This is a genomic window from Psychrobacter sp. M13 (genome assembly GCF_030718935.1).
Classification (GTDB): Bacteria; Pseudomonadota; Gammaproteobacteria; order Pseudomonadales; family Moraxellaceae; genus Psychrobacter; species Psychrobacter immobilis_G.
The window spans coordinates 634,386-748,803 of the sequence record NZ_CP132194.1 but is presented as its reverse complement, the minus strand read 5'-3'; the positions used below and the strand labels follow the sequence as shown (position 1 = coordinate 748,803).

The 114,418-nt window shown below is 42.6% G+C and carries 119 protein-coding genes, 4 tRNA genes, 3 rRNA genes and 2 pseudogenes (2 of these 128 only partly in view); 32 read left to right on the top strand and 96 right to left on the bottom strand.

The window, feature by feature from the left end:
• Positions 1–196: the final stretch of a phosphoenolpyruvate carboxylase gene (gene ppc / locus Q9G97_RS03310; RefSeq protein ID WP_305899698.1), read on the top strand. Its footprint begins 2,585 nt before the window's first position; the window shows 196 of its 2,781 coding nt (coding positions 2,586–2,781); the start codon falls outside the window, past its left edge; the stop codon is at positions 194–196.
• A gap of 41 nt (positions 197–237) precedes the next feature.
• Here the strand turns inward: ppc and Q9G97_RS03305 are convergent, their stop codons facing one another.
• Genes Q9G97_RS03305 through Q9G97_RS03295 form a run of 3 tightly spaced genes read right to left on the bottom strand, consistent with a single transcriptional unit; the run spans position 238 to position 1,828 of the window.
• Positions 238–876, bottom strand: coding sequence for a DUF938 domain-containing protein (locus Q9G97_RS03305; protein WP_305899697.1), 639 nt, complete (start codon positions 874–876; stop codon positions 238–240).
• 57 nt (positions 877–933) lie between these two features.
• Positions 934–1,398, bottom strand: coding sequence for a flavodoxin family protein (locus tag Q9G97_RS03300; protein WP_305899696.1), 465 nt, complete (start codon positions 1,396–1,398; stop codon positions 934–936).
• 16 nt (positions 1,399–1,414) lie between these two features.
• Positions 1,415–1,828, bottom strand: coding sequence for an OsmC family protein (locus Q9G97_RS03295; RefSeq protein ID WP_305899695.1), 414 nt, complete (start codon positions 1,826–1,828; stop codon positions 1,415–1,417).
• 332 nt (positions 1,829–2,160) lie between these two features.
• Between Q9G97_RS03295 and Q9G97_RS03290 the strand changes: the two genes are divergently transcribed.
• A complete protein-coding gene (locus Q9G97_RS03290) occupies positions 2,161–3,186 on the top strand; it encodes a purine nucleoside permease (RefSeq protein WP_305899694.1) in 1,026 nt (341 codons plus the stop codon).
• Between the two features lie 117 nt (positions 3,187–3,303).
• On the opposite strand, the gene Q9G97_RS03285 is transcribed toward Q9G97_RS03290, so the two are convergent.
• From Q9G97_RS03285 to Q9G97_RS03250, 8 genes are all read right to left on the bottom strand, one after another.
• A complete protein-coding gene (locus Q9G97_RS03285) occupies positions 3,304–5,028 on the bottom strand; it encodes a hypothetical protein (protein ID WP_305899693.1) in 1,725 nt (574 codons plus the stop codon).
• A 325-nt stretch (positions 5,029–5,353) separates the two neighbouring features.
• Positions 5,354–5,468, bottom strand: a 5S ribosomal RNA gene (gene rrf / locus Q9G97_RS03280).
• Between the two features lie 121 nt (positions 5,469–5,589).
• Positions 5,590–8,452: ribosomal RNA gene (locus Q9G97_RS03275) — 23S ribosomal RNA — on the bottom strand.
• A gap of 325 nt (positions 8,453–8,777) precedes the next feature.
• Positions 8,778–8,853, bottom strand: a tRNA-Ala gene (locus Q9G97_RS03270).
• Positions 8,854–8,862: 9 nt separating this feature from the next.
• Positions 8,863–8,939: transfer RNA gene (locus Q9G97_RS03265), tRNA-Ile, on the bottom strand.
• An 82-nt stretch (positions 8,940–9,021) separates the two neighbouring features.
• Positions 9,022–10,560: ribosomal RNA gene (locus Q9G97_RS03260) — 16S ribosomal RNA — on the bottom strand.
• Together the 16S, 23S and 5S rRNA genes with 2 tRNA genes alongside form the textbook arrangement of a ribosomal RNA operon.
• Positions 10,561–11,505: 945 nt before the next feature.
• The gene (gene pssA / locus Q9G97_RS03255) at positions 11,506–12,444 is read right to left on the bottom strand and encodes a CDP-diacylglycerol--serine O-phosphatidyltransferase (RefSeq protein ID WP_305899692.1); all 939 of its coding nucleotides are present in this window, start codon (positions 12,442–12,444) and stop codon (positions 11,506–11,508) included.
• A gap of 17 nt (positions 12,445–12,461) precedes the next feature.
• Positions 12,462–13,337 (bottom strand): 23S rRNA (adenine(2030)-N(6))-methyltransferase RlmJ, encoded by an 876-nt coding sequence (locus tag Q9G97_RS03250; protein WP_201572252.1) that lies wholly within the window; start codon positions 13,335–13,337, stop codon positions 12,462–12,464.
• 153 nt (positions 13,338–13,490) lie between these two features.
• On the opposite strand from Q9G97_RS03250, the gene Q9G97_RS03245 reads away from it, so the two are divergent.
• Entirely contained in the window at positions 13,491–14,279 is a 789-nt protein-coding gene (locus Q9G97_RS03245; protein ID WP_305899691.1) for a 2OG-Fe(II) oxygenase, read from the top strand.
• A 166-nt stretch (positions 14,280–14,445) separates the two neighbouring features.
• The gene (gene dapE / locus Q9G97_RS03240) at positions 14,446–15,666 is read left to right on the top strand and encodes a succinyl-diaminopimelate desuccinylase (RefSeq protein WP_305899690.1); all 1,221 of its coding nucleotides are present in this window, start codon (positions 14,446–14,448) and stop codon (positions 15,664–15,666) included.
• Positions 15,667–15,718: 52 nt separating this feature from the next.
• Here the strand turns inward: dapE and Q9G97_RS03235 are convergent, their stop codons facing one another.
• The 7 genes from Q9G97_RS03235 to Q9G97_RS03205 all read right to left on the bottom strand — a co-directional run bounded on the left by Q9G97_RS03235 (position 15,719) and on the right by Q9G97_RS03205 (position 21,191).
• A complete protein-coding gene (locus tag Q9G97_RS03235; RefSeq protein WP_305899689.1) occupies positions 15,719–16,327 on the bottom strand; it encodes a uracil-DNA glycosylase in 609 nt (202 codons plus the stop codon).
• 76 nt (positions 16,328–16,403) lie between these two features.
• Positions 16,404–16,925 (bottom strand): GyrI-like domain-containing protein, encoded by a 522-nt coding sequence (locus Q9G97_RS03230; protein WP_305899688.1) that lies wholly within the window; start codon positions 16,923–16,925, stop codon positions 16,404–16,406.
• An 84-nt stretch (positions 16,926–17,009) separates the two neighbouring features.
• Positions 17,010–17,219 carry a Fe-S cluster assembly protein IscX gene (gene iscX / locus Q9G97_RS03225; protein ID WP_201572234.1) on the bottom strand — a complete coding sequence of 70 codons (210 nt, stop codon included), beginning with the start codon at positions 17,217–17,219 and terminating at the stop codon, positions 17,010–17,012.
• Between the two features lie 188 nt (positions 17,220–17,407).
• Positions 17,408–17,950 carry an acyl-CoA thioesterase gene (locus Q9G97_RS03220; RefSeq protein WP_305899687.1) on the bottom strand — a complete coding sequence of 181 codons (543 nt, stop codon included), beginning with the start codon at positions 17,948–17,950 and terminating at the stop codon, positions 17,408–17,410.
• Between the two features lie 202 nt (positions 17,951–18,152).
• Positions 18,153–19,550 carry an NAD(P)(+) transhydrogenase (Re/Si-specific) subunit beta gene (locus Q9G97_RS03215; RefSeq protein ID WP_305899686.1) on the bottom strand — a complete coding sequence of 466 codons (1,398 nt, stop codon included), beginning with the start codon at positions 19,548–19,550 and terminating at the stop codon, positions 18,153–18,155.
• The gene (locus Q9G97_RS03210; protein ID WP_305900255.1) at positions 19,547–19,891 is read right to left on the bottom strand and encodes a proton-translocating transhydrogenase family protein; all 345 of its coding nucleotides are present in this window, start codon (positions 19,889–19,891) and stop codon (positions 19,547–19,549) included. The genes Q9G97_RS03215 and Q9G97_RS03210 overlap by 4 nt, the downstream gene beginning before the upstream one ends.
• A 136-nt stretch (positions 19,892–20,027) precedes the next feature.
• Positions 20,028–21,191 carry an NAD(P) transhydrogenase subunit alpha gene (locus tag Q9G97_RS03205; protein WP_305899685.1) on the bottom strand — a complete coding sequence of 388 codons (1,164 nt, stop codon included), beginning with the start codon at positions 21,189–21,191 and terminating at the stop codon, positions 20,028–20,030.
• Positions 21,192–21,655: 464 nt separating this feature from the next.
• Here Q9G97_RS03205 and yaaA point away from each other — a divergent pair, with 464 nt between their 5' ends.
• Entirely contained in the window at positions 21,656–22,444 is a 789-nt protein-coding gene (gene yaaA / locus Q9G97_RS03200) for a peroxide stress protein YaaA (protein ID WP_305899684.1), read from the top strand.
• 52 nt (positions 22,445–22,496) lie between these two features.
• Here yaaA and Q9G97_RS03195 read toward each other — a convergent pair whose 3' ends face one another.
• The 4 genes from Q9G97_RS03195 to Q9G97_RS03180 all read right to left on the bottom strand — a co-directional run bounded on the left by Q9G97_RS03195 (position 22,497) and on the right by Q9G97_RS03180 (position 26,258).
• Positions 22,497–22,796: an FKBP-type peptidyl-prolyl cis-trans isomerase N-terminal domain-containing protein gene (locus Q9G97_RS03195; RefSeq protein ID WP_305899683.1), complete on the bottom strand. Its 300-nt coding sequence runs from the start codon at positions 22,794–22,796 to the stop codon at positions 22,497–22,499.
• Between the two features lie 107 nt (positions 22,797–22,903).
• Positions 22,904–24,550 carry a chaperonin GroEL gene (gene groL, locus Q9G97_RS03190; protein WP_305899682.1) on the bottom strand — a complete coding sequence of 549 codons (1,647 nt, stop codon included), beginning with the start codon at positions 24,548–24,550 and terminating at the stop codon, positions 22,904–22,906.
• 54 nt (positions 24,551–24,604) lie between these two features.
• Positions 24,605–24,895 (bottom strand): co-chaperone GroES, encoded by a 291-nt coding sequence (locus tag Q9G97_RS03185; RefSeq protein ID WP_201572212.1) that lies wholly within the window; start codon positions 24,893–24,895, stop codon positions 24,605–24,607.
• 481 nt (positions 24,896–25,376) lie between these two features.
• A complete protein-coding gene (locus Q9G97_RS03180) occupies positions 25,377–26,258 on the bottom strand; it encodes an IS982 family transposase (RefSeq protein WP_305898643.1) in 882 nt (293 codons plus the stop codon).
• A gap of 122 nt (positions 26,259–26,380) precedes the next feature.
• On the opposite strand from Q9G97_RS03180, the gene Q9G97_RS03175 reads away from it, so the two are divergent.
• Positions 26,381–27,112: a DUF3108 domain-containing protein gene (locus tag Q9G97_RS03175; RefSeq protein ID WP_201572210.1), complete on the top strand. Its 732-nt coding sequence runs from the start codon at positions 26,381–26,383 to the stop codon at positions 27,110–27,112.
• Positions 27,113–27,200: 88 nt separating this feature from the next.
• On the opposite strand, the gene Q9G97_RS03170 is transcribed toward Q9G97_RS03175, so the two are convergent.
• Positions 27,201–27,740: a hypothetical protein gene (locus tag Q9G97_RS03170; RefSeq protein WP_318281993.1), complete on the bottom strand. Its 540-nt coding sequence runs from the start codon at positions 27,738–27,740 to the stop codon at positions 27,201–27,203.
• Positions 27,741–27,806: 66 nt separating this feature from the next.
• Positions 27,807–28,424, bottom strand: coding sequence for an NAD(P)H:quinone oxidoreductase (gene wrbA, locus Q9G97_RS03165; RefSeq protein ID WP_201572208.1), 618 nt, complete (start codon positions 28,422–28,424; stop codon positions 27,807–27,809).
• Positions 28,425–28,710: 286 nt separating this feature from the next.
• Between wrbA and Q9G97_RS03160 the strand changes: the two genes are divergently transcribed.
• From Q9G97_RS03160 to Q9G97_RS03150, 3 genes are all read left to right on the top strand, one after another.
• Entirely contained in the window at positions 28,711–30,249 is a 1,539-nt protein-coding gene (locus tag Q9G97_RS03160; protein WP_305899681.1) for a YihY/virulence factor BrkB family protein, read from the top strand.
• Positions 30,250–30,359: 110 nt separating this feature from the next.
• On the top strand, positions 30,360–31,973 hold the full coding sequence (locus Q9G97_RS03155; RefSeq protein ID WP_305899680.1) for a DUF2254 domain-containing protein: 1,614 nt from the start codon (positions 30,360–30,362) through the stop codon (positions 31,971–31,973).
• Positions 31,974–32,023: 50 nt separating this feature from the next.
• A complete protein-coding gene (locus Q9G97_RS03150) occupies positions 32,024–33,295 on the top strand; it encodes a sodium:proton antiporter (protein WP_201572195.1) in 1,272 nt (423 codons plus the stop codon).
• Positions 33,296–33,313: 18 nt separating this feature from the next.
• On the opposite strand, the gene Q9G97_RS03145 is transcribed toward Q9G97_RS03150, so the two are convergent.
• The 3 genes from Q9G97_RS03145 to Q9G97_RS03135 all read right to left on the bottom strand — a co-directional run bounded on the left by Q9G97_RS03145 (position 33,314) and on the right by Q9G97_RS03135 (position 36,185).
• A complete protein-coding gene (locus tag Q9G97_RS03145; protein WP_305899679.1) occupies positions 33,314–33,820 on the bottom strand; it encodes a DUF2127 domain-containing protein in 507 nt (168 codons plus the stop codon).
• On the bottom strand, positions 33,813–34,994 hold the full coding sequence (locus Q9G97_RS03140; protein ID WP_201573720.1) for a dihydroorotase: 1,182 nt from the start codon (positions 34,992–34,994) through the stop codon (positions 33,813–33,815). The genes Q9G97_RS03145 and Q9G97_RS03140 overlap by 8 nt, the downstream gene beginning before the upstream one ends.
• A gap of 108 nt (positions 34,995–35,102) precedes the next feature.
• Positions 35,103–36,185, bottom strand: coding sequence for an aspartate carbamoyltransferase catalytic subunit (locus Q9G97_RS03135; RefSeq protein ID WP_201572191.1), 1,083 nt, complete (start codon positions 36,183–36,185; stop codon positions 35,103–35,105).
• Positions 36,186–36,626: 441 nt separating this feature from the next.
• Here Q9G97_RS03135 and Q9G97_RS03130 point away from each other — a divergent pair, with 441 nt between their 5' ends.
• Positions 36,627–37,610 carry a class 1 fructose-bisphosphatase gene (locus tag Q9G97_RS03130; protein WP_305899678.1) on the top strand — a complete coding sequence of 328 codons (984 nt, stop codon included), beginning with the start codon at positions 36,627–36,629 and terminating at the stop codon, positions 37,608–37,610.
• 323 nt (positions 37,611–37,933) lie between these two features.
• Positions 37,934–38,737 (top strand): RNA methyltransferase, encoded by an 804-nt coding sequence (locus Q9G97_RS03125; protein ID WP_305899677.1) that lies wholly within the window; start codon positions 37,934–37,936, stop codon positions 38,735–38,737.
• Positions 38,738–38,850: 113 nt separating this feature from the next.
• Here the strand turns inward: Q9G97_RS03125 and Q9G97_RS03120 are convergent, their stop codons facing one another.
• The 8 genes from Q9G97_RS03120 to Q9G97_RS03085 all read right to left on the bottom strand — a co-directional run bounded on the left by Q9G97_RS03120 (position 38,851) and on the right by Q9G97_RS03085 (position 46,453).
• Complete coding sequence (locus Q9G97_RS03120) at positions 38,851–39,783, bottom strand: electron transfer flavoprotein subunit alpha/FixB family protein (RefSeq protein ID WP_305899676.1); 933 nt, start codon at positions 39,781–39,783, stop codon at positions 38,851–38,853.
• A 63-nt stretch (positions 39,784–39,846) separates the two neighbouring features.
• On the bottom strand, positions 39,847–40,596 hold the full coding sequence (locus tag Q9G97_RS03115) for an electron transfer flavoprotein subunit beta/FixA family protein (RefSeq protein WP_201572183.1): 750 nt from the start codon (positions 40,594–40,596) through the stop codon (positions 39,847–39,849).
• Positions 40,597–40,970: 374 nt separating this feature from the next.
• The gene (locus Q9G97_RS03110) at positions 40,971–41,567 is read right to left on the bottom strand and encodes a DUF421 domain-containing protein (protein WP_305899675.1); all 597 of its coding nucleotides are present in this window, start codon (positions 41,565–41,567) and stop codon (positions 40,971–40,973) included.
• 289 nt (positions 41,568–41,856) lie between these two features.
• Positions 41,857–42,069, bottom strand: coding sequence for a cold-shock protein (locus tag Q9G97_RS03105; RefSeq protein ID WP_201572179.1), 213 nt, complete (start codon positions 42,067–42,069; stop codon positions 41,857–41,859).
• Between the two features lie 308 nt (positions 42,070–42,377).
• Positions 42,378–42,803, bottom strand: coding sequence for a hypothetical protein (locus tag Q9G97_RS03100; RefSeq protein WP_305899674.1), 426 nt, complete (start codon positions 42,801–42,803; stop codon positions 42,378–42,380).
• A 273-nt stretch (positions 42,804–43,076) separates the two neighbouring features.
• Positions 43,077–44,093: a ketol-acid reductoisomerase gene (gene ilvC / locus Q9G97_RS03095; protein WP_305899673.1), complete on the bottom strand. Its 1,017-nt coding sequence runs from the start codon at positions 44,091–44,093 to the stop codon at positions 43,077–43,079.
• Between the two features lie 153 nt (positions 44,094–44,246).
• On the bottom strand, positions 44,247–44,741 hold the full coding sequence (ilvN, locus tag Q9G97_RS03090) for an acetolactate synthase small subunit (protein WP_201572172.1): 495 nt from the start codon (positions 44,739–44,741) through the stop codon (positions 44,247–44,249).
• A complete protein-coding gene (locus Q9G97_RS03085; protein WP_201573718.1) occupies positions 44,741–46,453 on the bottom strand; it encodes an acetolactate synthase 3 large subunit in 1,713 nt (570 codons plus the stop codon). The genes ilvN and Q9G97_RS03085 overlap by 1 nt, the downstream gene beginning before the upstream one ends.
• A 1,074-nt stretch (positions 46,454–47,527) precedes the next feature.
• Here Q9G97_RS03085 and Q9G97_RS03080 point away from each other — a divergent pair.
• Positions 47,528–48,031, top strand: coding sequence for a DUF4124 domain-containing protein (locus Q9G97_RS03080; protein ID WP_305899672.1), 504 nt, complete (start codon positions 47,528–47,530; stop codon positions 48,029–48,031).
• 56 nt (positions 48,032–48,087) lie between these two features.
• Here the strand turns inward: Q9G97_RS03080 and Q9G97_RS03075 are convergent, their stop codons facing one another.
• A complete protein-coding gene (locus Q9G97_RS03075) occupies positions 48,088–49,878 on the bottom strand; it encodes an NAD(P)H-hydrate dehydratase (RefSeq protein ID WP_305899671.1) in 1,791 nt (596 codons plus the stop codon).
• Positions 49,879–50,057: 179 nt separating this feature from the next.
• On the opposite strand from Q9G97_RS03075, the gene queG reads away from it, so the two are divergent.
• Complete coding sequence (queG, locus tag Q9G97_RS03070; RefSeq protein WP_305899670.1) at positions 50,058–51,233, top strand: tRNA epoxyqueuosine(34) reductase QueG; 1,176 nt, start codon at positions 50,058–50,060, stop codon at positions 51,231–51,233.
• A gap of 114 nt (positions 51,234–51,347) precedes the next feature.
• Here queG and lysM read toward each other — a convergent pair whose 3' ends face one another.
• The 6 genes from lysM to Q9G97_RS03040 all read right to left on the bottom strand — a co-directional run bounded on the left by lysM (position 51,348) and on the right by Q9G97_RS03040 (position 55,946).
• Positions 51,348–51,857 carry a peptidoglycan-binding protein LysM gene (gene lysM / locus Q9G97_RS03065; RefSeq protein WP_201572158.1) on the bottom strand — a complete coding sequence of 170 codons (510 nt, stop codon included), beginning with the start codon at positions 51,855–51,857 and terminating at the stop codon, positions 51,348–51,350.
• Between the two features lie 332 nt (positions 51,858–52,189).
• Positions 52,190–52,426 (bottom strand): acyl carrier protein, encoded by a 237-nt coding sequence (gene acpP / locus Q9G97_RS03060; RefSeq protein WP_201572156.1) that lies wholly within the window; start codon positions 52,424–52,426, stop codon positions 52,190–52,192.
• Between the two features lie 294 nt (positions 52,427–52,720).
• Positions 52,721–53,455, bottom strand: a complete 735-nt coding sequence (gene fabG, locus Q9G97_RS03055; protein ID WP_305900254.1) for a 3-oxoacyl-ACP reductase FabG — start codon at positions 53,453–53,455, stop codon at positions 52,721–52,723.
• Positions 53,446–54,411, bottom strand: a complete 966-nt coding sequence (gene fabD, locus Q9G97_RS03050; RefSeq protein ID WP_305899669.1) for an ACP S-malonyltransferase — start codon at positions 54,409–54,411, stop codon at positions 53,446–53,448. Before fabD ends, fabG begins: the two co-directional genes overlap by 10 nt.
• Positions 54,412–54,873: 462 nt before the next feature.
• The gene (gene rpmF, locus Q9G97_RS03045; RefSeq protein WP_010196743.1) at positions 54,874–55,056 is read right to left on the bottom strand and encodes a 50S ribosomal protein L32; all 183 of its coding nucleotides are present in this window, start codon (positions 55,054–55,056) and stop codon (positions 54,874–54,876) included.
• Positions 55,057–55,358: 302 nt separating this feature from the next.
• Positions 55,359–55,946: a DUF177 domain-containing protein gene (locus tag Q9G97_RS03040; RefSeq protein ID WP_305899668.1), complete on the bottom strand. Its 588-nt coding sequence runs from the start codon at positions 55,944–55,946 to the stop codon at positions 55,359–55,361.
• A gap of 152 nt (positions 55,947–56,098) precedes the next feature.
• Here Q9G97_RS03040 and Q9G97_RS03035 point away from each other — a divergent pair, with 152 nt between their 5' ends.
• Together Q9G97_RS03035 and Q9G97_RS03030 are read left to right on the top strand one after the other, a co-directional pair.
• Positions 56,099–56,794 carry an elongation factor P hydroxylase gene (locus Q9G97_RS03035; protein ID WP_305899667.1) on the top strand — a complete coding sequence of 232 codons (696 nt, stop codon included), beginning with the start codon at positions 56,099–56,101 and terminating at the stop codon, positions 56,792–56,794.
• 123 nt (positions 56,795–56,917) lie between these two features.
• A complete protein-coding gene (locus Q9G97_RS03030) occupies positions 56,918–57,535 on the top strand; it encodes an L-threonylcarbamoyladenylate synthase (protein WP_201572129.1) in 618 nt (205 codons plus the stop codon).
• A 114-nt stretch (positions 57,536–57,649) separates the two neighbouring features.
• Here the strand turns inward: Q9G97_RS03030 and rplQ are convergent, their stop codons facing one another.
• The 33 genes and pseudogenes from rplQ to Q9G97_RS02865 all read right to left on the bottom strand — a co-directional run bounded on the left by rplQ (position 57,650) and on the right by Q9G97_RS02865 (position 77,386).
• Positions 57,650–58,009, bottom strand: coding sequence for a 50S ribosomal protein L17 (gene rplQ, locus Q9G97_RS03025; RefSeq protein WP_201572120.1), 360 nt, complete (start codon positions 58,007–58,009; stop codon positions 57,650–57,652).
• A gap of 19 nt (positions 58,010–58,028) precedes the next feature.
• Positions 58,029–59,036: a DNA-directed RNA polymerase subunit alpha gene (rpoA, locus tag Q9G97_RS03020; protein WP_201572118.1), complete on the bottom strand. Its 1,008-nt coding sequence runs from the start codon at positions 59,034–59,036 to the stop codon at positions 58,029–58,031.
• An 80-nt stretch (positions 59,037–59,116) separates the two neighbouring features.
• Entirely contained in the window at positions 59,117–59,758 is a 642-nt protein-coding gene (rpsD, locus tag Q9G97_RS03015) for a 30S ribosomal protein S4 (protein WP_201572116.1), read from the bottom strand.
• 48 nt (positions 59,759–59,806) lie between these two features.
• Positions 59,807–60,196 (bottom strand): 30S ribosomal protein S11, encoded by a 390-nt coding sequence (rpsK, locus tag Q9G97_RS03010; protein WP_201572109.1) that lies wholly within the window; start codon positions 60,194–60,196, stop codon positions 59,807–59,809.
• A gap of 20 nt (positions 60,197–60,216) precedes the next feature.
• Complete coding sequence (gene rpsM / locus Q9G97_RS03005) at positions 60,217–60,573, bottom strand: 30S ribosomal protein S13 (RefSeq protein ID WP_021813384.1); 357 nt, start codon at positions 60,571–60,573, stop codon at positions 60,217–60,219.
• Between the two features lie 247 nt (positions 60,574–60,820).
• The gene (rpmJ, locus tag Q9G97_RS03000) at positions 60,821–60,937 is read right to left on the bottom strand and encodes a 50S ribosomal protein L36 (RefSeq protein ID WP_025644371.1); all 117 of its coding nucleotides are present in this window, start codon (positions 60,935–60,937) and stop codon (positions 60,821–60,823) included.
• Positions 60,938–60,991: 54 nt separating this feature from the next.
• On the bottom strand, positions 60,992–62,338 hold the full coding sequence (secY, locus tag Q9G97_RS02995; RefSeq protein WP_201572101.1) for a preprotein translocase subunit SecY: 1,347 nt from the start codon (positions 62,336–62,338) through the stop codon (positions 60,992–60,994).
• A 4-nt stretch (positions 62,339–62,342) separates the two neighbouring features.
• The gene (gene rplO / locus Q9G97_RS02990) at positions 62,343–62,783 is read right to left on the bottom strand and encodes a 50S ribosomal protein L15 (protein WP_201572099.1); all 441 of its coding nucleotides are present in this window, start codon (positions 62,781–62,783) and stop codon (positions 62,343–62,345) included.
• Positions 62,783–62,962 carry a 50S ribosomal protein L30 gene (gene rpmD, locus Q9G97_RS02985; protein WP_201572097.1) on the bottom strand — a complete coding sequence of 60 codons (180 nt, stop codon included), beginning with the start codon at positions 62,960–62,962 and terminating at the stop codon, positions 62,783–62,785. Before rpmD ends, rplO begins: the two co-directional genes overlap by 1 nt.
• A 30-nt stretch (positions 62,963–62,992) precedes the next feature.
• Positions 62,993–63,511 (bottom strand): 30S ribosomal protein S5, encoded by a 519-nt coding sequence (rpsE, locus tag Q9G97_RS02980; protein WP_201572087.1) that lies wholly within the window; start codon positions 63,509–63,511, stop codon positions 62,993–62,995.
• A 2-nt stretch (positions 63,512–63,513) separates the two neighbouring features.
• Positions 63,514–63,864, bottom strand: a complete 351-nt coding sequence (gene rplR, locus Q9G97_RS02975) for a 50S ribosomal protein L18 (RefSeq protein WP_087040761.1) — start codon at positions 63,862–63,864, stop codon at positions 63,514–63,516.
• An 11-nt stretch (positions 63,865–63,875) separates the two neighbouring features.
• Entirely contained in the window at positions 63,876–64,409 is a 534-nt protein-coding gene (gene rplF, locus Q9G97_RS02970; RefSeq protein WP_305899666.1) for a 50S ribosomal protein L6, read from the bottom strand.
• A 296-nt stretch (positions 64,410–64,705) separates the two neighbouring features.
• Positions 64,706–65,104, bottom strand: a complete 399-nt coding sequence (gene rpsH / locus Q9G97_RS02965; RefSeq protein WP_305899665.1) for a 30S ribosomal protein S8 — start codon at positions 65,102–65,104, stop codon at positions 64,706–64,708.
• An 11-nt stretch (positions 65,105–65,115) separates the two neighbouring features.
• Positions 65,116–65,421: a 30S ribosomal protein S14 gene (gene rpsN / locus Q9G97_RS02960; protein WP_305899664.1), complete on the bottom strand. Its 306-nt coding sequence runs from the start codon at positions 65,419–65,421 to the stop codon at positions 65,116–65,118.
• 12 nt (positions 65,422–65,433) lie between these two features.
• Positions 65,434–65,970 carry a 50S ribosomal protein L5 gene (rplE, locus tag Q9G97_RS02955; RefSeq protein ID WP_305899663.1) on the bottom strand — a complete coding sequence of 179 codons (537 nt, stop codon included), beginning with the start codon at positions 65,968–65,970 and terminating at the stop codon, positions 65,434–65,436.
• Positions 65,971–65,991: 21 nt separating this feature from the next.
• Positions 65,992–66,309: a 50S ribosomal protein L24 gene (rplX, locus tag Q9G97_RS02950; protein WP_305899662.1), complete on the bottom strand. Its 318-nt coding sequence runs from the start codon at positions 66,307–66,309 to the stop codon at positions 65,992–65,994.
• Between the two features lie 8 nt (positions 66,310–66,317).
• Positions 66,318–66,686 (bottom strand): 50S ribosomal protein L14, encoded by a 369-nt coding sequence (rplN, locus tag Q9G97_RS02945; protein ID WP_201572055.1) that lies wholly within the window; start codon positions 66,684–66,686, stop codon positions 66,318–66,320.
• A 178-nt stretch (positions 66,687–66,864) separates the two neighbouring features.
• Positions 66,865–67,137, bottom strand: coding sequence for a 30S ribosomal protein S17 (gene rpsQ, locus Q9G97_RS02940; protein ID WP_305899661.1), 273 nt, complete (start codon positions 67,135–67,137; stop codon positions 66,865–66,867).
• Positions 67,134–67,331 carry a 50S ribosomal protein L29 gene (gene rpmC / locus Q9G97_RS02935; protein ID WP_110923946.1) on the bottom strand — a complete coding sequence of 66 codons (198 nt, stop codon included), beginning with the start codon at positions 67,329–67,331 and terminating at the stop codon, positions 67,134–67,136. The genes rpsQ and rpmC overlap by 4 nt, the downstream gene beginning before the upstream one ends.
• A complete protein-coding gene (gene rplP / locus Q9G97_RS02930; protein ID WP_192523468.1) occupies positions 67,331–67,744 on the bottom strand; it encodes a 50S ribosomal protein L16 in 414 nt (137 codons plus the stop codon). The genes rpmC and rplP overlap by 1 nt, the downstream gene beginning before the upstream one ends.
• 3 nt (positions 67,745–67,747) lie before the next feature.
• Positions 67,748–68,476, bottom strand: coding sequence for a 30S ribosomal protein S3 (gene rpsC / locus Q9G97_RS02925; RefSeq protein WP_201572030.1), 729 nt, complete (start codon positions 68,474–68,476; stop codon positions 67,748–67,750).
• A 3-nt stretch (positions 68,477–68,479) separates the two neighbouring features.
• On the bottom strand, positions 68,480–68,809 hold the full coding sequence (gene rplV, locus Q9G97_RS02920) for a 50S ribosomal protein L22 (protein ID WP_045446615.1): 330 nt from the start codon (positions 68,807–68,809) through the stop codon (positions 68,480–68,482).
• Positions 68,810–68,819: 10 nt separating this feature from the next.
• Positions 68,820–69,095 (bottom strand): 30S ribosomal protein S19, encoded by a 276-nt coding sequence (gene rpsS, locus Q9G97_RS02915; RefSeq protein WP_201572028.1) that lies wholly within the window; start codon positions 69,093–69,095, stop codon positions 68,820–68,822.
• 11 nt (positions 69,096–69,106) lie between these two features.
• Complete coding sequence (gene rplB, locus Q9G97_RS02910; RefSeq protein ID WP_201572026.1) at positions 69,107–69,934, bottom strand: 50S ribosomal protein L2; 828 nt, start codon at positions 69,932–69,934, stop codon at positions 69,107–69,109.
• An 11-nt stretch (positions 69,935–69,945) separates the two neighbouring features.
• Positions 69,946–70,293, bottom strand: a complete 348-nt coding sequence (gene rplW / locus Q9G97_RS02905; RefSeq protein WP_305899660.1) for a 50S ribosomal protein L23 — start codon at positions 70,291–70,293, stop codon at positions 69,946–69,948.
• Entirely contained in the window at positions 70,290–70,892 is a 603-nt protein-coding gene (gene rplD, locus Q9G97_RS02900) for a 50S ribosomal protein L4 (protein ID WP_305899659.1), read from the bottom strand. Before rplD ends, rplW begins: the two co-directional genes overlap by 4 nt.
• A gap of 14 nt (positions 70,893–70,906) precedes the next feature.
• Complete coding sequence (gene rplC, locus Q9G97_RS02895) at positions 70,907–71,545, bottom strand: 50S ribosomal protein L3 (protein ID WP_201572020.1); 639 nt, start codon at positions 71,543–71,545, stop codon at positions 70,907–70,909.
• Positions 71,546–71,590: 45 nt separating this feature from the next.
• Positions 71,591–71,902 carry a 30S ribosomal protein S10 gene (gene rpsJ / locus Q9G97_RS02890; protein ID WP_025644420.1) on the bottom strand — a complete coding sequence of 104 codons (312 nt, stop codon included), beginning with the start codon at positions 71,900–71,902 and terminating at the stop codon, positions 71,591–71,593.
• A 314-nt stretch (positions 71,903–72,216) separates the two neighbouring features.
• Entirely contained in the window at positions 72,217–73,890 is a 1,674-nt protein-coding gene (locus Q9G97_RS02885) for an Rne/Rng family ribonuclease (RefSeq protein ID WP_305899658.1), read from the bottom strand.
• 153 nt (positions 73,891–74,043) lie between these two features.
• A complete protein-coding gene (locus tag Q9G97_RS02880; protein ID WP_305899657.1) occupies positions 74,044–74,721 on the bottom strand; it encodes a nucleoside triphosphate pyrophosphatase in 678 nt (225 codons plus the stop codon).
• Positions 74,722–74,755: 34 nt separating this feature from the next.
• A complete protein-coding gene (gene mreD, locus Q9G97_RS02875; protein ID WP_201572017.1) occupies positions 74,756–75,241 on the bottom strand; it encodes a rod shape-determining protein MreD in 486 nt (161 codons plus the stop codon).
• Between the two features lie 189 nt (positions 75,242–75,430).
• Positions 75,431–76,252, bottom strand: a pseudogene (gene mreC / locus Q9G97_RS02870) (rod shape-determining protein MreC); the annotation flags it as partial.
• Positions 76,253–76,357: 105 nt separating this feature from the next.
• Positions 76,358–77,386 carry a rod shape-determining protein gene (locus tag Q9G97_RS02865; RefSeq protein WP_305899656.1) on the bottom strand — a complete coding sequence of 343 codons (1,029 nt, stop codon included), beginning with the start codon at positions 77,384–77,386 and terminating at the stop codon, positions 76,358–76,360.
• Between the two features lie 897 nt (positions 77,387–78,283).
• On the opposite strand from Q9G97_RS02865, the gene gatC reads away from it, so the two are divergent.
• The 10 genes from gatC (at position 78,284) to Q9G97_RS02815 (ending at position 86,691) form a co-directional block, all read left to right on the top strand.
• Entirely contained in the window at positions 78,284–78,598 is a 315-nt protein-coding gene (gene gatC, locus Q9G97_RS02860) for an Asp-tRNA(Asn)/Glu-tRNA(Gln) amidotransferase subunit GatC (protein WP_305899655.1), read from the top strand.
• Positions 78,599–78,734: 136 nt separating this feature from the next.
• Complete coding sequence (gene gatA, locus Q9G97_RS02855; RefSeq protein WP_305899654.1) at positions 78,735–80,231, top strand: Asp-tRNA(Asn)/Glu-tRNA(Gln) amidotransferase subunit GatA; 1,497 nt, start codon at positions 78,735–78,737, stop codon at positions 80,229–80,231.
• Between the two features lie 106 nt (positions 80,232–80,337).
• Positions 80,338–80,670 carry a hypothetical protein gene (locus Q9G97_RS02850; RefSeq protein ID WP_305899653.1) on the top strand — a complete coding sequence of 111 codons (333 nt, stop codon included), beginning with the start codon at positions 80,338–80,340 and terminating at the stop codon, positions 80,668–80,670.
• A 144-nt stretch (positions 80,671–80,814) separates the two neighbouring features.
• Positions 80,815–82,320, top strand: coding sequence for an Asp-tRNA(Asn)/Glu-tRNA(Gln) amidotransferase subunit GatB (gatB, locus tag Q9G97_RS02845; RefSeq protein WP_305899652.1), 1,506 nt, complete (start codon positions 80,815–80,817; stop codon positions 82,318–82,320).
• A gap of 111 nt (positions 82,321–82,431) precedes the next feature.
• Positions 82,432–82,508, top strand: a tRNA-Pro gene (locus tag Q9G97_RS02840).
• Between the two features lie 170 nt (positions 82,509–82,678).
• Entirely contained in the window at positions 82,679–82,990 is a 312-nt protein-coding gene (locus Q9G97_RS02835) for a transcriptional regulator (RefSeq protein ID WP_305899651.1), read from the top strand.
• Positions 82,987–83,304, top strand: coding sequence for a DNA-binding transcriptional regulator (locus Q9G97_RS02830; protein WP_305899650.1), 318 nt, complete (start codon positions 82,987–82,989; stop codon positions 83,302–83,304). The genes Q9G97_RS02835 and Q9G97_RS02830 overlap by 4 nt, the downstream gene beginning before the upstream one ends.
• A gap of 178 nt (positions 83,305–83,482) precedes the next feature.
• Positions 83,483–84,633, top strand: a protein-coding gene (locus tag Q9G97_RS02825) for an IS3 family transposase (protein ID WP_305899649.1) whose coding sequence is annotated in 2 segments (ribosomal slippage) — positions 83,483–83,741 and positions 83,741–84,633 — 1,152 coding nt in all. Because the reading frame shifts where the segments join, the coding sequence is not laid out codon by codon here.
• Positions 84,634–84,793: 160 nt separating this feature from the next.
• Positions 84,794–85,492, top strand: coding sequence for a DUF1566 domain-containing protein (locus Q9G97_RS02820; protein WP_305899648.1), 699 nt, complete (start codon positions 84,794–84,796; stop codon positions 85,490–85,492).
• A 236-nt stretch (positions 85,493–85,728) separates the two neighbouring features.
• The gene (locus tag Q9G97_RS02815) at positions 85,729–86,691 is read left to right on the top strand and encodes a tetratricopeptide repeat protein (RefSeq protein ID WP_305899647.1); all 963 of its coding nucleotides are present in this window, start codon (positions 85,729–85,731) and stop codon (positions 86,689–86,691) included.
• Positions 86,692–86,711: 20 nt separating this feature from the next.
• Here Q9G97_RS02815 and Q9G97_RS13570 read toward each other — a convergent pair.
• From Q9G97_RS13570 to bioD, 3 genes and pseudogenes are all read right to left on the bottom strand, one after another.
• A pseudogene (locus tag Q9G97_RS13570) lies at positions 86,712–86,792 on the bottom strand (hypothetical protein); the annotation flags it as partial.
• Between the two features lie 51 nt (positions 86,793–86,843).
• On the bottom strand, positions 86,844–87,146 hold the full coding sequence (locus Q9G97_RS02810; RefSeq protein ID WP_305899646.1) for a monooxygenase: 303 nt from the start codon (positions 87,144–87,146) through the stop codon (positions 86,844–86,846).
• Positions 87,147–87,222: 76 nt separating this feature from the next.
• Positions 87,223–87,963 carry a dethiobiotin synthase gene (bioD, locus tag Q9G97_RS02805; RefSeq protein ID WP_305899645.1) on the bottom strand — a complete coding sequence of 247 codons (741 nt, stop codon included), beginning with the start codon at positions 87,961–87,963 and terminating at the stop codon, positions 87,223–87,225.
• Between the two features lie 246 nt (positions 87,964–88,209).
• Here bioD and Q9G97_RS02800 point away from each other — a divergent pair, with 246 nt between their 5' ends.
• Positions 88,210–89,424: an 8-amino-7-oxononanoate synthase gene (locus Q9G97_RS02800; RefSeq protein WP_305899644.1), complete on the top strand. Its 1,215-nt coding sequence runs from the start codon at positions 88,210–88,212 to the stop codon at positions 89,422–89,424.
• Positions 89,425–89,431: 7 nt separating this feature from the next.
• Here Q9G97_RS02800 and bioA read toward each other — a convergent pair whose 3' ends face one another.
• Positions 89,432–90,775, bottom strand: coding sequence for an adenosylmethionine--8-amino-7-oxononanoate transaminase (gene bioA / locus Q9G97_RS02795; RefSeq protein ID WP_305899643.1), 1,344 nt, complete (start codon positions 90,773–90,775; stop codon positions 89,432–89,434).
• Positions 90,776–90,932: 157 nt separating this feature from the next.
• On the opposite strand from bioA, the gene Q9G97_RS02790 reads away from it, so the two are divergent.
• The gene (locus Q9G97_RS02790; protein WP_305899642.1) at positions 90,933–91,907 is read left to right on the top strand and encodes a DUF1853 family protein; all 975 of its coding nucleotides are present in this window, start codon (positions 90,933–90,935) and stop codon (positions 91,905–91,907) included.
• A 68-nt stretch (positions 91,908–91,975) separates the two neighbouring features.
• Here Q9G97_RS02790 and Q9G97_RS02785 read toward each other — a convergent pair whose 3' ends face one another.
• The 7 genes from Q9G97_RS02785 to Q9G97_RS02755 form a co-directional block, all read right to left on the bottom strand.
• The gene (locus tag Q9G97_RS02785) at positions 91,976–92,509 is read right to left on the bottom strand and encodes a DUF2726 domain-containing protein (protein WP_305899641.1); all 534 of its coding nucleotides are present in this window, start codon (positions 92,507–92,509) and stop codon (positions 91,976–91,978) included.
• Between the two features lie 257 nt (positions 92,510–92,766).
• Positions 92,767–94,011 carry a LysM peptidoglycan-binding domain-containing protein gene (locus Q9G97_RS02780; protein WP_305899640.1) on the bottom strand — a complete coding sequence of 415 codons (1,245 nt, stop codon included), beginning with the start codon at positions 94,009–94,011 and terminating at the stop codon, positions 92,767–92,769.
• 145 nt (positions 94,012–94,156) lie between these two features.
• A complete protein-coding gene (gene folC / locus Q9G97_RS02775; RefSeq protein WP_305899639.1) occupies positions 94,157–95,527 on the bottom strand; it encodes a bifunctional tetrahydrofolate synthase/dihydrofolate synthase in 1,371 nt (456 codons plus the stop codon).
• Between the two features lie 257 nt (positions 95,528–95,784).
• A complete protein-coding gene (gene accD, locus Q9G97_RS02770) occupies positions 95,785–96,732 on the bottom strand; it encodes an acetyl-CoA carboxylase, carboxyltransferase subunit beta (RefSeq protein WP_371747902.1) in 948 nt (315 codons plus the stop codon).
• 207 nt (positions 96,733–96,939) lie between these two features.
• Entirely contained in the window at positions 96,940–97,758 is an 819-nt protein-coding gene (gene trpA / locus Q9G97_RS02765; RefSeq protein ID WP_305899637.1) for a tryptophan synthase subunit alpha, read from the bottom strand.
• A 114-nt stretch (positions 97,759–97,872) separates the two neighbouring features.
• A complete protein-coding gene (gene trpB / locus Q9G97_RS02760; RefSeq protein WP_305899636.1) occupies positions 97,873–99,150 on the bottom strand; it encodes a tryptophan synthase subunit beta in 1,278 nt (425 codons plus the stop codon).
• A gap of 109 nt (positions 99,151–99,259) precedes the next feature.
• Positions 99,260–99,928, bottom strand: coding sequence for a phosphoribosylanthranilate isomerase (locus Q9G97_RS02755; protein WP_305899635.1), 669 nt, complete (start codon positions 99,926–99,928; stop codon positions 99,260–99,262).
• Between the two features lie 167 nt (positions 99,929–100,095).
• Here Q9G97_RS02755 and Q9G97_RS02750 point away from each other — a divergent pair, with 167 nt between their 5' ends.
• A complete protein-coding gene (locus Q9G97_RS02750; protein ID WP_305899634.1) occupies positions 100,096–101,736 on the top strand; it encodes a deoxyribodipyrimidine photo-lyase in 1,641 nt (546 codons plus the stop codon).
• A 69-nt stretch (positions 101,737–101,805) separates the two neighbouring features.
• Here the strand turns inward: Q9G97_RS02750 and Q9G97_RS02745 are convergent, their stop codons facing one another.
• Positions 101,806–102,024, bottom strand: a complete 219-nt coding sequence (locus Q9G97_RS02745; protein WP_201571901.1) for a hypothetical protein — start codon at positions 102,022–102,024, stop codon at positions 101,806–101,808.
• Between the two features lie 145 nt (positions 102,025–102,169).
• The gene (locus Q9G97_RS02740; protein WP_305899633.1) at positions 102,170–102,928 is read right to left on the bottom strand and encodes a DUF4230 domain-containing protein; all 759 of its coding nucleotides are present in this window, start codon (positions 102,926–102,928) and stop codon (positions 102,170–102,172) included.
• A 697-nt stretch (positions 102,929–103,625) separates the two neighbouring features.
• Here Q9G97_RS02740 and Q9G97_RS02735 point away from each other — a divergent pair.
• Positions 103,626–105,344 (top strand): proline--tRNA ligase, encoded by a 1,719-nt coding sequence (locus tag Q9G97_RS02735; protein ID WP_305899632.1) that lies wholly within the window; start codon positions 103,626–103,628, stop codon positions 105,342–105,344.
• Between the two features lie 94 nt (positions 105,345–105,438).
• Here the strand turns inward: Q9G97_RS02735 and queF are convergent, their stop codons facing one another.
• The 4 genes from queF to Q9G97_RS02715 all read right to left on the bottom strand — a co-directional run bounded on the left by queF (position 105,439) and on the right by Q9G97_RS02715 (position 109,242).
• Entirely contained in the window at positions 105,439–106,305 is an 867-nt protein-coding gene (gene queF / locus Q9G97_RS02730) for an NADPH-dependent 7-cyano-7-deazaguanine reductase QueF (RefSeq protein ID WP_305899631.1), read from the bottom strand.
• A 233-nt stretch (positions 106,306–106,538) separates the two neighbouring features.
• Positions 106,539–107,312 (bottom strand): ABC transporter permease, encoded by a 774-nt coding sequence (locus tag Q9G97_RS02725; protein WP_201573713.1) that lies wholly within the window; start codon positions 107,310–107,312, stop codon positions 106,539–106,541.
• Positions 107,313–107,344: 32 nt separating this feature from the next.
• Positions 107,345–108,307: an ABC transporter ATP-binding protein gene (locus Q9G97_RS02720; RefSeq protein ID WP_201571893.1), complete on the bottom strand. Its 963-nt coding sequence runs from the start codon at positions 108,305–108,307 to the stop codon at positions 107,345–107,347.
• A 275-nt stretch (positions 108,308–108,582) separates the two neighbouring features.
• Positions 108,583–109,242 carry a cytochrome c5 family protein gene (locus tag Q9G97_RS02715; protein WP_305899630.1) on the bottom strand — a complete coding sequence of 220 codons (660 nt, stop codon included), beginning with the start codon at positions 109,240–109,242 and terminating at the stop codon, positions 108,583–108,585.
• A 246-nt stretch (positions 109,243–109,488) separates the two neighbouring features.
• Here Q9G97_RS02715 and Q9G97_RS02710 point away from each other — a divergent pair.
• Positions 109,489–109,565, top strand: a tRNA-Arg gene (locus Q9G97_RS02710).
• A gap of 177 nt (positions 109,566–109,742) precedes the next feature.
• Here the strand turns inward: Q9G97_RS02710 and Q9G97_RS02705 are convergent.
• The 3 genes from Q9G97_RS02705 to Q9G97_RS02695 all read right to left on the bottom strand — a co-directional run bounded on the left by Q9G97_RS02705 (position 109,743) and on the right by Q9G97_RS02695 (position 111,407).
• Positions 109,743–110,282, bottom strand: a complete 540-nt coding sequence (locus tag Q9G97_RS02705) for a hypothetical protein (RefSeq protein WP_305899629.1) — start codon at positions 110,280–110,282, stop codon at positions 109,743–109,745.
• A 132-nt stretch (positions 110,283–110,414) separates the two neighbouring features.
• Complete coding sequence (locus Q9G97_RS02700) at positions 110,415–110,735, bottom strand: hypothetical protein (RefSeq protein WP_201571877.1); 321 nt, start codon at positions 110,733–110,735, stop codon at positions 110,415–110,417.
• 381 nt (positions 110,736–111,116) lie between these two features.
• Positions 111,117–111,407 (bottom strand): hypothetical protein, encoded by a 291-nt coding sequence (locus Q9G97_RS02695; RefSeq protein WP_305899628.1) that lies wholly within the window; start codon positions 111,405–111,407, stop codon positions 111,117–111,119.
• A 268-nt stretch (positions 111,408–111,675) separates the two neighbouring features.
• On the opposite strand from Q9G97_RS02695, the gene Q9G97_RS02690 reads away from it, so the two are divergent.
• Both Q9G97_RS02690 and Q9G97_RS02685 read left to right on the top strand, forming a co-directional pair.
• Positions 111,676–112,353, top strand: a complete 678-nt coding sequence (locus tag Q9G97_RS02690; RefSeq protein ID WP_305899627.1) for a response regulator transcription factor — start codon at positions 111,676–111,678, stop codon at positions 112,351–112,353.
• Between the two features lie 8 nt (positions 112,354–112,361).
• Complete coding sequence (locus Q9G97_RS02685; RefSeq protein ID WP_305899626.1) at positions 112,362–113,858, top strand: cell wall metabolism sensor histidine kinase WalK; 1,497 nt, start codon at positions 112,362–112,364, stop codon at positions 113,856–113,858.
• A gap of 27 nt (positions 113,859–113,885) precedes the next feature.
• Here the strand turns inward: Q9G97_RS02685 and Q9G97_RS02680 are convergent, their stop codons facing one another.
• Positions 113,886–114,418, bottom strand: the 3' portion of a protein-coding gene (locus Q9G97_RS02680; RefSeq protein WP_201571861.1) for an IclR family transcriptional regulator. It continues 238 nt past the right edge of the window; the window shows 533 of its 771 coding nt (coding positions 239–771); the start codon falls outside the window, past its right edge; it ends in the stop codon at positions 113,886–113,888.

Genomic DNA, 114,418 nt, shown 5'->3' with positions numbered 1-114,418 from the left:
TCAACAAGAGCTAGCCGCCTCATTAAAATGGCGTAATGCTTATTTGGATCCGATAAACTATATTCAAATCGAGCTACTGAAGCGGATGCGTGAGCAAGATACTTCTGACACTGATAATAATGATAGACTCGCGGTAGAAGACCCCTTAATTCGCAGTATTAATGCTTTAGCAGCGGGCTTACGTAATACGGGCTAGGGTTCTAAATTCAAATAACCGCTTACTATAAAAGGTAGCGGTTATTTTTTAAAGACCAATATTTGATTGTTTGCTGGCATCTGATATTCATTTTCTAAGGTTAAATGATGCTGCTTTGCTAAGGCAGTAATGTCTTCTTTATTACGAATGCCACTGCTAGGTTCGCGCTGTCTTAATGAAAAATCAAAACTTTGATTACTGGCGCTAGTATATAAACCGTTTTCATTAAAAGGCCCGTATATAATCAACTTACCGTCTATGGGTAGCGCCTCCCCAACCAATTTAAACAAGCGTTCAACCAAAGACCAAGCAATAATGTGTAAGGTATTAGCGCTAAAGACTGCGTCGAATGGTTTACTGCTTTTATAGGCAGGCATAGTATCTGTTATCAAATCAAACGCTAATGGCGCGTGTAAATTCGGTGCAGGATAGCTATTATGCCAAGCTTGAATGACCTGATGGTTATTAATAACATCACTCGTTTGCCACTGCAAATGCGATAATCTTGGCGCAAAATATACGCTATGCTGACCCGTTCCCGAGCCTACTTCTAACACATGCGAACGTCCTGCGAGCTCTTTTTCTAACACTTCAAGAATAGCTTGCTTATTATTTTCACAGGCTTGCGAACAAGGTAGATGAGTGTTCAAGCTCTTAAAGTTATTATCATGGCTTCTCATAGAATAGACCTTTGTCACTTATGCAAACATAAAATATTTGGCTTTGAAGTAAAATTATTAATAAATTCCCGCTTCTACACCAGCAGCAAGAGTCATGGCTAACTCTTCGACTTGCTCAGTGAATACTTCTTGCCAATCCCCTTTTAAGATTAAAGTTTCTTGAACTTGGTTCCAACGCAATCCTGTGATAATCGTTTTCATAGCCAGTTTGGTACCTGTACCATCGAATCCTGCTCGTATATAAAGCGCAAACGGCATGCCTTGTTTGTGCTCTAACACTGGATAATAACAGCGATCAAAAAAGTCCTTGGTCAATCCTGCCATATAGGACAAATTTTCAGTCGTCCCCAGTAATAAAGCATCCGCTGTTAGCACATCTTCTGGATACGTATCCTGTGGCGACTTCATTATCACATTAATATCGAGGTCAGGATGATTAGCACCATTAAAAGCGGTCTGTGCTAGCTTTTTAGTATTTGGCGATGGTGCATGAGCAACGATAAGCAAGGTTTTGGTGGTCATACTTTTAATCGTCATACTAAGACTCATCAGCACATTTTATAGTGATATTTTGAATGATATCAGGATGGATGCTCTTAGCTACTGGGCAAGTGAGCGCCGTGTTATAGAATATTTTTTGCGTCTTATCATCAAGCGCTTGATTAAAGGTGATAGCGACATGCACTTCACTCACGCGTCTAGGATCAGCTGACATTACTTTAGTCACTTCAGCGGTAGTGCCTGTGACATCAATCTCCATGTCAGCCGCTTTGATACCGATGATAGTCAGCATACAACTGGCTAAGCTAGTCGCTAATAGATCAGTTGGCGAAAACGCCTCACCTTTACCATGATTATCGACAGGTGCATCCGTTATAATCTCGTTAGCTGATTGCAAGTGTACCGCTGTGGTACGCAGTTCGCCTTGATAAGTTACTTTTGAAGTGGTCATAGGACTCTCTTTAATGATTATAGTTGTCTAAAATTTATCTTTAATAAACTTCAGGTTAACATAATACTAGCTAGTAATAGTTTCAGAATGTTTGATTATAGTTTGCTTAAAACAATACTTCTATAGTGAGATAGCATTGCTGATTGTCAATAAGGTTAAAGCTATTTATATTACATTTTATTGAACGACACTTTGAGCTAGCTAAGCTGTACAGCCTATTTACAGATTATGTTATTCTACACGAAGTAAACTATCCTAGTTTTAGCAAAAATTTTAGCTACTTCTAATTAAGCAGTTAACCCAGAACCATATATTTCAAATAGGCATCAAACATGTTTATAAAAGAACGTTTTTTCTATTTATCCTTTTTTACTGTAATGCTTATGTTCTGTAGTAATGCGCAAGCTGAAACTTATGAAGATAAGATCGAAGTGAAAGTATTTATCGCCGCGATGTTTGAAATTGGTGAAAACAGTGGAGATAAAGCCGGCGAATTTCAGCATTGGTATAATCGATATTTTGCAGACAGTAAACCCATAAAAGTAGAAGGTGCTCACAGCCCAGTCTACTGCAACTCTGAAGGCGTTTGTGGATCAGTATTAGGCATGGGTAAAGTAGGATCTTCAGCATCTGTGCAAGCAATAACACTCTCTCCTAAATTTGACTTTGCAAAGAGTTATTTCATTCTAAGCGGCGTCGCAGGCACCCCACCTAATAAAGGCACTATAGGAGATGTAAGCTGGGCATCTTGGCTGGTGGATTATGATTTAGGTCATCGCTGGAAAGCAGAAGAAGGTGAAAAAGGTGCGCCTACTTTTACGCCTCGTAAAGGTTATGAAGACATTCGTCGCTATCAACTCAACCCTGAATTACTTAAGTGGAATCTACATTTGAGTGAGTCCGTTTCTTTGAAAGACTCAAAAGAAGCTAATGCTTATCGAATGAGATATCCAAATGCTGAAGCAAGACGTAGTCCAGCCGTAACGGTAGGAACTCATATGACAGGAGATACGTTTTTTCATGGTCCCGGCTTGTCAAAACAAGCTCAATACATCACTGAGCTGTATGAAACAGATGATTACGTGATCACTGAAATGGAAGCCGCTGCAATAGCGCAAGTACTAGATAGAACTGTAGGAACTGAACGCATAATGAGCTTACGTGGTGCGGTGAACTTTGACCAAGGTCATCCAAACGAGACTACTCTTCAACATCTAGACCCAGCTCCAGGAGAAACAGCTGGTGGCTTTTCAGAAACAGTGGAGAATATAGTATTGGTAGGATCAGAAACTGTCGATCATATCGTTAATAACTGGAACGTTTGGGAAAACGGCGTGCCAAAACTTGAGCAAAAATAAAACCTGAAATAGGTATTAATCAGTACAATAATCAATCACTGACTATCGATTATTAACTTCTGAAATGAGCTTTAAGCTCATTTCAGAAGTGATAAAAATTATAGTTAAAGTACATATCTACTTAACAACTTTACCAGCTAAGTAGTCATACTCTATTTCAATTGCATCACCTTGTTTAGGTAAGCTATTACCATAAAATACAAGTGAAATATCGTTTTTGCCATATATAATATCAAACCCATTTTGATGGCTAATATCTCGGGTGAGTGCCTTACCTGCTACCATTACCTTCACTGAAGAAGGTATCGGAGCATACTGCAATTTAAAGTTACTGGCCAGTCCTGTTGCAGTTTCCAAAATCTTATCAAACATAACGGTCCAATCTGTAGAATCTGCACAGATAGATGCTGAGCTACCGCCTGTCAATTTAGCAATTTCGCTAAAGTGTGCACCACCTGCAGCACTGCCACCTTGACCATTACAGCTATAATCCCCATTTGCATTCAAGTTAACGTTACTACTAAACGTTGGCTTTAAAATCGAGCCAGTACCTGCAATGGCAAAATAAGTAGCACCTGTATTGGTAAAGTACTGTTTATAATCTTCAAAGTCACGGGAAACATAACTAGAGCTACCACTAGCACTCGGACGAGAAGAATTAACCGTTTCATTTTCAGGCTCATCAGAGACAAACACAACCAAGTTTTTCGCATTGGGTCGATCAAAGCCTGTTAGACTAACTTCTCTAGTACAATAGAATCCAGTTTCATTACCAGAATCACTAGTGCCTGGTGATGCTAGAACACGCCACTTTGCAAGCGCATCAGGCGTATTACTATCGATGAAGCTTTCACCTGCCGTTGTCTGACGCAAAGACGTACAGCTATAGCGGGTGTTATCATTACCTTGAGTATTCACTGCTAAGCGATAATCCAATCCTGCAGTATTCAACGTAGTAAAAAACTGCTCTGCCCCATTTGCAAGATTCTGCTGCTCTTGACTCATAGAGCCAGATGCGTCGATCGACCAAAGGATATCTACTCCACCTGCACTAGCCTCAGTCTGCTTAAACGTCTCTTTAGAGGCAACAGTAGTTAACACACGGCTTGAAGTTAATGCAGCAGCGTTACTAAGATCGTTATACTTAGCTGCTACCGCTTTTGCATCTTCAGCTAAGTTTGCACCAGCCCATAAGAAAACATTACCCTGATCTTCCCAAAAAGCTAAATTCAAGCGGATTTTATCGCCAAAGTCTGTGCCACTTGACATCATATTGGCTGGTAATACACCATCATTAATCGCTTTTAGCACCAGATTTCTGATATTACTAGCACTCTGAGTAGTATTGGTAAAATTGACACTTAAAGTAGCTTGAACTACCGAAGACTGCGCATTTAGTGACGATTGATTCACTAATATATTAACATCTGCACCTTCATCCTTAAGTATCTGCTCGATGAGTGCAAGATAAGCATCCGCTTGAGAGCGCAGTGTGGAGGAGGCAACCTTGCTACTAACTTCGGTCGCATAAATAGCTGTAGATACTTTAGGTGCAAGAAAAGGTAGCTTTAAGCCTAAAGCTGCATAACTAGCTGCTATAGTGCCATCATCTAACAACACTACACCAGTATTATCAGTAAGAGAGGTCTTACCAAATTTATCTTTAGCAATATCACCGTAGACAGCTATATTCCCACCCACATATGCAGCTTTTGTTTCAGTGGGAATCGTTATACCATCATCGACAGGTGACGAGTCATTATCATTATCATCATCACAACCTAATAAAGCAACTGCCATAATGCAGCTGCATAACAGCTTTAATTTAGTGTTAGTTTTCATCTTTAGTTCCTCTTTATAATATATGAATATAATAAATTACTAAACATGACTATTAATTAAACTAATTAGTAATGTTGTTTTTATAATATAACAAATAGAGACCTGTTAGTAAATATATGTGGATTAAAGAATATAAATTGATTTTAATATACTTGTAACTAAAAGTTAATTGCAGCCAATATTAATCTAATCAATAACTATAAAATTTTGATAGATTTAGATTTAATAAATGAAGATAGGTAGCATAAAAATTCTAGCTAACAAAACTACAGCCAAAGAAAAGCCCCCAACGAATTAACGTTGGGGGCTTTATCTAGGAATAGAGAGCTGACGATGACCTACTCTCACATGGCCGGAGCCACACTACCATTGGCGCTAAGACGTTTCACTTCTGAGTTCGAGAAGGGATCAGGTGGTTCCGTCTTGCTATTGTCGTCAGCAAAGGGGGTTAGATATGAGTCTGTTTGTTTTACTTATTGACTAAGTATCACTATCCTAACTGAATCAAGGATAAGGTGATATCGATATAATGCTTTATATACAAAACCACTTGGGTGTTGTATGGTCAAGCCAAACGAGCAATTAGTACAGGTTAGCTACACACATCGCTGTGCTTCCACACCCTGCCTATCAACGTCGTAGTCTTCAACGGCTCTTTAGGGAAATCTTATCTTGAGGTGGGCTTCCCGCTTAGATGCTTTCAGCGGTTATCCCATCCGAACGTAGCTACCGGGCAATGCCATTGGCATGACAACCCGAACACCAGTGGTTCGTCCACTCTGGTCCTCTCGTACTAGGAGCAGCTCCTCTCAAATTTCCAACGCCCACGGTAGATAGGGACCGAACTGTCTCACGACGTTCTAAACCCAGCTCGCGTACCTCTTTAAATGGCGAACAGCCATACCCTTAGGACCTGCTTCAGCCCTAGGATGAGATGAGCCGACATCGAGGTGCCAAACACCGCCGTCGATATGAACTCTTGGGCGGTATCAGCCTGTTATCCCCAGAGTACCTTTTATCCGTTGAGCGATGGCCCTTCCATACAGAACCACCGGATCACTAAGACCTACTTTCGTACCTGCTCGACTTGTGGGTCTCGCAGTTAAGCGCGCTTTTGCCTTTATACTCTACGACCGATTTCCGACCGGTCTGAGCGCACCTTCGTACTCCTCCGTTACTCTTTAGGAGGAGACCGCCCCAGTCAAACTACCCACCATACATTGTCCTCGGTACTGTTATACCTGAGTTAGAACCCCAACATGACCAGGGTGGTATTTCAAGATTGGCTCCACCAACACTAGCGTGCTGGCTTCAAAGCCTCCCACCTATCCTGCACAAGTCAGGTCAAAGTTCAATGTAAAGCTGTAGTAAAGGTTCACGGGGTCTTTCCGTCTAGCCGCGGGTACACAGCATCTTCACTGCGATTTCGATTTCACTGAGTCTCTGCTGGAGACAGCGCTGCCATCATTATGCCATTCGTGCAGGTCGGAACTTACCCGACAAGGAATTTCGCTACCTTAGGACCGTTATAGTTACGGCCGCCGTTTACTGGGGCTTCGATCAAGAGCTTCGCTTACGCTAACCCCATCAATTAACCTTCCAGCACCGGGCAGGCATCACACCCTATACGTCCACTTTCGTGTTTGCAGAGTGCTGTGTTTTTAATAAACAGTTGCAGCAGCCTGGTATCTGCGACTGCCAACAGCTCAAGGAGCGTGTCCTATCACCATCAGCAGCGTACCTTCTCCCGAAGTTACGGTACCATTTTGCCTAGTTCCTTCAGCAGAGTTCTCTCAAGCGCCTTGGTATTCTCTACCTGATCACCTGTGTCGGTTTAGGGTACGATTCGTTTATAACTATTGCTTAGAAGCTTTTCCTGGAAGCATGGTATTTGCCACTTCACTGTACAAGTACAGCTTGCTATCAGATCTCAGCCTTGTTGTAGCCCGGATTTACCTAAGCCACAAGCCTACATCCTTTCACCTGGACAACCAACGCCAGGCTGACATAACCTTCTCCGTCCCTCCATCGCATTATAAACAAGTATCGGAATATTAACCGATTTCCCATCGACTACGCCTTTCGGCCTCGCCTTAGGGGTCGACTCACCCAGCCCCGATTAACGTTGGACTGGAACCCTTGATCTTCCGGCGTGCGAGCTTTTCACTCGCATTATCGTTACTCACGTCAGCATTCGCTCTTGTGATACCTCCAGCATGCCTTACGACACACCTTCACAGGCTTACACAACGCTCCCCTACCACTTGAAAACAAATTCAAATCCGCAGCTTCGGCTCCTAGTTTGAGCCCCGTTACATCTTCCGCGCGGGCCGACTCGACTAGTGAGCTATTACGCTTTCTTTAAAGGATGGCTGCTTCTAAGCCAACCTCCTAGCTGTCTATGCCTTCCCACCTCGTTTCCCACTTAACTAGGAATTTGGGGCCTTAGCTGGCGGTCTGGGTTGTTTCCCTCTCCACAATGGACGTTAGCACCCACTGTGTGTCTCCCGGATATCACTCATCGGTATTCGGAGTTTGCATCGGTTTGGTAAGTCGGTATGACCCCCTAGCCGAAACAGTGCTCTACCCCCAATGGTGTTCGTCCGAGGCGCTACCTAAATAGCTTTCGGGGAGAACCAGCTATCACCGAGTTTGATTAGCCTTTCACCCCTATCCACAAGTCATCCCCTGGCTTTTCAACGACAGTGGGTTCGGTCCTCCGGTGTCTGTTACGACACTTTCAACCTGCTCATGGATAGATCACTCGGTTTCGGGTCTATGCCCTGCAACTAATTCGCCCTATTAAGACTCGGTTTCCCTACGGCTCCCCTAAATGGTTAACCTCGCTACAGAACATAAGTCGCTGACCCATTATACAAAAGGTACGCAGTCACTCCAATAAATTGAAGCTCCTACTGCTTGTACGCACACGGTTTCAGGTTCTATTTCACTCCCCTCACAGGGGTTCTTTTCGCCTTTCCCTCACGGTACTGGTTCACTATCGGTCAGTCAGGAGTATTTAGCCTTGGAGGATGGTCCCCCCATCTTCAAACAGGATTTCTCGTGTCCCGCTCTACTTAATATGTCATCTCTAGAATTTAAAATACAGGACTATCACCTACTACGGTCAGCTTTCCCACGCTGTTCTTCTATTCTAGAAACAATCGGCTTCTCCCCGTTCGCTCGCCGCTACTTGGGGAATCTCATTTGATGTCTTTTCCTAAGGGTACTGAGATGTTTCACTTCCCCTCGTTCGCTTCCCATACAAGTATGGAATACCTATCTTATGATAGGTGGGTTTCCCCATTCAGAAATCTCCGGATCACAGGATATTGCCGCCTCCCCGAAGCTTATCGCAGGCTGTCACGTCTTTCATCGCCTCTGACTGCCAAGGCATCCACCATGTGCGCTTAATTACTTGACCATACAACCCCAAAGGGTCTTTGTCAGCAATTATAACGATATCACCTAATTTATACGCTTGATTCAGTTCTCTTTACTTTTTTAATAACCCACCCCTGGGATAACAACTGATGTCGTTAAGAGGTGAGTTATTAAGGTTAGAAAGAAACGCGTGAACACGCTCTTTCTAACCCAGACTCATATCTATGTTTTTAAATAGTTCCTACGCTCTCGTCGAGTCGTAAGCTCTGTATAAAACAGAAAGAAATAATCAATCTTACCCTCAGGTAAGGTGAATCATTTGTTTCTATTTATACTCATTGTCTATATTAGCATTTATTAATGTATGGTGGAGCCAAACGGAGTCGAACCGTTGACCTCCTGCGTGCAAGGCAGGCGCTCTACCAACTGAGCTATGGCCCCGTAATAAAATGGTAGGCCTGGGCAGACTTGAACTGCCGACCCCCGCGTTATCAACACGGTGCTCTAACCAGCTGAGCTACAGGCCTGTAAGAGGCATATACCTCATGCTAATATTTAAGCTAACTAAAGAACAACTTGTTGTGAATTCTTGCCAAGTGGATGCGTCTATAAGGAGGTGATCCAGCCGCAGGTTCCCCTACGGCTACCTTGTTACGACTTCACCCCAGTCATCAACCACACCGTGGTGAGCGCCTCCCCTAAGGTTAGGCTACCCACTTCTGGTGCAATCAACTCCCATGGTGTGACGGGCGGTGTGTACAAGGCCCGGGAACGTATTCACCGCGGCATTCTGATCCGCGATTACTAGCGATTCCTACTTCATGGAGTCGAGTTGCAGACTCCAATCTGGACTACGATAGGCTTTTTGAGATTCGCATCACATCGCTGTGTAGCTGCCCTCTGTACCTACCATTGTAGCACGTGTGTAGCCCTGGTCGTAAGGGCCATGATGACTTGACGTCGTCCCCGCCTTCCTCCAGTTTGTCACTGGCAGTATCCTTAGAGTTCCCGGCTTAACCCGCTGGTAACTAAGGACAAGGGTTGCGCTCGTTGCGGGACTTAACCCAACATCTCACGACACGAGCTGACGACAGCCATGCAGCACCTGTATTCTAATTCCCGAAGGCACTCCCGCATCTCTGCAGGATTCTAGATATGTCAAGACCAGGTAAGGTTCTTCGCGTTGCATCGAATTAAACCACATGCTCCACCGCTTGTGCGGGCCCCCGTCAATTCATTTGAGTTTTAACCTTGCGGCCGTACTCCCCAGGCGGTCTACTTATTGCGTTAGCTGCGTCACTAAGTCCTCAAGGGACCCAACGACTAGTAGACATCGTTTACGGCGTGGACTACCAGGGTATCTAATCCTGTTTGCTACCCACGCTTTCGAGCCTCAGTGTCAGTATTATGCCAGAAGGCTGCCTTCGCCATCGGTATTCCTCCAGATCTCTACGCATTTCACCGCTACACCTGGAATTCTACCTTCCTCTCACATACTCTAGCACGACAGTTTCAGATGCAGTTCCCAGGTTGAGCCCGGGGATTTCACATCTGACTTATCGAGCCACCTACGCTCCCTTTACGCCCAGTAATTCCGATTAACGCTTGCACCCTCTGTATTACCGCGGCTGCTGGCACAGAGTTAGCCGGTGCTTATTCTGCAGCTAATGTCATCGCATATGGGTATTAACCATATGGTCTTCTTCACTGCTTAAAGTGCTTTACAACCAAAAGGCCTTCTTCACACACGCGGCATGGCTGGATCAGGGTTGCCCCCATTGTCCAATATTCCCCACTGCTGCCTCCCGTAGGAGTCCGGGCCGTGTCTCAGTCCCGGTGTGGCTGATCATCCTCTCAGACCAGCTACAGATCGTCGCCATGGTAGGCCTTTACCCCACCATCTAGCTAATCCGACTTAGGCTCATCTAATAGCGAGAGCAACAAGTTGCCCCCTTTCTCCCGTAGGTCGTATGCGGTATTAATACGAGTTTCCCCGTGCTATCCCCCACTACTAGGTAGATTCCTAAGTATTACTCACCCGTCCGCCGCTCGACGCCTACTAGCAAGCTAGTATCGTTTCCGCTCGACTTGCATGTGTTAAGCCTGCCGCCAGCGTTCAATCTGAGCCATGATCAAACTCTTCAGTTTAATCTTGCTATGTAACCCTTTAAAGAGGTTACTAAACTTGGCTCATCTATTCTGGCAAAATCGCTAAAAATTATGTTCGTAATGAATTAACTTTGAGTTTTTCTGCTGTCTTAGATGATAAATTTTTATAGTTAGAATCAACTCCGAAAAGAAGTCTCAACCAACTTTATTTATGCATCCTGACTCAGCAAAAATCCACACAAGTTGTTCTTTAGTTAAGCTTTTAAATAGTAACCACTTCTGTCGTCCAGTAAGTAGTTTGTATCAGTATTCTTGTCTGGCTATTCGGCTCTAAACCATGTGGCTTATGCTGTTTAGCGAGCTGACTATCATAACACAATCGATAAGTCTGTCAAGCTTTTATTTTATTTCTTTATAATTTGTTTCATCCGATTTGCTGTCATTATCACTAATATCTCTTAGTGTTTAACTTCTAGCTCGTCTTGATGAGGTGCGTATTATAGACGCTTTAATTATGTTGTCAAGAGTTTATTTTATTTAGTTTGAATGTTTTTATCATGCTACCTAGATAGTTGGTTTTAACATTCAATCTATCGGCTGATTGGTTAATAGCTTCGCTATTAATAGTAAGTGGTAAACCACTTTCCCAATCCGCCTTCCCTCTCGACTGGGTGGCATTATACGCAGTTCTGGATGAGGGTCAAGCTTAGTTTAAGGTTTATTTTTATTTAATTTAACTGCGCTTTATTAGTGTAGTTTTATCAAGGGCTTAGCTTTAAGTTTTATTTCCTACTACGCGTGCTTTTAGCTGTGGCTGCTTTGCCACTCATTCAATTTAGCATAGAAGCTATAATTAATTAGCATGAAAGCTATAATTAAAGCTATTAAGCCTACTGTAATAGTAGGCTTAATATTTCTTTTGAGATCAAATTTTGGAAGTTCATTAAAGTTATCGCCAAAAGCGACTGTTTTACTATGCTTTTATTAGCTACCTGCTTTTGCCTTCACAGTAGTTACAATACCTGATAACGCATAAATAATGCCAATAGCAAGGATACCAACTGGGATATCGTAAATAGCGATACTTAGCACTAATACTGCAACAATTAAAGCCACAAAAGGTACTTTCTTTTTATCAAACTCTTTAAAGCTATAGTATTTGACATTGCTGACCATGAGCAAACCACATATTACCACCCAAGCAGCAAACAAACCCATTATCAAACCATCATATTGACCAACCCATTGACGGTGATCGATTGCGACCATTACCGCAGAAGTAACCAAAATAGCTGCTAATGGACTGGCTAAACCGACAAAGTACTTCTTATCAACGATACCAACCTGCACATTAAAGCGAGCTAAACGAAAAGCGCCACAAGCGGTAAATACAAAAGCACAGCCGAGGCCAATACGACCTAAAGGTTGTAACGCAAAGCTATAAATCAAAATCGCAGGTGCAATCCCAAAAGCGAGCATATCAGCTAATGAGTCATACTGCTCGCCAAATGGGCTCTGCGCATTGAGCATGCGTGCGACACGTCCATCTGCACCATCCAAGATAGCCGATAAAAATATAGCCAATGCCGCCTTATAAAATTCGCCACTGGTGCTAGCTAAGATCGAATAAAACCCTGATAGTAACGATAAAGTGGTAATCAAATTAGGCGCTAAATAGACCCCACGGCTGACGACTTGCTCACCCTCAGCAACTTCTGCTTCAATAACTTCAAAAGTTAGCCCATCATAGTTATCATTATCCGCTAAGCGTATATTGAAATCGTGCTCATCTATAAAGGGTGGCTGAGTTGCCGCGTTATCACTAATATTATTTAGCTTATCGTTGGGTGATAGCTCAGCACCTTGCTTATCAATCAATTTTTTATCAGTGACTTGTTTATCAGTGCTCGTGTCAGTGCTCATAATGCATCCTTACTCATTTATTCGCCAACTAACCAGCGTACATTGGTCGCGCTATCAGGAGATAGATTAGGTGCATCAGCTACTTTTAAGATAGGCTGTAAAAAGCGTAAAATCTCACGGGCATGATTATCAAACTGCCAAGGCGGATTGATAATAAGCATGCCAGTACCATTAAGCCCAACAGCGACATCATTGGGATAAATATTAAGCTCACAAATAAGCTGGCGTCGCATCTCAGTGCGCTTTAGCTTTTTATAAAACAGCTCAACGGCATCAATATTCTTAATCGGAAACCATAGCGCATAAGTGCCCTGTGGCCATTTGGTATAAGCGGCGACCAGCAAATCAATGAGACGAGTGAAGTCTTTATGCTCCTGCTCATACGGTGGATCTAACACAATTAAACCACGTTTTTCTTTTGGAGGAATGACCGCAGTGATACCTTCAAAAGCGTCACGGTGCTGAATACCAATTGGCAACTTGTGTAGTTGATAATTTAGCGCATCATACTCAGAAGCTTTGGCTTCAAATGCCTCACCACGCACGCCAGCATCTGCATTGGTTTCGATATGATGAGCAATCCACCACGGCGAACCTGGGCAGACTTTACTGTCGTAGACAAAACGGGCGTGCTTGACACCTTCTACATACTGTTTAACAGCCGCAGGAGCTTTGTCCGTATCAGCATTCATAACGGCTTGAATGCCGCCTTTTGCTTCACCTGTTTTGCGTGCCTCTTCACTACTGAGCGAATACAATCCGCGTCCGCCATAAGCGTCGAGCACATAAAAGGGTTTGTTTTTTTGGCCCAATTGATTGAGTAGTTGTATGAGTAAAATGTGTTTGACCACATCGGCAAAATTACCAGCGTGATAGGCATGTTTATAGTTCATAGTTGGTCACAATGTGAAAAGTTTAAGTGAGAAAAATTGCATCTATGGTAGCATAGGATAGCTAAAAGATAACGATGCTTTTGGTAATGGTTTTGACATTCAGCGCTCTCTTAGCCGTTAATACAGCCGTTACTAAACAAAGGGCAGGACAAAATGACAGCAATTATCAGTAACCTTGAGCTGACAGACTTGAATCTAACCCCTATAGCGGTCAATAATCCTATAGGCGCAGACAATCCACCCCTGCTTATACCTAGTAATAAGCTTACCTCTGTCATCGATGCTACCGTTAATACCAGTATCCCCACGCAACAAGTGCTAGAGAGTGCTGACTTTGAGGTGAATTGGCAAGCTAAGCTGACTGACGCTCAGCTTGATACCTTAGTCAATGACGGCTGGCTCATTATTAATCAGGTATTTACTCATAAAGCGTTATTAGCTTTGCAAGCGGAAAGTGGCTTTATCAACTATCGAGAGGCGCAGCTGACCGCTGGCATCCGCATCAGCGATATTCGCGGTGATAGAATTCGCTGGATTAATAAAGACTTTTTTGCAGGGTTTTACTACTTGCAGAGTATTAATGAGTTAGCGAAAGTGCTTAATCGCATGCTATACGCAGGTATTCGCCATAGTGAGGCGCATTATGCTTGCTATCCTACTGGCTTTGGTTATCAGTGGCACAGTGATAACCCTGCTGGGCGCGATGAGCGCGTTATCTCATCGGTGTTCTATCTCAATGATAATTGGGAGAATATGGATGGTGGCGCATTAGAAGTCGTGGACAATCATGGCATTCATCATGAGGTAAGTCCCGTTGCCAATCGTTTAGTCATTTTTGATAGTGACTTACAACATCAAGTACAAATCGCCCATCGCCAGCGTTACTCTATCGCGACATGGATGCGGCGCGATGGCTTGGTGCCATTTGTTGAGGATAATTAGTTAACTTCTAAATTTTAACTTATTATAAAACGTATGATATTACAAAGTTTTATGAAAATTCTACTTAAAGAATTTTCCTTGCAAAGCTAAAATTGCAGTGCAATTTTTTAACGCTTCTCAGGGTTACCACCTACGCTACGAAATAATTCATATATAAAGGTTACTCATGTCAAATAATAACGAAAATACTCTATCACAGACCCACCAACAAGCCACTTTAGATCTTAGCATCGCTTTACTGGAACGTCCCTCAGTCACCCCTGATGATGATGGCTGCCAAGATATTTTATCTGAGCGTTTGACACAGGCAGGCTTTGATTGTGAGTTTATGTACTTTGGCGATAGAGACCAGACGGGTGAACATGCTGAAGTCAAAAACTTATGGGCAAGGCGCGGGACAAGTGACCCTGTGATTTGCTTTGCAGGGCATACTGATGTCGTGCCAACAGGCGATGTCAATAATTGGACTTATCCGCCATTTACCCCAACTATTGCAGATGGTTATCTATGGGCGCGTGGCGCTGCTGATATGAAAACAGGTATTGCTGCTTTTACTGTCGCCGCCGAGCGCTTTGTCGCTAACTATCCTGAGCACAAAGGCTCAATTGCCTTTTTGATTACTTCCGATGAAGAAGGGCCATCCATCAATGGCACAGTAAAAGTCATAGAAACCTTAGAAGCTCGTCAAGAAAAAATAACTTACTGCTTAGTCGGCGAGCCATCAAGCACCGATACTCTCGGTGATATTATAAAAAATGGTCGTCGTGGCTCACTGGGTGCATGGTTGACGGTCACAGGTAAGCAAGGTCATGTCGCCTATCCGCATTTGGCAAGTAATCCTATTCATGCGGCGACGGCAGCGCTTAGCGAGCTAACGGCTGCGACTTGGGATAACGGTAATGGCTATTTCCCAGCGACTTCCTTGCAAATTTCCAATATCAATAGCGGTACAGGCGCGACTAATGTCATTCCTGAAACGCTTGATGCAGTGTTCAACTTTCGCTTTTCAACGGAAACTACTGAAGAGGAACTGAAAGAGAAAACCCATGCGATATTTGATAAGCACTTTAGCGATAGCAAAGCCAACTATGAGATTGAATGGAAGCTATCAGGTAATCCGTTCTTAACGCCTGAAGGCAAATTAGTCTCAGCTTGCCAGCAAGCGATTAAATCAGTTACGGGTACGGATACCACGTTATCTACTTCTGGTGGCACATCCGACGGACGCTTTATCGCCCCGACTGGCGCGCAAGTGGTTGAGCTGGGTGTGCGTAACGCGACGATTCATCAAGTCGATGAAAAAGTTGAGGTCGATGATTTGGGCAAGTTAGCGCAGATATATGAGGGTATTTTGGAAGGGCTATTGTTGGATAACGGTCTAATTTGAAACCTAAAAAAGCGCCATATGTTTTAAATTTGGCGCTTTCTTAAGAAAACTGCTACGTAAGAATTTCTTCCATTCCAACTATGAATTCAGGCTTCCCACCATAAGAGGGATGTCTAATGTAAACGATGTCTTCATCTGGGAAAGCTTTTTTAGCACATTCTACGCCTTTCCATCCTATACCAGCGATTACTTCAGGATTATAAATTAGTCTAAGTTTCTCTAAATAATATATTCCTATTTCAATTTCTTCGGAAGTTGGAGTTCTGTTTTTATTTTCATTATATTCATAGTGAGGATGAAAAGGAAACGAATTCCAAAACAGAGGAGTAATTGATTTATTAGCAAGATATTCCCAAACTATAGTGGCTGTGTTCTCTGACTCTATTTTTGAAAAAACCAGCTTTTCAACTATTTTATTTAGTAAAGAATGATTGACATTTTTAAAAACAGATCCACTAGTGAATGGAATACCAGTAATTTTACATCCTTTATGCCCAGGCGCTTCTCCTACAAGAAGAATACGTGTCCCTTTCTCTTTCATCATTTCTTGCAGATATATGTGTAGATTTTTAGCGGCATCAGCATTTAGGTATGGATTAAATACTGTTTCAGTACTTTGAAAGTCAGTAAGTTCATTGACAAACGTTTCAATCGCATTCATCAATTTCTCTCTGTAGATTCAACACATTTAGATCACAAAAACTAAAAAGTAATATCTAGACTTTAGTAAGTCAGCCCTACTCAATCCCAATATAAAGCTCAACTTGACCGTACTCTAGATTACCCTCAACATAACGCTCAAAATCGACACCGAAAGTTCTAGTGTGTTTGCAATCACGATCATGGAAATATTCCCACGCCTTCTCCCATGCGTTCATTACCGTATTGGGCATATACCCTTCCTCGCTAAATACCAAATACTTACCAGCAGGGATAGTCACTGATACAACATCGCTAGAATGAGCAGCGCTAAGCACACTCTCAGCACTGAGAACATTCTCGCCCTCCGTCTGCTCATCTTCTGCTTTCCAACTAGCAACTACATCGAATGCACCGACTAAATCATCGCTCTCATAATTATGATAGATACCATAAATATCAGCACCTTGCGCCAAATGGCTAACATGATTCTGATGAAACTTTTGCCAGAGCCGACCTAACTTTGCTGTGTCATGGCTGATTTCAGCATTATTGGTAGTGCGAATGCTAATACCTTTGCAGTTTATTGCTTCTGCTAGCTGTTGAACGTCTGAACTCATAATAGCGCCTGTGTTTTAATTTATGATTTTAAACTTATAATTATTAGAATAAATACCTAGATTTTATAACAGTATTAAATAATTTTAATCCGCTTCATCAATCCAATTCATTTGAATGGCTTCTAAAATACCTTCATTTGAGCGCTGCGGATCATCATCAAAGCCTTCAAGCTCAGTGACCCAGCGATGCAAGTCCGTAAAGCGAATATACTGTGGGTCGGTCTCGGGAAATTTTTCATACAGCTCGATAGCGATATCTAAACTGTCCGTCCATTTTAATTTTTGCGGGATCATAATCGCTCCTTAATAAAGCTATTTAGTTCGATAAAAATAATATGTCTATCCTAACAAAATTCATGCGTCGATTGTAGCTTTTGTAGGGTGCTTTACAAGCACCTTTTACTATATAAAATCTTAATAATGGTGCTTAAAAAGCACCCTACATTTATTTCATCAGCATTTTTAATTCATTCAATATCGGCTTATCGTTTCGGCTCTACAGATTTTACCGCCACTTGATGAGCACTCCATGTAGTAATAACCTCAGTTAACTGCTCGCCTGCCATCTCTAGAATCGTTGGCGTATGTATTTTGCCGCGCTTGTCTTTGAGTACAAACTTAGTCATACCCACGCCCATTAATTGGTTTTTGACAAAGAAGCGAGTTTCAAAATAAACGTACTTTTTATCCCAACCAGCCAGCACACTACTCACTGTCATCTTATTCAAAAATTTTATTTCTTTGAGATAAATCATCTCTTGCATAGCGATGACCCACTGTAGGTTTTTGATACCCTTTTTATGGCAGCAAGTTATAGCCCAACGAGTAATATTCAGCTCAATAAAGGATAAATAACGATAATTGGGTAGATGATCACGAAAACCCATGTCATGCGGTAACACCCGATAGCTACTTATAATCGGAGCACTTAGAGTTTCTATTGTTAACTTCTTAGTTGACGACTGTTGTTTTAGCGCTTGCTTAAGTAAATGAGTCATAATAAAAAAACGCAGTAACATATTCATAGATAATTCTCTAATTATTTTTAGGTATGGATAAAAGTTATAAAAAATAAATCAAAACCCTTCAACGCAAAAAAGCCACCGTAGTGACTTTTTTACTGTACCTTACTCTAAACGCCTATTCGACTATCTTAACATTACTATCGATTATCAGTAGTATAGAGCTTAGACGCTAGGGTCTAGCTCAAGCTTACTGACAATATAATCAATGAGCGCCGTTAATACTTCGTACCATCTCTTCAACCATCTTCTTGGCATCACCAAATATCATCATGGTTTTATCCATATAGAACAGACTGTTATCAAGACCTGCATAGCCTGTATTCATTGAGCGTTTGATGACCATTACCGTTTGCGCTTTGGTAACTTCTAATATTGGCATCCCAAAGATAGGTGACGCTGGATCTTCTTTCGCAGAAGGGTTGACGACATCGTTAGCGCCAATCACTAACACCACATCCGTGCCCGCAAAGTCAGAGTTGATCTCATCCATCTCGATGATATCGTCGTAAGGCACATCCGCCTCAGCGAGCAAGACATTCATATGCCCAGGCATACGACCTGCGACAGGATGGATCGCAAAGCGTACTCTGACGCCTTCATCTTTTAGTAGCTCATATAATTCTTTGACCGCGTTTTGTGCGCGACCTTGCGCCATGCCATAACCCGGTACGATAATGACATCGCTAGAATTCGCCATTAAGAAGCCAGCGTCTTCAGCTGAGCCTGATTTGTAATTCTTTGGTGCGCCATCATCCGCGCCGCCCGCTACCGCTGATGTACCCATACCGCCAAACAAGACGTTCAATAACGAACGGTTCATCGCTTTACACATGATATAAGATAGAATCGCACCTGATGAGCCAACGAGCGAACCTGCGATAATGAGCATTGAATTGCCAAGGGTAAAGCCAATACCAGCCGCTGCCCAACCAGAGAAGGAGTTGAGTAATGAAACCACTACAGGCATATCACCGCCACCGATTGGTGCAATCCACATCCACCCAAAGACAATCGCTAGTACTGTCATCGCATAAAAGGCAGGTAGGGAATCGGTCATGAAGTAGACCGCACCAAAGCCAATCATAGCGATAAATAACAACGCCTGTACGGGCTTGACCCAAGCACCGACTAAAGTCTTTGCCCAGCTCTTAGCGGCAAGCTTGCCAAAGGCAAAAAAGGAGGCTGAAAAGGTAATCGCTCCAATAAAGCAACCGATAAATAGCTCTAAGCGGGTGACAGTGCTATAGGCTACTTCGGTATGCAGTACCGTAGCTAAGGCAATAGCGACTGCAGCTAGACCTACGAAGGAATGCATTAAAGCGACTGTCTCTGGCATTTGCGTCATCGCCACCGTACGCGCTTTCCACAAACCAACAATAGCACCTAGCACCATAGCGCCGACAATCATCCAAAGTATAGGTCCTTCGGCTAAGAAAAAGGTCGTAACAATGGCAATAGCCATCGCCGCCATTCCGAAGCGATTACCTCTGATAGCCGTCTTTGGACTAGATAGACCACGCAGGGTTAAGACGAATAAAATAGCGCCTACTAAGTAAAACCAGTCTGCATTAGTAGCAATCAATGTTGTTAAATCACTCATACTTCGCTCCCGTTCTCACTAACATCAGAAGCGACAACTACTTTTTTGGGTTTGGGTCTAAACATCGAGAGCATCCGTTCTGTCACCGCAAAACCACCAAAAATATTAACGCTCGCCAAAAACACCGCGAAAGCGCCGAGTAAGCTAGTTGCGGTAAAAGCGCTGCCGTCAATGGTGACGGTCTGTAGCATAGCCCCTACTATGACAATACTAGAGAGCGCATTGGTCACTGCCATCAGTGGGGTATGCAGTGCTGGCGTCACCCCCCACACCACGTAGTACCCGACAAAAATAGCCAGTACAAATATGGTAAAAATCGCTACAAAGGGCGTGCTACCCATGGCGTCACCAGCTGTTGATGCTGCTAGAACGGTCGCAATCATTTTATCCTCCTTAATTTATTCAATACTCTTAATTTGATGCTTTTGATTCAATAACTCTTGATTCAATAATCATAGCCATTAACTTGAGCAAAAATTAGCGTTTAGTAAGTCGTACTTGACCATCATAAGTCACAGCTAATGCGCCCTGAATTTCATCATCCATATCTAGATTCAAGGTTAAATCATTGGCGGCGCTTTCACCTTCTACTTCAGCGATCAGCGTAGTAATAAAGTTCACCAAATTATTGGCGTATAGATCGGATGACTGAGCGGCTAGCAATGATGGAATATTATCAGCGCCTACGATACGCACCCCATTATCAGTAGTGATGGTTTCATCGGCGACGCTGCCTTCAACATTACCGCCAGTACCTGCAGCCATATCGATCAAGACTGAGCCTGCTTTCATTTTGGCAAGGGTGGCTTGATGTATCAGTCGTGGTGCTTGGCGACCGGGTATCTGCGCCGTAGTAATGACGATATCGGCTGCGCTCACGGCTTTGTCTACGACCGCTGCTTGGTCTTTGATATATTGCTCTGAAGGTGTCCAAGCATAGCCGCCTGTAGACTTAGCGGTTTGCGCTTCGGCTTCACTCATCGGTACATCTAGCCATTTACCACCAAGCGACTCGACTTGCTCACGAGCCGTCGGGCGTAAATCACTAGCTTCGACTACCGCGCCCAAACGTTTAGCGGTTGCAATCGCTTGCAGGCCTGCAACGCCTACACCTAATATCACCACTTTAGCAGGCTTGACTGTTCCTGCTGAGGTCATAAACATCGGAAACGGTCGGGTATATTCGTTGGCCGCTAACAATACCGCCTTATAACCTGCCAAATTGGCCTGTGAAGACAGCACATCCATATTCTGCGCCCGTGACAAAGTGCGTGGCAGCAGCTCCATAGCATAGGCCGTCACGCCTTTAGTCGCATAGCTATCAAGGTTGGTATTACGATAAGGATCAAGCATACCGATAACAATCTGACCCAAGCTTAGCTGCTCGACCAAAGAGGCTGGCAAGTCATGAACAGTAGTAATGATACGAACATCGGCAATCGTCTGGGCAGCAGTAGCAGCGATGCTAGCGCCAGCGGCTTGATAGCTGGCATCATCATAATAAGCGCCGCGACCAGCACCAGCCTGTACAATGACCTCAAAGCCAAGCTTGCTCAGCTTTTTTACGGCGTCTGGGGTGATAGCGACTCGATTCTCATGAGCACTTTCTGCCTGATCTGCACTGATTACACCGATTTTCATACCGTCTCCTTATAACAAATAATTTTGATTAGCGTCTATTATTAGTCGCTTATTGATAGCCGTTTATTGTTGAAACATCCTACTAAAGGCATTATTAGTAGTACAGAGCTTGTTCACGCCTAAGAATAGCCGCTATCTGCATAATGTCATAGATTTAATAAATACTTTTGGCTGTTTCATCATTTTTATTTATTATAGAGATACCTTGACGTACTATTCATTGACTATTGATGACTCACAAGTAAATAAAAAGTTAAGTTAAAACTTTTTACTATAACTTTTATTGCTGCATCCAAACCTTTTATTGCTATCAATATCACCGAATCAGAACCCATATAAACTTAGGTATACTTAAGTCAACTTAGGTTTTGGCAGGGGGAAATGTAGCGACTCACTCCTTTATGCTATGGTAGCGATATCATATTAATAAATCACCAAGACAATAATCAGAACAAGGAATAAATATGTATTTTGTACTCTCTCCTGCAAAATCCTTAAATGAGACCGATGCTGTGCCATTAAATCTTGGCAATTATTATAGTCAGCCCGCCCTTATTGAAGACTCAGCTGCGCTCATAAAAAACCTCAAAGCTAAAGATCCGATAGACTTGCAAGAATTGATGAGTATTTCTGACGATCTAGCACAATTGAATGCACAGCGCAATCAAGCGTGGCAGCTACCCTTTACCTCTGATAATGCTAAGCCTGCGACTTATCTATTCGATGGCGATGTCTATACCGGGCTTGCCAGCTATGAGATGGATAAAGAGACCATATTATATCTCAATGAGCACTTAGGTATTCTGTCAGGACTATATGGTCTACTAAAACCCTTGGATTTGATGCTACCGTATCGATTAGAGATGGGTACTAAGCTTAAAAACGAGCGCGGTGCTAATTTATATGATTTTTGGGGTGAGCAGATCACTGACGCTATCAATAAGCAAATGGCAGATAGTGAGGACAAAGTATTAGTGAATTTGGCGTCGAACGAATACTTTAAAGCGGTTAAGAAAAAGGCATTAGATGCGCAAATTATCACGCCTAGATTTGAGGATGAGAAAAATGGCACGTATAAAGTGATTAGCTTTTATGCCAAAAAAGCCCGTGGACTGATGGTTAAATATGCAGCAGATAATAAGCTGAACCATGCGGAACAATTAAAACAGTTTGATTTGGCGGGATATTATTATTGTGCGGAGGCTTCTGATGATAAGACTTGGACTTTTCGGCGGGATGCTGGAGATCAGTAGATCTTTTAAAAAATAAGACTTCATAGGTTATCCTCAACTCTTAAGTTTAGAATTACTTATCAGAAATTTTAGGCGTTCTTTGCTTATCTGTTTCATAAAAATCTACCAGCGTGTTATGCATGTCATTTTCAGAAAATAGAGGGTCTGCATCGTTATAACTTGCTCTAAAGCCTTGATGAAATGCTTCTAAGTCTATTCTGGGTATTAAATCTTCATTAGCCAATGCCTCTTGATAACCTAAGGCATAACTGACTTCTCTAATATCGATACTTTCTGAACTCACTGCTTGTGCTTGAGTAACGCATACAACTGAAACAATTGTAGCCAGTAGCCTTATGCTTTTCCTATTCATTATTATAGTCCTCCTAAAATAAAAACTATTGTGCACAAAAAACCCCAATAAGCTCTCGCCTATCGGGGTTTTACTTTACTAAGCTTTACAGATTAATGAAGCATAAATTACATCATGCCGCCCATTCCACCCATTCCGCCCATTCCACCGCCACCCATGCCAGCCATAGGATCAGCGCTTTCTGGTAAATCAGTGATCATAACTTCAGTAGTCAACATGAGACCTGCGACAGAAGCTGCGTTTTCTAGTGCTGAACGAGCAACTTTAGCTGGATCTAGGATACCCATCTCAAGCATATCGCCGTATTCACCAGACGCAGCATTGTAACCGTAGTTACCGCTACCGCTTTTGACTTCGTTAACCACTACTGAGGCTTCTTCGCCTGAGTTGGTCACGATTTGACGTAATGGTGCTTCCATGGCGCGACGTAGGATATTGATACCCGCGTTTTGGTCATCGTTGTCGCCACGTAGCTCAGACAATGCATTCATTGCACGAACTAAGGCAACGCCGCCGCCAGGAACTACGCCTTCTTCAACCGCAGCGCGAGTCGCATGTAGCGCATCGTCAACACGATCTTTTTTCTCTTTCATTTCAGTTTCAGTCGCAGCGCCAACTTTGATAACGGCAACGCCGCCAGCTAGTTTTGCCATACGCTCTTGAAGCTTTTCTTTGTCGTAATCAGACGTTGATTCTTCAACTTGACGTTTGATAGATTCAACGCGGTTTTCGATATCAGCAGAGTTACCAGCACCGTCAACGATTACGGTGTTTTCTTTACCGATAGTAACTTTTTTAGCCGTACCCAATTGCTCAAGAGTCGCAGTCTCAAGGCTCAAACCAATCTCTTCAGAGATAACGGTACCGCCAGTTAACGTTGCGATATCTTCTAGCATGGCTTTACGACGATCGCCAAAACCTGGTGCTTTAACGGCACAAGTTTTCAAGCCGCCACGCATGTTGTTGACAACCAATGTCGCCAATGCTTCGTTTTCTACGTCTTCAGCGATGATTAGCAATGGCTTGCTCTGCTGCATGACTTGCTCAAGTAATGGCACGATTTCGCGGATATTGCTGATTTTTTTATCAACTAGTAAGATATATGGGTTTTCAAATTCAGCGGTCAAGCTATCTTGCTTATTAGCAAAGTACGGGCTGATATAACCACGGTCAAACTGCATACCTTCGACGACTTCTAAGGTATCTTCAAAGCTTGAACCTTCTTCAACAGTGATAACACCTTGCTTACCGACTTTTTCCATCGCTTCAGCAATTAGTTCACCAATTTTGGTGTCTGAGTTGGCAGAGATAGAACCAACTTGGGCAATCGCTTTTGAATCGTCAGCTGGGGTTGATAGCAAATGAATTTGCTCAACAGCTGCGCGAACCGCTTTATCAATACCGCGCTTAAGATCCATTGGGTTCATGCCAGCAGCAACTGATTTCATGCCTTCTTGCAAGATTGACTGAGCCAATACAGTAGCTGTGGTTGTACCATCACCAGCCACATCATTAGTACGGCTAGCGACTTCACGAACCAATTGAGCGCCCATGTTTTCAAATTTGTTTTCAAGCTCGATTTCTTTGGCAACTGAAACACCATCTTTAGTGATGGTTGGCGCGCCAAATGACTTATCGATGACCACGTTGCGACCTTTAGGGCCTAGCGTTACTCGTACTGCATTTGCAAGGACGTTTACGCCGTCCATCATTTGTTTACGGGCATCTATGCCGAATTTTACGTCTTTTGCCATTTTGATTTGCTCCAATTATTTATAGTTTTTAAAATATGATAAAGATTACTGCTATTAAGCTTCTAGCACGCCTAATACATCAGATTCTTTCATGATAAGTAACTCTTCGCCGTCAACTTTTACCGTTTGACCAGCATACTGACCGAATAATACTTTATCGCCAGCTTTGACATCTAAAGCACGAGTCTCGCCATTGTCACGAATTTGACCATTACCAGTTGCTAACACTTCGCCTTGTGACGGCTTTTCTTGGGCTGAACCAGGTAGTAAAATGCCACCCGCTGTTTTTGTTTCTTCTTCTATGCGGCGGACTACGATACGATCATGTAAAGGACGGATATTCATTAATATGACTCCAAAAGGTTATTTATTTGAGGTTAAAATTATTTAATGTAGCGGTCTTAATATCATTATCTTTTAGTACTGTTTTTAGACACTCACAGTAGCGAAGATAACTATTAAGCTTGTCCCCAAAAGTGGGGGCAATAATAGATATCTTCAAGTGTAAAGCTAAAAACATTACAACAATATTATTGGCCATCGTCGCCTAACACTCTCTAAAAGTGTGATATTTTTAGAACAATAGCAGGAAGCTGCAGCCTCAAAATAACAGTGTCTGTTTATCATAATTAGAGTTTAGCCCGTAGCTTTACTTACACGGCGTTACCCATAGTCAAGACTCAAGACTTTTTGGCAAGATTGCATACAGCATCTAAACATCTATAGCGCGGCTCACTCTTGAAAATGTAACAGGATATGACCATTATAGGAGTTGAGCAAAGAGCTATACCTATACCTTTATAACAATAGCTAATAAACCCCACTCTCAACTTGAAATAAGCAAATCAAACTGAAGAGGCGGATTACCAAGTTTTTTGTTGAGTACAAAGCACAGATTGTGTGAAAGAATCTTACGAATCAATCGATGAGACAAATGCCATAAATCTCTTGCTCGTACCCTTTGTATATTAAATCGTTCTGATAGCTGACCAATGACTGTTTCAACGATACGGCGGGCTTTCATTAGCCGCCTTACCACAGGTTTGGGTCTATCCTCTTTCATGTTGGCTCTGAGTGGCGTTTGTAAATCCACGCCTTGAGCATCGTAGTACGATGTCAGACTAGGGCTGATATACCCTTTATCAGCGCCAAGTAGCCCATGAATATGAGTGGTGATTTCTGGGGCAACCGCTCTTTCATCAACATTGGCAGGAGCAAAGGTAAAGCCTTTAATCATGCCCGATAAGTTAACAAGCAAATGGCCTTCAAAGCCATAGTACCTCTCTTGCTTAGCGGCACAGTAGCTAAAAGCTGCTAAGTCTTGATAATTCTTATGCCGATAAGCGCGTCCATAATGACAGACGGGTATCGGAAAGCCATCCATAAAATGAATGTTGTCACGGCCTTCAATTTGACTGACTTTATCTTGTATCTGCTGTTTGACTTGCCACAGATTGGCGCAGTGCTTTGCGAAGTTAGGGTATGAGCCGATGGCTGGAAACCAGTCTTGCCAATGCTGGGTAAAGTATTGCCAAATTTGTTTGTCTTGATCAAGGTGTAAAAATTCACCGACCATCTCCATGCAAATAACCTCAGGATCACTTAGCTTTGGCGCGTAACCTGCACTTCGCAAGGGTTTGATGACGACTATTTTGTAATATTGCTCTACCATTAAATAGATATTGATGATAAATTCGTCTATGGGCATCTCACAACTCCATTGTATTCTTGGTCGAAAACAATAGATTAGTGAGGTGCTCTTCTTTTTTCAATCACTTTCGAAGTTGAGAGTGGGGTCTAATAAATTAAAAAATACATTAAGGAAGCTTTATGAACGCTACTATTCAAACAACACGCAGCAAGCTCTTATCCACATTAACAATGGGTGCAAGTGTCGCTGCTATTGGAGCCTTAAGCATGACTACCCCTACTCTCGCTAACGCAAAAACTATCGCACCCTCAAGTGCTGATTATAGCTTTACCGTTGAAGACAAATATAAAGGCACAGCTACTCGTACACTAAGCAAGTCAGGCAACGTTTGGAAATACGATGTCAATGCTTTAGTCGCTAAAGTTGCCAGCGCTTCGCAAAAAAGTACTTTTGTCATTAATGGCAACAATGTAGCCCCAACTCAGGCCAGCACAACTTACAAATTGTTTGGAATTGGTCGTACTCACAGCCTCAGCTTTAATTCAGGCAATAAAAAAGTGGCTAGTACTTATAAAGGCAAAACGGTTAATCTAAATATGGCACAGCAAGCCTTTGATGATTTAAGCTTAGAAGTACAAATTCGCCAAGACTTGCTAAATGGTAAATTCTCTGGCAACTACTATATGGCCAAAAAAGATAAAATTGAAAAAACCCCGTTTAAAAACTCAGGCAAAGCCAAAATCACGGTTCCTGCTGGTACTTTTGACACCGTACGCGTTGATCGTATCCATGATGATAATAGCCGCTCAACCAGCTTTTGGTTAGCGCCTAGCTTAGATTATCTACCTGTAAAGGTAAGCCAATTCAATGATGGTAAGAAAATGGATTTAGAATTAACCAAAGTAAATTAAGTTTTGCTTAGATAATATGGATTTTACAAAAAAAGCGGCGCTCTAAATATAGAGCGCCGCTTTTTATTTTACTACAACAAAATTTAAATTAATGAGAGCGAGGTTTCTTGATCACATTATTCATAGAAGGTAGACGCTTTAATAATAAAAACAACCACGTATTAATCAGCATCAGTAGAGCAAAATCGATACTATAAAGTAAAATCTCAAGCCAGCCGCTACCATATAGTCTAACAAATAGCGTAACCCCACTAGCGCCTAGGTAAACCAAAGTCAACATGCTACCCACTAGCAGTACATAAGGAGATCTACCCTTAAAGATCGCAGGCGTAAAGATAAAGGCAGGTAATAGCCATAAGCCATACCAAACAATACCACCGAGAATATCAGGGCTATTAGGATTAACCATGCTAATAAATAAGGGCATAGCTAACAATCGATAAGCCAACCATAGCAGCCAAGTTATCACTAAACGCTTATGCATAGGCGCGATAGGCTTGCTGGTCTTAGTAGAGCGTGCTGGTGGTTTACCAATCGTAGCAGACCGCTTGGCTGCGGCAGCTTGATCAGTATCGGGCAGCGCTGATATGTCTAAGTCGGCTTTATTATCAGAGAGTTTATTAGTCATTAAAGATATCTACTTCCTAATTAAGCGCTGCTACTCACAGCAACGAACATAGCTTATTATTGTAGCTTAACGCTGCCAATCAGCTTTGGCCAAAGCGACCGCTGCAGTAGCCAGACGATACCCTTGAGCAACTGCTAACTCGCGCTCATCATTGGTCACTTTTTGGTCATGACCTGCACCACTGACATGGCTTGCGCCATAAGGCGTACCACCGCGCTGAGTGCGATTGAGCGCAGGCTCACCATAAGGCAAACCGACAATCATCATCCCATGATGGATCAGTGGCAGCATCATCGTAAGTAACGTGGTCTCTTGCCCTCCATGCATGGAGCCTGTGGCAGTAAATACCGAAGCAGGCTTATTTTGCAGGTTACCCGCCAGCCAAATAGTAACCGTATTATCCCAAAAGTACTTCAGTGGCGCGGCCATATTGCCAAAATGAGTCGGACTACCCAGCGCTAGACCCATACAGTCTTTTAGATCGTCCATCGTACAATACAGATCACCGTCATCTGGAATAGCAGGCGAGCTGGCAGTCGTTTCAGGGGCTACGGGCGGCACTGTGCGAATCCGCGCCGTCATGCCAGCATCTTCTATACCTTGTGCTATGGCATAAGCTAACGTTTTGGTCGTACCATGATTAGAATAATAAAGCACTAAGACATAAGGGGTATTCTGACTCATTAATAAAATCCTTTTTGAGGGAGCTGTTAAGCTTAAAATAGCTATCAGGCTTAGACACTAATTATACCATGCGTGGGTTATCAGCTAATACATAAAGCTGTGACTGATTGACTTCCTAACTGTTTATTCCTAACTGCTTAATAGTCATCTAACAGCTATCCAATAGAGATCTAAATATCATAGTGACAGCAAGCGATAACTATGCATTTTGACACAAATTATGAGCAGAATTTAACGCTATAATTTTGTTACACTATCGTACCTCTACTGCTGCTAAATGACCGCTATGAATAATACCTTAAAAAAACTACCCTTTTTGCAGCAGCGCTGGTTTCAGTTTACCAAGTTTTTGATACGGCATTTTTTTGAAGATAACTGTCAGCAGAAGGCCGCTTCATTGACATATACAACGATGCTGTCAATCGTACCTATGTTGACAGTGCTGTTGATGATTTTGTCTTCTGTACCTGCACTCGCTTCAGTTCGAGCACAGATCTATGAAGTCATTTATAGCAATTTGCTGCCACAGTCGAGCATGCAGGTGAGTAAATACATCAATAGCTTTGCTGAAAAATCCTCTAACTTAACTATTATTGGCGCGATGATTTTATTTGTCACCACTATTGTGACTTTGACCACTATTGAGCGCGCCTTTAACCAAATCTGGCGGGTGGAAGATCGCTCAGGTGGTCTTAAGAGTATATTGCGCTATTGGACCATAGTGACTTTGGGACCTTTAGTGTTGGGCACAGCGTTTATAGCCTCAAGCGCAGTGCAAAGTTTGAGTTTTCTTAATCGTCAAATTGGTGGCTATGGTATCGACTGGGCATTTTGGATTCAACTGGTCACTATCGGTATAACGGTGACTGGCTTTATCGCTATGTATTGGTTTATACCTAAGGCAAAGGTGCCTTTTAAAAGTGCGGCGCTTGCTGGAGTTATTGTCGCTATTGTGTTCGAGATGCTCAAGCACGTTTTTGGCACTGTGATGACTAACTTTACCAGTTATGAGGCCATTTATGGTGCGTTTGCCGCGCTACCAATATTCTTATTATGGATATACCTGTCTTGGAATTTGATTCTATTAGGTGTGGAGATCAGTTATACCCTGACGATTTTTGATACCGAAGAGGTCTACCCGCGTCACCCTTTGCTTAGCTTATTGGATATGCTCAATTTGGTTTATAGTCGTCATCTAGAAGGCGATGCGGTCAGTGAGCAGGAGTTGCGTAAAGTATTAGGCCGTAAAGAGCTGCCAAAATGGTATACCTATATTAACTACTTACAAGATAGCAATCTAATTACGATGACCGCAGATGATGAGTATGTACTCAAAAAAGATCTGAGTAATATGACGCTATGGGACTTTTATCGGACACTACCCTATCCGTTGCCCATCAAAGATGAGCTGGATGAGATGAAGCATAATCAGCAAAAGCCATGGCTTAGCCTGTTAGTGGATCGCCTTGAGAACACCGAGAGCTATGCCAAAGAGCAACTTAATTTGCCATTAGCGACTATCTTCGTCCATAGCGCGCCGCGCGAAAAAACGCCAGCGGACAATAAAGATCATGACTATGAGCAAAAAGGTCGTGATAAAGTGCATAGCGATAACTCAACCCCGCATTTTGTCCCTGAAGCTTATGACAAAGACAGTATTGTTGTACATGACAACAACCATCACGAAGCCATCATTCCAGATGACCTTGAACCTAGCAAATCTAATAGAACCAATAACAAAAAGGCTACTCGCAGCGAGGCACAGCCTATTTTATCCAAAGACAATATCATCACCGAAGCTGATAACCCCGAAATGTTTAAGTAGCTTTTATTGATATTTACAGGGTTTAAATAGATCCATTATAAGCGTTTGGTTGAATCTTAAGCTTGATGCTCGTTTATATTACTGCTACCTCTAACTAGGAGCTTACGACAGTGCAAGAGAACTCTAAAAACAAGCTTTCTAAACGCATCTTGGATAGTCTTACGACATGGCCAAAAGATTTTCTTCATCTGCTATCGCTCGAGACTTTGACCAATTTGCCCGATCGTTTAAGAAACATCTGGCAAAAGCTGCTCGGCTCTTACTGGTTTATCCCTACTGCTTTGATTGTGTTAGGTATCCTCTTAGCACCTCTAATACTCTCTATTGATGAGCGCTTTGATAGGGAAATGGTACGAGATATTGGCTTTGCCTTTACTGGTGATGCTGATGCGGCACGCGCGATTATGACCTCGATTGCAGGGGCGGTATTAGGAGTAGCAGGTACTACTTTTTCGATTACTATTGCTGTACTATCTATGGCATCTTCGCAATTTGGCCCCAGGCTACTGCGTAACTTTTTGACAGATACACCCAATCAGTTTGTCTTAGGTATATTCTTAGGCACTTTTAGCTATAGCCTATTGGTACTCAAGTCCATCCATAAGTTTGACGTTGATTTTGGCGTGCCACAATTAGCCGTTACTTTTGCTATTATCTTAGCCATCATGTGTGCCTTACTATTGGTATATTTCGTACAGCATATGGTGCATGCTATTCAGGCATCTCACGTCATTGAGGGTGCGAGCAATGAAGCTATTAAGAATATTCATTATTGGTATAGTGATCATTGTGATATTCAGCATCAGCGCGATACAAAAGATAAAGATGTCGTGCAATATCTTGATTGGTCGGCAACGTCGATCTATGCCCCTACCGCAGGATATTTACATCAGATATATATAGAGACACTAACTGCCCTAGCCACTGACTATGGCGGCGTCATAAAGCTGCATACTAATCTTGGCGACTTTGTCACTGATCATAATATTATAGGATACTTTTATCAGCGTCCTGCCGATCACATAAGCTTCTTACAAAAAACCAAAACCTCACATCTGGCTGTCATGCCAAGAGCACCCGATGGCTTATTCTGGCAACGCTTTGCGGCGGGTATCGAGATCGAGCCTAGACTCTCTCATTCCGATGATATTGCATACAGTTTAGGGCAAATGACTGAAATTGCTGTCCGTGCCCTATCCCCTGGTATTAATGATCCAAAAACGGCAGTGAACTGCGTGCAGTCACTAACGACTTGTATCAGTATAATGATGCGGCGCCAACCGCCCAGTCCTTATCATTTTTATATATTGCCTCATGACAAGGATGTAGTCGATGTTGCTGCTGATAAGTTGCGAATAGCAACCTTAGCAGTGGTTACCAAAAACCCTAAGATTTCGGACTTTATCGATAGCTCTCTCGGTGAAATACGTCGCTACGCTACGGCAGACTTAATGGTGTTGAAAGCGCTATGCCAAGCTATTACAGACTTGAACTATGCGCGGGTCAATAGCGCACAGCGTCAAGCTTTACTGCATGAGCTGACTCTCATTGAGCGTGCAGGACGAGAAAACCTTGCCTATAATGAGTTGATGTTAGACTTGAAAGCCATGTGTGCTCAGGCTCGGCAGTTTATCCATGATGATAACGCCAAGCATCAATATTTTGAATACACTAGCGCCTTTAATGAGCATATTCGTAAAGCATTAGAGACTCAATCAAGCTAGCTTTCGCTTTATTACTTTTGAATCAATCAAGACCTATCAAAGAGCTTTTTATGACATCCGCAACCAGCCTAACTGTACTTGAAATCAGCGCTATATTTTTGTCAATCACAGCGCTTTTGACTTATGTTAATCATCGCTTTATTGGACTGCCAACGACCATCGGCGTGATGGTAATCTCTATCTTGCTATCTATTGTAGCGATATTTTTGGGGTTTTTAGGATTTGATCAGTTGATTGATTATGAGATGAGCTTACTAGATCAGCTTGATTTTACTGAGGTTTTGCTCGATGGTATGCTCTCTATGCTATTATTTGCAGCCGCATTACACGTCAATGTTAGCGATTTGAGACGATATAAGCTGCCTATTGGTATTTTAGCTTGCATCGGCACTATAGTGTCAGCAGTACTTATTGCAGCGGCTATCTATTATATGCTGCCCCTGTTTGGCTTTGAGCTATCCTTTATTTGGTGTTTACTATTTGGCGCTTTAATCTCACCGACTGACCCAATCGCAGTTATGGGTATTTTGGCCTCTGCGGGTGCTCCTAAGAGCATCGAGACCGTTATCGCTGGCGAGTCTTTATTTAACGACGGTATTGGCGTTGTTATCTTTGTATTATTACTAGGTATTTTATCGAGTGGCGATATTCCCACAGTCAACTATGTGGCGCATACGCTAGCCGTTGAAGCTGGCGGCGGTATCGTTTTCGGTCTAGTGCTCGGTGCTATTTTATATTATATGCTCCAGAGTATTGATAGTTATCAAGAAGAGGTGCTGTTGACCTTAGCTGGCGTAATCGGCGGTTACGCGCTTGCCAGCCATTGGCATCTATCAGGGCCATTGGCTATGGTGATGATGGGACTAATGGTAGGTAATCGCGGTCGCGCCTTAGCGATGAGTGACAAAACTCGCCATTATATCGATCTATTTTGGGAATTGATTGATGAGATATTAAATGCGATTTTATTTGTATTAATCGGTTTAGAGGTGGTGATGATTGCCTACTCTGGCAATCTATTTATAGCAGCAGGCTTGACGATTATTATCGCACTGTTGGCGCGATTTATCGTCGTCGGTACTACCACGCGTACCTTTAGACATCAGCTTGAGCTACCTGTTGGCGCTTGGAAAGTTTTGACTTGGGGCGGGTTGCGTGGTGGTATTTCGGTAGCGCTAGTATTGCAGCTGCCAGCAGGTCGCGAGCGTGACATCCTACTGGCATTGACTTATGGGGTCGTTGTATTCTCTATACTGGTGCAAGGACTCAGTGTGGGCCGAGTGGCCAAAACCATCAGCCCTATTAAGGATGAGCAGTTATAGCATTGACAATAGGATACTTTAAATCAAACCTTTGCGTTTCATATTGCGATAAACCACAATCACAATGACGATATTTAATAGTAAGATACCCAGCTTGAACCAGTCAAACGGACTTACTATTAAATAATAAAGCTCAATAGGAATAAATATCCCATAACCGATGACGCTGAACCAATACGCCCATGTCTTATCTTGCCACAAGCCATAAGCTTCAATAAAACGCAAACTGATATAAACACAGATGAATATCAAGAACAGCGTCCAGTTTTTACTCGCTTTTTGCGCAAGCGCTACTGTGCTCTCGACTTGCGGCGCGAGCAGCTGACCAAAACACTGCTGCCAAGTCTCAGTAGCCGTTGCCAGCCATTGATCTAAATCCTTATGCCATAGACCTAATGCACCAGCGGCTATCAACGCACCAACACCTTTGACGATCTCATAAATAGCGACAGCTTTTATAGACTCAGAAGACGCTTTAGCGGTAACAGGCGGTGACTTGGATTGGTACTGTGGCGCTTTAGCCAAAGAAAGTCTCCACAACGCGCCCTTGCAGACACTGATTATAGAATGGCGTGTTTTTACCATTAGAATGCATAGTATCGGAGGTGACTTGCCACTCCAGGTTAGGATTTACCACCACCGCACCGCCTGTAGTAGCATACTGCTCATCAATACCAGCGATACGTGCTGGGTTTAGACAAATCTTGTCCACCAGCTGCTCTCTACTTAGCACCTCATCACGTACTAATTGACAGGCTAGCGCCATAAAGGTGTCAAAGTTGGAAATGCCTGGGGTACTCTCAGCGAATGGTGCTTTTTTGGCAGTGGCATTTAGCGGCTCGTGATGGCTACAGATAGCATCAATCGTACCGTCTTTGAGGCCTCGACGTAGTGCTTTTTGATCGGTGTTACTACGAAGCGGCGGCAATACGTACGCCATAGAGTTGAAGCCTTCTAGGTTATCATCTGTTAAATACAGCTGGTGCATCGCCACATCACAAGTGACTGGCAATCCTTTATTTTTTGCCCAGCGCATCAGCTCTACTGAAGACTTACAGGACAGTTGGCTAAAGTGCGCAGCGATGCCCGTTTCTTCGACCATCAACAACTGAGTAGATAAGGCGACCGTTTCTGCAATCCACGGGATGCCCTGCAAACCATGATAAGAGGCAATATAACCTTCATGAGCGACGCCATCACCCGACAAGCTTGGCTCATTAGGATAGAAAAATACTTTCATGCCAAAAGTTGCTGCGTACTCTAGGGTACGTAGTAATACCAAATCATTAGCAAAAGGTCGACGGGCATTAGAGACAGCAATACAGCCGCCTTTTTTGAGTCCAGCAATATTGGAAGGGTTTTCCCCTTTTAAACCTTCGGTCAATGCGCCTAAAATATGCAGATAAATCCCGCCATCGTCTAGTGCACGCTCACGCAGACCTTTTAATAATGAGCCATTTTCTAATATAGGATTGGTATCAGGTGGCGTCACCACATGCAAAAACCCATTAGCGCGCGCCGCACGACCTTCAGATGCCAAGGTGCCATGCTGCTGTAACCCAGGCTCACGCAAACGCGCGCACAGATCGACTAGTGGAGGTAGTAGCCAAGTCTCACGCTCATCGGTCAGTTTTGCTAATTGAGCGCTAGTCGTTTTTGACAATGCTTTTTTAAAGGCTTCTGGAAGTAAATCGTGCATCTTAGTATCTGAATTTGTAACGTTAGTCATGAGCGTTATTACCGTATCAATAAAGGGTGTAAATAAGAATAAAACAGCGTATCTACATACTAGCTATCCAAATATTAGCTATTTAGCACTTGATGAAAGCGCCTGATGAAAACGCTGTCCCTCCATAGCCATGGACAATACTGCCATACGAATGGCAACGCCATTACTGACTTGTCTAAGAATCACTGACTGTGGCCCGTCTGCCACACTAGAGGCGATTTCAACCCCGCGATTCATCGGTCCTGGATGCATAATCAAGGCATCAGGCTTAGCCAGTGCTACGCGCTCAGGAGTAATACCATATTGCTTATAATACTCGTTTGATGAAGCCAATAGCGGCGAGCCAATACGCTCATTTTGTATTCTAAGCCCCATAATGACATCACAGTCTCGCACACAATCATTCATATCTTCATAAACAGTGACACCAAAACGTTCAATACCTTTAGGTAACAAGGTACGCGGTGCAATCACCCGAATATCTTTGACCCCAAGCGTTTGCAGCGCACTGATATCGGAGCGAGCAACACGCGAATGCTTCACATCACCAATGATAGCTACTGATAGCTCTTCGAACGGGCGCGGGGCTTCACGGTGAATAGTTAGCATATCGAGCATGCCTTGGGTAGGATGCGCATGCCAGCCATCACCGCCATTGATAATAGCAATATTTGGCGTCACCTCAGTCGCCATAAAGTGCGCCGCACCAGAGGCCGAATGACGCACGACAAAGATATCAGCGGTCATCGCCTGCAAGTTCCATAGCGTATCACGCAAGCTCTCACCTTTTTTGGCACTAGAGCTAGCAATATCGAGATTTAGCACATTCGCGCCGAGCCGCTTTTCTGCTACTTCAAACGTAGTACGTGTACGCGTTGAAGGCTCAAAAAACAGATTCATCACTGTACAGCCCTCTAGCTCAGGACGGTTGATCAATTGACCATTTTCATCAATAAAGGTTTCAGCCTTGGCAATGATCGCTTGCAATTGCGCCTTATTTAAGCCTTCTACTCCCAAAAAATGCCTTATACTACCATCACTATTGAGCTGTGGCAGGCTCAGCGAAGTATTGAGCCGCTGATGAATAGTTTCTGGATCAAACTTGGCATGTTCAGAAGGTAATACCGTATTATTTACACGACTACTGTTAGAATTTGGCATAATGGCAAGTCTTTATTGTTGGTTTAGTTTAGGGCAATTGATGGCTCATACTATCGGCAATAAACAGCAAAACTACGCTCAAATTGTATCGAACCTGTTTTACTAATAATTGCTAATGGACTTTATAAGCTTATCAATATTAGCTATAGTGTAGCTGATTTTACCGTACTGACAAAGATATAGTCGGAGTACTTTTAAACCGCTACGGTGTTGCCCACCCTAGATATACTTATTGTACTATCTGCGGTCGGTCGCCTTGTAGTAATTTTAAAATTCCTTGACTATAGCGTAGCATCTCATTTGCACCCGTTAGGTGTATTAGGTATATTGCCAGCGATCAGTCATTAATGATCACTCAATAACCGTGTTCAGCTGACAGCACCTGCCAAAACCATAGCGCTTATCAAAATTTTATTATAATCCTACTGACTAGGAAAGTTTATGACCACTTTGACTCAATATCTAAATAATCACTCGACTAATACTGCTGTGAACGAGACGATTGCTACTATTACTGAGGTCGGTAAAACGATTGCCCAACTCCTGCGACGCGGTGCATTAGCTGACATCTTAGGCGAGGCTGGTAATCAGAACGTGCAAGGCGAGGAGCAAAAAAAGCTCGATGTCCTAGCCAATGACTTACTATTAGACGCTTTAGCGAGTAACGCGCATTGTGCTGGGGTAGCCTCGGAGGAGTTGGACAACTCAACGCCTGCTCATGCTGATGGTAGCTTGCTAGTATTATTTGATCCTTTAGATGGCTCATCAAATATCGATATTAACATGGCAGTTGGCACTATCTTCTCAATCCTACCCTACCAGCGCCAAGGTCAAATCAGCGTAGATAAAGACTTTTTGCAAGCGGGTAATCAACAACTGGCAGCAGGTTATTTACTGTACGGCACCTCCACTATGCTCGCGCTGACCATAGCAAACGATGTGGCTATGTTTAGCTTAGATCCTGATAGTGGCGACTATGTCCTTATTGAAGAAAAAATACAAATCGACGCTGACACCAGTGAGTATTCTATCAACAGCTCAAACTATCGCTATTGGCGTGCGCCTATGCAGCAGTATATCGATGAGTTAATCGATGGCGAGGCAGGGGTTCGCGGACGCGACTTTAATACTCGCTGGGTCGCGGCTATGGTCGGTGACGTGCATCGTATCCTTTGTCGCGGTGGATTATTTACTTATCCCTTTGATACTAAATACGCGCACAAGGCAGGCAAGCTGCGTCTGATGTATGAAGCCAATCCGATGAGCTTACTGATTGAACGCGCAGGTGGCGGTGCAACGGATGCTGTTAATCGTATCTTAGATATCGAGCCTAACGATATCCATCAGCGTGTGCCTGTTGTACTTGGCAGCAAAAACGAAGTGGCTTATGTCAAAGACTTACATTTGCAACATGCGGCTAAATAGCCTTTTTGCTATTAGTCTCAGGGTCTGTTGAACATTCATAAATGAGCACTGCTGATAGCTAAAATGGTTCTAGTCTAAGTAAAAATCGCAGGTAATGCTTATTGTATTGGCTATATTTTTATAACGAATAGAACAATTTTAGCATCAGCCTGCAAGGACAGGACTCTTTTTTGCCGATTCGTCATTAAAAAGATCCGCTTAGGATGCTAAACTAGATATTTTTAATCTAGAATCGCCTAAAAAATAGTCTCTGTCAGTGCCATGATCGAATGTTCAACAGACCCTAATCCCTTAAACTTGTTTTTATCATTATATGGTTCACTATGACAGCAGACCTACATCGACCTGACGATTTGATCACCTCTGATAAAAATCAAACCGTAAAGCTATTCAAGGCTTTATTATCACAAGCACGCCAGCGTAATAAGCTGGCGCAAACGGTGCTTGAAGGGGTGCACTTATTGGATGCGGCGCTGGGTCATGGCTGTCGCTTTGCACAAATATTGGTTTCAGAATCAGCAAAATCGCATCCTGAGGTGCAGCAGATATTGAGTCGCTTAACCACAGATATTGATGTTTTGACTTTATCAGACTCGTTATACAAGAGCATCCGTAGCTTAGGCTCAGGTATTGATATTATGGCGATCATTGATATACCAGCGCCCGTCTTGCCTGTTATTACGACCGACTGCTTAGTGCTAAATGATGTACAGGACAGTGGTAATGTTGGTACATTATTGCGCACTGCTGCAGCGGTAGGTATCAGTACGGTGCTCTGTACTAATGCCACTGCGCAAGCGTGGTCACCAAAGACCTTACGGGCGGGCATGGGCGCACAATTTGCTCTGACTATTTATGAGGGCTTAAGTAGCCAAGATATCTTAGATAAAGTACAAGTTCCTTTATTAGCAACCAGCTCACATACCGATACGCTCATTTATCAACATAATCTACGTGCGCCTGTAGCGTGGATCATGGGACATGAAGGTCAAGGCGTCTGTGATGAATTAATGCAATGCGCTACTCCTATTGCCCTACCCCAGCCCAATGGACAGGAGAGCCTTAATGTAGCGATTGCTGGCGCGCTTTGTCTTTATGAGACGCTACGACAACGGCAATATTCATAAAGTATTGGCCAAAAAACTAATTCTAAAAAAATCCCGCTATTAGTAATAGCGGGATTTTTATTTATAAGACGGTATAAAGCTCAGTAATTAAATTGAGCGATCATAATGAATAATTAAACTTTACTAGTCAGCTCAGGCAAGGCATCAAATAGATCGGCTTCTAAGAAATAATCCGCTACACTAGCGATAGGTGAATCTGGATCGTTATTGATAGCGACGATAACCTTAGAGTCTTTCATACCAGCTAGATGCTGGATAGCACCTGAGATACCAGCAGCAATATACAGATCAGGGGCGATGATTTTGCCTGTTTGACCGACCTGCATATCGTTAGCGACGTAACCGGCATCGACTGCTGCACGTGAAGCACCGATAGCGGCACCTAATTTGTCAGCGAGTGGCTCAATGTATTTGGTAAAGTTCTCACCATTCGCCAGCGCTCGACCACCAGATACCACAATGGATGCTGAAGTCAGCTCAGGACGATCAGATTTGGCCATCTCTTCAGACACAAAAGTAGCTTTATCAGACTGTTGCACATTATCGATAGCCTCAACAGTCGCTAAACCACCCTCGCTTGCAGCAGGATCAAAAGCAGTCGCACGCACCGTGAGCACTACTTTATCTTCTGAAGTCTTGACCGTAGCTGTAGCATTACCTGCATAGATAGGACGCTCAAAGGTTTGTGCATCGACTACTTTGGTAATCTCTGACAACATACTTACATCCAGCAAGGCAGCTGCACGTGGCATAAAGCCTTTACCAGTCGTAGTAGCAGGCGCAAGAATATGGCTATAGTCGCCTGCGATATCAGCAACCAATAGCGCGATATTCTCAGCCAACTGATGCTCATACACGGCATTATCTGCGACTAGCACTTTGGTCACGCCTTCAACTTTTGCCGCTTCATCAGCCACAGCTTGGTTACCACTACCTGCAACTAATACATGAATATCGCCACCAATTTCTTTGGCAGCAGCGATCGTATTAAGCGTTGCCTTTTTTAGACTGGCATTGTCATGTTCTGCATATACTAAAACTGCCATGATTATTATCCTTTATTTATTCGTATTATCTTATAAGATTAGCCTATTCAACTAGCGGCTCAATTAAATGACTTTTGCTTCATTTTTGAGCTTATCTACTAGCTCATCTACTGATTTTACTGTAATACCAGCTTTACGCTCAGCAGGTGGCTCAACTTTGATGATTTGTTGCTTAGAGCTCATATCTACGCCAAAGTCAGCAGGAGTTTTCTCATCAAGTGGCTTTTTCTTAGCTTTCATAATGTTAGGCAATTTGGCATAACGTGGCTCATTCAAGCGTAAGTCGGTAGTGATTAGCGCAGGTAGCGATAAAGCTACGGTTTGCAAGCCACCATCAACTTCACGAGTGACGTTTACTTTATCGCCGTCAACTTTGACCTCTGAGGCAAAAGTACCTTGACCAATACCCATCAACGCCGCCAGCATCTGACCCGTTTGGTTATTATCATCATCGATAGCTTGCTTACCCAAAAGAATGATATCAGTCGCTTCAGACTCAGCAATGCTCTTTAAGATTTTAGCCACTTGTAATGGATAAGGCTTATCATCTGTTTGAACCAATACGCCACGATCTGCACCAAGCGCTAATGCTGCACGAATCTGCTCTTGCGACTCTTTTGGACCAATAGATGCGACGATAATTTCATCAATGATACCGGCTTCTTTTAGACGAACCGCTTCTTCTACGGCAATCTCATCAAACGGGTTGATAGACATCTTAGTGTTGGATAAATCGACCGCTGAATGATCGGCTTTTACTCTTACCTTTACGTTATAATCGATAACGCGCTTGACCGCTACTAATGCTTTCATACGTTCCTCTTTTGTTATATATAAATGTAAATTTTGAATTAAAAAATAAATAAAAAGTCTTATGTTATAGACGTAAATTTATAATTAAGCTATTTAGCTCATTTTGTAATAACTAGTGGCTAATGATTTTTCTGACTGTGTTTACTAGACCTGACTATCTTGCGTGAGAGCATCTACAAGGTCAAGACGAGGCGGTGAATAATCGGTCATAAATTTATCACTGTTTTCAAACACAAGCTTTGTAAGCTACAAATATTCTTGAAAATTTCGATTATATCTTAGAAGTTATAGCCTTGTTTTATAAGTTATAACCTTGTTAATAACAATGGTAACCCTTTATAGCATCACTGTGCTTTAATTTGCTTAACGTTTTGTTATGTTTTAGAAAACACTTCAACATTGCTTTTTTGTTTGACGCCATTGTTATAAGCCGTCACTAAGATCTCGTTGTCACGAATATCATCAAACAACGACCAATCAGGGCTAATATCGCTAGTTTTTATCACGCTTATATTCGCTGTCGTTTCCATAATGACTGCAAATACCTCTGATTTAGATTTAATCCCATTTTGACGCAATATTTGTTTGATATCATTGGTGCTGAGCTTAGCTTCTTTTAGGTTATCCCAGAGGTACTCGCCATTAGACATCAAAATGATAGGCTGATTGTCTATCAAGGCTTTAAAAGGCTTAAACTTGCGTCTCATAATAGAGAGTAGCGCTTGCAGCATAAATAGCATGCCGATCGCAAATACGCCTTGTAATAGCGATGTAGATTTTGACAATACAGTAGACGCCAGAATACTACCAATACCGACGGTCATGGCCAAATCATAGCTGGACAGTTTTGAGAAACTTCGCAACCCAACGATGCGTGTGAACAATATTAAACAGAAATAAAACCCTATCACTGACAGCGCTATGCCAATGACTTGCTGCCAATCAATCAAGAACCAAGCTTGCCACTCCATAAAACCTTCCTATACCCTACCCTTGATTTAGTGCGTTTAAACATTTTTATTAATTATTAATTATAGAGGAGTTTGTTAGTCGGGCGTGTTGCTTTCTTTTGGCAATAATTTAACAAGACTTACAAATAGGGCGTGTTGTACAAAAATTTAGCACAAAAAAAGCAACCTCTTATTAGGTTGCTTTCGCGATACAGTCTAGACAATATTTTTGTTTTAACAAACAAAGTAATCTAACGTTTTAAAATTAATGCTAATAAATAGAGCGGATCATATTCAATAGCTATAAGAATTAAAGGGCTTCGATTTGCTCAGCTTGTGGGCCTTTTTTGCCTTCACCTAAAACGAAAGATACTTTTTGGCCTTCGGCTAGAGTTTTGAAACCACCACCTTGGATAGCGCTATAATGAGCGAATACATCTTGGCCGCCATTATCTTGTGCGATAAAACCAAAACCTTTAGCTTCGTTAAACCACTTTACAGTACCTTCAACTTTATCTGACATAAATTTTCCTAACTCTTTAACGGTTGGCAAGACGTGTGTCATTACCGATTAATTGACAAATACTTATTCGATCTATTAGCAGAATGCTAAAACTAAATAACACTCTATCCCAATGATACAGTACTATTCCAGCCTTAAATCGCTTAAGTACCCTTGTAGTATAGCAGTTTTTATAATCAAAGATAGGCTAAATTAAACCGTTTTGTAAAAAATTTAAGACCAGTATTAGCATCATATTCTTAGATAATTCTGCCTGTTTTTAGGCCTATAATTTTCTCAATAGATCGCTTCTATATAGCAATCTAGCCTTAGTTTGGCAAAGGCAACCAAGGCGATGCCAGCACCAATGAGCACAAGGCAAAAAATATTAAAGCAAACGATTGGCTATAAGCGATGTACTTAGAAGGTACGACTAAATCTGCTGCTGAATCAGGTATGCCTTTGAGTTTGAGCAAGCGTGTGCCATAAATCCAACCAAACACAGTATAAATACCATAAGCGGCAGGAACGGCAGCGGCAAGTGGGGTTAAGTCAATAATATATAACATCACCACTGATACAAAAAACCAAGAGGTATCTAATAATGATGCGATTTGAAATAGCTTAGACTTGGGTAGCTTGCCATCATTACGCCTGAGCATCTCCCCTTCTATCCAAATCAGCACGGCAACTAGCGCACTAAAAGTAATATAAGCAAATTGCGGGGTCAGCCAGTCTGGAAAAGATATTTGCACAGTACAACCTATAGTCTAAAATGAGAAATAAAGAGTAACAAGAATGGTGAACTTGTAAATAGCCATTATTCAGCTACTTACTAATAAATGCAGCAAAGCTGTTTATATTAGGTAGCTCTTAGCAAATTTCAAGCGTTATCGTAATGACAGCTTATATAATGCTCTTAGCTCTAATAATAGAGCCCACTAAAAAACCCATGCTATCAAGTTGACAACATGGGTTTAATCTTTACTAAATCAAAAAATCTACTGCTAAACTAAAGCGTTTTTGTCTTAGTTTTTGTCTTTATCGATGATTTTATTGCCACCGATCCAAGGCATCATGGCGCGTAATTTAGCACCAGTGACTTCGATTGGATGCTCAGCGTTGTTACGGCGACGAGCAGTCATTGAAGGATAGTTAGTAGCTCCTTCAGAGATGAACATTTTAGCGTATTCACCAGACTGGATACGCTTCAAGGCATTACGCATAGCTTCGCGTGATTGCTCATTGATAACCTCACAACCCGTCACGTATTCGCCATATTCAGCATTGTTACTGATTGAATAGTTCATGTCAGCGATACCGCCTTCATACATCAAATCAACAATGAGTTTTAGCTCATGCAAGCACTCAAAGTAAGCCATCTCTGGTGCATAGCCTGCTTCAGTTAACGTCTCAAAACCCATTTTGACAAGCTCTACAGCGCCACCACAAAGGACTGCTTGCTCACCAAATAGATCAGTTTCAGTCTCATCTTTAAAAGTAGTCTCAATAATACCTGAACGACCACCACCTACGCCTGCTGCGTAAGATAATGCTAACTGCTTGGCTTGACCCGACGCATCTTGATAAATCGCGATAAGATCAGGAATACCGCCACCTTTAGTGAACTCGTTACGTACGGTATGACCTGGCGCTTTTGGTGCAACCATAATCACGTCTAAGTCACTGCGTGGTACAACTTGATTATAGTGAATCGCAAAACCATGAGCAAAAGCAAGAGTCGCGCCATCTTTAATATTCGGCTCGATCTCGTTTTGGTATAGCTCTTTTTGGAACTCATCAGGCGTCAAGATCATTACGACGTCAGCCGCTTTTACCGCATCAGCAACTTCAGCAACTTTTAGGCCTGCGTTTTCAGCTTTTTTCCATGAGCCTGAATTAGCGCGTAGACCAACAGTTACGTCGACACCAGACTCTTGCAGGTTTAGCGCATGGGCATGACCCTGTGAGCCGTAACCAATGATAGCTACTTTTTTACCTTGGATAATAGATAAATCACAATCTTTGTCATAAAAAACGTTCATAGGTAGAGTCCTTTTCCTCAATCATGGAGAGCCATGGATAGTAAAATATTTATAACGCACCTTTTTTATAGACAGTTTCTATAAAAAAGGTGCGTTATAAGCGTTAAGTTAGTTTATAAATATGAATGTCTAGCATATGTTAGACGCTCAGTATCAAATGCTGAGTGTTTTTTCACCGCGAGCGATACCAATGACGCCTGAGCGTACCACTTCTAGAATACGTTCACGACCTAGAACATCAATAAAGCCGTCAAGTTTAGCAGCATCACCAGCGATTTGAATCGTATAGATATTAGCATTAACATCGACGATTTGCGCCCGGAAAATATCGGCATTACGCTTGATCTCTTCACGAACATTACCAGTGGCGCGTACTTTTATGAGCATCAGCTCGCGCTCAACATGTACGGTATCTGATAGATTAAGCACTTTGACCACTTCTATCAACTTATGCAGCTGTTTGGTAATTTGCTCAATCTTTTCAGGCGAAGTAATAGTCGTCAAAGTCAAACGAGAAATACTGGGATCGTCTGTCGGTGCGACGTTTAGAGTCTCAATATTGTAGCCGCGTTGAGAGAACAGTCCTACCACTCGCGACAACGAGCCTGCTTCGTTTTCCATCAATACCGAAATCAGATGTTGTTGCATTAGGTGCGCTCTCCTTTGGTTAACCACATATCACGCATAGTTTGTCCCGCAATTTGCATCGGATAAACATGCTCATTACGATCGACATAAACATCAATAAATACTAGTTTGTCCTTTATTGCCATAGCTTCGGCGATCTGAGCTTCCATAGTCTGAGGATCAGTAATTTTGATACCGACATGACCGTAGCTTTCAGCTAATTTGACAAAATCTGGTAGTGAATTCATATAAGACTGCGCATGACGCGCCTCATAGAGCATATCCTGCCACTGCTTTACCATGCCGAGCTGCGCGTTATTGATATTCAATATCTTAACAGGCAGATTATATTGCAGACAAGTCGATAGCTCTTGAATATTCATCTGAATAGAGCCCTCGCCTGTGATACAGACCACATCACGATCAGGACAAGCTAGTTTGGCCGCCATAGCATAGGGCAAACCGACGCCCATCGTACCAAGACCACCTGAGTTTAGCCACTGGCGTGGCTCTCTGTAGGTATAATAAAGTGCAGCAAACATCTGGTGCTGACCGACATCACTAGTAATAATAGCGTTACCATTGGTCACTCTACAAAGCGCTTCTACAACGCTTTGCGGTTTAATCCCGTTCTCAGTGCTAGTGTCATAACGCAAGCCATGACGTTTGCGCCATTCATTAATCTGCGACCACCAATCCGTTAATGCGGGCTGATCAAGCTCTTTATCAGTGCCAATGATCTCTAACATATCAGTCAATACTGATTTGACATCGCCAACGATAGGCACATGAGCAAAGATCGTTTTTGAGATTGAAGTGGGGTCGATATCGATATGAATAATAGTTGCATTGGGACAGAATTTTTTGACATTGTTAGTGACGCGATCATCAAAACGCGCCCCTACAGCCAAAATAACATCTGCGTGATGCATACTCATGTTGGCCTCATAAGTGCCATGCATACCTAGCATACCCAAGAACTGCTCATCAAAACCATCAAAAGCGCCTAGACCCATCAAAGTATTAGTCACTGGCAAGTTTAAACGATGGGCGATATCTCGCAGCTCCTCATGAGCATTACTCCATATGACACCACCACCTGAATAGACTACTGGCCGCTTAGCAGCTAATAAGGTCTCGACGGCCTTTTTGATCTGGCCACTATGACCTTTTATAGAAGGCTGATACGAGCGGACAAACACTTCGCTTGGATACTCATAAACGTACTTTTCGCTAGGCGCGGTCATGTCTTTAGGGATATCGATAACAACAGGACCTGGACGACCAGACTTGGCAATATGAAAAGCTTTTTTGACGATCATTGGAATTTCGCTGGCATGACGCACCTGAAAGCTATGCTTGACGATAGGACGTGAGACACCGATCATGTCAGTCTCTTGAAACGCATCTTCGCCAATTAAACTACTAGGTACCTGCCCAGCTAGGACAACCATAGGCACCGAGTCCATAAAGGCAGTTGCGATAGCCGTAACCGTATTAGTTGCCCCAGGACCAGAAGTTGCAAGTACCACACCCGTATTACCAGTGACACGCGAGTAAGCATCAGCCATATGGCCTGCAGCTTGCTCATGGCGCACTAAGATATGCTCGATGTTGTCTTGCTGAAATAGCGCATCATAGATATGAAGGACCGCGCCGCCGGGATAACCAAAGATGTATTTGACACCTTCATCGGTTAGCGACTGTACTAGCATCTCAGCACCAGACATCATTACAGGAGCATGACCTTCCTCGGCAAGTTGCTCTTGCTTTTCAGGAAAGTGCTTGGCGGCATGAGCTGCTTGTCTATGTCCAGTCATGTTTGGACTTTGGGTCGTTTGCGTCGCTTGTGTCATTATCATCACCTTTTTTTTCGGCATAGTTGACATAGATAGACAGGCATGGTTTTTCAGTACTTTCACTAGTCCGTCATTATTAATTGCTAGATGAATACCTAGAAAGCTTACTCGTCGTTGTCCATATAAGAATAGGTTCTCGCTAGACACCAGTAGAAGGCTATTAAAAATGAATAGCTCATTATCTGCTAATAAACCACAGCGAATTTACGGTCAGCTTTGTAATGGAATATTTCGGATACAGCGACTAGATGCGAGTGCACCTATAATAGAGTCTTATTATCAGCTTAATATCTTTTAATACCCTAAAAACTAATGACCTAATAATAGTATAAAAGTTGCGATCCAATTTAAAACTTTAACCAAAAGGTTATAGTCTTAAAACAAGTATATGCAAAATTATATATCGTTAGCCCTATTATGTTTTTGTGCTTGCGCTATATAGACATCAGCGAACATCTCAAAATAAGGTATAAAACATGTCAATAATAAGTTTATCTTAGTCATTGTAGACCGATAAGTCCGCTGACAAATAGCACTAATAATCAGCCATCGTGATGACTGCTGTTGTATTAGAGTACTGTCACAAAGAAAACAAAATCTATTAAATCACCGATAAGTCATCTAATAATTATTGTCTTCAAGTGTTACGGCAAAATATAAATGCCGCTCACTGACCAACCAACTGCCAATATTTTCAAGGTTTTAGCCACTATTGTCAAGAAAAACTTATAATAGGGTCTGCCAACTAAAAGTTATTTAATAAGCATTGCTAACCTTTATTTGCTAAAATTAAGCGCTCTAGTATTGCTATTAGCCATACTGCTTTTCTTATTACGTTTATAATTATATTATTTTGACCGATAAATGGCTATTATATTGAGACGTGTTTGACCATTTGACACACCCTAACCTATAGCACTTTTACTTTCAGTTGACAGGATAGCTATTATGGCACAAGTATCTTTAACGAATGACATGGCAAAACCAGTAGGCTTAATAGCGCTATGTCTAGTAGCAGTGAGTCTATGGGCGCTATCAATCAGCGATAGTTATGCTGTGCAAGTCTATAAATCTATTGGTGCTCACGGCGAAGTAAAATACAGCCAGCATCAACCAAGAGATAATAAAAACTTTGATCTCATTGAGTTTCGTAGTGATGGTCGCCAAAATAATGCAGGTCAAATGGCAGGTAAAACGCAATCCAATCAAAACGAGCCCACTCAAAGCGCTGAAGATCAACGGGTAGCCCAGCTAGAGGCTCGTATTAAAGATCAAGAAGCACAGGCTAATGCTCAGCGCTGTCAATCTCTACGTAATAACTTGACCAACCTCAATGTCGGTGGTCGTATCTATGAGATGGATGCTAGTGGCAAACGCCAATATCTTGATAGTCGTGAAATTGAGCTGAAAAGTGAGCGCGTACAAAAAGCAATCAGCCAATATTGTAGCTAATTGACAGCTCAGATAATCTTATAGCTATATTTAGCTCCTGTTATGCTTAGTGCTAATCATTCTGTAACCAAATCTATCACCTGACGGACAGCCGCAGGCATATCTTGTGCCTGCAAACCGCGCTGCCCTATCAGGGTTTTTGGCTTGTTACTTGTAATAGTATTCGCATCATAATATAAAAAGGTGCTAATAGGATAAGTCAATTGGTTTGTTAATAAGTCGCCTGCCAGCCCATGAATCAGCACTGCTTGCGACAAGCTACGCATTGCCTCTGTCAGATCTTGCTGTGCTAATAGTCCAGCGGTTACCCCAGATAGTACATCACCCATCCCAGCCGTTGCCATACCTGCATTACCAACAGCGCAGACGTAGATTTGAGTTGGTTTATTTGGCAACTGCTCCAGTACCAGCGACCCTGCGCCTTTTAGTACCCAATCACCGCCATAAGTTGTGGCGCATTGCTTGATAGCAGTCAGTCGATCATTCTCTACCACTGAAATCTGTTTATCTAATAATCTAGCTGCCTCACCACTGTGTGGGGTCAAACAGACTCGCTGAGTTGAGCTATATGCTTTTAGATCTCTGACTAGTTGGTGACCATCAGCTTGCAGGGACGCTAGATGATACAGACCATCGGCATCGATAATTAGGGCGCAACCTTGTTGTATCACAGCTTGTACATAGCTAACAAACAGTGCTTTGGCTTGATCATCACGACCCAGTCCCATGCCAATGGCGACAACGCTAGCCTCTTTAATTAAATGGTTGACCCCATCTTGATCATGCAAATCAATAACCATAGCGTCTGGTTGCGAGCTTAGCACTGCTCCGTGAAAAGCCTTGTGACAAGCGACTGTTATTTTGCCCGCACCAGTCGCCATTGCACTAGCAGAGGCGAGTATTGCCGCACCGCCCATCCCTTGTGAGCCATTTATTTGATTACCACCAATAATTAACACATGACCGTAGCTGCCTTTATAGCTGTTATTATGCCGCGCTGCCAAACTTTGGGCAGTGCTAAGTAATGTAGCAGCGGGCTCAACTGGTTCAAAAGGTATCAAAGGAATATCAATGACCATGCCTGCATAGTCGCTACCATCTTTAGTATGTAAGCCAAATTTTCGAGCAATCAAACACAGTGTTATGTCCGCTTGGACGGCTGATTGCTTGAATACTTGTCCCGTTGAAGCTACTAGGCCACTGGGAATATCGACTGCAACTACCAACTTTTTGCTATGACTAGCGTGAGAATCGGTAGCTTTATTAAAAGTCTCAATAGCTTGCTGATAAATACCCGTGGGCGCGCGATCAAGACCAATACCGAATAACGCGTCGATATAAACATCCGCTTGCAAGTGATCCATACTCTTAGAGCTCTCATCGTATTGGTCTTCGAAGCTTTGATGAGGTACGTTAGCATCTATGGCTATTTGTTTAGCTTTTGCTGCATCGGTTAAGTCTTTATCTTTATCAAACCCAATATTATTATTAATACCGACCGTTATCACTTCCACTCGCCAGCCTGCCTGCTGTAGGTAATAAGCAATCAACCAGCCATCACCGCCATTATTACCGCAACCGACCCAAATACTAGCAGTCGGTTGCTTATCGTTGCGCGTCAATAAAGTACTACTTTGCGCTAACGTCGCTTTTAGATGACTATGGTTTTGTGCTGCTAATTGCACAATGTGCTGAGTCATCTGCCAAGCGGCTTGTTGCATAAGAGCAAAACTATCATAGCCCTGTGCAAACCATGCTTGTTCTATCGAGTAGACTTGCTCACTGGTGTATAACTCAACAGGTAGCATGCTCGACATAGCCGCCGATAGATATTTTTTACTGCGCATAACTCGTCCTTTATATTTTTATCATTCTTGTCATCATCCTAACAAAAGCTTAGACGGCTTGCTATAGATAGACGGATTACCATAGAGGGTCAATAGCTATTTATTAGCTGTTATAATGACTGGTATCGTCCTATTTATACAACTATTCTAACAATCACGTTATTAGCTAACCGACCTTTATGACTAAAATATTATCAACAGCGACTACGGCCGGCAACATAACCGTACTAAATCCAAGCTCTTTTGCAAGCGCTCAAGACGTCAAGCTGTGGATCAAAGCGCAAGCACAAGCTTTGGGTTTCGCTGACTGCGGATTTTTATCGGTACATCATCCTTTATTTCAGCAGCAAATAGTCCAATTGCAAAAGTGGCTTGCTAAAGGCTATGAAGGTCAATTGCAGTTTATGCATAACAATCATGAGCTACGGGCCAATCCTGACAAATTAGTAGCTGGTGCCAAAACTATCATTAGCGTACGCATGGATTACTTAACCCAAGCACCAAAGCCGCGCACGGTTGAAGATGACAGTAGACCCAACCATGGCATTATCGCCCGTTATGCCCGTGGTCGCGACTATCACAAAACCATGCGTGGTCGGCTCAAACAATTGGCTTTATTGATAGAATCTAAGCTACCTGAGTGGCAAAACTTGAATATTGGCGCTGAAACTGATTTTGTCTTTCGACCCTTCAGTGACTCCGCGCCGATTTTTGAGCGGCCCATAGCGGACGCAGCAGGACTCGGCTGGACGGGCAAACATACCTTGCTGCTTAATAAACAAGCAGGCTCGTTCTTTGTATTAGGTGAGCTATTTATCAGCCTTGAGTTGCCTGATGATAAGCCTGTCGAGGCGCACTGTGGTAGCTGTAGCGCTTGTATTGATATTTGCCCAACTCAGGCTATTGTTGCGCCACACGAGCTTAATGCAGCCGCTTGCATCTCTTATTTAACTATAGAGCATGAAGGCGTCATTGATCTTAAGTATCGACGTGCTATTGGTAATCGCGTGTTTGGCTGTGATGATTGTCAACTAATATGCCCGTGGAATCGCTACGCGCAGCTGACCGCAGTCGATGACTTTGCCCCTAGGCATAAGCTCGATGAAAGTAGTTTGATTGAGCTATGGCGTTGGACTGAGACCGAATTTTTAAGATTTACTGAAGGCAGTCCGTTAAGGCGTACGGGCTATGTTAATTTTTTGCGCAACATCTCAATTGGTTTAGGCAATGCTAATGCTAGCTTGATGAACATCGAACACTTACAATCTAAATTGAATCTGCATAACGAGATATTAGATGAGCATATTGATTGGGCAATTGAAGAGCAAAAACGCAAACTTAATCATGTTAAATAGCGATTAAAATAGACAAGCACGTAAATAGACAGACATAAAAAACGCCTATTAATTATTAACAGGCGTTTTTAAATATATATTAAAACTTTAAGTGCTTAGCTAAGAGCTATTAGCTTATGGCTTAGGAATACGCAGTACTTGACCTGGATAAATTTTATCAGGATCAGATAACATTGGCTTGTTGGCTTCAAATATTTTCATATAATCACCTGCTGAACCATAAACCTCTTTGGCGATTTTAGATAAGCTATCACCAGATTTTACTGTGTACATAGTCGATTCAGGAGCATCTTCTTCGATGTCGATATTGTCAATAACTTTTGCGACATTCTGTACGTTACCAATAGCGATAATGGCTTTTTCGCGGTCTGCTTGTGTCTTTGCGGTACCACTGATCTCGGCGGTGTCAGTTGCGCCATTATATTTTACTTTTAGGTCGCTGATATTTAGATTCTGCTGCTGAATACGACGTAATAATAAGCTAGCTACAGACTGCGCAGATGGCTCATCAGCTTTTACTTGCGTATTAGCAGCAGCTTTGGTCTCTGCCTTCGCATCATGCTTAGCATCGTCACGATTAAAAATTTTATCACCAATATCTTTTGCAAAACTGAACATTCCCATTTAATTATTCCTTAAATTGTTGTTATTGAGGGGTATAAATTGTTCTAATGATAATAAAAAATGTGACCTAACAAAATTATTAAAACGGCCTTAGAGCTATCAAATAAGCTCAAATTATCACTTTCAATTATTATCACTGAAAATTAGTATAACAAACCTTGTTACTTTGCATAGGTTGAGTATGTTGAATAATGTTAAGAAAAATCAGCTTATGTTAAGGGTAATCAGCAATGTTCAATAGTGACTAATAATCCATAAAATATTTAGCCACAAAAAAAACCGCTTATCTGCGAAGATAAACGGTCTAGCAAAATCTACTATAAAACAGCGTATTACAATTGAGCGTTTACATAATCAATTGCTTTTTGCACAGTAGTAAGCTCAGCTGAATCTTCATCAGGAATAGTAATACCAAAATCACTTTCAAATGACATTACTAATTCAACTAAATCTAAAGAATCAGCACCAAGATCTTCCATAAAAGAAGCTTCGTTGCTGATATCTTCAACATTCATACCTAGCTGCTCTGCTACTGCTGATTTTACTCTTAGCTCAGTATCGTTACTCATAAAATATACTCCGTTATAGATTAGAATTTAAAAAAATGACCATTTAGCTTTATTATACAGCTAATGGCTTATATAGAACTTATATAAAATAAGGTACGTTATGTCAAAACCTATACTCTAAACATCCTACAGCTAATATCATTATAATTCAATATTAGCTGAGACTAGATTGTAATAAAAGGCTTTGCCATAAAAGTAGCCGTTATTATATCATCATTAATAATAGTTTACACTCGTTCACAAAGAATTTTATGTGGCAAATGTTATTTATTTATCAAAGGTCATTTATTAAGGTTACATATACATGCCACCATTGACGGGAATGACAGCGCCTGTAATATAACTGGCTTCATCACTGGCTAAGAATAACACTGCTGCAGCGATATCTTCTGGCTGACCCAAACGCCCAATAGGCACAGCATCCAGCATAGAGTTAAGCAGACGCTCGTCCATCTCATCGGTCATGTCAGTCTCGATAAGACCTGGTGCTACGCTATTAACTGTAATTTGACGCGAGCCAATCTCACGAGCTAACGTACGGCTAAAACCTTCGACGCCCGCTTTAGTCGCAGCATAGTTAGACTGTCCAGCATTACCCATCTGCGCCACAACAGAGCTGACATTAATAATACGGCCGCGACGCGCTTTCATCATGCCACGTATAGCCCGTTTACTCATGCGATATACAGATGATAAATTGGTATCAATAACGTTACTCCAATCTTCATCTTTCATACGCATCAGTAGCCCATCTTGGGTAATACCAGCATTATTCACGAGTACTTGTACTGCGCCATAAACGCTTTCAATTTCTTCAAATAGCTTATCAATTTGAGCACCATCGCGTACATCTAATACTCGACCAATACCACCAGAATCATGCAAATAGTCATTTATCAGTGCTGCACCTTTTTCAGTGGTAGCAGTACCAATAACAAAGTGACCCTCTTTTGCAAAGCGTTTGGCGACGGCTTTACCGATGCCGCGGCTGGCACCCGTGACTAATGTAATCGTACGGCTCATGATAATACCTCCATTAATTTATCTAAGCGAGCTGGCTTGTCAGTAGGATAGCTGGCTATAGGATGAGCCTGACGCTTGGCAAGATTGCTCAGCACATTACCGCTACCGCATTCAATTAAAACATTAATTTGTTTATCTACCAATTCTTGCATGGTTTTCGACCACAATACTGGCTCGCTTAATTGTTCGGTCAAGGCTTGCTTGATACCTAGAGAGTTAGTTTCGACACGAGCATGACGGTTTTGAATCACTGGAATAATGGCTTGATCAAATTGAATCTCGGTCAGTGCCTCAGCAAGTGCTTGGCTAGCAGGTTGCATCAAAGCACAATGTGAGGGCACGCTCACCTTAAGTAAGATAGCCTTCTTACCCGTATTTTGTACTTTGTCGATGACCGCATTTACTCCCACAGCATTACCAGAGACCACTACTTGCCCTGGGCTATTAAAGTTTGCTGCACCAACAATAGCGCCGTCGACATGTTCAGTCGCTTGCTCACATAAAGTCTCAACTCTCTGATCCTCTAGACCTAATACCGCAGCCATCGCGGTATCGATACCTTCTACTGCCTGTTGCATCAATTGGCCACGCTTATGTACCAATTGAATAGCATCTGCCAAAGACAATACGCCAGCAGCACAAAGAGCGCTATACTCACCTAATGAGTGACCTGCTAAATAACAAGGCTTTGTAGTGATTTTACCTTGTAGTACTCGCCAAATAGCGATACTGGCTGCTAGCAGGGCGGGCTGAGTATACTGAGTTTGATTGAGTCGCTCTTCATCTTGGCAGATCTCCCATAGATCTTCGCCAAGCGCTGTACTTGCCTCAGCAAAAGTTTCTTTTATTTGCGGATATAGCTCGGCAAGCTCAGTTGTCATGCCTAATACTTGTGAGCCCTGTCCTGGGAAAATTATTGCAATGCGTGCGGTAGGTGATGCGGTATCAGATGCTGATGCCATAGCCAATATTCCTTAAGTAAATTGCAGAGATCTCTTTAATGGATAAGAATTCTTTATTATAAGTGGTTAATACTATATCTAATGAATACTACGTTTAATTGATGCTAGGTTTAGATAATACTAGGCTTGATAGCAAACTATACACTGCTAGGCACTATTATCCTAGTCAAGGATGAAAGGATACAACATCAAAATAAGCCGTTAGAGCATTATTATCTTAAAAGCAGATATATTAAAAGTAGAAAACGTAGCGTTGTATAAGATTATTGTGAAATAACAATTAGCAATACTCTAGACAACAAAAAACCAAGCTATCCATTGACCTAATTTAGGACAACAAAGTAACTTGGCTTTTTTGACTTAATTATCATACCTAAATGTTAGATGAAAAATACTAAGCTAAATACTCATAACTATAATCGCAACTAGCTCACTATCGATCAACTATCACTAGCTAATAATTTAAGCGTCTTGACTGACTTTAAATAACTGACGACCACGATAAAAACCATCTTTAGTCATGTGATGACGACGATGTTTTTCACCAGTTGTGGCATCTACACTTAGCTCAGCCACTTCCATACGATGGTGCGAGCGGCGCATGTCACGACGCGAACGGCTTTTACGACTTTTTTGAACAGCCATGATATAGCTCCTATACTTAAAATGGATAAGCTTAAATTCAGCTTGGATGAATAAGGACTTAGGCTTACAAGATAGTTGAGTTAACCACTGCCATAAGTTGACTTATCATCGAATTAAAAGGTGACTATTTGCTCAAGCAGTTGATCGAACCAAAATTCTATGGATAAATCGGTTTGATCAGTAGTGCCTAGTAAACAGTGTATTGTCAGAATGCAATAAACGGGACATTATACGCATATTTAGCCAATTAATAAAGCCCTATAGCTGAGACTTTTATAAAAGGCGTTATTTAGCTAAAACGCTTATAGTTTACCTTTCAAAGAAGACAGTGCTGCGAAAGGATTTTCGACTTCTTCCTCAGGGATATCACCAACTTGGTCGACAGTCATTTCACAGTCTTCATGCTTTGGCGCAAGCGGGGTTTTTAGCAGTATCTCATCTTCTACTAACTTTTTGACAGGCAGCAGGCACTCAGGAGCAGGCTCGGTAATGATTTCATCTAGTATCAGATAATCTTGCTCTTCATTAATCAAGTTGACCTGACTCTCATCCTCTAGCAGGGCAATATCATAGTCATCGCTTAAGTCTATAGCTATCGGTTGTAGACAACGCTGACAAGTCAACCAAACATCACCCGTTAAGGTAAAGGCCAAATGCAGCACATTGCTACGGCGGTACAAAGTCGTACTGAGCTGTAAGTTGGTTTGCTCATGCTCATCCGTCAAGGTACTAGCCAAACGCTCAAATGATGCTGGAGCAACGCCTCCTGCCCACTCAAAACCTGTATCTGCCCATTTGTCTAAGGAGATAGTTTGAGGCATGGTTGCTGGGTTGGCTGCTAAATTACTGCTAGATTGAGCATCAGCTTGGTTACTATTAGAGTTTGACATAAGCGCTCTCAACGATCAAAAAGGTGTATAATATTGCCTGCCATACTAACCCAAAGTCCGTTATGACGCTAGCGCTAGTATGTTACCAATACTGACCTATTTCTGATATCCCTTTGATCTTTATCAGCTCTATAAAATCGTTATAATCCTTTATGATATCTGACTCTACCGCCCTAGATTTTACTACTTTATTGCCCTATAAAACGGCTATAGATCTATTAAACCGGCTTGATAGGCACATTAGTGATGAAAATAAAAACTGGCAGCAGACTATAATCAAGCAAGCGATAGCTAACAACGCAGATTCTTTGAATACAAAACTATCTTCTATAAAGGATATTGAGCAGCTTGCAACCGACTGGCTTATTAAACTATTTGACACTCTATTTGCTGAGCAAAAGGTAGTACTGGTACGTGGTGCGGGCGAGCCTGAGTATTTCCCTGCTACAAGCTCTAGTCCCGCTCGTATCGAGTTTGCTCATGGTTTCTTTTCTAGCGCCTTGCATGAGATCAGCCATTGGTGTGTCGCAGGTCAGCAGCGGCGCAAGCTTAGCGACTTCGGCTACTGGTATGCTGCTGATGGTCGCAATAAAGCACAACAACAAGCCTTTGAGCGCGTAGAAATTAAACCGCAAGCGTTAGAGTGTTTATTTACCTTCGCCTGTCAGAGAAACTTTCGAGTATCACAAGACAATCTATTTGCCTCTTTTGATACTACCGATAGCACCTTTGCTACTGATGTTTACAACCAAGCACAATATTACATTGATTATCCACAAAGCTTACCTAGCGATGCTAAAACTTTGTTGTGGGCACTACTATTTTTGCATATCAAATATATTCAATAGAGAAACTTAGCCTTCGCTTATCTCTTTAACGTTTTCCTACTAATAATAACGGCTAAGCACTATTATCTGACTTTAGTTTGAAGATATACTTATTGCAGTAAGAAAAAATAATTTGGAGCTATTATGGAAACCTTTTACATACATCCTGAGAACCCACAACCTCGCCTTATTGAACAGGCCGTCGAACTTTTACGCCAAGATAAGTTAATAGTATACCCAACAGATACCAGCTACGCCTTTGGCTGCCGTCTAGGATCAAAAGATGCGCTGGAGAAGCTGAAGCAAATTCGTGAGCTTAGCGATAAGCACCAGTTTACTCTACTGTGCCGCGACTTAAGTGAAATTGCCAACTATGCAGCAGTAGATAATATTCAGTTCAAACAACTAAAAGCGCACACTCCTGCACCCATAACTTTTATTCTAAACGCCACTAAAGATGTGCCGAAAAAGCTTGCCCATGCCAAGAAAAAAACCATTGGTATTCGAGTGCCAAGCAACCCTATTGCACAGGCATTATTAGCAGCGATGGATGAGCCTATTTTGACCAGCTCATTGATATTACCAAATAGTGATGAAGTGATGGATGATCCTTTCGATATCGAAGAAGCGTTAGGTAACCAGATAGATGGTCTTATTAATGCAGGTGTTCAGACTACTAAGCTGACCACCATTGTCGATATGACAAGCTCTCAGGTAGAAATCATTAGACAAGGGGCTGCTGACGTTAGTAGCTTGATTTAGAGTTACCTTGACTTAAGCCTTCTACAAATTATTTTAGACAAAAAAAAGCGCCAATTGATTGGCGCTTTTTGCTATTTATACAGTAGAACGTACTAGACAATAAAGTCTATAAAATTAGTCGCGATCAACTAATTCTACATAGGCCATAGGTGCGTTATCGCCATCGCGATTGCCACATTTGATAATACGTAAATAGCCACCTGGACGCGTTTGATAACGTGGACCCAAAGTACCAAATAGTTTACCTACCATAGCTTTATCGCGCATACGACTAAATGCCAAACGACGATTAGCAACGCTGTCTTCTTTAGCCATAGTGATCAATGGCTCAGCAACACGGCGCAATTCTTTAGCTTTTGGTAAAGTCGTTTTGATCAGTTCATGCTCAAATAATGAGTTGGTCATGTTCTGGAACATAGCTTTACGATGACTGCCGGTACGACCCAGCTTCACTCCACTCTTACGATGGCGCATAGTCAAAAATCCTTAAAGTTTAACGGCTACGATAAGAGAAGCGATCATCAACACGTAAGTCAGCGGGTGGCCAGTTATCTAGGCGCATACCGAGCTCTAAATCTTTAGACGCTAGTACGTCCTTGATTTCGGTTAATGATTTCTTACCAAGATTTGGGGTTTTTAGTAGTTCAGTCTCTGAACGCTGTACCAAATCACCGATATAGTAAATGTTTTCAGCTTTTAAGCAGTTGGCTGAGCGAACCGTTAGTTCAAGATCATCCACAGGGCGTAGTAGCACTGGGTCAACCTCTTCTTTTTCTTTCACAGGCTCAGGCGCTTCTTCAGCTTCTAGGTCAACAAAGATAGAAATCTGTTGTTGTAAAATAGTAGCAGCTTTACGAATTGCTTCTTCTGGATCGATAGTGCCATTGGTTTCAAGCTCAATGATAAGACGATCAAGATCAGTACGCTGTTCAACACGAGCGTTCTCAACTTGATAAGCAACACGTAGCACTGGGCTAAAGCTTGCATCAAGCTTTAAGCGGCCAATCGCTTTGGTATCACCATCTTCACGGCGCTGGTTTGCTGGCTCATATCCACGACCCATAACTACACGCAGACGCATCTTAAGATGACCGCGCTCGCTTAGCGTTCCTAGTACCAATTCTGGATTGATAATATCGACGTTATGCGGCAAAGTGATGTCTGCAGCAGTGATAATGCCTGGACCTTGTTTGTCTAAGGTCAAAAATACTTCATTTTGATCATGAAGGGTGATTGCTAAGCCTTTAAGGTTTAAAAGCAGATCAAGCACGTCTTCTTGCAGACCTTCTAAAGTAGAGTATTCATGGTCAACACCATCAATCTCAGCTTCGATGACTGCAGCACCAGGTAATGAAGATAACAAGATACGACGTAAAGCATTCCCTAAGGTATGCCCAAAGCCGCGCTCTAACGGTTCGAGTGTGACTTTGGCAATCGTTTCATTGACCGTATCCACATTAATGGCATTCGGCGTTAGAAACTCAGTTGCATTTAGCATCATGATGTCACCTCGATTTATTTAACTGGTTTAATTAACGTTGATCGCTCAATGCTATTCTCATAACATTGAGCAGACGTTACTTACTTAGAGTATAGCTCAACGATCAAGCTTTCGTTGATTTCAGCAGGTAGATCGATACGATCAGGCGCATGCTTAAATGTGCCTTGTAATTTGCTGTTATCAACATCTAGCCATTCTGGAATACCACGTTGTGACGCAAGCTCTAATGCGTTTTGAATACGTAGTTGTTCGCGAGACTTCTCTTGAACGGCGATGACATCACCATCTTGCAACTGGATTGATGGAATGTTCACACGAACAAACTCATCACGGCCAGCTTTTTTTACCATAATAGAACGATGGCTAACGAGCTGACGGGCTTCTGCGCGAGTTGAGCCAAAGCCCATGCGATAGACCACATTATCCAAGCGACTCTCTAGCATAGCTAGCAAGTTCTCACCAGTAGCGCCGCGCTTACGAGCAGCTTCTTTATAGTAGTTAGCAAACTGACGCTCGAGTACACCGTAGATACGCTTAACTTTCTGTTTTTCACGTAACTGTAGTGCATATTCCGAAGTCTTATTACGGCTTACACCGTGTTGACCTGGTGGACGACCAGCTTTTTTGGTTTTTACATCATACGGCTTCACGCCAGATTTTAGACCTAAGTCCGTACCTTCGCGACGTGATAATTTCAGTTTTGGTCCAATATAACGGGCCATTGTTATGTCTCCTATAAGCTTTTATAATAAAAAGCTTCGTCTTTAATATTAGACGCGGCGCTTTTTCGGCGCACGGCAACCATTGTGTGGGATTGGGGTTACATCAGAGATGCTGTTAATTTTATAACCCAATGCACCTAGTGCTCTTACCGCAGACTCACGACCCGGTCCTGGTCCTTTGACCAAAACATCGACATTCTTAACACCATACTCTTGAGCCGCTTTACCAGCGACCTCAGCTGCAACCTGCGCTGCAAATGGTGTAGATTTACGTGAACCACGGAAGCCTTGTCCACCTGAAGTGGCCCAAGCCAATGCATTACCTTGACGATCGGTAATCGTAACAATGGTGTTATTAAAAGACGCATGGATATGGGCAATGCCCTCCGATACTGAACGACGAGCCACCTTTTTGCGACTGCGAGTGTCTTTTGCCATCTTTTAGCTTCCTAAGTTAATTATCTTTTGAGAGGGCGTGTAGGACCCTTACGCGTACGAGCGTTGTTCTTAGTATTCTGACCACGAACTGGCAGGTTACGGCGATGACGGATGCCACGGTAACAACCAAGATCAACTAAACGCTTAATATTCATTGAAACTTCACGACGAAGATCACCTTCAGTCATATAGTTTGCAACTTGTGCACGGATAGCATCTAACTGCGTATCATCTAACTGACTAACTTTAGTAGTAGGGGCAATGCCAACAGCTTCTAAGATTTTCTGAGCAGTGGTACGGCCTACACCAAAGATGTAAGTTAGTGAAATAACAGCATGCTTATTATCCGGAATGTTAACACCGGCAATACGAGCCATTGATTTCTCTCCATTAAAGAAAAACAAAATTATCTATTATAAAAATGATAAGTATTGTTTTTCAGAGTTATTGCGGTTAATACCTTAAACTTTATAAATCGCTCCAAAACATTTAAGCTAAAGGAGATAAAGTATAAAAGTTATAGGTAGCAACTACGGCAAGTGGCGGATGATATCTCATCCGCCAGTATTTTTCAAGCATTAATTGAATTAATCAGCTCAGCGAGTCGCAAAGCTGATTGATCTATTAACCTTGACGTTGCTTATGGCGTGGCTCTGCTGTACAGATAACATGTACACGACCTTTGCGGCGGACAATCTTACAGCTACCACAAATCTTTTTTACTGATGCTTGAACTTTCATCGTATTTTCCTTGAAGTATCGCCTTGTTCATTTACTCTTAAATATTAAGAACCATTAAGGCTGATTGGGCGACTGAATTAACGTCTGATCATGATATTGATGGGTCATCAAATGCGCTTGGATTTGCGAGATGAAGTCCATTACCACAACCACCATAATCAGTAACGACGTACCACCGAGGTTAAACGGCACACCAAAACCTGACTGGATGAGCATAGGCATTAAACATATCACCGTCATGTACATCGCGCCAATAAAGGTCAAGCGGTTCAATACATGATCGAGATAACGTTGAGTTTGTTGTCCAGGGCGAATACCAGGGATATAAGCCCCGCTACGTTTAAGGTTCTCAGCAACTTCACGCGGACTAAAGACCAATGCCGTATAAAAATAGCAAAAGAAAATAATCATCGCACCAAACAAGACTAAATATAGCGGCTGTCCTGGTGACAATACTAACGCCATATTCTGCAATATCTTTTGTACAAAGGTAGGATCTGTTGAATGACCAACCCACTGTCCTAAACTCGCTGGAAACAATAACAAAGAGCTAGCAAAAATAGCAGGAATAACCCCAGCCATGTTAATTTTCAGCGGCAAATGTGACTGCTGCTGAGCATAAATTTTGCGACCTTGCTGCTGCTTTTGTGCGTAGTTAACAGGCACTTGGCGCTGAGCACGTTCTATATAAACGATACCCGCAGTTACCGCGACACCTAATACCACAAAGATAAAGAGTACAATCAAGTTCATTTGACCTTGATTGACCTGTTCGATAGATTGCGAAATCATACCTGGCGTACCCGCCACAATGCTGGCAAAAATAAGCATTGAAATGCCGTTACCTACCCCACGCTCTGTAATCTGCTCACCAAGCCACATTAAGAACATAGCACCTGCGACCAGTGAGGTCACTGCAGGTATATAGAAGGTAAGACCACTTGATAACGTCAAATTCTGACTGATAAGACCTGCACACATCCCCAAAGATTGTACCAAAGCCAATCCAAGTGTCCCCTGACGAGTATACTTATTTAGCTTACGTCGTCCCGCCTCGCCTTCTTTTTTAAGCGCTTCAAGCGAAGGTAGTACTGCTGACATCATCTGTACAATAATAGACGCCGAAATATACGGCATAATACCGAGTGCCATAATAGACATCCGCTCTAATGCCCCACCTGAGAACATGTTAAACATGCTCAAGATGGTATTCTCATTACGTGAGAACAGATCGGCTAAATTGACAGGATTAATGCCAGGTACAGGAATATGTGACCCTAAACGATAAACAATCAATGCGCCGATCAAAAATAGCAGACGCGACCATAGCTCATCATACTTACGTATAAAAGCGAATGGGTTGAGCGGAATGCCTGACGATGACACTGATTGTTTTGACACGTTACTACTCCTCGATGCTACCACCAGCAGCTTCGATTGCCTGCTTGGCGCCTTTAGTCACTTTTACACCTTGGAAGGTATAAGCTTTAGTGACTTCACCTGACAAGATGATGCGCGCACGCTTCATATCATGACGGATAATGTTAGCTGTTTTTAGGGTAGCAACACTGATTACATCGCCTTCAACTTTATTAAGTTCAGACAGACGTACTTCAGCAGTCGTCATTGCCATCTTACTGGTAAAACCAAATTTTGGTAGACGACGGTATAATGGCATTTGACCACCTTCAAATCCTGAGCGTATGCTAGAACCTGAACGTGACTTCTGACCTTTTACACCACGGCCGCCTGTTTTACCAAGGCCTGAACCGATACCACGACCACGACGTTGGGCAGTTTTCTTGGCGCCAACACCTGGTGATAATTCATTTAATCTAAGTCCCATTACGCTTCCTCCACTCTTACCATGTAGTTAACGCGATTGACCATACCACGAGTTGAAGGAGTATCTTCAACTTCTACAGTGTGATTAATACGACGTAAACCCAATCCTTTCAAGCTAGCTTTGTGGCTCTTGAGGCGATGGGCACCCGATTTAAACTGAGTAACTTTCATTGTTTTCATAGTAACTCACCTATTCCTATCTATAAAAGGTTAGCCCAAAATTTCGTCTACAGATTTACCACGTTTTGCTGCCATCTTTTCTGGAGTTGACATATCACGTAAACCATTGAACGTAGCGCGAACCACGTTAGCAGTGTTGGTAGAACCATAACATTTAGTCAAAACGTCTTTAACACCAGCAACTTCTAATACGGCACGCATTGCGCCACCGGCAATTACGCCAGTACCTTCAGATGCAGGCTGCATATAGACTTTACTTGCGCCATGACGTGATTTGATCGGATGATATAAAGTTGCATCATTTAGCTCAACAGTAATCATATTGCGCTTAGCAGCTTCTAGTGCTTTTTGAATAGCAGCTGGCACTTCACGGGCTTTACCGCGACCGAAACCAACACGGCCATTGCCATCGCCAACGACAGTCAATGCAGTGAACGAGAAAATACGACCACCTTTAACGACTTTAGCAACGCGATCAACAGTAACCAAACGCTCTACCAGACCATCACTTTGTTCATTTTTATCATTTCTATTGTCATTTCTAGCCATGATTAAAACTCCAATCCGTTTTCGCGAGCAGCTTCAGCTAAAGCTTTTACTCGACCATGATATTTAAAACCACTACGGTCAAAAGCAACTTTAGTAATGCCAGCTGCCTTTGCGCGCTCTGCGATTAATTGGCCTACAGACGTCGCTGCATCAGTGTTACCAGTTGCGCCTGAACGCAGACTGCCGTCTAAGGTAGATGCCTGTGCAATCACTTCACCACCGTTCGGAGAGATAATCTGGGCATAGATATGCTTTGGCGTACGATTAACCGTAAGGCGATGTGCACCTAAAACACGGATATGCGCGCGGGTTTTCTTTGCTCGACGTAGACGAGCTGCTTTTTTATCAAACATTTCAACTCACCTTATTTTTTCTTGGCTTCTTTGCGAATCACATGCTCGTCACTATAACGAATACCTTTGCCTTTATAAGGCTCTGGTGGGCGGAAACCACGGATATTAGCCGCAGCTTGTCCAAGCTGCTGTTTATCGTTTGATTTCAAAACGATTTCAGTTTGCGTTGGGGTTTCAGCTGACACACTTTCAGGTAACGTGTATTCTACTGGATGTGAGTAACCGACGTTCAAGGTTACTTTATCGCCAGTAGCTTGTGCACGATAACCAACACCAATCAATTGAAGACGTTTCTCAAAGCCTTCAGTTACGCCCTTAACATGGTTGTTAAGCAAAGCGCGGACGGTGCCAGTATGCATCATAGCTTCTTTTGAATCGACTGTAGGTGAGAGAATGATAGCATCATCTTCCTGTTTCAGCTCGACCAATTCGTGCAGGCGTAAAGACAAAGTACCGTTCTTGCCTTTCACTTCGACCTGCCGATCGTTCAAAGTAACACTTACGCCGCTAGGCAGTGTTACCGGGGCTTTAGCCACACGAGACATAGGAGTATTCCTTAAAAAATTAAAATCTTCTGTTAGCAAACCATCATCAAAACTAAGACTATGATAATAGCGAAAAAACTAACAGGCTAAAAAGCGTGCTAGTTTATCATAAACGACTCTATTAAGCACCTGTCAATATTATAAAACTATCCATTAGATGAAATTTTTATAATATTGATAGGTATCAGGCTCATAACGTTTAATTTAAAAAATTAACTTAGAGCTTATAAGCCTGATCTATAGAAATCAAATAGACTTCATCGTGCCATTACTAATTATTAATAATGAATTGCAGCTTACGCTACAAATGCGACGATTTCACCACCGATACCAGCAGCGCGTGCAGCACGATCGCTCATGATACCTTGGCTAGTTGATACGATAGCAACACCCATACCTTGTTTTACAGTAGGGATAGCGTCTTTACCGCGATGCTGGCGTAAACCAGGACGGCTGTAACGTTGGATAGTTTCGATAACGGCTTTGCCTTCGAAGTACTTTAATTCGATAGTTAGCGTTGCTTTGTTGTTATCTTCAGCTTTAACTTCAGCACTAGCAACATAACCTTCACTAACCAATAAGTCAGCGATAGATTTACGTAGCTTAGAGCTTGGCATAGCTACTGAAACTTTATTAGCCATTTGGGCGTTACGAATACGGGTTAGCATATCCCCAACAGTATCTTGCATACTCATGTAATTACTCCTTACCAGCTTGCTTTACGAACACCAGGTACATCACCTTGCATGACACGCTCACGCAACATATTGCGTGATAAGCCAAACTTGCGGAAATAACCATGAGGACGACCTGTGATAGCACAACGATTGCGCAGACGTACAGGCGATGAGTTACGTGGTAGGGCTTGTAGCTCTAGCATCGCATCCATACGCTCTTCGTCAGTTGCATTGATATCGTTGATAGTCGCTTTTAGCTTAAGGCGCTTATCAGCGTACTTAGCAACCATTTTTTCGCGCTTTAATTCGCGGTTAATCATGCTCTTCTTTGCCATAACGTCTTTACCTTATTTAAATGGGAAGCCGAATGCTTTAAGTAGCGCACGACCTTCGTCATCAGTAGTAGCTGACGTTGTGATAGTCACATCCATACCACGGATACGATCAATCTTGTCAAAGTCTACTTCTGGGAATACGATTTGCTCTTTGATACCCAGTGAATAGTTACCACGTCCATCAAAGGCTTTAGGTGAAAAACCACGAAAGTCACGAACACGAGGAATAGCAACGGCAATGAGACGATCTAAAAATTCGTACATTTGCTCACCGCGTAGCGTTACTTTGCAACCGATTGGCCATTCTTCACGAATCTTAAAGCCTGCAATTGATTTACGCGCTTTGGTGACTACAGGTTTTTGACCAGCAATCGCGGTCATATCAGCTACTGCACCTTCAAGCAATTTCTTGTCTTGAGACGCGCCGCCTACACCCATGTTTAAAGTGATTTTAGTGATTTTAGGCACTTGCATCACATTATCTAAAGCAAGTTCTTCTTTAATCTTTTGCTTTAGTTCATCGTTATATAAAGCTTTTAATCTTGCCATTACCATTACACCCTTAGTGTCTTACGCAGTCGCCACAACTTCACCATTCGAACGATAAACGCGTTGTTTAACGCCATCATCATTCTTTTGGTAAGTAATACGGTCTGCTTTTTGGGTTTGCGCATTTAAAATTGCGACATTTGAGATATGTAAAAAAGCTTCTTGCTTTAAAATGCCGCCCTCAACGCCAGTCGCCTGATTTGGCTTCTGATGTTTAGTGACAATGTTAATGCCTTCAACTTTAATACGGTCATTTTTAACAGCTTGAACAGTACCTTGCTTGCCTTTGTCTTTACCAGCAATCACGATAACTGTATCGCCTTTACGTAATTTAGCCATGGGTTACCTCACAATACTTCTGGTGCTAGGGATACAATTTTCATAAACTGATCACCACGTAGTTCACGAGTTACCGGTCCAAAAATACGAGTTGCAATCGGTGCTTTGTTTTGGTTCAACAATACCGCAGCATTGTCGTCAAAACGAATAACCGAACCATCAGGGCGACGAACGCCTTTTTTGGTACGTACAACTACTGCATTCATCACATCGCCTTTTTTGACACGACCGCGAGGAATGGCTTCTTTTACCGTTACTTTGATGATATCGCCGACTGATGCATAACGACGATGAGAACCACCCAGTACTTTAATGCACTGAACTCGTCTTGCACCGCTATTATCTGCAACTTCCAGCATAGATTCAACCTGAATCATAGCGTTACTCCACAGGTATGAGCAATAAAAACCAGTTGCTGCCGCAAGCTCAGTATGAGTCGTCGGCATTTTAATATCAATAACCAACTTCTCTAGTGCTAATGATGTGCACAAAGCACATACGGCATCCCTAAAAAGGCGGCTATTTTAACAGCTTCTAGTCTTTATTGCAATTTACTTAGATTTTTTCTACTTTCTCAATCACTTCCACTAAAGTCCAAGCTTTAGTTTTCGAAATTGGACGCGTCTCTTTGATACGGACAAGGTCGCCTTGTTGGCAAACGTTGTTCTCATCATGAGCTTTGATTTTGGTTGAACGACGAAGCTGCTTGCCATACAAAGGATGACGAACCAGACGCTCAATCAAAACTGTGATGGACTTATCCATCTTGTCGCTCACAACTCGACCGGTCAATAAGCTTGCGTTAGTTGCTTGATTGTTATCGCTCATGAGTCGCCTCGTTGTTTCTCGTTAATCAAAGTCTGAAGCTGGGCGATCGTACGACGATTACCACGAACTTCATGGGTATTCCCCAACTGACCCGTTGCTTTAGCCATACGAATACGGAAAGCATCAAGTTGCTTTTCATCAAGTAACTGAGTCAGTTCTTCTAATGATTTATCACGTAATTCACTGATCTTCATTACATTATCGTCCGCTTAACAATGGTAGTTTTAAAGGGCAGTTTTGCTGCAGCAAGCGTTAACGCTTCGCGAGCAAGTTCTTCTGAAACCCCTTCGATTTCATATAGCACTTTACCAGGTTTGACTTCGCATACCCAATATTCTACAGGACCTTTACCTTTACCCATACGTACTTCTAATGGTTTATTGGTAATAGGTTTGTCTGGGAATACACGAATCCAAATTTTACCACCACGTTTGATCTTACGAGTAATGGTACGACGTGCTGCTTCAATTTGACGGGCAGTCATACGACCACGAGTCAAAGATTTTAGACCAATTTGTCCGAATGCAACGGTGCTTCCACGATGAGCAAGCCCAGTGTTACGACCTTTATGCATTTTACGAAACTTGGTACGTTTTGGCTGTAACATAGTTTACCCTCTGTCTGAGTTTCGACGATTTCCGTTTCCACCACGACCACGGCGTTTTGGCGCGCGAGGCTCTTCTTTAACGGGATTATAAACACTGTTCATACCGTCAAGGATTTCGCCACGGAAGATCCAAACTTTTACACCGATAGTGCCGTAAGTAGTCTCTGCACGAATTGACGCATAGTCAATATCAGCGCGGAGCGTATGTAAAGGTACACGACCTTCACGATACCATTCAGTACGAGCAATTTCAGCACCGCCAAGACGGCCAGACAGCTCAACTTTAATGCCTTTAGCACCAGAACGCATACTGTTCTGCACGGCGCGCTTCATAGCACGGCGAAACATAACACGACGCTCAAGCTGGCTTGCGATACCTTCTGCTACTAAACGAGCATCAAGATCAGGTGAGGTGATTTCTTCAATGTTGACCTGAGCAGGTACGCCCATAATTTTGGTCAATTCTTTTTGAAGTCTTTCAATATCTTCGCCTTTTTTACCGATAACAATACCAGGACGCGCAGTGGAAATGGTAATCTTAGCAGCACCAGTAGGACGCTCGATCATAATACCGCTGACCATAGCGTTGTCTAGTTTTTTGCGGAGATACTCACGAACTTGGATGTCGTTAATGAGGTATTCTGAGTATTGTTTAGGGCTAGCATACCAGTTTGCGTTATGCTTTTTTACAACACCAAGACGAATTCCGATTGGATGTACTTTTTGACCCATAACTTATTCTCCTACCTTTATAGTGATGTGACAGGTACGTTTGCTGATACGATCAGCGCGACCTTTAGCACGTGGTAGGATACGTTTTAGCGTAATGCCTTCATCAACGTAGATAGTCGATACTTTTAACGTATCAATATCTAAACCGTTGTTATGTTCGGCATTGGCGATAGCTGAGTTAAGGCATTTCTTAACAAACACAGCGCCTTTTTTATTGCTATACGTTAAGATATCCAAAGCACGCTCAATAGATTTGCCACGAACTTCATCAGCAACGAGTCTAACTTTTTGTGCCGAGATGGCGGCACCGCGTAATTTTGCAGTTACTTCCATGGTAAGCACCTTATCTCTTAGCTTTCTTGTCAATGCCGTGACCGCGATAGGTACGGGTCGGAGCAAATTCACCTAGTTTATGACCAACCATCTGCTCACTAATGATAACCGGTACGTGAGTACGGCCATTATGAACAGATAAAGTTAGGCCAACCATTTGTGGCAGAATCATCGAGCGGCGCGACCAAGTTTTGATCGGTTTGCGTGAGTTGGCTTCAATAGCAGTCTCAACTTTAGCAAACAAATGCGCATCAATGAATGGACCTTTTTTCAATGAACGAGGCATGAAATTCTTCCTTATTTCTTCTTCTTGGCGCGACGGATGATCATATTGTCAGTACGCTTATTGTGACGCGTTTTCAGTCCTTTAGACTTCTGACCCCAAGGGCTAGTAGGATGGCGACCTTTGTTACGACCTTCACCACCACCATGTGGGTGATCAACTGGGTTCATTGCGACACCACGAACGGAAGGACGAATACCTCTCCAACGTGACGCACCAGCTTTACCAAGTGATTTCAAGTTGTTTTCAGTATTAGAGACTTCACCAATAACGGCGCGGCAATTGATATGCACACGGCGAGTTTCGCCTGAACGCATACGTAGGATTGCATAGATACCATCACGACCTAGTAACTGTACGCTTGCACCCGCTGCTCGAGCCATCTGTGCGCCTTTACCGATTTTAAGTTCGATATTATGGATCACAGTACCCAAAGGGATGTTTTTAAGCGGTAAACAGTTACCTGGACGAATAGGTGACATTTCACCTGATAGTACAGTATCACCAACGGCTTGCTTCTTAGCAGCAATGATATAACGACGTTCGCCATCAGCATACTTAAGTAATGCAATATGAGCGGTACGGTTAGGATCATATTCGATACGTTCTACGATCGCTGGAATATTATCTTTAGTACGTTTAAAGTCAATAATACGATAATGCTGTTTATGACCGCCACCAATATGACGCGACGTGATGCGGCCATTATTGTTACGACCACCTGACTTACTTTTTGATTCTAGAAGTGCTGCAAACGGACGACCTTTGTAAAGGTGTGGATGCACAACTTTTTCAACAAAACGACGGCCTGGTGATGTTGGCTTTGCTTTTACGATAGGCATGAGTGTAATCCTTATTCGTTGTTCGCTGTTTCACTAGCAGGAGCAGTATTAGCTACTTCCTCACCAGCATCAGCCATTTGTACATCTTGACCAGCTTTTAAGGTAACATAGGCTTTTTTATAGTCATTACGACGGCCGATAGTTTTACCAAAACGCTTTGTCTTACCTTTAACATTCAAAGTGTTTACTTTAGTAACTTCAACACCTTCAAACATCAACTCAACTGCTTTTTTGACTTCAAGCTTAGTCGCTTTAGAATCAATTTTGAATACTTGTACACCAAGTGAATCGCCAAGCATTTGAGATTTCTCTGAGAAGACAGGTCCTCTTAGGATCTGATAAAGTCTTGCGTTATTCATGCTAGTGCTTCCTCAAATTGTTTCGCCGCTTCGACTGACATGATTACTTTGTCAAAAGCAATCAAGCTCACTGGATCCACTTCACTTGTACCGAGTACATTGACATTTGGAATGTTGCGAGCCGCTAAGTACAAGTTCTCATCGACTTCTTTAGTAATGATCAAAGCACGTGGTGCGTTTAAATCATTTAATTTAGCGATAAGATCTTTGGTCTTAGGTGCAGACATAGTCATATCTTCAACCAGAATCAAACGCTCTTGGCGAATCAATTCGGCTAAGATGCACTGCATAGCACCACGGTACATTTTACGGTTAACTTTTTGTGACCAATCTTGTGGTTTTGCCGCGAATGTACGACCACCGCCACGCCAGATTGGACTACGAATAGAGCCTGCACGAGCACGACCAGTACCTTTTTGACGCCATGGCTTAATGCCACCGCCAGAAACTTCGGCACGGGTTTTTTGTGCGCGTGTACCTTGACGAGCACCAGCTAAATAAGCGGTGACGACTTGATGCACTAATGCTTCGTTGAATTCACGACCAAAAGCCGTATCAGAAAGCTCAACCGCCGCACCTGTAACTGTTTTTAAATCCACGTTAATCCCCTTGCTTAGGCTTTGACTGACGGACGTACGATAACATCGCCACCGGTGGCACCTGGGATAGCACCTTTGATGACAAGCAACCCTTTTTCAGCATCAACTGAAATCACTTCTAGGCCTTGAACAGTAACACGCTTGTTACCCATCTGACCCGCCATCTTTTTGCCTTTGAATACTTTACCTGGTGACTGGTTTTGACCAGTTGAACCATGTGCACGATGAGATACTGAGTTACCATGAGTCGCATCTTGCATACTAAAGTTGTGACGTTTTACAGGACCTTGAAAACCTTTACCTTTACTCGTTCCTGTAACATCAACCATCTGACCTTGTTCGAACAAGTCAGCTAGTATCTCGCCACCAATCTCGCGGCCTTCAAGATCACTCTCATTAGCACGAAACTCCCAAACACCACGACCAGCTTTTACGCCAGCTTTAGCAAAGTGACCTTTTTGAGCAGCAGTTACGCGGCTATCACGACGAGTACCAGTAGTGATCTGGATGGCTTGATAACCATCTGTATCCGTGTTTTTTACTTGAGTAATGCGGTTTGCGTCAACTTCTACTACTGTAACAGGGATAGATGCGCCTGCCTCAGTGAAGACACGGGTCATGCCGCATTTTTTACCGACTAAACCAATCGCCATTTTAAACCTCTTTATATCTTCTATTAATGGTTTGGATATGTTGCATTAACCCAAAGCAATTTGAACGTCAACGCCTGCTGCTAAATCTAACTTCATTAGCGCGTCCACAGTTTTGTCAGTAGGCTGAACGATATCAACCATACGCTTGTGAGTACGGATTTCGTACTGATCACGAGCATCTTTGTTGACGTGTGGCGAGGTTAGAACGTCGAAGCGCTCAATACGAGTCGGCAACGGTACAGGACCACAAACTTGCGCACCGGTACGTTTTGCAGTATCAACAATCTCTTGTGCTGATTGATCAATCAAACGATGATCAAAAGACTTAAGACGGATACGGATTCTCTGGTTAGCCATGCCAGCAAGCTCCTAATATGTGTTTTTGTCATTCTTGCAATGCGACGCAATACAAGGTAATGATAAAAAGCCGTTTAATTAAATATTCACTTGCAATGATCGCTTGTCTTTTATCAAAACCCGCTGCCATCAAAAGCAAAATAGTTTAAAGCCCCGCCGAATCTCCTATTAATATGGAAATCAGCAAAGGCATAATGAAATAGTGCTAGAAACGATGCTCTAGCTGTTATAGCGCCAGCGGTTTACTTGGCGGCGCTTATATAATTCAGTGGTGTATATTATACACACCTTGTAGCTCATTGCAAGGACAATCTCTAATCCAAAACAATATCATATTGTTCCTGAGTATATAGATTCTCCACTTCAAAAGTGATCACTCGCCCAAGTAGATACTCTAAGTCAGCAACCGTGTCCGCCTCTGAGGTCAGTAATAAATCAATAACTGCAGCGTGAGCGACAACGGTAAACTTCTTCGGTGAGTTATAAGTACGAGCGCAGCGCATCATCTCACGAAATATTTCAAAGCAGACCGTTTCAGCGGTTTTTATAAAGCCGCGACCTTGACAAGTCACGCATGGCTCACATAACTGTTGGCCTAGTGACTCACGCGTGCGCTTACGAGTCATTTCAACTAGACCTAGCTCACTGACTTGGGTGATATTGGTCTTAGCATAATCACGAACCAGTTGCTCTCGCAAGCTAGTAAGTACATCATCTTTATGCTCTTGCTCAAGCATATCAATAAAATCAAGAATGATAATACCACCTAAATTGCGCAGGCGCAGCTGACTGGCTATCGCATGGGTGGCCTCAAGATTGGTCTTATATACGGTGTCTTCTAACGAACGACCACCAACATAAGAGCCTGTATTAACATCAATAGTGGTCATTGCCTCAGTTTGATCAATAATCAGATAACCGCCAGACTTTAGATCAACACGGCGTTTGAGAGCATCACGCAGATCTTCCTCAACGCGGTGCACATCAAAGAGTGCAGGTTCAGCGGTATAATGAACAATACGCTCTTCGATAAAAGGCACAAACTCTTTGGCAAAACGGAGTACTTGCTCATAGATTTGTGCATTGTCGATAATAACTTTTTCGGTGTCACTATGCACTAAATCACGAATAGAGCGCAGTGGTAGCGATAGCTCTTGATAAATAAGCTCAGAGCTTTGATGATGAGTAATCTCTTGGCGACGCGCACAGATAGTGCGCCATAGTTGCAAAAGATAGTAGATATCTTCTTCAAGCTTATCAACAGGGACGCGCTCAGCTGCCGTACGCGCAATCAATCCGCCTTTTAGGTTGACGGTTTGCATCAAACTAGTCAGCTCAGTCTTGAGACGAGTGCGCTCATCAATACTATCGATACGCTGTGAGATACCAATATGATCACTCGATGGCAAGTAAACAAGATACCGCGAGGGCAAAGAGATGTTAGTGGTTAAACGCGCGCCTTTACTCCCCAGCTGATCTTTGGTGACTTGTACTAACACGCGCTGAGACTCATGCAAGCGATTTTGAATAAGGCTTTTGCTAGCTATGGTAACTGTACTTTTTGGCAGTACAACAGGTGGTGTTGCATTGATATTATCAGCGGATATAACAGTGGCACTTTTCTCATTAGTGCTTGGCGCATCATTAGTAGTCTTGTTTATTTTGCTGATACTATTAATGCTATCGATGGTGTCGTTTTTATCAGCAGTCTTATCATCCATCTGAACTATTGAGGGCCCGATACTAGCTTGTGGGCGTGGCTCTCGCTGCATGTCATTCACATGTAAAAAAGCCGTGCGTGATTGTCCAATATCGACAAACGCAGCTTGCATACCTGGTAGCACTCGTACCACTGTCCCTAGATAAATATTGCCTACTAAGCCAAGCTTATGATGGCGCTCGATATAGATCTCACCTAAGACTCCGTTATCCAGCACAGCTACTCGGGATTCCATAGGACTGACATTAATTAGTAGCTCTTCAGACATAGGGCCTCTTCTTTTATTATGCTCATAGATGATTTTGTAGCTGATAGTGTAACAAACGCGCTCAGGCTCGCCCACTGTATAGCCGTATCATTATGTGTCTCAATACAGTTTTAAGAGTGGCGAAGGCTATAAAGAAAAAGAAAATGGCGAAACCTAGTGACTGGCACTCAGACACCTAGCACTTTGACGATTGTATTCTGTAGATGCTTTATTTATAAGCGCCAAAGTTTGTGCTAATGGCAGGCCGACGACATTAGTATAACTGCCATTGATATGAGTGACCCAAGCTGCGGCTAAACCCTGAATACCGTAAGCACCTGCCTTATCCGCAGGCTCGCCACTATCCCAGTAATCGCTCATCATTGAAAGTGTTAGTGGAACAAAACTAACCGCTGTACGCTCTATAATTTGTTGTTGCCATGTCGCTACTAAAGACTCATGATCCCTTACGACTAACGTCGCTTGCACCGCCGTCCAGACCTGATGGGTATTATCAGACATTTGCTGCCACATATCATACGCATGGGCGCGATCCTCAGGTTTGACCAATACGGTTTTACCATCTGGCAAGACGCCTATAGTGTCAGCGGTCAACATAATAAAGCTATCGGATGACATATATAATTCAGGCTGATGGTGTTGATCGTTAAGATCTAATTGCTTAATCGCAGCATCAGCTTTGCTTGCGACCATACGTTGGATATAGTCTTGCGGCGACTCATCCGTCAAGACACTCTCGTCGATATCCACACTGATTACTTGAAAGTCAAGCTGTGCGCTCGTCAGTAGCTCACGGCGACGCGGTGAGCCTGAAGCTAAGATAATGTCCATGATGGCTCTCTTAAGTATATTGAGATCTGTTGATTTAGCGAGTAAATTTGCGTAGCGCTAATAAAATTAATGGCCAGCTTAAGATACTCATCACTATAGATAAGCCTGACTGAATAACAAAAGCATTTTGTGTAATGAGCTGCAAGACCCAAAGACTCAGCTGAAAAGCGATTAGCCCTAATGTCGCTATAAACCAAGCGCTAGCAGTGTTAAGCTGCTTGATATAAATACTACTCGTCTTGACCACTAGCGCTACGACTACCGCCGCAAAGGCTTGCTGTCCTAAGCGTGTATCCAGCAATAAATCAGCGATAAGGCCAATAGTAAAGGCAATGAAAAACCCGACATAGCGCGGCTGAAACATCAACCAAAAAATCAACACCATGATCATCACCATCGGCCGCAAAGTCGCCATAGTCGGACTCAAAGGATAAACATTTAGCGATGAGGCAACCACGAAACTTAGTATAATGGCTAATAGTAAAAAACCTGTGGGGTGCTCAGATTCTGGGTATATCATGACAGCCTACCTCAACACTGAATCATGAGTAGCTGCTACAAGGTTTTGAGCGCTTAGCTGAGATGTTGACTGATGATTTGACTGTGTTGCCATCGAACTTATAGCACTACTATCTATAGAAGTATTTGCTATAGGCGTATTTGGTGCAGTAGCAAATTCTGGCTGGTCGATATCAGCAGCAACAGTCGCTTTATCTTGCAAAATAAGTACATAAGCATTGTCAATAAAATTAGCCGCTGGGGTAACGTTAATACTTCTAAAATTATCCGCTTGGGTATCCTTAATGAGTGCAACGCGCCCTACTCTAAAACCTGCAGGAATCCGACCACCTAGGCCTGATGATACTAGCTCATCACCAACGCGCACATCTGAGGTCTTAAAAACATAGTTTAATCGCAATGAGGACGGAATACCCTCACCCGTTACAATACCGCGCTGACCAGTACGCTTGATGGTCACGGCGACCGACTGCTGCTTATCGGTGATTAACAGTAACCGGCTGGTATTCGGATAAACATTGATAATCTGACCTAATACACCATCTTCATCAATGACGGTTTGCCCGACCTGTACCCCGTCTTGCTCGCCCTTATTGAGCACGACGATTTGTTTGAGCGGATTAGTGTCAGTACCGATCACTTGCGCTAAATTTAGATCGAACTGTTCAGGCCTAGTCGTTGACAATACACCTTGCAGCCGCGCATTTTGCGCTAAGATATAGTCCTGCTGTTGCAGTTTGGCTTGGGCGTGAATAAGCTGGGATTTGAGCTGAACGTTTTCGCGGCGTAGTGATTCTTTTGATTGGCCGCTACCACTCACCCAATGACTGGCATAGCTTGGCAACAAGGACAACTCATAGATAGGCTGCATTGCCGAATGACTAAGATTGCGCACTGGTTTGAACCATTCAGGATTTTTGCTATCAAACCACATAAGTATGAGCGCTGCTATTAATACAATAGCAGTAATACGTAGTGATAAAGGCTGGCGTGCAAAAATACTTGGGATCATAAATTATCTAACTTTATCCATGCTTGAAGATACTGCTATAAAAAAAGCAGTCTTTACGACTGCCTTAAATTTTATATTTTAGTTATACTGCTTAAACTCAAAAACTTATACAAAGATCATATTCAAACTTTTGTTATTAATAAAATCAAGCGCCATACCACCGCCACGACTGACACACGTTAATGGGTCCTCTGCCACAGAGACAGGCAGGCCTGTTTCTCTTGAAATCAACTTGTCCAAATCACGTAGCAAGGCTCCGCCACCTGTTAGAACAATACCACGTTCGGCGATATCTGATGATAGCTCTGGTGGCGTCTGCTCAAGTGCTGCTTTTACTGCGCTGACGATACCGCTCAATGGGTCGCTCAGCGCTTTTTGCACTTCTTCTGAATTGACAATAAAAGTCTTAGGAACGCCCTCTGCCATACTACGACCACGAACTTCTACTTCTAGTTGTTCACTTTCATTAAGCGCTGTGCCAACCTCTGTTTTGATCCGCTCAGCGGTAGTCTCACCAATGACGCAACCATGCGTACGGCGTACGTGAGTGATGATAGCTTCATCAAACATATCACCACCGATGCGAATCGACTCAGCATAAACACAACCTGACAAAGCGATAACTGCAATCTCAGTGGTGCCGCCACCGATATCGACGACCATAGAGCCACTCGCTTCATGTACCGGCATACCTGCGCCAATTGCAGCAGCCATAGGCTCTTCTAACAACAATACTTTGCTAGCACCTGCTGACGATACTGCCTCACGAATGGCTTTTCGCTCAACCAAGGTCGATTTGCAAGGCACGCAAACCACGACATTTGGTTGCGCCATAAAACGCTTGGCTTTTACTTTAGCAATAAAATGCTTAAGCATCTTTTGCGTCACTTCAAAGTCAGCAATAACGCCATCCTTTAAAGGGCGGATAGCAGTGATGTTAGAGGGCGTACGACCCAGCATCTGCTTAGCATCAATACCGACTGCGGCTACGGTTGGGTTTTGGGTACGGTTACTACGCAGAGCAACAACGGTAGGCTCATCGAGCACCACCCCTTTACCAGGAATAAAAATTAACGTGTTTGCAGTGCCAAGATCGATGGCAATGTTATTTGATAAAAATCCAAAAGGGTTCATGACTAGTATATCCAGCGCTTTACAAAATAAGGCAAATGAGGCGAATGAGAGAGCTAAGACGTACTTATTGGCAATAAATAGGCTAGCATTAGCCGCCTATGGTAACGAAAGCTTACCGACACAACAAGTAAAGCCTAAACAACACTATTAAGGTGGGACAAATTATACCGATTTAGCTTGGAAAAAACACAGCTATTTTTAGTAGTAGTGCATGATATTCATTTAAAATGCTAGAATTTGTTACTAATCTCATAAATAGCAAAGTTATTACTGAAATTGAGACTTTATAAAGAATTCAGTTAATCTTCTCAATCTACTTATTATCTAGGGTCTGTTGAACATTCACAAGAGGGCACTGCTGATAGCTAAAATGGTTCTAGTCTAAGTAAAAATAGCAGATAATGCAGATGCCTTAGCTAGATTTTTACAACGAATAGAGCGATTTTAGCATCAGCCCTGAGAACGGATCGAGCAAAGCACTGCTTTGCCCGTTCGCAAGACGAGAGCTGTGCTCGAGTGGGACAGGACTCTTTTTTGCCGCTTCATTGCTAAAAATAGACGCTTAGAATGACTAAACTTACAATTTTTATCTGCGAAGCGCCTAAAAAATAGTCTCTGTCAGTGCCACGTTCGAATGTTCAACAGACCCTAGTATTTACTGTATCTTATTTGTTCTATAAATAGGCAAACAATTGATAATAAATAAATAATCACCAGCTCATGTTACTCACTCTTTACAATTGCGGGCGAATAAGCGCTCATATTCTGTAAAATCATCTCAGATGCTTTATAATAAATGACTTATGATAGTTTATGTTTCAAATTATTTAGCCCGACTCTAACTATTTACGTAGTCGTTTCTTATCCTTTTTTAACACTGCTTTAATTGGAGAAATTATGTCACCGCAAACGTCAACTAGTGATAGTAGCGTCAGTCGTCAAGAAATATTAGAAGTTGCCAGCTTAGCTCGCTTAGGTGTCGATGCCGATACTGCTGACAGTTATGCTAATGAGATCAGTAAAGTATTGACTTTGATGGATACGCTAGCCGCTGTCGACACTGACGAGCTGACGCCCCTCGCCAATATCCATGAGGCTTGCCAAGAACTACGCGCTGATGTTGCCCATCATGATATCGATCGTGAGCGTAATCAATCTGTCGCGCCAGCAACAGAGGCAGGTTTATATTTAGTGCCGCAAGTTATTGAATAACAGCATCGAATAATGGCTCAGCCTAGTACATAAACTAGCTCAGTTATACGATTAGCTTAGTTATATTAAATGGCATCACTACTATTTTCTTATTTAGTGCACTTAGCACTATTAACATTATGACGGACGACCCCTTATGTCTGAGATTCATCATTTATCCACCCAGCAATTGATTGCGGGTCTGCAGAATAAACAATTTAGCAGCTTGGAATTAACCGAGCATTATATCAAGCGCATTGACGCCTTAGATAGCAAGATTAACAGCTTTATTACTCATACTTCCCAGACAGCGCTTGCGCAAGCAAAAGCCGCTGATGAGATGCGTGCACAAGGTGATAATCGTATGCTACTGGGTATTCCTATGGCACATAAAGATATCTTTTGCACTCAAGGCGTACTGACCACTTGTGGCTCAAAAATGCTGCATAACTTTGTCTCGCCTTATAATGCCACTATCGTATCGAATATCGAAAACGCGGGCATGATTAGCTTAGGTAAGCTGAATATGGATGAGTTTGCGATGGGCTCTGATAATAGCAGCTCTTATTATGGCACGGTACAAAACCCATGGGATTTGGAGCGTGTACCTGGTGGCTCATCAGGCGGCAGTGCCGCTGCGGTTGCCGCAGGCTTCGTCCCGCTAGCTACTGCCAGCGATACGGGTGGCTCGATTCGTCAACCTGCATCATTCTGTGGGTTAACCGGTATCAAACCGACTTATGGCCGAGTATCACGCTTTGGCATGATTGCTTATGCCTCAAGCCTAGATCAAGCAGGTAGCTTAGGTCATAGCGCTCGCGACTGTGCGTATCTGCTGCAACCAATGATCGGACATGATCCACGTGATGCCACGTCTATCAAACATGATATGCCTGACTACGTGAGCGATCTTGATGAAGCAGTAGCCAATGCAGGCGATAAGCCTTTCGCGGGTCTACGCATCGGTGTCGCCAAAGAGTACTTCGGTGCAGGTCTTGATAGTGAGGTCGAAAAATCAGTACGCGCGGCATTGAGTAAATATGAAGAGCTGGGCGCTACTATCGTTGAAGTCACTATTACTGATCCTGAGATTACCCTTGCCACTTACTATATGCTCGCCCCAGCCGAGGCTTCATCAAACTTATCGCGTTTTGATGGGGTACGTTTTGGCTATCGTTGCGAGGATCCAAAAGACTTAATTGATCTGTATACTCGTTCACGCTCGGAAGGTTTTGGCCCTGAGGTGCAGCGCCGTATTTTGATGGGCACTTACGCCCTGTCGGCAGGCTACTTTGATGCTTATTATACTAAGGCACAAAAGATACGCCGTATCATCATCAAAGACTTTGAAGATGCCTTTGAGAGTTGTGATGTCATTGCTAGTCCTACTGCGCCAACCGCAGCTTACAAGCTTAGCGATGACTTGGATTCAGCGACGATGTACTTAGGTGACGTTTATACTATTGGGGTCAATCTTGCAGGTCTGCCCTCTATCAGCCAGCCCGTCGGCTTAACGTCTGAGGGCCTACCAGTAGGCTTACAGCTTATCGGTAAACATTGGGAAGAAAGCAAGCTGCTGACCACAGCGCATCTATTCCAGCAACACACCGATCACCACTTGCAGCATTCACTTATCGCAAAACAGAGCGTTTAAGATATTGCTATAGTTAAATAACTTACTGTATCGAACTGAAACTTTCAAGTGTACAAAATTCTGACTTAGCTTTTAACTTTACCTTTTACTTCACTGGAGATATAAAATGAGTTTTATTGACATGATGAAGCAAGACTATGACTTAGATGATAATCAAGCCAACGCTCTAAAAATAGAGCTTCAAAAGATAGAAGAATACTTTGATAAAAACTTCGAAGATAGTCCAAGTTTTTTTGCAGCGTTTTACGAAAGGTTTGAAAAAACGATTGCACCCTATGGATTTGAAGATGCTAAGCAAGTGGAACCTTTAATAAGCAGCTTGTATCGCCAAGGTAAATTTAGAATCTTAGTAAGTTATGTTATTCCTGCCTTTTATCAAAGTGGCGGAAATAGTGAGATTTTTGCGGACACTTATACGCAGATGTTGAATCATCATTAAAGGGTGCTTAATGAATTAATCCTTAACAAACGGATTGATACTAAGCCTACTTCGCTAGCCGTATTAGTTAGAACACTTTAGATAAGTTAATAATAAGTAATAAATGCAGTTTTAAGATCTATTTAAATTTTATGATGGGATTTTATGATGGAAATGACAGAGTTTGCCGTTCGCGAAGAATTGCTCGTCGATGGCTATGAAGTAGTTATTGGTATTGAAATTCACTGTCAGCTAAATACTGACAGTAAGATATTCTCAAGTGCCCCAACTGATTTTGGTCATGAAGCCAATACTCAAGCCAGTATTGTCGATTTGGGCTTACCTGGCGTGCTTCCAGTATTGAATGCAGGCGTCGTCGATCGTGCGCTAAAATTCGGTATCGGTATCAATGCGGAGTTGGGGCTATTCAATACTTTTGACCGTAAGAACTACTTTTATCCTGATTTGCCAAAAGGCTATCAGATCACCCAAATGGCCAATCCTATTGTCGGTCGCGGACATATCGATGTGGTGGTCAATGAAGGGGATAAAAATGAATACCCTAAACGCATGGGTATCACGCGAGCGCATTTAGAAGAAGATGCAGGCAAATCAGTACATGATGCGGTCGACGGTATGACAGGTGTCGATCTGAACCGTGCTGGCACGCCACTGATTGAGATTGTCTCTGAGCCTGATATGCGCTCCGCAGCCGAGGCACTCGCTTATATCAAAGCCATCCATCAGCTGGTCACTTGGCTCGGCATCTCTGATGCCATTATGGCTGAAGGCTCGTTCCGCTGTGACTGTAACGTCTCGATACGTAGGCCTGGCGGCGATCTTGGCACGCGTACTGAGCTGAAAAACCTAAACTCATTTAGGAATATCGAACGCGCTATCCATCGCGAAATCGAGCGTCAAATTGATATCTTAGAGGACGGCGGTAAAGTCATACAAGCGACGATGCTTTATGATCCTGAAAAAGATCAAACTCGGGTTATGCGCACTAAAGAAGACGCTAACGACTATCGCTACTTCCCTGATCCTGATCTGTTGCCTGTACGTATCGAGCAGCATACGGTCGATGAGATCAAAGCTGCTATGCCAGAGCTACCTGTGGCTCGTCGAGCACGCTTAGAGCATGACCTTGATCTGTCTGAATATGATGCGCGTATCTTAACGGGTAGTCGTCAACTAGCCGATTATTATGAAGCGGTAGTTGAGGAAACAGGACAGTCGCATGCCAAGATCGCAGCGAACTGGGTGATGGGTGAGCTACTTGGTGCATTGAATAAAGACGATAAAGAGATCACTGACTCACCTATCAGCGCTAAACAATTGGCTCATATGCTCAAGCGACTCTTTGATGATACGCTCTCTGGCAAAATGGCCAAGACTGTCTTTAGCGCGTTATACGCGCGTGAGGGTGGCGATAGCGATGATGCCGCTGATCAAATCATTGAGTCTAAAGGTCTAAAACAAGAAACCGATACGGGCGCGATCAAGGCGATCGTTGAGGAAGTTATTGCTAATAACCAAGCGATGGTCGATGAGTATCGCGGTGGCAAGCAAAAAGCCTTTAACGGTCTAGTCGGTCAAGTAATGAAAGCCAGTCGCGGTAGTGCCAATCCACAGCAAGTGAATGAGATTTTAAAAGTGTTGTTGGATTAAGCAGCTTCGATCAATAGAATAAGCTGATTGTGATATGTAAATTTAGCGGTTAATCTACAAAACAATTAACCCTTGCAATATAAGTAAATTTGCGTAAAATAGTCAGTCATTCGGGGCGTAGCGCAGTCTGGTAGCGCACTACACTGGGGGTGTAGGGGTCGCAGGTTCAAATCCTGCCGTTCCGACCAAACATAGCAGTATTAAAGAAGTCAGTCATTTTAATTAATGGCTGGCTTTTTTTTGGTTATAAAGACTAGATTTAGCTAGCCTACCTTTTAAACAAACATTATTTTTTATATTAAAACAAAGAAAATAGTCTTTATGCTACAATGTAGTATACATAATAAGAGATAATAGAATGTACACTCTAAGAGAAACACCTATCTACACTAAGATGGTAGATAGTCTATTATCGTTGGAGGAGCAAGGAGAACTGAACGCTTTTATTGCTAGTCACGCAGACGCAGGTGATGTTATTCAAAGTAGCGGTGGCTGTCGTAAAATACGTTGGAAGCAAGCAGGTAAAGGTAAAAGCGGTAGCGTTAGAATTATATATTTTAATCAATTAGAAGACGGTTTAATTACTTTATTACTTATTTATGCCAAATCAAATTTGGATATTATACCTAGTCATAAACTCCGTCAGATTAAGCAGGAGCTTACCAAATGAATACTAATGATTTAGATAATATTGATGTAACTACTCACAAATTTACAGGTGATGAGCTTGGAGATCTGTTGCTAGCCAGTGTTCAGCAAATGAATGCTGGAGAAATTAGTAGAACTCATACGGCGACGGTAAACGAAGCAATCGAAGCTCGTCATAAGACAGGACTATCCCAAAGAGAGTTTGCCGATATTATGCAGGTCTCTATTCGCACATTGCAAGCTTGGGAACAAGGTAAACGTCAACCTTCAGGCTCAGCAGCTACTCTACTTAAAGTCGCGACTCAATCACCGCAGACTTTATTAAATTTAAGGTAGAGTGTTATCAAAACTAAAATTATAAAAGCCAGTTGTTTTAGTTTCAGCTTATGGTATACCTAGCGAGTTTATCCAAGCTTTGAACGATGTAGCAAAAGCTAAAGGCATGAATGTGAGCTATGCTGAAAAAACCGTACACCTAAACTTGGTAAACTAAGCGTATTAATCGGAGTTTATCATGACCAAGAAAGTAAGAGCCTACAGTGACGAATTTAAAGCCGAGGCCGTCAAGAAGATAGCAGACAATAATGGCAATATCTCAGCGACCGCAAAGCACCTTGGCATCGCCATGCAGACCTTATCTAATTGGCATAATAAAGCCAATCAAGGCAAGCTTATCGGCACAGAACAATATGATCCTGATCTTATGACGGCTCTTCAGGAAATAAAGCAGCTCAAACGACAGCTTAAAGTAGCCGAAGAGGAACGAGAGATCCTAAAAAAGGCCACCGCGTACTTTGCAAAGCACAGTTAGTCAGGTACGCCTTTATCAAAGATAACCAGATCTTCTTTAGCAACACCACTATGTGCCGTGTGCTAAGTGTTAAGTCATCAAGTTATTACGACTGGATAAATCGCGATATCAGCGACCAACAGATACATCGTCACCAGTCTGAGCTACTGGTTAGGGCTGCTCACAGTGAAGCTCGTGAGCGACTGCATGCAAAGCTAATAGAGCAAGGCCAAGACATTAGCTTGTACATGGTCAGACGTATCAAAGAAGAACATAGTATCAAATGCCGTCGCCACAAGCGCTTTAAAGTAACCACTGACTTAAACCATAACAAGCTGGTCTATCCAAACGTTCTGGATCAGAAGTTTGGTGCTAGGCATCCTAATGAGTCTTGGGTCAGCGATATTACTTATATCTGGACCGATGAAGGCTGGTTGTATTTGGCAGGAGTGAAAGACCTCTACACTAAAGAGCTGGTCGGCTATGCTATCAATAAGCGCATGACTGCTGACTCAGTTGGCAAAGCACTCAGTATGGCAGTCAAAAACAAACGACCAAACCCAGGATTGATTGTTCATTCAGACAGAGGCAGTCAGTACTGCAGCCATGCGTATCACAAGATCATCAAACAGCATCAGTTCATAGGCTCAATGAGCGGTAAGGGAAATTGTTATGATAATGCGCCAATAGAGAGTTTCTGGGGCACATTAAAGAATGAGCTGATATATCATCACGACTATAAAACAAGGTTTATAGCCATAAACGAGATCATTGGCTATATTGAGCTGTACTACAATCAAACGAGGATTCAAAAGGGCCTGGATTATAAGTCGCCAAGACAGGTGTGGTTTGACTTTTATCGTCAGGCTGCGTAACTAAAATCTCCCAAGTTTAACTGTACGGATTTGACGGCAGGGGTCACTTTTTTAACACATTATATTTAGGGTTAATAAGCTTCACTCAATCTATTCACTTTCATGTTAATATTTCAGATCTTATTTTATTCACATCTAAACAACTCTGGATTGGATTCTAATGAAAAAATCAATATCGATACCTGTATTAACAGTGCTTTGTACTATTATATTACCTGCTTGTACAAGCACACCACCCTCTAGCAATACTTTAATTGTTCCTACTACGAATAACAGTTATTTAATGGCAAAAGGGATGTGGAAAGACCCTAATACAGGGTTAATTTGGGATAGATGTAATGCAGGGCAAACATGGAATGGTACTACATGTGTAGGTACGGCGCTGAAGTTAAACAGAGATGATATATGGAACTATGTACGTGATTTTACTCGTACAGGCGGTCATAAAGATTGGAGATTACCTCTTGCTGGAGAACTTGCTAGTCTTAGAGTATGCACCGCAGGTTGGGAAAAAGAATCTAAGAAAACCAGTGAATTGACCGCTCAAGGACGAGTGACGCAAGACGTCAATATTATAAAAACATTATCTCTTCCTGTTGAGATGATAAATAAGAATTACAGTGGCCGTGCTGAGAGAGATATCCCTAGAAGATGTGCTGATGGTTCAAGTAAACCTACTTTAAATACAAATATTTTTCCTAATACACCTACCGATGGTCGTTATTTTTCATCCCCGCCTAACGGTAGATCTTATTCTCCAACTTGGAATTTACATTTAGGTAACGGTAGCATTGAACCTAATGTCACAGATTTTGGTGGTACGAATGAGGGATATGTGCGTGCTGTTCGTAGCAAGTAATATACTAGGCAGGCAACGTAAACCAAATGCTTTAACGAGCAAGCGTAGCGCAAGTGTACTCTAATATAATAATACCTTTGTGGCATTTAGTTTAGCTGGTTCATATCTTTGTCTATCAGAGTAGAGTGGTCAATTTTAAATATTGGATACACACCAATAATAGTCAGTCTTTTAGCGTATAAAATGACGTTATGCTAAATAGTTAGCCCTCCCAAGACATCAATTTTAGGATGATTATGCGCTCAATTAAATTTTCAGCTTTAGTTTTAACTTGTTTTGTATCAGTTCCAACACTGGCTGATTATGATCAGACGAATAGAACGGATCGAGTAACATGGAGTACAGAATATAATGCGTATCCTAAGTGGTTTATAGGTGACTTAGAAGAAGAATTAAGTAGAGATATGTCTGATATGGGTATCATAAATTATGAAAAGGAGAAGTGTGTAAAAGCTATTCCTCTCGCTGAGCAAGGTATCGATTTTGCGCAATTAATTTCAGGGTATGGTTATCAACATGGCGTTTGTGTAGACCAAGACTACGAGAAAGCACTATTTTGGTATAGAAAAGCAGCAAATCAGGGTAATGATAGGGCCCAAAGCCGTCTTGGAGACATGTATAGCGAAGGATTAGGAGTAGAACAGGATTATGAAGAAGCCGCTAAATGGTATCGAAGGTCAGCTGATCAAAACTATGGGGGAGCACAATACGCCCTTGGAGCTATGTATAGCAAAGGATTAGGAGTAGAACAGGATTATGAAGAAGCCATTGACTTACTTAGCAAGGCTTATGAGGTGGGCTATAGGACATCTCAGGCCGAATATAATGTTTTTGGGACATCACCTAAAGATCATTATTACTTAGAGCGTAGCCAGTTAGCACTTGCCAAAAAATACATGTGGAATCAGGGTAAGCCTCGTGATCTCCCTAAAGCTTATGCACTGACAAAAGCCGCCGCTTCTTTAGATTATGCTTATGCTCCTGCTCAATTAGATCTGGGTTTTATGCATAGTATGGGGATAGGAACACCAAAAGATTATAATGAAGCTATGAAATGGTTCAAGGCCGCTAAGGAGTCAGCTGATGCAGAACTTAATTGGAGCGACCCAGAAGATACTAAAGTTTTAAAATCAGTTATTAGAATTGCGGAGATACAAATAAAAATTTTACAGTACCATATCGATAATATGGAAATCTAAAAAATTAGTAGCAATTAATATAAGGTCTGCATGGCGATACCAAGCTGCTTTGCCGTCGCTGAAACATTGCCATTATTATCTGCTATCTTTTTAAGAGCCAGCCCCTAATCCAAGAGCTGGCTTTTCTATTATTAATTATTGTCAGCTAAACGTTAAACAGACGCTTTAGTAATAGCGCTCAACTCTTCATTAATAATAAAAGTCTTGGCACTAATATCAGTAAAGCCAAATGATTCTAAACGCTCTGTATGCTTAGCCAGATATCTATTAGCGTCATCCAAATTATCAAAAACATAAATACCACCTGCCTCTTGAGTCTCTTGGTTTTCAGTCCATAGCTTATAAACCAAACCTTTCTCGGTAACGATGTCTTCAGCTAGATCTTTCATTTGCTTGTAAAAATCGTCACCGAAAGGGCCAGTATAGGGAAAGTCCATCTGTAAAAGGTATTGCATATTTTGCTCCATTTTTTAAAATTCAAGCTTAACACTCTACATAGCGCTCCATGTAAGAGTGTAGTTTTACCGCGCTCTATTCAAATACTTTTACATAGTTTGCCAGTGAAAAACGAATATCACTATTGGCAGCTTGAACGTGCTGATCAGATGAGCCATCAGGCAGATCAACCCAATAGGCTTGCGGGTGTTTAGCTTGCAGATACTGATATAGATATTGTCTGGTACTATCGACGATCTCATCATCTTTCTTATAAGATGAGTCGTCATTGTCAGAATTACCAGGCTGCCATTGATTATATATCACCGCGTGCAGGCTCAACGAGCGACTCTCTATTGCCTCAATGCTCAGCAGGGTATGATTGATACTGCCGAGTCTACCCGAGGTGACTAAAACAATAGGATAGCCTAGCTTGGCAATATAATCTAAGCTCAATAATGAAGGAGTAATCGGCACCATAAGCCCGCCAGCACCTTCTAAAAGCACAATATCATACTCTGTTAAGAGTTTATTCGTTGCAGTAGTAATAAGCTCAGGGTCAATTACAGTGTGCTCTAGAGCTGATGATAAATGCGGTGAAGCTGGTTTTCTAAATACATAAGGGCAAGTTGTCCCATCCTTATCTGCCCTTTGCAACGGCATTCCCATCATCTTTCTATGAACAATCAGATCTTCTGCAATATCGTGACATCCTGTCTGTACCAGTTTTTGCGTAATTACCTTACATCCCTGTTGATACAGAGCTTTTGCTAACTGTCCTGTCGCTATTGTTTTACCTATATCTGTATCAATACCACTTATAAATAGTACTGTCATACTTACTGTTCCTCAATTTAAGATTTTAGTTTTGATAGGATAGACGTTAATTCTTTAATATCGTTTCATTGAGAAGGATATCGAGTTAGAATAACTACTCTTATTATTCTTATCTTTAGAATACTCAAAGCTCAATCTCTAAAACGTCTCAAAGATAGTCGTTGTCAGTGCTGTGATCAAATAGCAAACAGACTTTAGAGCTGTTTTTCAATTTACTTTAGTATTTTATCAATTTAGGACGGCTTTATGACAGGACCAACGCTTACAAGCGTCAGTGATCACTTAGATGAGCTAAATGCTAAGGATCAATATCGAAAGCTTCCTATTATTAAGCATAGAGACCAGTGGATCATATCTAATGATAACTCATTACTGAATATCTCGAGTAATGATTACTTAGGTTTAGGTAGTGACACCCGTCTGCAAACACAGTTTTTAGATCAACTGCAAGCGCTACCTGACTCACTGTTACCGAGCATGGGATCTACCTCCTCTCGTTTGCTAACCGGTAATCATGAACAGTTGCAACTGCTTGAAGAAGAATTACTACAGTGGTACCAACTTGCCTTATCGCCACAGCAACGACAAACCTCGACAAAATCTGTATTAGTAATGAATAGCGGCTATCATGCCAATATTGGAATTTTACCTGCCCTCGCTAAGCTGCCCCTTCACACTCTCATTTTATCTGACGAGCTCATTCATGCCAGTATCATTGACGGGATACGTCTGATCAGTAATAAGCAGTGTGCTAAACAGAGATATCGCCATAATGACTTAGAGCATTTAGCGTCTATCATTGAGAGCGCGGATACTTCTATTGAACGCATTATCATTGTCACCGAGAGCATCTTTAGCATGGACGGCGATCGTGCGGATTTAAAGGCATTAGTCGAGCTAAAAGCGTGTGATCCTCGCATTGAATTGTATGTCGATGAGGCACATGCGGTTGGCGTTTTAGGTCGAAACGGACTAGGTTTGAGCGAGGAGACCCAAACATTAGAAGCCATAGACTATCTAGTAGGTACCTTTGGCAAAGCGTTTGCTTCGATGGGCGCTTATATCATTTGTGATGAAAAGGTTAGGCACTGGTTGATCAATCAAATGCGCTCCTTCATATTTAGCACCGCACTACCTCCTATTACCCATAGCTGGACAAGGTTTATACTCGCAAAAATGCCTTCGCTGCACCATTTACGTACTCATCTTGCCCAGCTATCATTGCAATTGGTAGAGGCTATAGAGGGTGGTTCAACTGCGTGCTATCAGTCTCCTATCATTCCCTTTATAACAGGAGATAATGCAAGTGCTGTAAATAAGGCGCGAGAGCTGCGAGATGCTGGATTTTATGTGCTGCCAATCCGCCCACCTACCGTACCTGTAGGCACCGCTCGTATTCGAATGGTGATGAACGCTAAGCTAACCGTAGAGGACTGCACCCGTCTTATATCACATTTATAAAGTAAAATTAATCAGCACCCAAAGCTAAGTACTGCCTAATCACTGCTTTTAATCGGCAACATAGTTTGGCTATTTCTGATTCAGTCATGATGATCGGTGGCATGATATAAATCAGTTTACCAAAAGGTCTTACCCAAATTTTATTGATGAGCAAAAGTTTTTGAAACTTAGGCATATCAATGGTTTCTTTTAGTTCAATCACACCGATAGCACCTAGTATACGAACATCTGCTACTTCAGAGTAGTCTGCTACTTCAGATAGATGCGACTGTAGATAGTGCTGTATTTGTCTAGCTCGAGCAGGATAGTCATGCTCAATGAGCAAATCTAGTGAAGCAATAGCTACTGAGCAAGCTAACGGGTTACCCATAAAGGTCGGGCCATGCATCAATGCAGCATAACGACTATTGGCAATAATATCCGCTACATAACATTGGCACAGCGTCGCTGCAAACGTCATATAACCGCCTGTTAGTGCTTTCCCAACGGTCATAATATCTGGTGATATAGAGGCATGCTCACAGGCAAACATTTTGCCCGTACGTCCAAAGCCCGTTGCAATTTCATCGGCGATCATAAGCACATCATATTGACTACACAGCTGACGTAGCAACTGTAGATACTGAGGACTATAAAAACGCATACCGCCAGCACCTTGCACGATAGGCTCGATGATAAATGCGGCCATACCATCATGGTTTTCTTCAAAGAATTGAGCCAGTTTATCGCTCTCACTCCCTGTCATCTCACTCTTAAACCCTTCAATAGGCTTGTCTGTGAATAACTGTACGGGTAATTGACTACCATAGATGCTGTGCATGCCACAGACAGGATCGCAGATGCTCATAGCATGCCAAGTGTCCCCATAATATCCAGAGTAGGTCGTGGCAATTTTGTTTTTTTCAGGTTTGTTTTTAGCTAATTGGTATTGCATTGCCATCTTTAATGCGACCTCAACGGAGATACTACCGCTGTCTGCATAAAAAATAGCATCCAGACCTTGAGGTACAATGGAGAGCAGTTTTTTACCTAAATCTATGGCGGGTTGGTGCGTAAGACCGCCAAACATAACATGAGACATCTTAGCTAATTGCTCATGAATAGCATGATTTAATTTGGGATGATTATATCCATGAACACAAGCCCACCACGACGACATGCCATCTATGAGCTGCTCGCCAGATTTAGTATAAAGATAAACGCCATTGCAGCGCTCGATAATGACATTCGGATAAGCTGGCGGCAGGGTTGAATAGGGATGCCAAAGATGGTTGTGGTCAAATGGATCTACAACCTCAGAGCCAGTATGAGCATTAGATTTTTCATCTATAGAGTGTAAATTATCTGCCATAAACCCATTAATCGCTAACCAAAAATTTAATATAATATAGCGCTAATCATATATAAAAGCTAGCTAGTAGCTTTAGTAAAAAGGGTGTAACTGTCTATAGACTTTTACCGAGCCAGCAGTTAGGGTGAATGTTCTGTAACCTTATATGATATACGTTATGTCCGATTCTGCCCTTCTATTCTCTTCTTCTACTCTCGCTAACGAAGCCCCTTGGGAGCAATTTAAGCGTCCGTACGTTCGTGATTTGGCTTATGTGCTTGCCTGCCCTGATGTCTTGACGCGCTGGATTGACTTCTCCCCTCAACAAAATACTCATACCATTGAAGTTCACAGTAGCGAGTTTTGGTTGACTCAGTTTGAGGCCTATCAACAGCGCCTGCATGAGCTGGATAATACTACCGCCTACCAACAGCTAACCCGCTATTTGATAAGGCGACCAAGTCCGAAACGCTTGGGCTTTCACTTTGAGGGCTTATTATCATTTTGGCTAACTGATGGCTATACCCATGGGCTACATGCTCATGAGATGCTGGCGAGTAACGTACAGTTGTATCAGGGCAAGCAAACCATTGGTGAGCTGGATTTGATTTTATATAATCATCGAGACAAGCTCACTGAACATTGGGAACTTGCGATTAAGTTCTTTATGGGATCAGCGCCGTTTGTCCCATCAAGTTGGGTCGGCATCAACTCCAATGATAATCTACAGCGTAAAATGACACATATGCAGACTAAACAGTTTCGATCAGTTTGGGTTGATACTGATACTGATACTGATACTGAGAATCGTGGACGGGTCAAAATTGATAAGCGTTATGCAGTGATTAAAGGGCGTTTTTTCTTGCCGATTCATAATACTGACTTTATTTATCCTGACTGGTTAGCGAAAGATTTTCCACTGCACAGGTGGTGTGATAAGCAAGATAACGCCACTCTAGCAACCCTTGATACCAATAATTTACGTCAAGCGACTTATGTAGAATGGTTTACCAAACGCAGCTTTTATGATGAGCGCCTGCCGTCAGTGGACTGGGTAGATGAGCAGTCGCTAGTAACAGGGTTATACTTTTATGGTGACAGAGCTATTGTTATTCATCCGCATGTATCTGGTCATAGCGACAATTGGCTCTAGAAGCTTCATGCAAAAACTTAATTCTAAATCAATAACTCTCAATATTTTTTAATACGGCTCGATACTTTTTAGTACGTTTCTATAACCTGCATAATCTCATATCTGAGCATATCAGCGCTGGGCATTCGCTCAGCATGAAAGCGTACGATAGCAATACCTGCGCTGGCGAGTGCTTTATCTTTTTTGTCATCAGCCTTTTGTCTTGATTTACTACTGTGCGTCCAGTCATCCAGCTCGATCGCGACTAAAGTGGTCTGCCCATCGATATCAGTAATGACATAATCGACGCTTTGGCGACAGATACGATTAAACCAAAAGCTGCGCTCGCTTGCCTCGTCACTATTGGCTTCTATAATACGCGATAGCTGTACTTGCACAAAAATGTGATACTCAGGTAGCGCATTTTGCAGCTTATGAAAAAATATAACCTCAGTATCAGTCATAATAGGCATAGGCGTAAATGGCCAGATAGCCAAATCATCACCGCGAACGGGCTGTGGATCTGGCTCTTTATTAGCAGGACGGCTTTTTAATACTTTTGGCAGTATAATTAGCACCAAGAAGGCTCCGGCTAATATTAAAAATATAACGCCAAGTGACATAGTTCTGCCTTATAAAAAATGTAGAGTGATTGCGAGCAAAATAGTAATCACAGCGCAGCAGTCTGTATCGGCGACTACGCTTATAGGATATAGTGAGTAGTTTTGCTTATATGATTGCGCTTATATTAGTGGCGCCTATAGTAGCTAAGCCCATGGTGATCGGCAATCCATAAACGATAAAACACGACAATAAATGTCGTGTTTTAAAAGATTTTTTTAATCAAAAATAATCAGGTAATGATCAACTCAGTTACTAACTACCAGTAGAGTACCCAAGCACCCGTCGTATCAACTTTGGGATCACTGTTCACTTTATCTTTTAGCGCCAGTGCGGCTATTTTGCCACGTTCAGGGCCGACAACAACACGTACACCGCGACTGGTTGCACTGGTTTTTACATCATAACCTGCCGCCTTAAACTTCTTAGCGACTTCATCCGCTTTTGCCTGATTGCTTGCCAATGACACTTGCACGCCAAAACTACCTTTAGCATCGGTCTCTTTCACCTCTTTGCGGGCTTCGCGCAATTTTTGCTGCGCCTCACGTCTATCTTTCGCTGATTTTTCAGCTTTGGCTTGTTCAGCGGCACGCGCTTTTTCGGCTTCTGCAGCCTCTCGCTCTAAACGTTGAACTTGTTTACGAGAGGGGATAGTGATGGTTTGCCCAAGCTTTAGCGATGCTGACGGTGAGGTATTGTTAGCCTGTGCTAGAGCGGCAACAGGTACATTGTATTCTCGAGCCAGTTTTATTAAACCATCGCCAGATTGGACTTTATAATCAGTAGGCGCTTTGGGTGGCTCAGTTTTGGCAACTTCAGCCGCCTTTTTGTCATCTTCAGCTTTTCGTTTGGCCTTTTTTTGAGCGTCCGCCTCTTTTTGAGCGGCTTTTTTAGTAGCGGCAAGCTCAGCATCCGCTTGTTTTTTTAACTGTGCTGTTTTCTTTGCCGCATCCTCAGCACTCTTTTTAGCAGCAGCTTGTTTAGCTTGTGCCGCTTTTTGCACCTCGTCATTGGTAGTACTGGCATTATTACTGGCATTAGTACTAGCACTAGGTTTAGGAGTAACCGGTGGCTCAACTTTATCAATTCGCGGCTGAACTTGGGGAGTGGCAATAGCGGTCTGAGTGGCGACACTTGCTTCGTCGCTATCAATTTCAACTGCTGGCGTAGTGTTATCAAGATAACGTTGGTTTTCAGCTCTTGCTTTGGCTAATGCTTGCGCCTCAGCAGACTCTTGCTCTGTCAAAAACTGCTCAGCACGTTCCTCCTGAGCTTTAATGCGGGCGATGCGCTCTTGTTGCTTTTGTGCTAAGAGTCGTGTTTCGGTATCGATATCAGTGGTCAGAGGCCTTGATGTGGCTGGAGCAACCTCTGCTTGTTCAACTACAACAGGCGCAGATGCCTGCTCATCACTTGCGCCGATTTGCTGCACCATCGCATATAGCATGACGCTGCCGCCAAGTATCATCCCAATGCCCAATAAGGCTTGTCTCGAAAAGTTCATCTTCTCACATCTCTTAGTTGATAAATGGTTGATCAGCACATTTTGCTATTGTTTTGATTATAAAACATATTTTTGACGCTGTCTGCTATCGCCCTGTTTTTGTCTGCTTATTATTCATTTTAATTTATTTTAACTATCGCATCTTTTAATCGGCTGCAAGCGCTGTTAGCGTCTCGCCAATCGTATGAAATGAGCCGCATACGACTATCAAGTCTTGCGGTTGACTATTGGCTATAACCGCCGCTGTCGCTTGTGGCAAATTAGCAAATGCATGACAGTTACTCTTATCAACATAAGACGCTACTACAGTCTCTAACTGCTCTATAGACGCGGCACGCGGATAATCAATCTCGCCAATATACCAGTCAGTAATCGGCAAATGGGCTTGGGTGAGTTGCTCGACTACCCTATTAATATCTTTATCCGCTAGCATGGAGAAGAGTATCTTGATGTTAGATTCTTTGACATCAGCAGCATCTTGCTGAGCGCTATTGATATCAGCAAGATGCTGCTGCCACAAAGGCACTAGCTGCGCTAATAGAAACTCAACCCCTTGTTCATTGTGCGCCACATCGAACAGCCAGTGACGATCTCTAATCTCTCGATAGTCAAAGCGGCCTGCTAATTTAACAGTCGTCAATGCTCGCTCAATCGCATCGATATCGACATTGAGCGGACTGGCCAATACTGCTGATAAGGCGTTGGCAGTATTAGTGAGCGAAAGTGCCGGTCGCGGTAACTGTAATGTGAGTGCAGCGTTGCTATAGTGCCAAGTATCTTTATCTTGAGCCTGAAAGCTAAAGTCTTTACTCACTTGATAACAAGTCGCTCGATGCTCATCAATGAGCTGCTGTACGCTGTTTGGCATCTCAGTAGAACCATAAATCAGCGTAATATCATCGCGTAAAATACCCGCTTTCTCACGACCTATGGCCTCAAGGTTATCTCCTAACCAATCGACATGATCGATGCCGATATTGGTAATCACTGCCATATCTGCATCGATAATATTGACCACATCCAAGCGTCCACCAAGCCCTACCTCCAACACCCAAACGTCACAATTAGCTTCAGCGAATATTAACAAAGCCGCTAATGTCGTCATCTCAAAAAACGATAGAGTCAATGCGCATGTTAAGCGTGCTGCTTCTACCTTATTAAAGGCATCAATCAAGGTTCTGTCACTAACCATCTCACCATCGATACGTATACGCTCATTGAACTGGCTGAGATGCGGCGACTGATACAGGGCGGTCTTATAGCCTGCTGCCTGACACAGTGCGCTAATAACAGCAGTGGTTGAACCCTTGCCATTAGTACCAGCGACGGTAAATACAAAAGCATCGTCTTTGGCAGACTGCACTAGCCCTAAAGACTCTGCTACTGGTAATACACGCGCCAGCCCCATATCTATCGCTGACACATGGATCTGCTGCATATAATTGAGCCATTCGCTCAAATTGGCGTCAAGTTTGGGCGTGTCAGGAGTACTATCAGGATGGAGAGGCAAGGACATGAATAAAACCTAAATAAAAGAGAAGGTAACAACAGCATTAAAAGTATTAGCTCAGTGTATAACAAACGGGCTAAAAACCAAAATATAAAGCCCAGTTAGAAGTTATTACCTATTGAGTTGCTGTCTATTCATATGGCTAATAAATTATGGAAACTGCTCATTGATATTATTTTTGGATATGTTGTTACCATAAAAAAAAGCATTTACCAATCATTGATAAATGCTTTTAGAGAGCTTAGGACGTGTTCAATTATAGGCTAAGCGTCAACGTTAGGCTGATGGCATAGTTTAGCCAATAAACGATAAGTCGTATCGACCAGCTGATGACGATGCACCACTTCATCGACCACACCATGCTCTAATAAGAACTCAGCACGTTGGAACGGCTCTTCCAAGGTTTCGCGTACAGTTTGCTCAATCACGCGCTTACCTGCAAAACCTATCATCGCTTTTGGCTCTGCTAGATGAATATCACCTAGCATAGCTAATGACGCAGTAACACCACCATAAACAGGGTTGGTCAACACGACGATATAAGGAACACCTGCCAATCTTAAGCGCTCAACAGCCGCAGCAGTACGCGCCATCTGCATTAAGGATAAAATACCCTCTTGCATACGTGCGCCACCAGAGGCCGCAAAACAGATTAAAGGTTTACGATCGGCTAAAGACTTTTCAGCCGCTTGTACAAATCTATCGCCAACCACTGAGCCCATTGAGCCGCCCATAAACTTGAAGTCAAACGCACAAGCGACGACTTCAATATTGCGTAGCTTACCATGCAATACGATTAGCGCTTCGGTCTCACCCGTCTTAGCTTGTGCTTCCTCCATCCGCGCTGGATAAGGCTTACTATCGACAAAGCGTAACGGATCTTTGGCGGTAAATTCCTGCCCAAGCTCGCCATCGACTTCATCTAAGAACCATTGCAAGCGCTCACGAGCCGACATAGGCAGATGATGATCGCAAATGGGGCAAACGTAGCAGTTAAATATCAGCGCTGTATTAGTAATGACCGAATGACAATTGCTACATTTGGTTGATGGTTCAGTCTCAACCGCTGTCAAAGGCGCCATTAATTGTTGTTTAACACCAGGTACAGGACGATTAAACCAAGAGTGACCTGCTTGCGTAGCAGTCGCATCAGTGGCGCTATCGTCTTGAGTTTCAGATTTATTTATCGTATCAGTCATATTATTTGCCATCGTCTAAGGCTATTGAGCTTAAAAACGCTTATCCCTAATAGCTAATTTTAGAAGTGTAGTGAGTATTTGGATATACCATTATATTTGCGTCAGTTATTGTGCATCCTGCCTGTGACAAATATAGTCTAATTTAATAATGAATATTTATACATCACATTAGTTTACACACGTAAACTAAATTTAGCAAAGTCATTTATGGTCTATGAGCTATAAACTATCCAGCGCAGTGCGCAGTTCATCCATTTTTGTCATAATGCGCTGTTGGGCAGCCGCTACAGCATTAGCATCATTGGCATCGATATCAGCAAAGTTCTGCACTAAAGCGCTACCGACGATAATACCATCAGCATGCTCGCCAATCGCTTTGGCCGAAGCGCCATCACGAATACCAAAGCCTACGCAAACAGGCAGATCGGTCTCCGCTTTGATCGCCTGTACTTGAGTGGCGACATCGTCAGTATCTAGTGTTGCAGAACCCGTTACGCCTTTGAGTGATACGTAATAGATATAACCGCCACAATGGGTCAATACTTGCTGGCGACGCTCCGCTAAAGTGGTCGGTGATAATAGAAATATCTCATTCATCGAGTGCTCGGTTAGATGCTGAGTAAAGCTACCCGCCTCCGCTGGTGGCAAGTCAACCATCAAAATACCATCAACGCCTGAGCGCTCACATAGTGCGACAAAGTTATCGTAACCGATGATTTCAACAGGATTTAGATAACCCATAAGAATAATAGGCGTTTGCGTATCTTGCCTGCGAAACTCAGCGACCATGTTTAAGGCTTCACGAGTGCTGGTACCTGCTGCTAAGGCGCGCTCGCCTGCCAAGGCAACGGTTGGGCCATCCGCCATAGGGTCAGAGAATGGCAGACCAACTTCGATCATATCTGCGCCGTGTTTCACTAAGTCGTGCAACAGACCTACAGTAGTGGTCGGATTAGGATCGCCTGCCATTACATAAGGAATCAGGGCTTTTTTATTTTGTGATTTTAGAGTTTCAAAAGTGCTTTCAATTCGGGTCATAAGAGGTCTCTTATTATTATAAATTTTATTTAAAACTAAAGGCCATTATTTATAGCCTTTAGTTTTAATGATTTGTTTTGAGTGATAGAAGAATTAGCTGCTATTTAAAGAAGCTTACATCTCAATCCCTTCCGCCTTCATAACTGAATGTAGATCTTTATCACCGCGACCTGACATATTAACCACGATAGTTTGATCAGGTCTCATCGTCTTCGCAAGTTTAAGCGCATAAGCGACCGCATGAGCGGTTTCTAGTGCTGGGATAATACCTTCTTTACGAGTCGCTTCATGGAAGCCCTCTAACGCTTCCTTATCGGTACAGCCCACATATTCGACACGGTTCATATCTTTTAGGAAGCTGTGCTCAGGTCCAACGCCCGGATAATCCAGACCTGCTGATATCGAATGAGTCTCTTGAATTTGTCCATCATCATCCGCCATCAGATAAGTACGATTACCATGCAACACCCCGATACGACCTGCGGCAAGTGGCGCAGAATGACGACCTGTTTCAATACCATCGCCAGTTGCTTCAACGCCGTACATTTTCACATTAGGATCATTTAAAAAGTCAAAGAACAGACCGATAGCATTAGAGCCACCCCCGACACAGGCGACTAGCGCATCTGGTAACTTACCTGTTTTTTCTAAATGCTGAATACGAGTTTCTTTACCGATGATCGCTTGGAAGTCACGTACGAGTAGCGGGTAAGGATGCGGGCCTGCAACCGTACCGATGATGTAATAAGTCGTATCGACGTTCGTAACCCAATCACGCATGGCTTCATTCATCGCGTCTTTGAGGGTACGTGAGCCTGAGGTAACCGGTACGACCGTTGCGCCCAATAAACGCATACGATAGACGTTCATCTTTTGACGCTCAACATCGTCAGCACCCATATAGACGATACACTCAAGTCCCAAACGCGCAGCAATAGTCGCCGTCGCTACGCCATGTTGACCTGCGCCTGTCTCGGCAATAATGCGCTGTTTACCGCACATTTTGGCCAGTAGCGCCTGACCAATCGTGTTGTTTACTTTATGCGCGCCCGTATGATTTAGATCTTCACGCTTGAAGTAAATCTGCGCACCGCCGATCTCATCGCTTAAACGTTTGGCATGATACAGCGGCGTTGGACGACCGACATAATTGACTAAGTCATGATGATACTCTTCCCAGAATGCTGGATCGGCTTTAACTTTGGTATATAGTGCTTCTAACTCTTCTAACGCTGCCATCAAAGTCTCGGAGACAAAGCGGCCGCCATGAACACCAAAATGTCCACGCGCATCGGGATACTGATTGAAGTCAGCGACGCCTGTGGGATTGGTAAAACTATTGATATCTTGTGGAGTAGTAGCAGATGGTGCTTTTTCTTCAATATAACTCATGGGATTTCCTACGATATGGGATATTTGGGATTAAGTTTGAATAATAAAACAGAGTACTTATGATTAAAAAAGCTAAGCAGTGATAATGAAATATGCTCGTAAAGCTCGCTTAACTTTCTACTAAAATATCGCTTTGCCATCGATCGTTTTTGACCGCTTTCATAAAGCTGCGCATTTTCGCACTGTCTTTGATACCTTTAGCAGACTCAATGCCACCGCTGACATCAACGCCATAAATAGATAGGTCACGGGTAGCAGCGACGTTTTTCGCGTCAAGACCACCTGCTAGAATAATAGGCAAGATGCTGTTAGTAGGTATTAAGCTCCAATCAAAGCGTGCGCCTGTACCGCCATATTTATGCGCATGATAAGCATCGAGCAAGATACTACTCGCCCCTGCCGCTGCAAACTGCTCAATTTGAGCTAGCACGCTAGCTTGACTATCTTGCTCAGTATTGACCCGTAAAGCTTTTATCCAACGCTTATTAACGCTGTCTGCCAGCTGCTGACACCGCTCAGGACTCTCATCGCCGTGAAATTGGATAATATCAAAAGCAACGGTATTAGCCAGCTCAGTCAGTTCATCAGATTTCATATTGACTACTAATGCTACCACACTAACAAAAGCTGGTACGGCAGCGACTAAGGCTGCTGCCTGTATAGGATTTACCGCTCTAGGGCTCGGTGGATAAAACACTAAACCGACGGCATCAACACCTAATGCGGTGGCCGCTTGGATATCAGCAAGGTGAGTAAAACCACAAAATTTTACGTGCATTGAGTGACCTTAGTGAAGAGTAAGCGCCAATACAAAATATAAAGGCGCACCATTCATAAGAAATGATTATGATTTGTTACCTGAATGCCAAATTAATTGCATCTAAAAACTTATCCTAGCATACTTTTATTCATAGTTTTGTTTATGATTACGATAAGGATTTTTTAATGTCTAAAAAGACTGAAGCTAACGCTACAACCAATGCTAAAAATGAAAATAACAGTAACACGACGCCACCGCATTACTTGATGTGGTTTCGCCGTGACCTACGCATTCATGATAATACTGCACTAGCCGCGTTGTGCGCGCGTGCGCAAGAGGACAAGGCGCAAGTCTCCGCTGTGTTTTTCTGTACGCCTGAGCAGTGGCAAGAGCATGATTGCTCAATTGCGCAAGTCGATCATATTGCGCGTACCTTATCTATCTTAGCCCAAGAGCTGCATGAACAATTAAATATCACCTTAAACGTTTATGTTTGCCCAGATTTTGCGACTTGTATACAAGCTATCGATGAGCTCTGCGCCAGTCAAAATATCGGCTGCGTAATGGCAAATCACGAGTACGAAGGGAACGAGATTGACCGTGACGAAAAATTGATTGAGCAACTCGATAAACAAAATATTGAATTTATCCGTCATCATGATCAGTGTATTTTGCCGCCGCTGAGCATTACCACTAATGATGGCGATAGTATGTATAAGGTGTTCACGCCTTTTTATAGGAAATGGCGCGATACACTAGAGGCCAGCCAAATACAAAGTCATGATTCTGAGCCCCTTACTAATGACAATGCTGATACAAAATCGCTTGAGCCAATCACCCTGAAATCTGCTATTACCAGTGCTCATAACGCAGATGATATAGAGGCGCTTGGCGATACGCTATTGACTGAGTATAAACAAGCGCTACAAAAAAAGGACGCTCTAAAATATAGCAATAGCGATGCACAACTTGAGCAGTCGCGCGAGGATTATCCTGCGGGCGAAATAGCAGCGTGCCAGCGACTCAAGGATTTTACTACTGACGATATCAATAACTACGATGTCAGCCGCGACAAACCTATATTGCAGGGCACCAGCCATATGTCCGCGTATCTAACTATAGGAAGTATCAGCCCTAGAACTTGCTATATTGAGGCGGCAAAAGCGCAGGAAAAGCTGCATGGTAACGATGGCGATAACGAAGATATCAACCGCTGGATAAGTGAGCTGGCGTGGCGCGACTTTTATCGACATGTCTTAGTCAATAAACCAAGACTAGTACGCCATCACGCCTATAAAGAAGAGGTCGATAAAAAAATAAACTGGTCTTATGATGAAGAGGACTTTGCCGCATGGTGCGCAGGCAAAACAGGCGTACCCCTAGTCGATGCCGCGATGCGCTGCTTGAACGCCACAGGATTTATGCATAATCGTCTGCGCATGGTTACAGCGATGTTCTTGACCAAAGACTTGCTTATTGATTGGCGCTGGGGTGAGCGTTATTTTATGCAGCAGCTCGTAGATGGTGATTTTGCATCCAATAATGGCGGCTGGCAATGGAGCGCATCCACTGGCACGGACTCCTCACCCTACTTTCGGATTATGAACCCGTTTAGCCAAGGCAATAGTCATGATCCTAAGGGTTTATTTATCAAGACGTGGCTACCTGAACTCAAAGACGTACCTGCCAGCATCTTGCATAATGAGGACAAGCTACGTAAGGAGCTATCTAAATCAGGTAAATTTGCTAACGTTGACTATCCAGTGCCTATCGTCAAACACAAAGACGCCCGACTAGCCGCTATTGCAGAATTTAAAAAACAATGATGCTCTAATTAATAATATGGCAGCACTAGTGAATAAGCTAAAAAAGGAATCAATTCGCTAGTCGCTGCGCTATTGTGATTGCTGAGTAACGGTTGGGGTCGCTTGAATATTATCAATATTGGTGTCTAATATTCGAGTTTGAATCACATATAGAGCGTAGCCCAATAAGGCAAAGCTAATAATCAATAACACCCAAGTTTCAAATGATAGCCTTTCATTAGCATTAGAGCGTTTACTCAATTTGTTGCGCTTAGTATCAGTAGATGGTTTTTGGTTAGGAACGGTCATAAACGCCTCCTATTATACGAGCCTATTTTATCGGTAGCATTGATAAGGCTACGATGAATAATAAATAAGTCTTGCTATATAATATGATAACGCTATTCCCAGTAATATCAAGCAAAAACTATCAATAGGCTTTTATCTATAAAGGTTATGCTGTGCTCGCAGGCATTTGACAAGCACCAGCGCCTTGCGTATTCACCGTCACCGTAGCCCCTGTCAAGGAAAACAGCTGCTGCAACTGAGTCTGTGCATTATCTAACGCTACTGTCATCACATCACCACGACACGCGCGCTCTAGTACTTCTTTTTTGGCCATACTTTGCGCTTGCTCAAGTATTTTAGGGTCCACTTGCATCATCCCAAATACACCTGTTTGCCAATCATAAATCTCGATATCATCTAAGTAGACCGCGAATACCTCTGAGGGCGGTACGGTGATGTTTATCTGCGGCATGATTGATAGTGGCGTAGTCGAATTATCCGCGGCTTCTAGCTGCTCATTAGTAGGTTGCACGACTTGCACCATCTCAGGGGTTAGTGCACTCAAATCAATCCCTGCTTGTACGCGTCCTTTAGCGATAAATAGCGCCTTTTGCTCATCCTGCCACAGCTTCATCCAGCTGCCTTCACGCTCGCTTGTAATAATAGTATCGACATTAAAAGCCACTGTTTGCAGGCGATTGAGCTGCTGAATCTGTGTCACCACTCCTTCACGGGTGATCGTGTTAATCTCTGGCTCGTCGCTGTTGTTTTGTGCAATATAAATAGCAGCAACTAATGCGGCCAAGCCAATAAGCAATAATAACCATGACATTTTGGCAATAGCTGGTTTGGACTGTGGCTTTGATTTGGGCGATTTGCTTAATACAGTGTCGCCATTGTCGGATCTATTCTCAGGTGTGGGCATATTTGCTACCTTTATTGTGATTAACAGCCTCATTAATAGCTATTGAATGGCTGTCGGTTAAAATCATCGACATCATTGCTTACTTTATGATAAATGCAGTCTTTTGAAAGTCACTTCAAGTTACCGCTACTATTTCTCTACACAATTGCTTATAAAGGCATGACAAAAAGTTATTATAGATAATTGGGGTCTGTTAAATATTTAGTATAAAGCAGCACGCTTAGCCTTATTAGTGCTTAGAATGACGAGTTTGCACCCTGTTATCAGCGAAAAGACAAAAAGGTATTGCGTCTTAGCAGAAGTTTACCTAACATGGTCTAGTTGTGTTGATGAATAATCAACATTTATGTAGGGTCTGTTTGATCTTTCACAAGAAGGCACTGCTGATAGCTAAAATGGTCCTAGTCTAGGTAAAAATCGCAGGTAATGCAGATGCCTTGGCTAGATTTTTACAACGAGTAGGGCGATTTTAGCACCAGCCTGCAAGGACAGAGCTCTTTTTTACCGATTCGTCATTAAAAAGATCCGCTTAGAATGACTAAACTAGATATTTTTAATATAGAATCGATCAAAAAATAGTCTCTGTCAGTGCCACGGTCGAATGATCAAACAGACCCTGTGCATCAAGCTTGCGATCCTTTGTTACGCACTGCCCTGCTTATTATTAATTAATCAAAGATAAGGTTACGCTTTATTTATGAAAGCCAGTCAATTTTTGTTTGCCACACTTAAAGAGACCCCAAGTGACGCTGATATCGCCTCAAGCCAATTGATGGTGCGCGCCGGTCTCATTCGCAAAATCGCTTCTGGGTTATATATATGGTTGCCGCTAGGTCTACGGGTGCTGCAAAAGGTCGAACGTATCGTTCGCGAAGAGATGCAGAATATTGGCGCACAAGAAGTGCTTATGCCAATGACTCAGCCCGCTGAATTATGGCAAACGACAGGGCGCTTTGATGATTACGGTCCTGAGCTGCTACGCTTCAAAGATCGCCATGATCGCGATTTTGTACTAGGACCAACTCACGAAGAGGTCATCACCACTCTAGCGCAAGGTGAATTGCGTAGTTATAAGCAGCTGCCTATTACTTTTTTTCAGATTCAAGGTAAGTTCCGTGATGAGATTCGCCCACGTTTTGGGGTGATGCGCGCGCGTGAATTTACGATGAAAGATGCGTACTCATTTCACGTCGATCAAGCATCATTGGCAAAGACTTATGACGATATGTTCGATGCTTATACGCGTATCTTTACTCGCTTAGGTCTCGATTTCCGTGCAGTGCAAGCTGATACTGGCTCTATAGGTGGCTTTGCTTCACATGAGTTTCACGTATTAGCGGATAGCGGCGAAGACGATATTGCCTTCTCTAACGCCTCTGATTATGCCGCGAACGTCGAGCTTGCTGAGTCTATTAGTACCGCTGAGCGTCAACCGCCTGCAACGGCGCGCGAAAATGTCTTAACAGAAAACATGACCACCTGCAAAATGGTCGCTGAACACTTAGATATTCCGTTATCAACCACCGTTAAAACGCTTATCGTTCATGGTCATACTGAAGACGATGAGCCACAATTGATCGCTATTGTGTTACGCGGCGACCATCAATTAAATACCATCAAAGCTGAAAAAATAGAAGAGGCTAATTTGCCACTTACTATGGCTTCAGATGAAGAATTAAAAGCAGCAGGTCTGCTCAAAGGCTATATCGGTGTAGAGTTAGATATGCCTGTTTTCGTCGATCGCTCAGCAGCCGCTTTGTCTGATTTTGTCTGCGGTGCTAATGAAGTCAATAAGCATACTATTGGTATGAACTGGGCTCGTGACGCTCGCATTACACGTATTGTCGATGTTCGCAATGTCTCTGAGGGCGACCCATCTCCAGATGGCAAAGGTACACTACAGATCAAACGCGGTATCGAAGTCGGTCATATTTTCCAATTAGGCGATAAGTACTCGCAAGCCATGGGCTGTAAGGTCTCAGGTGAAGATGGCAAACCTGTTACCTTATTAATGGGCTGTTATGGTATCGGCGTGAGTCGTATCATTGCTGCTGCTATCGAACAGAACCATGACGAAAATGGCGTCATGTGGCCAGCAACACCAGACGTTAATGACTCATTAGCACCTTTTGAAGTCGCTATCGTGCCGATGAAGTCAAAAGAAGACACGGTCATGGAGACCGCGACCGCGCTTTATGAAGAGCTAAAAGCACAAGGTATCAACGTGCTACTCGATGACCGTAATGAGCGTCCAGGTGTCAAGTTTGCCGATTTAGAACTCATCGGTATTCCGCATCGTATTGTGGTATCTGATCGCAATTTGGCTGAAGACAAATACGAATACGTCAATCGTCGCGATGGTGAAAAGCAAATGCTCAGCCATGATGAAGTATTGGCGAAGATCATTAGTAAATAAATTTATTAATAATTTTGATGTTATAAAAAAGCGCCTGTCTTCTTGAAAGATAGGCGCTTCCTTGTGCTTGGGGTATGTATTTGGTACTCAGTTTTTACTGCCGAATCAAACGACTCGGTTGAGGTAGTAATTTCAAATCACTGACGCGGCAAGGATTAATATCAATACCGCCTCGGCGCGTATACCAAGCTCTTACTATCAATTCACTTGGCTGATAATGTCGGCTCAAATCTGCAAATATCTGCTCAACACACTGCTCATGAAAGCCATTATGCTGACGGAAACTCAAAATATAATGCAGCATACTAGCCTGATCAAATTCTCGCTTACTAGTCATCTCAACTGCTAAAGCTCCCCAATCAGGCTGATTAGTCACAGGGCAATTACTACGCAAAAGGTTTGAATAAAAGCGATAAGTTCGTTCTGTATTGCTATTTGAATCAACGCTACTACTTTTCAAAACCTCTAACAACGATGCATCAGGATGAAGGGTTAGTGCTACCTTTTCCTTACTATCAGCCAAAGCATCATCAATACAGACGCCATCGGGCTGAGTTATCATCAATTCTGAATTGCGATCCTCTAAATCGAATAGCTCAACTTGTACCTCTGCCTGTACACAAGCTGATAAATCTTTGGCAATTAGCGTTTGCACTTCATCCCAACTGGTAAATTCAGTGAAGTTAATACTGTTAAGATATAGCTTTAACGATTTGGACTCAACAATAAATACAGATGTGGCTGGAATGACAAAGCGCGCCATCGCCACTTGTGAAATGCCTTGCGTATTGAGCCAAGACATCTCGAACGCATGCCACCAGTCCATACCGACGCTTACTTTGTCATCTTGCCAGCCAATAGAATCACGACCTAAGCTGCGAGCAATAGGATATAGCGTCTCAGGGCTATACTCAGTTGGATAATCGGTGGTTTGCTCGCCTAAAATACCGTGAATGCTCATAGTTTACCTTCCAGATTTAACCTGTTTTTATAAGAAGTGACTTTATAAAGAAATATAATAGTTTGAGGCATTTTACCTTAATAAATTCACTTTAGACACTTACTGACTAAGCGAATTTGAAGAATCAAATATGCCTTTATAAATACCCGTTAGACAGCTTACTTTAAACATAAAAAAGCCCAACAACGTTGGACTCTTAAAATAAAGCGATAAGCGTATTTTTACCAATGAATCTACAAGCGAATGCGTGAACCATCGCTAAGCAAACGATAGCAAATAATATAAAAAATTACGCAAAAGACAAAAATAGCTGCCATCGAATACCAAACATTGACATCAGAATATCCCAAGATGCCATAGCGGAAGGCATTAACCATATAGACGATCGGGTTCAATAATGAGATATTTTGCCAAAAGGTTGATAGATCTTCCATTGAATAAAACACCCCGCCCAAGAACGTTAAGGGCGTCAATACAAAGCTTGGAATAATAGAGATATCATCGAATGAGCGTGCATATACTGCATTAATAAAACCACCTAGCGAAAATAAAATCGCTGTTCCTAGCACCGTAAATACCGTCACAAATAAGTGTTCAATGCCCAGCTCAGTAAAGAATAGCGCAACGATAGAGACAATGATTGCGATCACTAAACCGCGAAAGATACCACCGCTGACGTAGCCTGCTAATATAGCGTGTTTAGAGACAGGGGAAACCAACAGCTCCTCAATACTAGCGGTGAACTTAGCACTGAAAAAGCTGGAAACCACGTTAGAGTAACTATTAGTAATCACTGCCATCATAATTAGGCCTGGCACGATAAACTGCATATAAGGTACGCCGCCCATCTCGCCTACTCTATCGCCAATCATCGTACCAAAAATCACAAAATACAGCGCCATAGTGATGACAGGTGGTAGCAAAGTCTGCGGCCAAATACGCAGAATACGGCGGATCTCTTTCATCAATATCGTATTAAAAGCGATCCATTTTTTACTAAATGACATGGTCTCGTTAGGATCTATAATAATTTCCTTTTTCATAGCCCTGCCTCCTTCATACTATCTGCACTTTGAATGTTTTTATCCACTAAGCGCATGAATAGCTCTTCTAAGCGGTTGGACTTATTGCGCATACTAGCTACTTTAATGTTTAGATTGGTTAACTGCTCAAACACAGCGTTGAGAGTCTCGCCTTCACTTAAAGTCACCTCTATCGTTTGCTCATCAGGTTGATCAATCGCGGTTACTTTATCGATAGTCAACGTCTTCGTAAGTGGCTGCTCTAAATCTAAAACAAAGGTTTCAACGGATAATTGCGCTAAGAGATCTTTCATCTCAGTATTAATACGAATTTCACCATGGTCTAAGATAGCGATGCGCTTACACAGCTGCTCGGCTTCCTCTAAATAATGGGTGGTTAGAATAATTGTGGTGTTTTCTTCGACATTGATCTGCTGCATAAACTCCCACATTGAGCGGCGCAGCTCAATATCTACCCCAGCGGTCGGCTCATCGAGAATTAACAGCTTAGGCTTGTGAATAAGCGCACGGGCAATCATTAAGCGGCGCTTCATACCACCAGAGAGCTCGCGGGACTTACTATCACGCTTATCCCATAGACCTAACGCTTTGAGCAGACGCTCGGCACGTGGCTTAGCTTCTTTAGCAGGTATACCAAAATACCCTGCTTGTGTGATAATGATATCTTCAACTTTTTCAAACATATTGAAGTTAAACTCTTGCGGTACAATGCCTAAATACTGCTTGGCGACCGAAGGGTTAGCTAATAAATCAGTGCCGAATATCTCAACGCTGCCCGTTGTTGGCTTAAACAATGAGCTGATAATTCCGATCATCGTTGATTTACCAGCACCGTTCGGCCCCAATAAGGCGAAGAACCCGCCTTGCGGTACCGTTAAGCTAACGTCTTTTAAAGCCGAAAATCCATTATCGTAGGTTTTGGATAAATTCTTAATAGATAACGCTGGTACTTCAGACATGCAAGCCTCTTTATTATTTGTTTATCAATTAATTTATAAAGTATTAAGATCAATCTAAGGCCTTAATGTGAGGCTAATTGGTACCGATTTCAACTGTCAACTATTTATAATGACGAGATAAGTAAAACTAATCAGCTACTAACATTCACTAGTTAACAACGTTCAATAGGTCATAAATTCTGATAAGTATTGACCACAAAAAAGCACTTACCTTATTCAATAAAGTAAGTGCCTTGTGTATACATACTACCTTTAGTTATTACAAAACATCCAAATTAGCTGGCTTCGCCAATCATATAATCAACTGCGTTTTGAACTTCTTCATCAGGAATATCAGCGCCACCTTTGGCGGGCATGGCATTAAAACCTTGGATAGCATGAGTATATAAAGTATCTGCACCTTTGGCAATACGTGGTCCCCAAGCGCCAGCATCACCTAACATCGGTGAACCGAGCAAACCTGAAGCATGACAAGTCTGGCAGACTGCATTATACACAGCAGCACCATCACGTGGACCATCACCTGCGGCAGGACCAGACGAGCGCGCAGTTACATCGCATATCTCGCCCTCTTCAAAGCAGACAGTACCAACGGGCTGAATACGAGCAATCAGGTTTGGATATAGTGCAATCAGCTTTTGTACTTGTGGGGTATCTTCAGGGATAGGCTCTTCTTCAACAGCAGGAGCTGCTGCTACAGCTACAGGAGCATCCGTTGCAAGCTCAGCGCCATCAACGGGAGCTTCACCATCAGTAGTATCCGCAGCGGCTTGTACTTCATCGCCTAATACTGCAGGAGCCTCAGCTACGGCTTCTTGACCTTCTGCTACTGCAGAGATAGCTACAGGAGTATCTACAATATCTTCAGCTTGGCTCACCGCGATACTAGCGATTCCTAGAATGGCAGCTGCCGATAACATCACTACTTTTCTCATTCGTCACGTTCTCTTATATCTAATACAAATGGCTGGCTATTTTACAGGCACACTTGTGATCGATGAATATTAGTGGTTATTAGTGGTTATTCTCCTTGCCATTATAAGGGAAAAGCGGGGCAAATTGCCATGCCTGTTTGCTAACTGAGTTGTTTTTTATACAAAAACTTGAATAGCAAACTTTGTTTATTGGCATTGGGGCTTTTATTTGCTAGACTAGCGGTCTTTAATTCAAACCTGCTTAATGCGCTCGTAGCTCAGTTGGATAGAGTATCGGTCTCCGAAGCCGAGGGTCGTGGGTTCGATTCCCGCCGAGCGCACCAATCATCATATCACCCCCTTCCCTAGTAATACCTAATACATTATTGCCTAACACATCGAAATCTTGAACCGCTAATTGCGGTATAAGTAACGGCTTTTACGGCTTCTGCTTTTAGGCAATGCAAAAAAGCGCATCCTAAAAACTGATGCGCTTTTTTATACCGTCATGACTGCTAGGTTTATTGATTCATACCACGACGTCCTTTATCTTGTCTTTGAGATTTTGCGGCTTCGAGCTGCGCGCGTTGATCATTGGTCAAGACCGCCATCATAGCCTCTCGTTTTTGCATACGATCGATACTAGTGTTTTTTCTGATCGCTTCAATCTGTGTTTGTTGGGCGCTGCTGAGATTTAGCTGCGCTAGCGGATTTTGTTGACCTCTTTTATGTTGGCCTTGATGACCTTTATTTTTTCGCTCTGACTTCATGCTATCTAGCTGCGCTCTTTGCTCAACGGTTAATACCTGCTGTATCGCTTCACGGGTTTGCACACGCTCGTTACGACTATTTTGTTTGATGGCTTGTATTTGTGCCTGCTGCGTAGCACTTAGATTGAGCTGCGCTAGTGGCCCTCTTGTACCGTCCTTGTTGGTGCCTTTATATTGTTTTTGCAGTGAGCTGCTTGCAGAGGTGTCTGTAGTAGCACCTACGCTGGTGCAAGCGGTAACTGCAAAGATGCTAGAGGTTGCCAATACGGATGCCATTAATAATTTTTTCATTGTGATACCTTTTATTTGTTTTGGTTAATAAAGATTTATTTTATCTAACCAATATTTTTAATAATCAAAAATATTAGCTGAATTTTCGATACTGTGTTTGCTGTGTTTGCTATCGATAGCAGATCACTGTGTTTATGATGTCGATCTCATAATGGTCGTTCGTTCACTAAGACGTACAGTAGGTATTTGCTGCACATCAGATGCTAATAATTTAGACTCATATTTTTTAGCTGTATTGCTGTCAATATCTAAATAACTGTCTTCACGACTTGAATCATTGAGGTTATTCCATTGCTTTTCATTAGCAGAAGCAACAGTAACTGAGCTAGGTTCAAATACCTCTAACATCATAGGTAATATTGCAAACGCAGAGGTTAGTGGCGCTATAGCTAATGCTGAGCCTAAACAGAGTAATCGTACCTTAGTGCTAAACAGAGTAAAATAATTTTTCATAGCTATGCTCCTTGATATAACAGTAGTGCTCAGATACTCATTTCAATAGTTATCAGTATAAAAAGATAAGAGCTTCTAAATTCAGCTCTTTGATTGAGTTTAAATTTTTTTATTTTAACTTCTCATCGTTATTCCACTTAAATTTCAATTATGAACAGCTATAATTTAGCGGCTTGAATCGACGATTAAAAACACTGAAGTTGTTTCCCTACTTTATAAAAAATTATATTCCTTTTCTATGTTGCGTAGATTTATGAAACTTTAAGAAAGGTAACGATTGCTGCTATATTCTGTGTTATTAGCTTTTGCAAATACAAAGACCAACCTTGCTAGGTTGGTTTTTATGCAAAGTGTCTGTCATTAATTTATGCTCTATAACGGCTATCTTTGACTGACTTTTTTCTGAGCAGTAAAATGTTTTGCAGGTACAGACTTGGCCTTGGCATGTATATTTTTATGCTGAGTAGCAGCCTTTTTAATAGACTCATGCTTTGAGTGCTGTTTGGTTACTTTGTGCTTTGATACAACAGCGTGCTTAGTCTTTGCTTTCTCCTTTTGATGTTGGACTTGAGAGGAATGCGTTTCTGTTTTATGACTAGCAGCACTAGCTGGACTGAGCATCGCGAAACAGCTAGAAGCCGCTATAACTAAACTGATCATTAACTTTCTCATCATTATTTCCTTAAGGCTCTATATTAATTATCAATAATATAACGTTGTCGTAATCATTGATGTTTTGTCTACGAAGGAAAGTATAAGTAATAATGAGGTTACGTAGATTTATGAAACTTTAAGAAAGGTAACGTTTGTCACCACTGAGCTATTATCTTTAGTAAACTTGCGTAATACGTTGATAGCTTCAGATCAAACAGCATGAGCGTTTTTAAAATGTGAGTGCATTCTAAAAACACCGTTATAATAAAAAATATAGGACTGTGTTATGACTCATATATTACTTGGTGATGATGATGAAGAGTTGACTCAATTGCTACAAGAGTACTTAGGCAATCACGAGGTCAGCTGCGATTGCGTCTATGATGGCGCGCAAGTGTTAGAACGATTACAAGACCCCGATTATCAGTATGATCTACTGGTGCTCGATATTATGATGCCCAAAATAGATGGTCTCAGCGTATTGCGACAATTACCTGCCAGCAGTCAATTGCCCGTCATTATGCTAACCGCAAAAGGCGATGAGATTGATCGTATCATTGGCCTTGAGCTTGGCGCTGATGATTATATCGCCAAGCCCTGTAACCCAAGGGAGCTGCTGGCGCGTATCAATGCGGTCATTAAGCGCACGACTATGCCAAAGATGGATGTACCTACGCTCACTCATGACCGATTGACTTTAGATCAAAGTCATCGTATCTGTACTATCGATGGTATTGAGCTACAAGTGACGGGCACTGAGTTTGATCTGCTAGTTGCACTGCTACAGCAAAAAGGTGAAGTGGTCAGTAAAGAGTGGCTATCACAAACGGTGCTACAGCGCGAACTACAACCCTTTGATCGTAGTCTTGATGTCCATGTCTCACGCCTGCGTAAAAAACTTCAGCCTTTTCATGATGAGCCTATAAAAGCCATTCGTGGTAAAGGCTATCAGTTGGTGCTGTAATGAATATTATGGATAAAAGCTTAGATAGCACTATAAACAAAAAGCGCAAAGGGACGCCGTCACTACCGCTGTTTTGGCGACTATTTTTGAGTCTGCTACTGCTATTACTATTAACGTCGGTGATATCAGTCACTATAGAGCGCTGGATAAATGCGCAAGCATTAGAGTCACGGATGGCGATGCAAGTATCGCATTTAGTCGCTGTCCGTGAAGACGTGATACAGGCACTAGAATCAAGTGACTATAATACCCTGCGACAACTCTATCGCAATGAGCGTGGTCTTCGAGGTCAGATTATCATCGTCGATGAACAAGGCGAGCCTATATCTTCTCGGTTTAGACCCTTAATAGGAGGGAGTAATAGACCATCCGAAGCATTGAATAATCCAGCCTTGCCACCGACGCTACCACCCAATCAGAGGGTTCAAGAGGTTGTGCCAAACACAGATAACTATCCTGAGCTTAAAGATGTATCTGTCACCACGCTCGATGGCACTATTTATACCGTGCAGCTACAACCTCGTCTGCCTCTACCAGAGCTTATAGCACTGCAAAAAAGTAACTTTCCTGTACGCTTTGGCATTATTTTACTCTTCAGTCTATTGGCCTGTTATTGGTTTAGCCATGCTCTGTCTAAACGGATTCATCGGGTTCAGTTTACGATACACCGTATGAGCGAAGGCGATTATCGAGCTGGTGACGACTTATCTAAGCTAGGTGACGATGAGCTGGGCGTACTGGCTAAAGATGTCGCTAAATTGTCTGATCGACTGGCGGATAGTGAGCTGTCACGCAGACAGATGCTCAGTGACATCTCCCATGAACTGCGCTCGCCTTTGGCACGTCTTGAGGTGGCAACTGAGCTCACTCGCGACTATGCGCCAGAAGCTACTCATTACCTCGATCGTATTCAAAAAGAATCCGCTCGTATGAATGAGCTAATTGCGCAAATTATTAACATTCAATCTTTACAAATGCAGCAATATACGACGACTAAAGCAGACAAAGAAGCGATAAATCTGATCGACTTAATCAGTGACATTAGTCAAGATGTCTGCTTTGAATTTCAAAATAAAAACGTGCATTTGCAGTGGCAGCGCCCTACCAATGAAGTAGAGTATTCAACCTTTGGCAATCAGGAGCAATTACATAGCGCTCTTGAGAATGTGGTTCGTAATGCCTTTATACATACGCCTGAGCACTCAACAGTAACTATAACTATAGACAAAGCCCGAACGGAGCAGGTATCAATAATACAAGTTAATATAGCAGATGAAGGTGGCGGTATCGCTGAAAAAGATGTGGAGCGAATATTTGAGCCTTTTGTCCGTCTTGACTCAGCGCGCCAGCGTCAAACGGGCGGTTATGGGCTCGGTCTGGCGATTGCCCATGCCGTGATAATGGCGCATAAAGGTCAAATACATGCTCGTAATAGGACAGATAATCAAGGGCTAGTCGTACAGATTGAACTACCGTCTTTTAGAACTTTACCTTTTGGTAAGTAATATAAAATGACCTTACAAAAACATTATCTACTCGTAATCCTGACTGAAAATCACTGACAGCTCCTTAGCTGCCTCTTGCATAAGAGGCACGTAGCTGAGCAACTCTTCTAGACTTTTTCTCACTGTCGGTCCATGGGTGAACACCGTCGCAAAGGCTTGTTGATCGCCATTAGGAATCATGACAGCACAAGCGACCATACCTGGAATAAACTCCTCATTATCTACTCCTACTCCCGTCTCGCGCGTTGTGGCAATCGTTTGCATCAGTTGCTTTTTATCGGTCTGAGTTTTGGTCGTTAACGCATGTAACGACATTTTTTCAACGATGCGCTCGCATTTATCATCCGCTAACTGTGATAACAATAATTTGCCACTGGCACTCGCCCAAACGGGGACATGAGTGCCCGAAGGTAAAAATATTTGTAGCGGCCAATCCGACATAACACGGTCGATATAAACCACGTCTAAGTCTTGCATGATCGAGATACCTACCGTCTCCCCTATTTTTGCTGACAGCTCATTGAGTATGGCTAACCGCTCATTTTTAAAATCGCTGTTTT

What these genes read in the sequence shown, in the direction of transcription:
- Q9G97_RS03130 (WP_305899678.1), top strand. Translation starts at nt 36,627, where the DNA reads ATGACCACTTTGACTCAATATCTAAATAATCACTCGACTAATACTGCT.
- rplE (WP_305899663.1), bottom strand. Translation starts at nt 65,970, where the DNA reads ATGGCAAGATTAAAAGCTTTATATAACGATGAACTAAAGCAAAAGATT.
- Q9G97_RS03115 (WP_201572183.1), bottom strand. Translation starts at nt 40,596, where the DNA reads ATGAAAGCATTAGTAGCGGTCAAGCGCGTTATCGATTATAACGTAAAG.
- Q9G97_RS03040 (WP_305899668.1), bottom strand. Translation starts at nt 55,946, where the DNA reads ATGTCAAACTCTAATAGTAACCAAGCTGATGCTCAATCTAGCAGTAAT.
- Q9G97_RS02725 (WP_201573713.1), bottom strand. Translation starts at nt 107,312, where the DNA reads ATGTCATTTAGTAAAAAATGGATCGCTTTTAATACGATATTGATGAAA.
- Q9G97_RS02695 (WP_305899628.1), bottom strand. Translation starts at nt 111,407, where the DNA reads ATGAGAAAGTTAATGATCAGTTTAGTTATAGCGGCTTCTAGCTGTTTC.
- Q9G97_RS03120 (WP_305899676.1), bottom strand. Translation starts at nt 39,783, where the DNA reads ATGGCAGTTTTAGTATATGCAGAACATGACAATGCCAGTCTAAAAAAG.
- queG (WP_305899670.1), top strand. Translation starts at nt 50,058, where the DNA reads ATGACTAAAATATTATCAACAGCGACTACGGCCGGCAACATAACCGTA.
- rplP (WP_192523468.1), bottom strand. Translation starts at nt 67,744, where the DNA reads ATGTTACAGCCAAAACGTACCAAGTTTCGTAAAATGCATAAAGGTCGT.
- Q9G97_RS03175 (WP_201572210.1), top strand. Translation starts at nt 26,381, where the DNA reads ATGAACGCTACTATTCAAACAACACGCAGCAAGCTCTTATCCACATTA.
- Q9G97_RS03250 (WP_201572252.1), bottom strand. Translation starts at nt 13,337, where the DNA reads ATGAACTATAAACATGCCTATCACGCTGGTAATTTTGCCGATGTGGTC.
- bioA (WP_305899643.1), bottom strand. Translation starts at nt 90,775, where the DNA reads ATGGCAGATAATTTACACTCTATAGATGAAAAATCTAATGCTCATACT.
- Q9G97_RS02735 (WP_305899632.1), top strand. Translation starts at nt 103,626, where the DNA reads ATGAAAGCCAGTCAATTTTTGTTTGCCACACTTAAAGAGACCCCAAGT.
- rpsE (WP_201572087.1), bottom strand. Translation starts at nt 63,511, where the DNA reads ATGGCTAGAAATGACAATAGAAATGATAAAAATGAACAAAGTGATGGT.
- dapE (WP_305899690.1), top strand. Translation starts at nt 14,446, where the DNA reads ATGTCAAATAATAACGAAAATACTCTATCACAGACCCACCAACAAGCC.
- Q9G97_RS02755 (WP_305899635.1), bottom strand. Translation starts at nt 99,928, where the DNA reads ATGCACGTAAAATTTTGTGGTTTTACTCACCTTGCTGATATCCAAGCG.
- Q9G97_RS02830 (WP_305899650.1), top strand. Translation starts at nt 82,987, where the DNA reads ATGAATACTAATGATTTAGATAATATTGATGTAACTACTCACAAATTT.
- rplF (WP_305899666.1), bottom strand. Translation starts at nt 64,409, where the DNA reads ATGTCTCGTGTGGCTAAAGCCCCGGTAACACTGCCTAGCGGCGTAAGT.
- Q9G97_RS02705 (WP_305899629.1), bottom strand. Translation starts at nt 110,282, where the DNA reads ATGAAAAAATTATTAATGGCATCCGTATTGGCAACCTCTAGCATCTTT.
- folC (WP_305899639.1), bottom strand. Translation starts at nt 95,527, where the DNA reads ATGTCCTTGCCTCTCCATCCTGATAGTACTCCTGACACGCCCAAACTT.
- Q9G97_RS03080 (WP_305899672.1), top strand. Translation starts at nt 47,528, where the DNA reads ATGGCACAAGTATCTTTAACGAATGACATGGCAAAACCAGTAGGCTTA.
- rpsQ (WP_305899661.1), bottom strand. Translation starts at nt 67,137, where the DNA reads ATGAGCGATAACAATCAAGCAACTAACGCAAGCTTATTGACCGGTCGA.
- Q9G97_RS02780 (WP_305899640.1), bottom strand. Translation starts at nt 94,011, where the DNA reads ATGAACTTTTCGAGACAAGCCTTATTGGGCATTGGGATGATACTTGGC.
- rpmD (WP_201572097.1), bottom strand. Translation starts at nt 62,962, where the DNA reads ATGAAAACAATGAAAGTTACTCAGTTTAAATCGGGTGCCCATCGCCTC.
- rplX (WP_305899662.1), bottom strand. Translation starts at nt 66,309, where the DNA reads ATGGCTAAATTACGTAAAGGCGATACAGTTATCGTGATTGCTGGTAAA.
- Q9G97_RS02740 (WP_305899633.1), bottom strand. Translation starts at nt 102,928, where the DNA reads ATGCCCACACCTGAGAATAGATCCGACAATGGCGACACTGTATTAAGC.
- rplB (WP_201572026.1), bottom strand. Translation starts at nt 69,934, where the DNA reads ATGCCTATCGTAAAAGCAAAGCCAACATCACCAGGCCGTCGTTTTGTT.
- Q9G97_RS03030 (WP_201572129.1), top strand. Translation starts at nt 56,918, where the DNA reads ATGGAAACCTTTTACATACATCCTGAGAACCCACAACCTCGCCTTATT.
- Q9G97_RS02815 (WP_305899647.1), top strand. Translation starts at nt 85,729, where the DNA reads ATGCGCTCAATTAAATTTTCAGCTTTAGTTTTAACTTGTTTTGTATCA.
- Q9G97_RS03305 (WP_305899697.1), bottom strand. Translation starts at nt 876, where the DNA reads ATGAGAAGCCATGATAATAACTTTAAGAGCTTGAACACTCATCTACCT.
- yaaA (WP_305899684.1), top strand. Translation starts at nt 21,656, where the DNA reads ATGTATTTTGTACTCTCTCCTGCAAAATCCTTAAATGAGACCGATGCT.
- Q9G97_RS03110 (WP_305899675.1), bottom strand. Translation starts at nt 41,567, where the DNA reads ATGGAGTGGCAAGCTTGGTTCTTGATTGATTGGCAGCAAGTCATTGGC.
- rpmC (WP_110923946.1), bottom strand. Translation starts at nt 67,331, where the DNA reads ATGAAGATCAGTGAATTACGTGATAAATCATTAGAAGAACTGACTCAG.
- trpB (WP_305899636.1), bottom strand. Translation starts at nt 99,150, where the DNA reads ATGAGTTATATTGAAGAAAAAGCACCATCTGCTACTACTCCACAAGAT.
- Q9G97_RS03150 (WP_201572195.1), top strand. Translation starts at nt 32,024, where the DNA reads ATGACATCCGCAACCAGCCTAACTGTACTTGAAATCAGCGCTATATTT.
- lysM (WP_201572158.1), bottom strand. Translation starts at nt 51,857, where the DNA reads ATGGGAATGTTCAGTTTTGCAAAAGATATTGGTGATAAAATTTTTAAT.
- Q9G97_RS02750 (WP_305899634.1), top strand. Translation starts at nt 100,096, where the DNA reads ATGTCTAAAAAGACTGAAGCTAACGCTACAACCAATGCTAAAAATGAA.
- Q9G97_RS03285 (WP_305899693.1), bottom strand. Translation starts at nt 5,028, where the DNA reads ATGAAAACTAACACTAAATTAAAGCTGTTATGCAGCTGCATTATGGCA.
- rplC (WP_201572020.1), bottom strand. Translation starts at nt 71,545, where the DNA reads ATGGCGATTGGTTTAGTCGGTAAAAAATGCGGCATGACCCGTGTCTTC.
- rpsS (WP_201572028.1), bottom strand. Translation starts at nt 69,095, where the DNA reads ATGCCTCGTTCATTGAAAAAAGGTCCATTCATTGATGCGCATTTGTTT.
- queF (WP_305899631.1), bottom strand. Translation starts at nt 106,305, where the DNA reads ATGAGCATTCACGGTATTTTAGGCGAGCAAACCACCGATTATCCAACT.
- fabD (WP_305899669.1), bottom strand. Translation starts at nt 54,411, where the DNA reads ATGGCATCAGCATCTGATACCGCATCACCTACCGCACGCATTGCAATA.
- rplQ (WP_201572120.1), bottom strand. Translation starts at nt 58,009, where the DNA reads ATGCGCCATCGTAAGAGTGGAGTGAAGCTGGGTCGTACCGGCAGTCAT.
- Q9G97_RS03160 (WP_305899681.1), top strand. Translation starts at nt 28,711, where the DNA reads ATGAATAATACCTTAAAAAAACTACCCTTTTTGCAGCAGCGCTGGTTT.
- ilvC (WP_305899673.1), bottom strand. Translation starts at nt 44,093, where the DNA reads ATGAACGTTTTTTATGACAAAGATTGTGATTTATCTATTATCCAAGGT.
- Q9G97_RS03205 (WP_305899685.1), bottom strand. Translation starts at nt 21,191, where the DNA reads ATGAAAATCGGTGTAATCAGTGCAGATCAGGCAGAAAGTGCTCATGAG.
- Q9G97_RS03105 (WP_201572179.1), bottom strand. Translation starts at nt 42,069, where the DNA reads ATGTCAGATAAAGTTGAAGGTACTGTAAAGTGGTTTAACGAAGCTAAA.
- gatA (WP_305899654.1), top strand. Translation starts at nt 78,735, where the DNA reads ATGTCTGAGATTCATCATTTATCCACCCAGCAATTGATTGCGGGTCTG.
- Q9G97_RS02700 (WP_201571877.1), bottom strand. Translation starts at nt 110,735, where the DNA reads ATGAAAAATTATTTTACTCTGTTTAGCACTAAGGTACGATTACTCTGT.
- Q9G97_RS02885 (WP_305899658.1), bottom strand. Translation starts at nt 73,890, where the DNA reads ATGTCTGAAGAGCTACTAATTAATGTCAGTCCTATGGAATCCCGAGTA.
- gatB (WP_305899652.1), top strand. Translation starts at nt 80,815, where the DNA reads ATGATGGAAATGACAGAGTTTGCCGTTCGCGAAGAATTGCTCGTCGAT.
- Q9G97_RS03235 (WP_305899689.1), bottom strand. Translation starts at nt 16,327, where the DNA reads ATGAATGCGATTGAAACGTTTGTCAATGAACTTACTGACTTTCAAAGT.
- rplW (WP_305899660.1), bottom strand. Translation starts at nt 70,293, where the DNA reads ATGAATAACGCAAGACTTTATCAGATCCTAAGAGGACCTGTCTTCTCA.
- Q9G97_RS03075 (WP_305899671.1), bottom strand. Translation starts at nt 49,878, where the DNA reads ATGCGCAGTAAAAAATATCTATCGGCGGCTATGTCGAGCATGCTACCT.
- Q9G97_RS03125 (WP_305899677.1), top strand. Translation starts at nt 37,934, where the DNA reads ATGACAGCAGACCTACATCGACCTGACGATTTGATCACCTCTGATAAA.
- rpoA (WP_201572118.1), bottom strand. Translation starts at nt 59,036, where the DNA reads ATGATGCTAAATGCAACTGAGTTTCTAACGCCGAATGCCATTAATGTG.
- acpP (WP_201572156.1), bottom strand. Translation starts at nt 52,426, where the DNA reads ATGAGTAACGATACTGAGCTAAGAGTAAAATCAGCAGTAGCAGAGCAG.
- Q9G97_RS03230 (WP_305899688.1), bottom strand. Translation starts at nt 16,925, where the DNA reads ATGAGTTCAGACGTTCAACAGCTAGCAGAAGCAATAAACTGCAAAGGT.
- rplR (WP_087040761.1), bottom strand. Translation starts at nt 63,864, where the DNA reads ATGTTTGATAAAAAAGCAGCTCGTCTACGTCGAGCAAAGAAAACCCGC.
- mreD (WP_201572017.1), bottom strand. Translation starts at nt 75,241, where the DNA reads ATGATATACCCAGAATCTGAGCACCCCACAGGTTTTTTACTATTAGCC.
- Q9G97_RS03170 (WP_318281993.1), bottom strand. Translation starts at nt 27,740, where the DNA reads ATGACTAATAAACTCTCTGATAATAAAGCCGACTTAGACATATCAGCG.
- Q9G97_RS02820 (WP_305899648.1), top strand. Translation starts at nt 84,794, where the DNA reads ATGAAAAAATCAATATCGATACCTGTATTAACAGTGCTTTGTACTATT.
- Q9G97_RS03135 (WP_201572191.1), bottom strand. Translation starts at nt 36,185, where the DNA reads ATGCCAAATTCTAACAGTAGTCGTGTAAATAATACGGTATTACCTTCT.
- Q9G97_RS03215 (WP_305899686.1), bottom strand. Translation starts at nt 19,550, where the DNA reads ATGAGTGATTTAACAACATTGATTGCTACTAATGCAGACTGGTTTTAC.
- Q9G97_RS03085 (WP_201573718.1), bottom strand. Translation starts at nt 46,453, where the DNA reads ATGATGTCTGGTGCTGAGATGCTAGTACAGTCGCTAACCGATGAAGGT.
- rplN (WP_201572055.1), bottom strand. Translation starts at nt 66,686, where the DNA reads ATGATTCAGGTTGAATCTATGCTGGAAGTTGCAGATAATAGCGGTGCA.
- rpsK (WP_201572109.1), bottom strand. Translation starts at nt 60,196, where the DNA reads ATGGCAAAAGACACTCGCAGTCGCAAAAAGGTGGCTCGTCGTTCAGTA.
- Q9G97_RS02790 (WP_305899642.1), top strand. Translation starts at nt 90,933, where the DNA reads ATGTCCGATTCTGCCCTTCTATTCTCTTCTTCTACTCTCGCTAACGAA.
- accD (WP_371747902.1), bottom strand. Translation starts at nt 96,732, where the DNA reads ATGGCAAATAATATGACTGATACGATAAATAAATCTGAAACTCAAGAC.
- rpmF (WP_010196743.1), bottom strand. Translation starts at nt 55,056, where the DNA reads ATGGCTGTTCAAAAAAGTCGTAAAAGCCGTTCGCGTCGTGACATGCGC.
- iscX (WP_201572234.1), bottom strand. Translation starts at nt 17,219, where the DNA reads ATGATCCCGCAAAAATTAAAATGGACGGACAGTTTAGATATCGCTATC.
- Q9G97_RS02800 (WP_305899644.1), top strand. Translation starts at nt 88,210, where the DNA reads ATGACAGGACCAACGCTTACAAGCGTCAGTGATCACTTAGATGAGCTA.
- rpsM (WP_021813384.1), bottom strand. Translation starts at nt 60,573, where the DNA reads ATGGCTCGTATTGCCGGTGTTAACATTCCGGATAATAAGCATGCTGTT.
- rpsN (WP_305899664.1), bottom strand. Translation starts at nt 65,421, where the DNA reads ATGGCAAAGAAGAGCATGATTAACCGCGAATTAAAGCGCGAAAAAATG.
- Q9G97_RS03295 (WP_305899695.1), bottom strand. Translation starts at nt 1,828, where the DNA reads ATGACCACTTCAAAAGTAACTTATCAAGGCGAACTGCGTACCACAGCG.
- Q9G97_RS03210 (WP_305900255.1), bottom strand. Translation starts at nt 19,891, where the DNA reads ATGGGTAGCACGCCCTTTGTAGCGATTTTTACCATATTTGTACTGGCT.
- Q9G97_RS03180 (WP_305898643.1), bottom strand. Translation starts at nt 26,258, where the DNA reads ATGCCCATAGACGAATTTATCATCAATATCTATTTAATGGTAGAGCAA.
- Q9G97_RS02745 (WP_201571901.1), bottom strand. Translation starts at nt 102,024, where the DNA reads ATGACCGTTCCTAACCAAAAACCATCTACTGATACTAAGCGCAACAAA.
- rplV (WP_045446615.1), bottom strand. Translation starts at nt 68,809, where the DNA reads ATGGAAGTAACTGCAAAATTACGCGGTGCCGCCATCTCGGCACAAAAA.
- rpsC (WP_201572030.1), bottom strand. Translation starts at nt 68,476, where the DNA reads ATGGGTCAAAAAGTACATCCAATCGGAATTCGTCTTGGTGTTGTAAAA.
- Q9G97_RS02850 (WP_305899653.1), top strand. Translation starts at nt 80,338, where the DNA reads ATGAGTTTTATTGACATGATGAAGCAAGACTATGACTTAGATGATAAT.
- trpA (WP_305899637.1), bottom strand. Translation starts at nt 97,758, where the DNA reads ATGACCCGAATTGAAAGCACTTTTGAAACTCTAAAATCACAAAATAAA.
- pssA (WP_305899692.1), bottom strand. Translation starts at nt 12,444, where the DNA reads ATGAGCACTGACACGAGCACTGATAAACAAGTCACTGATAAAAAATTG.
- Q9G97_RS02865 (WP_305899656.1), bottom strand. Translation starts at nt 77,386, where the DNA reads ATGAACCCTTTTGGATTTTTATCAAATAACATTGCCATCGATCTTGGC.
- wrbA (WP_201572208.1), bottom strand. Translation starts at nt 28,424, where the DNA reads ATGAGTCAGAATACCCCTTATGTCTTAGTGCTTTATTATTCTAATCAT.
- gatC (WP_305899655.1), top strand. Translation starts at nt 78,284, where the DNA reads ATGTCACCGCAAACGTCAACTAGTGATAGTAGCGTCAGTCGTCAAGAA.
- rpsH (WP_305899665.1), bottom strand. Translation starts at nt 65,104, where the DNA reads ATGAGTATGCAAGATACTGTTGGGGATATGCTAACCCGTATTCGTAAC.
- Q9G97_RS03245 (WP_305899691.1), top strand. Translation starts at nt 13,491, where the DNA reads ATGACAGCAATTATCAGTAACCTTGAGCTGACAGACTTGAATCTAACC.
- Q9G97_RS02720 (WP_201571893.1), bottom strand. Translation starts at nt 108,307, where the DNA reads ATGTCTGAAGTACCAGCGTTATCTATTAAGAATTTATCCAAAACCTAC.
- Q9G97_RS03290 (WP_305899694.1), top strand. Translation starts at nt 2,161, where the DNA reads ATGTTTATAAAAGAACGTTTTTTCTATTTATCCTTTTTTACTGTAATG.
- Q9G97_RS03035 (WP_305899667.1), top strand. Translation starts at nt 56,099, where the DNA reads ATGATATCTGACTCTACCGCCCTAGATTTTACTACTTTATTGCCCTAT.
- Q9G97_RS03140 (WP_201573720.1), bottom strand. Translation starts at nt 34,994, where the DNA reads ATGCACGATTTACTTCCAGAAGCCTTTAAAAAAGCATTGTCAAAAACG.
- Q9G97_RS02810 (WP_305899646.1), bottom strand. Translation starts at nt 87,146, where the DNA reads ATGCAATACCTTTTACAGATGGACTTTCCCTATACTGGCCCTTTCGGT.
- Q9G97_RS03220 (WP_305899687.1), bottom strand. Translation starts at nt 17,950, where the DNA reads ATGAATATGTTACTGCGTTTTTTTATTATGACTCATTTACTTAAGCAA.
- rplO (WP_201572099.1), bottom strand. Translation starts at nt 62,783, where the DNA reads ATGGGACTTAGATTAAATGAATTATCACCAGGTGTTGGCGCCAAGAAA.
- Q9G97_RS02785 (WP_305899641.1), bottom strand. Translation starts at nt 92,509, where the DNA reads ATGTCACTTGGCGTTATATTTTTAATATTAGCCGGAGCCTTCTTGGTG.
- bioD (WP_305899645.1), bottom strand. Translation starts at nt 87,963, where the DNA reads ATGACAGTACTATTTATAAGTGGTATTGATACAGATATAGGTAAAACA.
- Q9G97_RS03300 (WP_305899696.1), bottom strand. Translation starts at nt 1,398, where the DNA reads ATGACCACCAAAACCTTGCTTATCGTTGCTCATGCACCATCGCCAAAT.
- Q9G97_RS02835 (WP_305899651.1), top strand. Translation starts at nt 82,679, where the DNA reads ATGTACACTCTAAGAGAAACACCTATCTACACTAAGATGGTAGATAGT.
- Q9G97_RS02880 (WP_305899657.1), bottom strand. Translation starts at nt 74,721, where the DNA reads ATGGACATTATCTTAGCTTCAGGCTCACCGCGTCGCCGTGAGCTACTG.
- Q9G97_RS03195 (WP_305899683.1), bottom strand. Translation starts at nt 22,796, where the DNA reads ATGAATAGGAAAAGCATAAGGCTACTGGCTACAATTGTTTCAGTTGTA.
- Q9G97_RS03185 (WP_201572212.1), bottom strand. Translation starts at nt 24,895, where the DNA reads ATGAATATCCGTCCTTTACATGATCGTATCGTAGTCCGCCGCATAGAA.
- Q9G97_RS02685 (WP_305899626.1), top strand. Translation starts at nt 112,362, where the DNA reads ATGGATAAAAGCTTAGATAGCACTATAAACAAAAAGCGCAAAGGGACG.
- Q9G97_RS02690 (WP_305899627.1), top strand. Translation starts at nt 111,676, where the DNA reads ATGACTCATATATTACTTGGTGATGATGATGAAGAGTTGACTCAATTG.
- ilvN (WP_201572172.1), bottom strand. Translation starts at nt 44,741, where the DNA reads ATGCAACAACATCTGATTTCGGTATTGATGGAAAACGAAGCAGGCTCG.
- rpsD (WP_201572116.1), bottom strand. Translation starts at nt 59,758, where the DNA reads ATGGCCCGTTATATTGGACCAAAACTGAAATTATCACGTCGCGAAGGT.
- rpsJ (WP_025644420.1), bottom strand. Translation starts at nt 71,902, where the DNA reads ATGGCTAACCAGAGAATCCGTATCCGTCTTAAGTCTTTTGATCATCGT.
- rpmJ (WP_025644371.1), bottom strand. Translation starts at nt 60,937, where the DNA reads ATGAAAGTTCAAGCATCAGTAAAAAAGATTTGTGGTAGCTGTAAGATT.
- groL (WP_305899682.1), bottom strand. Translation starts at nt 24,550, where the DNA reads ATGGCAAAAGACGTAAAATTCGGCATAGATGCCCGTAAACAAATGATG.
- Q9G97_RS02715 (WP_305899630.1), bottom strand. Translation starts at nt 109,242, where the DNA reads ATGAGAAAAGTAGTGATGTTATCGGCAGCTGCCATTCTAGGAATCGCT.